The 110,455-nt window shown below is 72.3% G+C and carries 108 protein-coding genes, 3 tRNA genes and 1 other RNA gene (2 of these 112 running past the window's edge); 63 read left to right on the top strand and 49 right to left on the bottom strand.

Going from position 1 to position 110,455, the window contains the following annotated elements; genetic code table 11:
• Nucleotides 1–278 carry the 3' portion of a hypothetical protein gene (locus tag ABD268_RS04840; protein ID WP_344148413.1) on the top strand. It extends 259 nt beyond the left edge of the window, so the window shows 278 of its 537 coding nt (coding positions 260–537); its start codon lies off the left edge, out of view; it ends in the stop codon at nt 276–278.
• A 4-nt stretch (nt 279–282) separates the two neighbouring features.
• Here the strand turns inward: ABD268_RS04840 and ABD268_RS04835 are convergent, their stop codons facing one another.
• The 3 genes from ABD268_RS04835 to ABD268_RS04825 are packed head-to-tail and all read right to left on the bottom strand — an operon-like array spanning nt 283 to nt 2,481.
• Nucleotides 283–789: a hypothetical protein gene (locus tag ABD268_RS04835; protein ID WP_344148410.1), complete on the bottom strand. Its 507-nt coding sequence runs from the start codon at nt 787–789 to the stop codon at nt 283–285.
• 49 nt (nt 790–838) lie between these two features.
• Nucleotides 839–2,170, bottom strand: a complete 1,332-nt coding sequence (locus ABD268_RS04830; protein ID WP_344148407.1) for a putative T7SS-secreted protein — start codon at nt 2,168–2,170, stop codon at nt 839–841.
• Nucleotides 2,167–2,481 (bottom strand): hypothetical protein, encoded by a 315-nt coding sequence (locus ABD268_RS04825; protein ID WP_344148404.1) that lies wholly within the window; start codon nt 2,479–2,481, stop codon nt 2,167–2,169. Before ABD268_RS04825 ends, ABD268_RS04830 begins: the two co-directional genes overlap by 4 nt.
• Before the next feature lie 347 nt (nt 2,482–2,828).
• Here ABD268_RS04825 and ABD268_RS04820 point away from each other — a divergent pair, with 347 nt between their 5' ends.
• Together ABD268_RS04820 and ABD268_RS04815 are read left to right on the top strand one after the other, a co-directional pair.
• The gene (locus tag ABD268_RS04820; protein WP_344148403.1) at nt 2,829–3,362 is read left to right on the top strand and encodes a class I SAM-dependent methyltransferase; all 534 of its coding nucleotides are present in this window, start codon (nt 2,829–2,831) and stop codon (nt 3,360–3,362) included.
• 22 nt (nt 3,363–3,384) lie between these two features.
• The gene (locus ABD268_RS04815; RefSeq protein ID WP_344148401.1) at nt 3,385–4,074 is read left to right on the top strand and encodes an NAD-dependent deacylase; all 690 of its coding nucleotides are present in this window, start codon (nt 3,385–3,387) and stop codon (nt 4,072–4,074) included.
• A gap of 54 nt (nt 4,075–4,128) precedes the next feature.
• Here the strand turns inward: ABD268_RS04815 and ABD268_RS04810 are convergent, their stop codons facing one another.
• Nucleotides 4,129–4,902, bottom strand: coding sequence for a TetR/AcrR family transcriptional regulator (locus ABD268_RS04810; RefSeq protein WP_344148399.1), 774 nt, complete (start codon nt 4,900–4,902; stop codon nt 4,129–4,131).
• A 111-nt stretch (nt 4,903–5,013) separates the two neighbouring features.
• On the opposite strand from ABD268_RS04810, the gene ABD268_RS04805 reads away from it, so the two are divergent.
• Nucleotides 5,014–7,191, top strand: coding sequence for an MMPL family transporter (locus ABD268_RS04805; protein ID WP_344148396.1), 2,178 nt, complete (start codon nt 5,014–5,016; stop codon nt 7,189–7,191).
• Nucleotides 7,192–7,197: 6 nt separating this feature from the next.
• Here the strand turns inward: ABD268_RS04805 and treZ are convergent, their stop codons facing one another.
• The 3 genes from treZ to glgX are packed head-to-tail and all read right to left on the bottom strand — an operon-like array spanning nt 7,198 to nt 13,552.
• Nucleotides 7,198–9,018: a malto-oligosyltrehalose trehalohydrolase gene (treZ, locus tag ABD268_RS04800; RefSeq protein ID WP_344148393.1), complete on the bottom strand. Its 1,821-nt coding sequence runs from the start codon at nt 9,016–9,018 to the stop codon at nt 7,198–7,200.
• On the bottom strand, nt 9,018–11,387 hold the full coding sequence (gene treY, locus ABD268_RS04795) for a malto-oligosyltrehalose synthase (protein ID WP_344148390.1): 2,370 nt from the start codon (nt 11,385–11,387) through the stop codon (nt 9,018–9,020). The genes treZ and treY overlap by 1 nt, the downstream gene beginning before the upstream one ends.
• An 8-nt stretch (nt 11,388–11,395) precedes the next feature.
• Entirely contained in the window at nt 11,396–13,552 is a 2,157-nt protein-coding gene (gene glgX / locus ABD268_RS04790) for a glycogen debranching protein GlgX (RefSeq protein ID WP_344148387.1), read from the bottom strand.
• A gap of 155 nt (nt 13,553–13,707) precedes the next feature.
• Here glgX and ABD268_RS04785 point away from each other — a divergent pair, with 155 nt between their 5' ends.
• From ABD268_RS04785 to ABD268_RS04775, 3 genes are all read left to right on the top strand, one after another.
• Nucleotides 13,708–15,171, top strand: a complete 1,464-nt coding sequence (locus ABD268_RS04785; RefSeq protein WP_344148384.1) for an MDR family MFS transporter — start codon at nt 13,708–13,710, stop codon at nt 15,169–15,171.
• A gap of 32 nt (nt 15,172–15,203) precedes the next feature.
• Complete coding sequence (locus tag ABD268_RS04780) at nt 15,204–16,349, top strand: acyl-CoA dehydrogenase family protein (protein WP_344148382.1); 1,146 nt, start codon at nt 15,204–15,206, stop codon at nt 16,347–16,349.
• 103 nt (nt 16,350–16,452) lie between these two features.
• Nucleotides 16,453–17,193 (top strand): VIT1/CCC1 transporter family protein, encoded by a 741-nt coding sequence (locus ABD268_RS04775; protein ID WP_344148379.1) that lies wholly within the window; start codon nt 16,453–16,455, stop codon nt 17,191–17,193.
• A 9-nt stretch (nt 17,194–17,202) separates the two neighbouring features.
• On the opposite strand, the gene ABD268_RS04770 is transcribed toward ABD268_RS04775, so the two are convergent.
• Complete coding sequence (locus tag ABD268_RS04770) at nt 17,203–18,216, bottom strand: LacI family DNA-binding transcriptional regulator (protein ID WP_344148376.1); 1,014 nt, start codon at nt 18,214–18,216, stop codon at nt 17,203–17,205.
• A gap of 104 nt (nt 18,217–18,320) precedes the next feature.
• Here ABD268_RS04770 and ABD268_RS04765 point away from each other — a divergent pair, with 104 nt between their 5' ends.
• The 8 genes from ABD268_RS04765 (at nt 18,321) to ABD268_RS04730 (ending at nt 25,491) form a co-directional block, all read left to right on the top strand.
• The gene (locus ABD268_RS04765) at nt 18,321–19,631 is read left to right on the top strand and encodes an extracellular solute-binding protein (protein WP_344148373.1); all 1,311 of its coding nucleotides are present in this window, start codon (nt 18,321–18,323) and stop codon (nt 19,629–19,631) included.
• A 115-nt stretch (nt 19,632–19,746) separates the two neighbouring features.
• A complete protein-coding gene (locus ABD268_RS04760; RefSeq protein ID WP_344148370.1) occupies nt 19,747–20,778 on the top strand; it encodes a carbohydrate ABC transporter permease in 1,032 nt (343 codons plus the stop codon).
• Nucleotides 20,778–21,677 (top strand): sugar ABC transporter permease, encoded by a 900-nt coding sequence (locus ABD268_RS04755; protein WP_344148367.1) that lies wholly within the window; start codon nt 20,778–20,780, stop codon nt 21,675–21,677. Before ABD268_RS04760 ends, ABD268_RS04755 begins: the two co-directional genes overlap by 1 nt.
• Before the next feature lie 77 nt (nt 21,678–21,754).
• Entirely contained in the window at nt 21,755–22,315 is a 561-nt protein-coding gene (thpR, locus tag ABD268_RS04750; RefSeq protein WP_344149184.1) for an RNA 2',3'-cyclic phosphodiesterase, read from the top strand.
• A 90-nt stretch (nt 22,316–22,405) separates the two neighbouring features.
• A complete protein-coding gene (locus ABD268_RS04745; protein ID WP_344148364.1) occupies nt 22,406–23,548 on the top strand; it encodes an NAD(P) transhydrogenase subunit alpha in 1,143 nt (380 codons plus the stop codon).
• Nucleotides 23,545–23,853: an NAD(P) transhydrogenase subunit alpha part 2 gene (locus ABD268_RS04740; RefSeq protein ID WP_344148361.1), complete on the top strand. Its 309-nt coding sequence runs from the start codon at nt 23,545–23,547 to the stop codon at nt 23,851–23,853. Before ABD268_RS04745 ends, ABD268_RS04740 begins: the two co-directional genes overlap by 4 nt.
• Nucleotides 23,853–25,265, top strand: a complete 1,413-nt coding sequence (locus ABD268_RS04735; RefSeq protein WP_344148358.1) for an NAD(P)(+) transhydrogenase (Re/Si-specific) subunit beta — start codon at nt 23,853–23,855, stop codon at nt 25,263–25,265. The genes ABD268_RS04740 and ABD268_RS04735 overlap by 1 nt, the downstream gene beginning before the upstream one ends.
• A 52-nt stretch (nt 25,266–25,317) precedes the next feature.
• Complete coding sequence (locus ABD268_RS04730; protein ID WP_344148355.1) at nt 25,318–25,491, top strand: hypothetical protein; 174 nt, start codon at nt 25,318–25,320, stop codon at nt 25,489–25,491.
• 10 nt (nt 25,492–25,501) lie between these two features.
• On the opposite strand, the gene upp is transcribed toward ABD268_RS04730, so the two are convergent.
• Nucleotides 25,502–26,143, bottom strand: coding sequence for a uracil phosphoribosyltransferase (gene upp / locus ABD268_RS04725; RefSeq protein WP_344148352.1), 642 nt, complete (start codon nt 26,141–26,143; stop codon nt 25,502–25,504).
• Between the two features lie 132 nt (nt 26,144–26,275).
• Here upp and ABD268_RS04720 point away from each other — a divergent pair, with 132 nt between their 5' ends.
• Both ABD268_RS04720 and ABD268_RS04715 read left to right on the top strand, forming a co-directional pair.
• Nucleotides 26,276–26,764 carry a tRNA adenosine deaminase-associated protein gene (locus tag ABD268_RS04720; RefSeq protein WP_344148349.1) on the top strand — a complete coding sequence of 163 codons (489 nt, stop codon included), beginning with the start codon at nt 26,276–26,278 and terminating at the stop codon, nt 26,762–26,764.
• A 5-nt stretch (nt 26,765–26,769) separates the two neighbouring features.
• Nucleotides 26,770–27,231, top strand: coding sequence for a nucleoside deaminase (locus tag ABD268_RS04715; protein ID WP_344148346.1), 462 nt, complete (start codon nt 26,770–26,772; stop codon nt 27,229–27,231).
• Between the two features lie 233 nt (nt 27,232–27,464).
• Here ABD268_RS04715 and ABD268_RS04710 read toward each other — a convergent pair whose 3' ends face one another.
• On the bottom strand, nt 27,465–27,620 hold the full coding sequence (locus tag ABD268_RS04710) for a hypothetical protein (protein ID WP_344148343.1): 156 nt from the start codon (nt 27,618–27,620) through the stop codon (nt 27,465–27,467).
• 116 nt (nt 27,621–27,736) lie between these two features.
• Between ABD268_RS04710 and ABD268_RS04705 the strand changes: the two genes are divergently transcribed.
• From ABD268_RS04705 to ABD268_RS04695, 3 genes are all read left to right on the top strand, one after another.
• A complete protein-coding gene (locus ABD268_RS04705) occupies nt 27,737–28,531 on the top strand; it encodes an arsenate reductase/protein-tyrosine-phosphatase family protein (RefSeq protein ID WP_344148341.1) in 795 nt (264 codons plus the stop codon).
• Nucleotides 28,528–28,914 (top strand): VOC family protein, encoded by a 387-nt coding sequence (locus tag ABD268_RS04700; RefSeq protein ID WP_344148338.1) that lies wholly within the window; start codon nt 28,528–28,530, stop codon nt 28,912–28,914. Before ABD268_RS04705 ends, ABD268_RS04700 begins: the two co-directional genes overlap by 4 nt.
• A gap of 94 nt (nt 28,915–29,008) precedes the next feature.
• Nucleotides 29,009–29,491: a hypothetical protein gene (locus ABD268_RS04695; protein ID WP_344148335.1), complete on the top strand. Its 483-nt coding sequence runs from the start codon at nt 29,009–29,011 to the stop codon at nt 29,489–29,491.
• Nucleotides 29,492–29,539: 48 nt separating this feature from the next.
• Here the strand turns inward: ABD268_RS04695 and bglX are convergent, their stop codons facing one another.
• A complete protein-coding gene (gene bglX / locus ABD268_RS04690) occupies nt 29,540–31,834 on the bottom strand; it encodes a beta-glucosidase BglX (protein WP_344148332.1) in 2,295 nt (764 codons plus the stop codon).
• Nucleotides 31,835–32,220: 386 nt separating this feature from the next.
• Between bglX and ABD268_RS04685 the strand changes: the two genes are divergently transcribed.
• The 3 genes from ABD268_RS04685 (at nt 32,221) to ABD268_RS04675 (ending at nt 35,815) form a co-directional block, all read left to right on the top strand.
• Nucleotides 32,221–33,723 (top strand): glycosyltransferase family 2 protein, encoded by a 1,503-nt coding sequence (locus ABD268_RS04685; RefSeq protein WP_344148329.1) that lies wholly within the window; start codon nt 32,221–32,223, stop codon nt 33,721–33,723.
• A gap of 85 nt (nt 33,724–33,808) precedes the next feature.
• Nucleotides 33,809–34,690 (top strand): hypothetical protein, encoded by an 882-nt coding sequence (locus ABD268_RS04680; protein ID WP_344148326.1) that lies wholly within the window; start codon nt 33,809–33,811, stop codon nt 34,688–34,690.
• Between the two features lie 702 nt (nt 34,691–35,392).
• Nucleotides 35,393–35,815 carry an ester cyclase gene (locus ABD268_RS04675; RefSeq protein WP_344148323.1) on the top strand — a complete coding sequence of 141 codons (423 nt, stop codon included), beginning with the start codon at nt 35,393–35,395 and terminating at the stop codon, nt 35,813–35,815.
• Nucleotides 35,816–35,958: 143 nt separating this feature from the next.
• Here ABD268_RS04675 and ABD268_RS04670 read toward each other — a convergent pair whose 3' ends face one another.
• The 3 genes from ABD268_RS04670 to ABD268_RS04660 form a co-directional block, all read right to left on the bottom strand.
• On the bottom strand, nt 35,959–36,354 hold the full coding sequence (locus tag ABD268_RS04670; protein WP_344148321.1) for a VOC family protein: 396 nt from the start codon (nt 36,352–36,354) through the stop codon (nt 35,959–35,961).
• Nucleotides 36,355–36,726: 372 nt separating this feature from the next.
• The gene (locus ABD268_RS04665; RefSeq protein WP_344148319.1) at nt 36,727–37,326 is read right to left on the bottom strand and encodes an SMI1/KNR4 family protein; all 600 of its coding nucleotides are present in this window, start codon (nt 37,324–37,326) and stop codon (nt 36,727–36,729) included.
• 112 nt (nt 37,327–37,438) lie between these two features.
• A complete protein-coding gene (locus ABD268_RS04660; RefSeq protein ID WP_344148316.1) occupies nt 37,439–40,786 on the bottom strand; it encodes a VWA domain-containing protein in 3,348 nt (1,115 codons plus the stop codon).
• A gap of 399 nt (nt 40,787–41,185) precedes the next feature.
• Here ABD268_RS04660 and ABD268_RS04655 point away from each other — a divergent pair, with 399 nt between their 5' ends.
• Together ABD268_RS04655 and ABD268_RS04650 are read left to right on the top strand one after the other, a co-directional pair.
• Nucleotides 41,186–41,692, top strand: a complete 507-nt coding sequence (locus tag ABD268_RS04655) for a YcxB family protein (protein ID WP_344148313.1) — start codon at nt 41,186–41,188, stop codon at nt 41,690–41,692.
• 277 nt (nt 41,693–41,969) lie between these two features.
• Entirely contained in the window at nt 41,970–42,443 is a 474-nt protein-coding gene (locus ABD268_RS04650) for an SRPBCC family protein (RefSeq protein WP_344148311.1), read from the top strand.
• A gap of 81 nt (nt 42,444–42,524) precedes the next feature.
• Here the strand turns inward: ABD268_RS04650 and ABD268_RS04645 are convergent, their stop codons facing one another.
• Nucleotides 42,525–42,794: a hypothetical protein gene (locus tag ABD268_RS04645; RefSeq protein ID WP_344148308.1), complete on the bottom strand. Its 270-nt coding sequence runs from the start codon at nt 42,792–42,794 to the stop codon at nt 42,525–42,527.
• Nucleotides 42,795–43,271: 477 nt separating this feature from the next.
• Between ABD268_RS04645 and ABD268_RS04640 the strand changes: the two genes are divergently transcribed.
• Both ABD268_RS04640 and ABD268_RS04635 read left to right on the top strand, forming a co-directional pair.
• Entirely contained in the window at nt 43,272–43,850 is a 579-nt protein-coding gene (locus tag ABD268_RS04640; protein WP_344148305.1) for an ArsR/SmtB family transcription factor, read from the top strand.
• Nucleotides 43,847–44,638 carry an SRPBCC family protein gene (locus ABD268_RS04635; RefSeq protein ID WP_344148302.1) on the top strand — a complete coding sequence of 264 codons (792 nt, stop codon included), beginning with the start codon at nt 43,847–43,849 and terminating at the stop codon, nt 44,636–44,638. Before ABD268_RS04640 ends, ABD268_RS04635 begins: the two co-directional genes overlap by 4 nt.
• A gap of 90 nt (nt 44,639–44,728) precedes the next feature.
• On the opposite strand, the gene ABD268_RS04630 is transcribed toward ABD268_RS04635, so the two are convergent.
• From ABD268_RS04630 to ABD268_RS04615, 4 genes are all read right to left on the bottom strand, one after another.
• Nucleotides 44,729–44,983 (bottom strand): hypothetical protein, encoded by a 255-nt coding sequence (locus ABD268_RS04630; RefSeq protein WP_344148299.1) that lies wholly within the window; start codon nt 44,981–44,983, stop codon nt 44,729–44,731.
• Nucleotides 44,984–45,325: 342 nt separating this feature from the next.
• Entirely contained in the window at nt 45,326–46,234 is a 909-nt protein-coding gene (locus ABD268_RS04625; RefSeq protein WP_344148296.1) for an ATP-binding protein, read from the bottom strand.
• 112 nt (nt 46,235–46,346) lie between these two features.
• Entirely contained in the window at nt 46,347–47,468 is a 1,122-nt protein-coding gene (locus ABD268_RS04620) for an aminotransferase class V-fold PLP-dependent enzyme (protein WP_344148293.1), read from the bottom strand.
• Nucleotides 47,469–47,549: 81 nt separating this feature from the next.
• Nucleotides 47,550–47,828: a YrhK family protein gene (locus ABD268_RS04615; RefSeq protein WP_344148290.1), complete on the bottom strand. Its 279-nt coding sequence runs from the start codon at nt 47,826–47,828 to the stop codon at nt 47,550–47,552.
• 462 nt (nt 47,829–48,290) lie between these two features.
• Between ABD268_RS04615 and ABD268_RS04610 the strand changes: the two genes are divergently transcribed.
• Nucleotides 48,291–49,553 carry an apiosidase-like domain-containing protein gene (locus tag ABD268_RS04610; RefSeq protein WP_344148287.1) on the top strand — a complete coding sequence of 421 codons (1,263 nt, stop codon included), beginning with the start codon at nt 48,291–48,293 and terminating at the stop codon, nt 49,551–49,553.
• A 93-nt stretch (nt 49,554–49,646) separates the two neighbouring features.
• On the opposite strand, the gene ABD268_RS04605 is transcribed toward ABD268_RS04610, so the two are convergent.
• Entirely contained in the window at nt 49,647–49,973 is a 327-nt protein-coding gene (locus ABD268_RS04605; protein ID WP_344148284.1) for a hypothetical protein, read from the bottom strand.
• A 167-nt stretch (nt 49,974–50,140) separates the two neighbouring features.
• Between ABD268_RS04605 and ABD268_RS04600 the strand changes: the two genes are divergently transcribed.
• Entirely contained in the window at nt 50,141–50,599 is a 459-nt protein-coding gene (locus ABD268_RS04600; RefSeq protein WP_344149182.1) for an SRPBCC family protein, read from the top strand.
• An 88-nt stretch (nt 50,600–50,687) separates the two neighbouring features.
• A complete protein-coding gene (locus ABD268_RS04595; protein WP_344148281.1) occupies nt 50,688–51,275 on the top strand; it encodes a TIGR03086 family metal-binding protein in 588 nt (195 codons plus the stop codon).
• A 20-nt stretch (nt 51,276–51,295) separates the two neighbouring features.
• Here the strand turns inward: ABD268_RS04595 and ABD268_RS04590 are convergent, their stop codons facing one another.
• Nucleotides 51,296–52,054, bottom strand: coding sequence for a lipoyl protein ligase domain-containing protein (locus tag ABD268_RS04590; protein WP_344148278.1), 759 nt, complete (start codon nt 52,052–52,054; stop codon nt 51,296–51,298).
• Nucleotides 52,055–52,123: 69 nt separating this feature from the next.
• On the opposite strand from ABD268_RS04590, the gene ABD268_RS04585 reads away from it, so the two are divergent.
• Together ABD268_RS04585 and ABD268_RS04580 are read left to right on the top strand one after the other, a co-directional pair.
• Nucleotides 52,124–52,795, top strand: coding sequence for a hypothetical protein (locus ABD268_RS04585; RefSeq protein ID WP_344148275.1), 672 nt, complete (start codon nt 52,124–52,126; stop codon nt 52,793–52,795).
• A gap of 77 nt (nt 52,796–52,872) precedes the next feature.
• Nucleotides 52,873–53,670 carry an aldo/keto reductase gene (locus ABD268_RS04580; RefSeq protein ID WP_344148272.1) on the top strand — a complete coding sequence of 266 codons (798 nt, stop codon included), beginning with the start codon at nt 52,873–52,875 and terminating at the stop codon, nt 53,668–53,670.
• Between the two features lie 114 nt (nt 53,671–53,784).
• Here ABD268_RS04580 and ABD268_RS04575 read toward each other — a convergent pair whose 3' ends face one another.
• Entirely contained in the window at nt 53,785–53,997 is a 213-nt protein-coding gene (locus ABD268_RS04575; RefSeq protein ID WP_344148269.1) for a PLD nuclease N-terminal domain-containing protein, read from the bottom strand.
• Between the two features lie 123 nt (nt 53,998–54,120).
• On the opposite strand from ABD268_RS04575, the gene ABD268_RS04570 reads away from it, so the two are divergent.
• The 8 genes from ABD268_RS04570 (at nt 54,121) to ABD268_RS04535 (ending at nt 61,071) form a co-directional block, all read left to right on the top strand.
• The gene (locus ABD268_RS04570; protein WP_425573677.1) at nt 54,121–54,858 is read left to right on the top strand and encodes a (Fe-S)-binding protein; all 738 of its coding nucleotides are present in this window, start codon (nt 54,121–54,123) and stop codon (nt 54,856–54,858) included.
• Nucleotides 54,855–56,372: a LutB/LldF family L-lactate oxidation iron-sulfur protein gene (locus ABD268_RS04565; RefSeq protein ID WP_344148264.1), complete on the top strand. Its 1,518-nt coding sequence runs from the start codon at nt 54,855–54,857 to the stop codon at nt 56,370–56,372. The genes ABD268_RS04570 and ABD268_RS04565 overlap by 4 nt, the downstream gene beginning before the upstream one ends.
• Nucleotides 56,369–56,968: a LutC/YkgG family protein gene (locus ABD268_RS04560; RefSeq protein ID WP_344148261.1), complete on the top strand. Its 600-nt coding sequence runs from the start codon at nt 56,369–56,371 to the stop codon at nt 56,966–56,968. The genes ABD268_RS04565 and ABD268_RS04560 overlap by 4 nt, the downstream gene beginning before the upstream one ends.
• Before the next feature lie 25 nt (nt 56,969–56,993).
• On the top strand, nt 56,994–58,061 hold the full coding sequence (locus ABD268_RS04555; RefSeq protein ID WP_344148258.1) for a PLP-dependent cysteine synthase family protein: 1,068 nt from the start codon (nt 56,994–56,996) through the stop codon (nt 58,059–58,061).
• A 61-nt stretch (nt 58,062–58,122) separates the two neighbouring features.
• A tRNA-Ser gene (locus ABD268_RS04550) sits at nt 58,123–58,212 on the top strand.
• A 267-nt stretch (nt 58,213–58,479) separates the two neighbouring features.
• Nucleotides 58,480–59,832: a matrixin family metalloprotease gene (locus tag ABD268_RS04545; RefSeq protein WP_344148255.1), complete on the top strand. Its 1,353-nt coding sequence runs from the start codon at nt 58,480–58,482 to the stop codon at nt 59,830–59,832.
• Nucleotides 59,833–59,940: 108 nt separating this feature from the next.
• Nucleotides 59,941–60,720: an MBL fold metallo-hydrolase gene (locus ABD268_RS04540; protein ID WP_344148252.1), complete on the top strand. Its 780-nt coding sequence runs from the start codon at nt 59,941–59,943 to the stop codon at nt 60,718–60,720.
• 81 nt (nt 60,721–60,801) lie between these two features.
• Nucleotides 60,802–61,071 (top strand): DUF1876 domain-containing protein, encoded by a 270-nt coding sequence (locus tag ABD268_RS04535; RefSeq protein ID WP_344148249.1) that lies wholly within the window; start codon nt 60,802–60,804, stop codon nt 61,069–61,071.
• Between the two features lie 4 nt (nt 61,072–61,075).
• Here ABD268_RS04535 and ABD268_RS04530 read toward each other — a convergent pair whose 3' ends face one another.
• The 8 genes from ABD268_RS04530 to ABD268_RS04495 form a co-directional block, all read right to left on the bottom strand.
• Nucleotides 61,076–62,353 carry an alkaline phosphatase family protein gene (locus tag ABD268_RS04530; RefSeq protein WP_344148247.1) on the bottom strand — a complete coding sequence of 426 codons (1,278 nt, stop codon included), beginning with the start codon at nt 62,351–62,353 and terminating at the stop codon, nt 61,076–61,078.
• Entirely contained in the window at nt 62,350–63,495 is a 1,146-nt protein-coding gene (locus ABD268_RS04525; protein WP_344148244.1) for an alkaline phosphatase family protein, read from the bottom strand. The genes ABD268_RS04530 and ABD268_RS04525 overlap by 4 nt, the downstream gene beginning before the upstream one ends.
• A gap of 142 nt (nt 63,496–63,637) precedes the next feature.
• The gene (locus tag ABD268_RS04520; RefSeq protein ID WP_344148242.1) at nt 63,638–64,312 is read right to left on the bottom strand and encodes a GAP family protein; all 675 of its coding nucleotides are present in this window, start codon (nt 64,310–64,312) and stop codon (nt 63,638–63,640) included.
• A 149-nt stretch (nt 64,313–64,461) separates the two neighbouring features.
• The gene (locus tag ABD268_RS04515) at nt 64,462–65,829 is read right to left on the bottom strand and encodes an HNH endonuclease signature motif containing protein (RefSeq protein WP_344148239.1); all 1,368 of its coding nucleotides are present in this window, start codon (nt 65,827–65,829) and stop codon (nt 64,462–64,464) included.
• A gap of 398 nt (nt 65,830–66,227) precedes the next feature.
• On the bottom strand, nt 66,228–68,789 hold the full coding sequence (locus ABD268_RS04510) for a cation-translocating P-type ATPase (RefSeq protein ID WP_344148236.1): 2,562 nt from the start codon (nt 68,787–68,789) through the stop codon (nt 66,228–66,230).
• Entirely contained in the window at nt 68,752–68,967 is a 216-nt protein-coding gene (locus tag ABD268_RS04505) for a DUF1918 domain-containing protein (RefSeq protein ID WP_344148233.1), read from the bottom strand. The genes ABD268_RS04510 and ABD268_RS04505 overlap by 38 nt, the downstream gene beginning before the upstream one ends.
• 28 nt (nt 68,968–68,995) lie before the next feature.
• Nucleotides 68,996–69,844: an ABC transporter permease subunit gene (locus ABD268_RS04500; RefSeq protein ID WP_344148230.1), complete on the bottom strand. Its 849-nt coding sequence runs from the start codon at nt 69,842–69,844 to the stop codon at nt 68,996–68,998.
• Nucleotides 69,829–70,740: an ABC transporter ATP-binding protein gene (locus ABD268_RS04495; RefSeq protein ID WP_344148227.1), complete on the bottom strand. Its 912-nt coding sequence runs from the start codon at nt 70,738–70,740 to the stop codon at nt 69,829–69,831. Before ABD268_RS04495 ends, ABD268_RS04500 begins: the two co-directional genes overlap by 16 nt.
• 294 nt (nt 70,741–71,034) lie before the next feature.
• Between ABD268_RS04495 and ABD268_RS04490 the strand changes: the two genes are divergently transcribed.
• Nucleotides 71,035–71,799 (top strand): crotonase/enoyl-CoA hydratase family protein, encoded by a 765-nt coding sequence (locus ABD268_RS04490; RefSeq protein ID WP_344148224.1) that lies wholly within the window; start codon nt 71,035–71,037, stop codon nt 71,797–71,799.
• A 15-nt stretch (nt 71,800–71,814) separates the two neighbouring features.
• Here ABD268_RS04490 and ABD268_RS04485 read toward each other — a convergent pair whose 3' ends face one another.
• The gene (locus ABD268_RS04485; RefSeq protein WP_344148221.1) at nt 71,815–72,126 is read right to left on the bottom strand and encodes a hypothetical protein; all 312 of its coding nucleotides are present in this window, start codon (nt 72,124–72,126) and stop codon (nt 71,815–71,817) included.
• A 113-nt stretch (nt 72,127–72,239) separates the two neighbouring features.
• Complete coding sequence (locus ABD268_RS04480; protein WP_344148218.1) at nt 72,240–73,772, bottom strand: hypothetical protein; 1,533 nt, start codon at nt 73,770–73,772, stop codon at nt 72,240–72,242.
• A 70-nt stretch (nt 73,773–73,842) separates the two neighbouring features.
• Between ABD268_RS04480 and ABD268_RS04475 the strand changes: the two genes are divergently transcribed.
• The 4 genes from ABD268_RS04475 to ABD268_RS04460 all read left to right on the top strand — a co-directional run bounded on the left by ABD268_RS04475 (nt 73,843) and on the right by ABD268_RS04460 (nt 77,999).
• Entirely contained in the window at nt 73,843–74,715 is an 873-nt protein-coding gene (locus ABD268_RS04475; RefSeq protein WP_344148217.1) for an AAA family ATPase, read from the top strand.
• A gap of 2 nt (nt 74,716–74,717) precedes the next feature.
• Nucleotides 74,718–76,130: a VWA domain-containing protein gene (locus ABD268_RS04470; RefSeq protein WP_344148215.1), complete on the top strand. Its 1,413-nt coding sequence runs from the start codon at nt 74,718–74,720 to the stop codon at nt 76,128–76,130.
• A 106-nt stretch (nt 76,131–76,236) separates the two neighbouring features.
• Entirely contained in the window at nt 76,237–77,490 is a 1,254-nt protein-coding gene (locus ABD268_RS04465; RefSeq protein ID WP_344148212.1) for a YncE family protein, read from the top strand.
• Between the two features lie 20 nt (nt 77,491–77,510).
• Nucleotides 77,511–77,999, top strand: coding sequence for an NUDIX hydrolase (locus tag ABD268_RS04460; RefSeq protein WP_344148209.1), 489 nt, complete (start codon nt 77,511–77,513; stop codon nt 77,997–77,999).
• Here the strand turns inward: ABD268_RS04460 and ABD268_RS04455 are convergent.
• From ABD268_RS04455 to ABD268_RS04435, 5 genes are read right to left on the bottom strand one after another with little or no spacing between them, the layout of a single operon-like run.
• A complete protein-coding gene (locus ABD268_RS04455) occupies nt 77,996–79,492 on the bottom strand; it encodes a hypothetical protein (RefSeq protein WP_344148207.1) in 1,497 nt (498 codons plus the stop codon). The two genes, ABD268_RS04460 and ABD268_RS04455, sit on opposite strands and share 4 nt — an antisense overlap.
• Nucleotides 79,489–80,415, bottom strand: coding sequence for a hypothetical protein (locus ABD268_RS04450; protein WP_344148204.1), 927 nt, complete (start codon nt 80,413–80,415; stop codon nt 79,489–79,491). Before ABD268_RS04450 ends, ABD268_RS04455 begins: the two co-directional genes overlap by 4 nt.
• On the bottom strand, nt 80,415–80,861 hold the full coding sequence (locus ABD268_RS04445; protein ID WP_344148201.1) for a hypothetical protein: 447 nt from the start codon (nt 80,859–80,861) through the stop codon (nt 80,415–80,417). The genes ABD268_RS04450 and ABD268_RS04445 overlap by 1 nt, the downstream gene beginning before the upstream one ends.
• Nucleotides 80,862–80,917: 56 nt before the next feature.
• Nucleotides 80,918–82,096 (bottom strand): pyridoxal phosphate-dependent aminotransferase, encoded by a 1,179-nt coding sequence (locus tag ABD268_RS04440; protein ID WP_344148198.1) that lies wholly within the window; start codon nt 82,094–82,096, stop codon nt 80,918–80,920.
• Between the two features lie 34 nt (nt 82,097–82,130).
• Nucleotides 82,131–83,633 (bottom strand): FAD-binding protein, encoded by a 1,503-nt coding sequence (locus ABD268_RS04435; protein WP_344148195.1) that lies wholly within the window; start codon nt 83,631–83,633, stop codon nt 82,131–82,133.
• A 126-nt stretch (nt 83,634–83,759) separates the two neighbouring features.
• On the opposite strand from ABD268_RS04435, the gene ABD268_RS04430 reads away from it, so the two are divergent.
• Nucleotides 83,760–85,271 carry a potassium/proton antiporter gene (locus ABD268_RS04430; RefSeq protein WP_344148192.1) on the top strand — a complete coding sequence of 504 codons (1,512 nt, stop codon included), beginning with the start codon at nt 83,760–83,762 and terminating at the stop codon, nt 85,269–85,271.
• A gap of 10 nt (nt 85,272–85,281) precedes the next feature.
• Here the strand turns inward: ABD268_RS04430 and ABD268_RS04425 are convergent, their stop codons facing one another.
• From ABD268_RS04425 to ABD268_RS04415, 3 genes are all read right to left on the bottom strand, one after another.
• Nucleotides 85,282–85,788, bottom strand: a complete 507-nt coding sequence (locus ABD268_RS04425; RefSeq protein WP_344148190.1) for a LytR C-terminal domain-containing protein — start codon at nt 85,786–85,788, stop codon at nt 85,282–85,284.
• Entirely contained in the window at nt 85,788–86,084 is a 297-nt protein-coding gene (locus ABD268_RS04420) for a type II toxin-antitoxin system VapB family antitoxin (RefSeq protein WP_344148187.1), read from the bottom strand. The genes ABD268_RS04425 and ABD268_RS04420 overlap by 1 nt, the downstream gene beginning before the upstream one ends.
• A gap of 74 nt (nt 86,085–86,158) precedes the next feature.
• Nucleotides 86,159–86,332: a hypothetical protein gene (locus ABD268_RS04415; protein ID WP_344148184.1), complete on the bottom strand. Its 174-nt coding sequence runs from the start codon at nt 86,330–86,332 to the stop codon at nt 86,159–86,161.
• A 154-nt stretch (nt 86,333–86,486) separates the two neighbouring features.
• Here ABD268_RS04415 and ABD268_RS04410 point away from each other — a divergent pair, with 154 nt between their 5' ends.
• Nucleotides 86,487–86,933, top strand: coding sequence for a nuclear transport factor 2 family protein (locus ABD268_RS04410; RefSeq protein WP_344148181.1), 447 nt, complete (start codon nt 86,487–86,489; stop codon nt 86,931–86,933).
• A 9-nt stretch (nt 86,934–86,942) separates the two neighbouring features.
• On the opposite strand, the gene eccCa is transcribed toward ABD268_RS04410, so the two are convergent.
• Both eccCa and ABD268_RS04400 read right to left on the bottom strand, forming a co-directional pair.
• A complete protein-coding gene (eccCa, locus tag ABD268_RS04405; RefSeq protein WP_344148178.1) occupies nt 86,943–90,923 on the bottom strand; it encodes a type VII secretion protein EccCa in 3,981 nt (1,326 codons plus the stop codon).
• A gap of 69 nt (nt 90,924–90,992) precedes the next feature.
• On the bottom strand, nt 90,993–91,595 hold the full coding sequence (locus tag ABD268_RS04400) for a hypothetical protein (protein WP_344148175.1): 603 nt from the start codon (nt 91,593–91,595) through the stop codon (nt 90,993–90,995).
• Between the two features lie 111 nt (nt 91,596–91,706).
• Between ABD268_RS04400 and ABD268_RS04395 the strand changes: the two genes are divergently transcribed.
• The 7 genes from ABD268_RS04395 to eccB all read left to right on the top strand — a co-directional run bounded on the left by ABD268_RS04395 (nt 91,707) and on the right by eccB (nt 98,669).
• Nucleotides 91,707–93,077, top strand: a complete 1,371-nt coding sequence (locus ABD268_RS04395; RefSeq protein ID WP_344148172.1) for a hypothetical protein — start codon at nt 91,707–91,709, stop codon at nt 93,075–93,077.
• A gap of 121 nt (nt 93,078–93,198) precedes the next feature.
• Complete coding sequence (locus tag ABD268_RS04390; RefSeq protein WP_344148169.1) at nt 93,199–93,522, top strand: WXG100 family type VII secretion target; 324 nt, start codon at nt 93,199–93,201, stop codon at nt 93,520–93,522.
• A gap of 30 nt (nt 93,523–93,552) precedes the next feature.
• On the top strand, nt 93,553–93,849 hold the full coding sequence (locus ABD268_RS04385) for a WXG100 family type VII secretion target (protein WP_344148166.1): 297 nt from the start codon (nt 93,553–93,555) through the stop codon (nt 93,847–93,849).
• Nucleotides 93,850–93,929: 80 nt separating this feature from the next.
• A complete protein-coding gene (locus ABD268_RS04380) occupies nt 93,930–94,379 on the top strand; it encodes a hypothetical protein (RefSeq protein ID WP_344148163.1) in 450 nt (149 codons plus the stop codon).
• Nucleotides 94,376–95,707: a hypothetical protein gene (locus tag ABD268_RS04375; RefSeq protein WP_344148160.1), complete on the top strand. Its 1,332-nt coding sequence runs from the start codon at nt 94,376–94,378 to the stop codon at nt 95,705–95,707. Before ABD268_RS04380 ends, ABD268_RS04375 begins: the two co-directional genes overlap by 4 nt.
• A 154-nt stretch (nt 95,708–95,861) precedes the next feature.
• On the top strand, nt 95,862–97,214 hold the full coding sequence (gene eccD / locus ABD268_RS04370) for a type VII secretion integral membrane protein EccD (protein ID WP_344148157.1): 1,353 nt from the start codon (nt 95,862–95,864) through the stop codon (nt 97,212–97,214).
• A 6-nt stretch (nt 97,215–97,220) separates the two neighbouring features.
• Nucleotides 97,221–98,669, top strand: a complete 1,449-nt coding sequence (gene eccB / locus ABD268_RS04365; protein ID WP_344148154.1) for a type VII secretion protein EccB — start codon at nt 97,221–97,223, stop codon at nt 98,667–98,669.
• On the opposite strand, the gene ABD268_RS04360 is transcribed toward eccB, so the two are convergent.
• On the bottom strand, nt 98,666–98,971 hold the full coding sequence (locus ABD268_RS04360; protein WP_344149202.1) for a hypothetical protein: 306 nt from the start codon (nt 98,969–98,971) through the stop codon (nt 98,666–98,668). The genes eccB and ABD268_RS04360 overlap by 4 nt on opposite strands.
• A gap of 13 nt (nt 98,972–98,984) precedes the next feature.
• Here ABD268_RS04360 and ABD268_RS04355 point away from each other — a divergent pair, with 13 nt between their 5' ends.
• Nucleotides 98,985–99,941 (top strand): S8 family serine peptidase, encoded by a 957-nt coding sequence (locus ABD268_RS04355; protein ID WP_344149180.1) that lies wholly within the window; start codon nt 98,985–98,987, stop codon nt 99,939–99,941.
• 11 nt (nt 99,942–99,952) lie between these two features.
• Here the strand turns inward: ABD268_RS04355 and ABD268_RS04350 are convergent, their stop codons facing one another.
• Nucleotides 99,953–100,669 (bottom strand): MOSC domain-containing protein, encoded by a 717-nt coding sequence (locus ABD268_RS04350; protein WP_344148151.1) that lies wholly within the window; start codon nt 100,667–100,669, stop codon nt 99,953–99,955.
• A gap of 101 nt (nt 100,670–100,770) precedes the next feature.
• Nucleotides 100,771–100,859: transfer RNA gene (locus ABD268_RS04345), tRNA-Ser, on the bottom strand.
• Between the two features lie 96 nt (nt 100,860–100,955).
• Between ABD268_RS04345 and ffs the strand changes: the two genes are divergently transcribed.
• From ffs to ABD268_RS04310, 7 genes are all read left to right on the top strand, one after another.
• Nucleotides 100,956–101,046: signal recognition particle sRNA small type (gene ffs / locus ABD268_RS04340), an RNA gene on the top strand.
• 56 nt (nt 101,047–101,102) lie between these two features.
• The gene (locus tag ABD268_RS04335) at nt 101,103–103,307 is read left to right on the top strand and encodes a DNA polymerase III subunit gamma and tau (RefSeq protein ID WP_344148148.1); all 2,205 of its coding nucleotides are present in this window, start codon (nt 101,103–101,105) and stop codon (nt 103,305–103,307) included.
• Between the two features lie 28 nt (nt 103,308–103,335).
• A complete protein-coding gene (locus ABD268_RS04330) occupies nt 103,336–103,704 on the top strand; it encodes a YbaB/EbfC family nucleoid-associated protein (protein ID WP_344148145.1) in 369 nt (122 codons plus the stop codon).
• A gap of 21 nt (nt 103,705–103,725) precedes the next feature.
• Nucleotides 103,726–104,322, top strand: a complete 597-nt coding sequence (gene recR / locus ABD268_RS04325; RefSeq protein ID WP_344148142.1) for a recombination mediator RecR — start codon at nt 103,726–103,728, stop codon at nt 104,320–104,322.
• Complete coding sequence (locus ABD268_RS04320) at nt 104,319–104,930, top strand: DUF5063 domain-containing protein (protein WP_344148139.1); 612 nt, start codon at nt 104,319–104,321, stop codon at nt 104,928–104,930. The genes recR and ABD268_RS04320 overlap by 4 nt, the downstream gene beginning before the upstream one ends.
• Before the next feature lie 93 nt (nt 104,931–105,023).
• Complete coding sequence (locus ABD268_RS04315) at nt 105,024–106,298, top strand: aspartate kinase (RefSeq protein ID WP_344148136.1); 1,275 nt, start codon at nt 105,024–105,026, stop codon at nt 106,296–106,298.
• A complete protein-coding gene (locus tag ABD268_RS04310) occupies nt 106,295–107,323 on the top strand; it encodes an aspartate-semialdehyde dehydrogenase (RefSeq protein ID WP_344148133.1) in 1,029 nt (342 codons plus the stop codon). Before ABD268_RS04315 ends, ABD268_RS04310 begins: the two co-directional genes overlap by 4 nt.
• A 39-nt stretch (nt 107,324–107,362) precedes the next feature.
• On the opposite strand, the gene ABD268_RS04305 is transcribed toward ABD268_RS04310, so the two are convergent.
• The 3 genes from ABD268_RS04305 to ABD268_RS04295 all read right to left on the bottom strand — a co-directional run bounded on the left by ABD268_RS04305 (nt 107,363) and on the right by ABD268_RS04295 (nt 109,339).
• Nucleotides 107,363–108,100 (bottom strand): hypothetical protein, encoded by a 738-nt coding sequence (locus ABD268_RS04305; RefSeq protein WP_344148130.1) that lies wholly within the window; start codon nt 108,098–108,100, stop codon nt 107,363–107,365.
• A gap of 122 nt (nt 108,101–108,222) precedes the next feature.
• Nucleotides 108,223–108,299: transfer RNA gene (locus tag ABD268_RS04300), tRNA-Pro, on the bottom strand.
• Nucleotides 108,300–108,403: 104 nt separating this feature from the next.
• Complete coding sequence (locus ABD268_RS04295; protein ID WP_344148127.1) at nt 108,404–109,339, bottom strand: metallophosphoesterase; 936 nt, start codon at nt 109,337–109,339, stop codon at nt 108,404–108,406.
• 26 nt (nt 109,340–109,365) lie between these two features.
• Between ABD268_RS04295 and ABD268_RS04290 the strand changes: the two genes are divergently transcribed.
• On the top strand, nt 109,366–109,827 hold the full coding sequence (locus ABD268_RS04290) for a GatB/YqeY domain-containing protein (RefSeq protein WP_344148124.1): 462 nt from the start codon (nt 109,366–109,368) through the stop codon (nt 109,825–109,827).
• Between the two features lie 88 nt (nt 109,828–109,915).
• Here ABD268_RS04290 and ABD268_RS04285 read toward each other — a convergent pair whose 3' ends face one another.
• On the bottom strand, nt 109,916–110,455 hold the end of the coding sequence (locus ABD268_RS04285; protein WP_344148121.1) for a penicillin-binding protein. 1,857 nt of this gene lie beyond the right edge of the window; 540 of the gene's 2,397 nt are visible here — the last part of the coding sequence; the start codon falls outside the window, past its right edge — the gene reads right to left on this strand; the stop codon is at nt 109,916–109,918.

The raw sequence follows: 110,455 nt of genomic DNA, 5'->3' as shown, positions 1-110,455 counted from the left end.
CGGCGTCGGCCGAGCGCGTCTACGGCCGGGTCAAGGAGTTCGGCGTCCAGAAGGTGTGGGCCCTCGACGAGCACGGCCGCTTCGGCCCCGTGGTCGACTTCCGCTTCAACTCCGAGGAGGGGCGCGACCTGGTCAAGGGCGTCGCCCAGCAGCTCGGGCTGAAGGAGAAGCGTGGCGCCGCCGAGCGCACCGGGCTGATCTTCGCCCTGGTGGCCGGCGTCGGCGCGGTCGTCACGCTGGTGGTGCTGCTGGTCGGGGCGCTGCTCGGCAAGTTCTGACCGATCAGGCCGGAGCCTCGTCGTCCGGGACCACCCGCACCGTGCGCATGAAGTCCTGGAACTCCGGCCCGTAGGTCTCGAACTGCCGGTAGGTGCAGGTGAAGGTGTAGATCACCACGACCCGCTTGCCCGGGTCGTGGACGTCGACCAGGCCGGTCACGGCCTGGGCCTGCCTGAGGTCGTAGCTGCGCCCGTTCATCGAGATCGTGGCCCCGATGAGCTGGGTGATGCCGGGCGCGTGCTCGGACCCCATCTCGCGGCGCTTGAGGAGCTCGACCTCGGTCGCCTGGGACCGCGCGAGCACCAGCGACTCGTCGGCGATCTGGGCCAGCGTGGCCGAGTCGTTGCGCCAGTCGCCGCTGATGGTGATCGTCGGCTCGTAGTCCTCGCCGGTGCCGTGGCGCACGGCGAGGAAGGCCGCGTTCGTCACGCCGCGGGACTCCGGCGACACCGCCTCCCAGTCGGCGCCGGGGAGCTCGAACCGGATCGGCACGGGCAGGGTGGAGGTCATCGATGGGCCGTCCTCGTCGTGGTCGGTCGCGTGGTCAGGGGCGAGGTGCTCAATCGAGGAGGCTCCCGATCCCGTCGACGATGTCGCCCCCGGTCTCCCACATCTCCGGGAAGTCCAGGGTGATCTCGCCGCCGACCTTGCCGCCGAGGCCCCAGGCGATGCCGCCGGAGCCGCCGACGGTCAGCGTGCCGTCCTGGAAGCCGTAGTCGAGGTCGCCGGCGATCCCGGCCCCCGCCCAGCCCTCGGCGGTCACCGAGCCGCCCGCGCCACCGAGGTCGCCCTCGGCGGTACCGCTGATCTTGCCACCGGCGAACAGCTCGCCGCCGGCGTGCGCCCCGGTGTTGTCGACGACCAGGTGCCCCTTGCCGTCGGCGCCGACCAGGAAGTCACCCTTGAGGGCGGCCTCGGCGTAGCCGTACTCGCCGTGGACCTGGCCCTCGCCGCCGAGGACCGTGATGGTGCCGTCGGCGTTGATCCGGACCCCGTCGCCGTCGATGGTCGCCTCGGCCGAGCCGTCGGCACCGAGCAGGGTGATGCTGCCGTCGGCGTTCATCCTGACGGGACCGAGGTAGTCCTCCCACTCGCCACTGGCCTTGTAGACCCACGCGGCCCCTTCGGCGCTGCCGAGCGTGAGCTTGAAGTCGTCGCTGTGCTTGTCGGAGTAGCGGCCGTCGCGACCGTCGGACGGGTCCTTGCCGAAGACCTTGTCCCAGCCGCCCCAGGTGAACTCCGGACCCTCGACCTTCCCGTCGGCGCCCCACCAGTCCGACGTGCCCTTGGTCCTCGACCCCTCGAGCCCGCCGAGCGCGCGCACCGCCGCCTCCGCGGCGTCCTCGAGGTCCTGGCGTGCCTCGTCGAGGATCTCCTGGGCCTCCTTCCGCAGGCTCACGCCGGGGTCGACGAACGGCCCCGGTGGCGCGGGCCGCATCTGGGGCACGACCGTCCCGAACGGCGACTGCGAAACGGTCGGCGCGCAGATGCTGTCGTTGTACGCCGCCACGGCGGCGTTGTAGTCGTGGACCGCCTTCGCGGTCGCTGCCTCACCGGCGGCGTACTTGTCGATGGCGTCCTGGGCCTTGCCCTGGGCGGCGCCCAGCGCGGCGGCGTACGTCCTCAGCGCGCCCGCGGCCGTGTCCAGCAGGCTCGTGTAGGTGGTCCACTTCTTCTTCTCGTCCTCGAAGTTGGCCTCCCACGCGGGCTGGCCGAGGCCGCCGGTCCAGCCGGGGATCCGCACCGCGGCGACCTCGGCGTAGATGCCCGAGATCCGGGTCGACTCGTCGGAGAGCGCCGTGGCGTTGGCGTCGACGTGCGCCCGGTTGCCCGGCACCAGCTTCGTGGGGTCGGTGGTCTCCCCGAGCTGCTGCGAGGCGGGGGCGGTCACGGCGTACCGTCGAGGAACGGCGACTGCAGCGGCCGGCGGAAGAGCAGCCCGACGCCCTCGTCAGTGGACTCGTACTGGGTGGCGGTGTACTCGAGCGAGTCGCCGAGCACCTCGGCGCCGGACCGCAGGGCCGTGCCGGCCTTGTCGCACTGCTCGCCGACCGCCCGGAACCACTCGGCGAGCTCGACGTGGCCGAAGGACTCGGCCGTGACGTTGCTGGTCTCGAAGTCGTAGCCGGCGAGTGGCCCGGTGACGCTGCGCAGCGTGCGCGCGGCGGCCCGGAGCTCCTCGACGAGGACGTCGTAGGACATGGTGTCTCCCCCGTACGGTGACTGCCGCCGGCGTCCCGGCCGGTGGCTGCCCCCGTTCTACCCCACCCGGTGTGGCGCCAACCAGCGGAACACGGCCGACGCCCGGCCGTCGCCCGCTGACCGTCCGCCACGGGCGCCGGGCCGGCTTGGCATGATCGGGGGTGTGCCGTCGCCCGGGCCCAGGAGCGCCGGCCGCCCGGCTCCGGAGGAGATCCCATGAAGACGCTGGTGAGCTTCGACCACGAGGTCGTCAGCTGAGCGCCGAACGCCCCACCCGCTGGCAGGAGATCGCACGCCGCGGGGCGGGACCGGACTACGCACGCACCTACGCCGAGCGCTTCCGCGCGATGGCCGCCCGGGGCGAGGACATCCACGGCGAGGCCGCCTTCGTGACCGGGCTGGTCGACCCGCCCGCCCGGGTGCTCGACGCCGGCTGCGGGACCGGCCGGATCGCCGTACGCCTCGACGAGCTCGGGTACGCCGTGGTCGGCGCCGACGTGGACGAGGCGATGCTCGAGGTGGCGCGGGCCGAGGCTCCCGGCCTGGACTGGCGGCAGGCCGACCTGGCGTCCTTCGAGCTGGGCGAGCGCTTCGACGTGGTGCTGCTCGCGGGCAACATCGTGCCGCTGCTCGAGCCCGGCACCCTGGCCGCGGTGGCGGGTCGGCTCGCCGCGCACGTCGCCCCGGGCGGGGCCGTGGTGTGCGGCTTCGGGCTGGACGCCGCGCACCTGCCGCCCGGGTGCCCGGTCACCCCGCTGGCGGAGCTCGAGCGGGCGATGACCGCCGCCGGGCTCGCGCTCCGGGACCGGTACGCCGGGTGGGACGGCGCGCCGTACGACGCGTCGGGCGGGTACGTGGTCTCCGTGCACGCCCCGGCCTGACCGGCGCCTAATCTTGAACCCGATGAAGATCGTGGTCCTCACCGGCGCCGGGATCTCCGCCGAGAGCGGGGTGCCGACGTTCCGTGACGCCGACGGGCTGTGGGAGGGCCACCGGGTCGAGGACGTCGCGACCCCGGAGGCGTACGACGCCCAGCCGGCGGTCGTGCACCGCTTCTACGACGCCCGCCGGGCCGCACTCGCCGCCGTTGAGCCGAACCCCGCCCACCACGCGCTGGCGCGGCTGGAGGAGCACGTCGGCGACGACCTGCTGGTGGTCACCCAGAACATCGACGACCTGCACGAGCGGGCCGGCTCGGCGCGGGTGCTGCACATGCACGGGGAGCTGCTCTCCGCGCTGTGCCGCGCGTGCACGGACCGGGTCCGCTGGGCCGGCGACCTCGGCGAGTTCCCCGCCTGCCCGTCCTGCGGGGTGAGCGCGCTGCGCCCGGACGTGGTGTGGTTCGGCGAGATCCCCTACGGCATGGGCGACATCCAGGACGCGCTCGCGGAGGCCGACCTGTTCGTCTCGATCGGCACCTCGGGCGCGGTCTACCCGGCCGCCGGCTTCGTGCAGTACGCCCTCGGCCACGGCGCCCGCACCCTCGAGCTCAACCTGCAGCCCAGCGAGGTGAGCCTGCTCTTCCACGAGTCCCGCCAGGGGCTCGCCGGCGAGCTGGTCCCGGCCTGGGTGGAGGAGCTCCTCGGGAGGTAGTCCGTCACGTTCTGGTTGTGGATGTCGCGTCGAACACAACCAGAACGTGACGGACTATCGCGGCGCAGCCCGGCCGGCAGAGGCAGCGAGCCGCTCGCGGACCATGGCTTCGAGCCGCGGCCAGTCGTCGGCCAGGCCGAGCCGGGGGGCGTAGTTGCGCAGCGTGTCGACGAACATCTCGCCGCTCTCGATGATCCTCGGGTCCATGTGGCCGAACACCTCGAGCGCGACCACGCCGTACAGCTGGGTCCAGCCCTGCATGTAGGCCCAGACCAGGCCGCGGTCCTCCAGCGCGACCTTCTCCACCTTGGCGGGGATGACCGGGTCGGTGACGGCCTCGCGGACCACGGGCGGCAGCTCGTCGAGCGCCGGGACCGGGAAGCGATTCTGCAGCCAGACCTCGCGCATCTGGTCGGTGAACAGGTGGCCGGAGCTGGACAGCGTGATCAGCTCGCGGCGCACGCAGGCGGCGTCGGCGATCGGGTTGGCGAAGACCAGGCTGAACTCGCGCGGGTTCGCCAGCGCCCAGTGCCGGAACGTCGTCACCGAGACGAGCAGCCGGCCGGCAGCGTCGTCCGGGGGCAGGGCGTCGGCCGCCGCGGCGAACGTCTCGGTGGCCGCCCGGTCGATCTCGTAGGCCACCAGGTCGACCAGGTCCTGGTAGCTCGCGACGTAGCGGTAGAGCGCCGGGGCGGTCACGCCCATCCGGGTCGCCACCGCGCGCAGCGACAGCTCCGCGCCCTCGGCGAGGAGCTCACGCGAGGCGCGCACGATCTCGGCGTACGTCGCCTCCCGCTGCCGCTCGCGTCGCGTGCTGGTCTCGGTCACCTGGCCTCCCGGAGCGCTTGACGCCGGAAGTTTACACCGTTTACGGTTAACAGCGTTCACTTTCCTGATGCATGTTCACCCAAGGGTCTCGGGAGATCGTGAGGGGTCGCGATGATCGATCGATGGGGAGCCTTCGTGGCCCGGCGGTCGCTGGCGGTGCTGCTCGCCGGACTGGCCCTGACGCTGGCCGCGGCGGCCTACGGCAGCGGGGTCTTCGACTCGCTGTCCCAGGGTGGCTTCGACGACCCCGCCTCGGAGTCCGCGCGGGAGCTCGCCGCCGAGCAGGACACCTTCGGCAACAAGTCGGCCGACGTCGTCGCGATCTACTCCAGCGACGAGCTGACCGCAGGCGACCCCGCGTTCCGCCGGCACGTCGAGGACGTCGTCGCGAGCATCCCCGGCGGCACCGCCGCCGCGGTGGTGCCCTACTACGCCGACGCGCGGTCCGGCGGGTCGGCGGGCATGGTGTCCGAGGACGGGCACGCCGCGCAGGTGGTCATCTCGCTGGCGGGCACCACGCAGGACGACTTCCTCACCAACTACGACGAGCTCTCCCCGAGCCTGGAGGCCGACGGGCTGCAGACCGACCTCGCGGGGCCGTTCGCCGTCTACAACGACGTCAACGAGATCACCTCCGAGGACCTGGCGCGCGCCGAGACGATCTCGATGCCGGTGGTGGTCGTGCTGGCCCTGCTCATCTTCGGCAGCCTGGTGGCCGCCTTCATGCCGGCCCTCGTGGGGCTGATCGCGATGCTGGGTGCGCTGGCCGTGGTAAGGCTGCTGGCGCTGTTCACCGACGTGTCGGTCTTCTCGGTCAACGTGATCTCGCTGCTGGGCATCGGCCTGGCCATCGACTACGCGCTCTTCGTGGTCAGCCGCTTCCGCGAGGAGCTCGCGCAGCTCACCGACGACGTCCCGGACGCGTCCGCGCTCGCCGTACGACGCACGATGGTGACGGCCGGACGGACGGTGCTGTTCTCCGGGCTGACCGTCGCGGCCGCGCTGTCGAGCCTGCTGATCTTCCCGCAGGCCTTCCTGCGGAGCATGGGGTACGGCGGGATCGCCGCCGTGCTGATCGCGATGCTGGCCGCGCTCACGGTGCTGCCGGCGACGCTGAAGCTGCTGGGCCGCCGGGTGGACGCGGGCCGGCTCCCGTGGCGGCGACACCGCCCGGTGTCCGGCGCCGACGACCACGGTCGCTGGGCGCGGCTGGCCCGCGGGGTGATGCGGCGGCCGGTCACGGTGATCGTGGTGACCGTGGTGGCCCTGCTCGTCGTCGCCTCGCCGTTCCTGGGCGCCCGCTGGGGGAGCGTGGACTACCGGGTGCTGCCGCACGACGCCCCGGCCCACACCGCGGCCGACAGGCTCGTCGACGACTTCGGGGCGGAGACGTCCAGCGCCAGCCTGCTGCTGCGGGGCGCCTCGCAGGACGACGTCGCGGCGTACACCCGCGAGGTCCGGCAGGTCGGCGGCGTCCTCGACGTCCAGCCCGTCGACCAGCAGGGGGACGTGACCCTGCTGCGAGCCACCTGGGCGGGCAACAGCCAGACCGAGGCGTCCCAGGACGTCGTCCGGGAGCTGCGCGACATCGACCCGGCCGGCGGAAGCGCGCTGGTCGGCGGCCAGACCGCCAACACCGTCGACCTGGTCTCCTCGGTCGGGTCGCACCTGGTGTGGATGGGCCTGATCGTGGTGGTGGTCATGCTCGGGCTGCTGTTCCTCGCGTTCGGCTCGGTGGTGCTGCCGGTCAAGGCCGTCGTCATGAACCTGATCTCGATCACCGCGTCCTTCGGCGTGGTCACCTGGATCTTCTCCGACGGCCACCTCGCCGACCTGATCGGCTTCACCCCGCAGGGCTACCTCGACGCGACCAACCCGATCCTGATGCTGGCGATCCTGTTCGGACTCTCCATGGACTACGAGGTCTTCCTGCTCTCGCGGGTCCGCGAGCAGTGGGACCTCACCGGTGACAACGACGAGGCCGTGGTCGCCGGCGTGCAGAAGACCGGCCGGATCATCACCAGCGCGGCGCTGCTGCTCGGTGTCGTGATCGGGGCGTTCGCACTCTCGGGCATCGTGTTCATGAAGATGCTCGGCATCGGCATGCTGGTCGCCCTGATCGTCGACGCCACCATCGTGCGGGCCCTGCTGGTGCCGGCGACGATGAAGCTGCTGGGCCGCTGGAACTGGTGGGCGCCCGGCCCGATGCGGCGCTGGTGGGAGCGCTACGGCTTCCGCGAGGGTGCGGCCGAGGCCCCGGCGCCGACTCCCGAACCCTCGCGGACCTGAGGAGGACTATCGCTCTGAAGGCGCGACCAGGGCCCCGGCGTGGGGGGCCAGGGAGAGGCGCGCGCCGGTGAGGGAGACGCCGTCGCCGGTCGCGAAGAGCAGGCACGCGGGCGCGTCGAGGGCGACCTCGGCCGGGTCGTCGGCGAAGTTCACGACGACCTCGAGGTCGCCGCGGCGCATCCGGAACAGCCGGGTCTGCTCGTCGGCGGTGCAGGCGACCGAGGCGAAGGACGGATCGGTCAGCTCTGGGTGGCTGCGCCGCAGCGCGGCCAGCTGCCGGTAGACCTCGAGCATCCGGGCGTGCCGGCCCTGGGCGAGCTCGTCCCAGTCCAGCTTCGAGCGCTCGTACGTCGCGGGGTCCTGCGGGTCGGGCACCACCGCGGGGTCCCAGCCCATCCGCTCGAACTCCTTGATCCGGCCCTCCGCCGTCGCGCGCCCGAGCGCCGGCTCGGGGTGGGAGGTGAAGAACTGGAACGGCGAGGAGCTCGCCCACTCCTCGCCCTGGAAGAGCATCGGCGTGAACGGTCCGGCCAGCGTCAGCAGCGCGGCGCAGGCGAGCTGGTCGTCGTCGAGCGCACCGGTGATCCGGTCCCCGATCGCCCGGTTGCCGATCTGGTCGTGGTTCTGGCTGCACACGACCAGCCGCCAGGCCGGCATCGCGGCGGTGTCGATCGGCACCCCGTGGTCGCGGTCGCGGAAGGAGGAGAACGTGCCGTCGTGGAAGAAGCCCTTCTCGCAGACCTTCGCCAGCGCGGACAGCGGCTCGAAGTCGGCGTAGTACCCCTCGACCTCGCGGGTCAGCGCCACGTGCACGGCGTGGTGGAAGTCGTCGCTCCACTGCGCGTCCAGCCCGTAGCCGCCGGCCGCCCGCGGCGTGATCAGCCGCGGGTCGTTGAGGTCGGACTCCGCGACCAGCGTCAGTGGCCGGCGCTGGTGGGCGGACAGCGCGGCGACCTCGATCGCCATCTCCTCCAGCAGGTGCACCTCGGACTCGTCGGCCAGCGCGTGCACTGCGTCGAGCCGCAGCCCGTCGACGTGGAAGTCCGCCAGCCACATCCGCACGTTGTCGAGGATGTAGCGGCGCACCTCGGCCGAGCCCTCGCCGTCGAGGTTCACCAGGTCGCCCCAGGTGTTCGACCCCGACTTCAGGTAGGGCCCGAGCTTCGGCAGGTAGTTCCCGGACGGGCCGAGGTGGTTGTAGACCACGTCCTGGATGACGCCGATGCCGGCCGCGTGGCAGCCGTCGACGAAGCGCTGGTACGCCGCGGGGCCGCCGTACGGCTCGTGCACCGCGGACCACAGCACCCCGTCGTACCCCCAGTTGTGGGTGCCGTTGACCGCGTTGACCGGCATCAGCTCGACGAAGTCGACGCCGATGGAGCGCAGGTGGTCGAGCCGGCCGAGGGCCGCGTCGAGGGTGCCGTCGGGGGTGAACGTGCCGACGTGCAGCTCGTAGATCACCGACCCGGCGAGCTGGCGGCCGGTCCAGGACTGGTCGGTCCACGCGAAGGCCGTCGCGTCGAAGGTTCGCGAGCGCTCGTGCACGCCCGCCGGCTGGCGCCGCGACCGCGGGTCGGGCAGCGGCGTGTCCTCGTCGTCGATCAGGTAGCCGTAGTCGACCTCGCCCTCCGGCACGGGCTCCACGGGCGACCACCAGTCGTCCGCGCCGCGCGCCATCTCGAGGGTCTCAGCGCCCACGGACAGCCGGACCCGGGACGGGTACGGCGCCCACACGTCGAAGCGCCCTCGGGTGGTCGAGCCCGACCCGGTGGTCGAGCCTGGTCCGGTGGTCGAGCCTGGTCCGGTGGTCGAGCCTGTCGAGACCATCAGTCCCCCTTCACGAGAAGCGCCACCGGCAGGTCGGCGAGCAGGTCCGCCAGCCGCACCGAGCCCGCGGCCGCGCGCCCGGTCAGGGCGTCGGCCCAGCGGCCCTCCGGCAGGTCGAGGGCGGTGTCGCCCCAGCCGCCCCGCTCGGCCAGCCCGATCGGCAGCCGGGTGACGACGGTGACGGCGCCGCCCCGGTCGAAGGCGAGCGCGTGGTCGGCGGCCTCGCCGGCGGCGGCGAGCCCGGCGTACGTCGTGAACAGCTCGGGCCGGTCCCGGCGCAGCGTGAGTGCCGCGTGCACGACCCGGAGCTTGGCGGTCCCGGGATCGTCCGGGGAGTCGGTGAGCATGGTCGCCGCGCCCTCCCGGAGCGCGCCGAGCCGGTCGGTGCGGTCGTCGAAGTCGACCGGTCGCCGGTTGTCCGGGTCGACCAGGCTCTGCTCCCACAGCTCGCTGCCCTGGTAGACGTCCGGCACGCCGGGCATCGTGAGCGCGAGCAGCTTGGCCGCGAGCGCGTTGCTCCAGCCGGCGCCGGCGACCCGGCCGACCAGCGCGGTGAGCACCTTGCCGACGCCGGGGTCGTCGTAGGCCGCGTCGACGGCCGCGCGCACGGCGTCCTCGTACGCCGTGTCGGGCGCGGTCCACGTGGTGTGGTCACCGGCCTCACGCATCGCCTTCTCGGCGTAGGCGTGCAGCCGCTCCCGGCTCGCGGGCCAGGCGCCGAGCACCGCCTGCCACAGGAGGCTGCCGAAGCCGGGGTCGGGCACCGGTGCCAGCTCCTGGAGCTGGTCGAGGGCCGACTCCCAGGCCTGCGGGATCTCGGACAGCGCGGTGATCCGGGCCCGGACGTCCTCGCCGCGCTTGGTGTCGTGGGTGGACAGCGCGGTCATGGCGTGCGGCCAGTCGGCCTGCCGCGCCGCCAGGTGCTCGTGGAGCTCGGCGGGCGTGATCGCGAAGACGCTCGGGTCGCCGCCGACCTCGTTGAGCGAGGTGAGCCGGGAGAAGCGGTAGAACGCGCAGTCCTCCACGCCCTTGGCCATCACCATCCCGCTGGTCTGCTGGAACCGCTTCGCCGGCTCGGCGTCGCCATCGCCGAGCACGGGCTCGAGCAGGTCGAGGGTGCCGGCGAGGTCCGGCCGGCGCCGACGGGCGGCGGCGAACGCCGCGTCGAGGTGCGCGCGCCCGTCGGGCAGGTAGGACCGGTAGACCGGGAAGCAGGCGAGGAGTTCGGCCACCGCATCGCACAGCGCGGCCTCCGTGGTCTCGACAGGCTCGACCACCGGAAAGTTCTCGACCACCGGAAAGGTCTCGAGCAGCGGAAGGATCTCCCGGACGATCCGCCGGACCTCCGACTGCAGGATCCCGTCGGCGACATCGCGCTTGGTGCCGTGGATCATCTCGTGCCAGTCCACCGGCCCGCCGCGCAGCCGGGTCTCGAGCGCGTCGAGGGCCGGCTGCCCGGACGGGTCGGTGAGCACCCGGTCGATGTGGGCGAGGGCGTCGTACCCGGTGGTGCCCGCGGTCGCCCACGAGGAGGGCAGCGCCTCGCCCGGCTCCAGGATCTTCTCGACCAGCACGTAGGAGCCGCCGGTGAGCCGGGCCAGGTCGTCGAGGTAGCCCTTCGGGTCCCGGAGGCCGTCGGGGTGGTCGACCCGGAGGCCGTCGACGAGGCCCTCGTCGAACCAGCGCCGGATCTCGACGTGGGACTCCTCGAAGACCTGCGCGTCCTCGACGCGGATGCCGGCGAGGGTGTTCACGGCGAAGAAGCGCCGGTAGTTCAGCCCGTCGTCGGCGGCCCGCCAGCCCACCAGCTCGTAGTGCTGCCGGGCGTGGACGGTGTCCGCGTCCGCGCCGTCGTCGGCCGTCCCGGGCGCGGTCGGGAACCGGTTGTCGTGGTAGCGCAGCTCCCCGTCGACCACCGCGAGGTGGCCGATCCGCCCGTCGGGCAGCAGGTCGTCGTCGCCGACCACGGGCACCCGCACGCGGCCGCCACCGGCCGCCCAGTCGACGTCGAAGGCAGCGGCGTACGCCGAGTCCTGCCCGAGCCGGAGCAGGTCCCACCACCACGCGGTCTCCGCGGGCGTGGCCACCCCGACGTGGTTCGGCACGATGTCGACCAGCACCCCCATCCCGAGCCGGCGGGCCTCGGCCGACAGCGCCGCCAGCCCCTCGGCGCCGCCGCGGACGGGGTCGATCCGGTCGTGGGCCACCACGTCGTACCCGTGGTCGCTGCCGGGCTCGGCCGCCAGCAGCGGGGAGAGGTAGACCCAGTCCACGCCGAGCTCGCGCAGGTACGCCAGCCGCCGGGCGGCCGCGAACAGGTCGAGCTCCGCGGTGATCTGGAACCGGTAGGTGCTGGTCGGCGTGCGCATCTGCGGCCTCAGCCCCGCTGGGCCTGGGCGACCGACGCGGCCACGGAGTGGTCGACCTCGGCCTCGGGCGCGGAGTGCTGGCGCAGCACGAGCACGCTGTGCGTCTCGAGGTGCAGCTTCCCCCCGGCGGCGTGCGGGGTCTCGTCGTCGGCGGCACCACCGGTGTCGATGACGACGTCCCAGGCCGCGGCGTACTCGTCGGGGGGCAGGACCACCTCGGCCGGCCCGTCGGCGTTGAAGTAGAGCAGGAAGTGGTCGTCGGTGATCGGCTGACCCCGGTCGTCGAGGCCGGCGATGCCGTTCCCGTTGAGGTACATGCCGATCGCCTGCGCCCCACCGTCCCAGTCCTCGTCCTCCATCGGCCGGCCGTCGAGGTGCAGCCAGACGATGTCGTTGAGGCGCTCGCCGTCGCCGGTGCGCACGGTGGTGCCGGTGAAGAACCGCTTGCGGCGGAACGTCGGGTGGTCCCGGCGCAGCCGCGCGACCGCGGCGGTGAACTCCACCAGCGGGGTGTCCACCCGGTCCCAGTGCATCCAGCTGATCTCGGAGTCCTGGGCGTAGGTGTTGTTGTTGCCGTCCTGGGTCCGGCCCATCTCGTCGCCGTGCAGGATCATCGGCACGCCCTGGCTCAGCAGCAGGGTGGCGATGAAGTTGCGCTGCTCGCGGGCCCGCGCGGCCAGGATCTCCGGGTCGTCGGTGGGCCCCTCGACGCCGTGGTTCCAGGACCGGTTGTGGCTCTCGCCGTCGTTGTTGTCCTCGCCGTTGGCGTCGTTGTGCTTCTCGTTGTACGACACCAGGTCGCGCAGCGTGAACCCGTCGTGCGCGGTGACGAAGTTGATGCTCGCGAACGGGCGGCGGCCGGAGTGCTCGTAGTAGTCAGAGGAGCCCGCGAGGCGGGAGGCGAACTCCCCGAGCGAGGGCTCGCCGCGCCAGAAGTCGCGCACGGTGTCGCGGTAGGCGCCGTTCCACTCGGTCCACTGGGGCGGGAAGTTGCCGACCTGGTAGCCGCCGGGGCCGATGTCCCACGGCTCCGCGATCAGCTTGACCTGCGAGACGATCGGATCCTGCTGCACGAGCTCGAAGAACGTCGCCAGCCGGTCCACGTCGTAGAACTCCCGGGCGAGGGTGGCCGCGAGGTCGAACCGGAAGCCGTCGACGTGCATCTCGGTCACCCAGTACCGCAGCGAGTCCATGATCAGCTGCAGCGAGTGCGGGTGCCGGACGTTGAGGGAGTTCCCGGTGCCGGTGTAGTCGGTGTAGTAGCGGCGGTCGTTCTCCTCGAGCCGGTAGTACGCCGGGTTGTCGATGCCCTTGAAGCTCAGCGTGGGACCGAGGTGGTTGCCCTCGGCGGTGTGGTTGTAGACCACGTCGAGGATCACCTCGATGCCGGCGGCGTGCATCGACTTCACCATCGACTTGAACTCCTGCACCTGCTGGCCCTGCTCGGCCGTGGCGGCGTACGACGCGTGCGGGGCGAAGAAGCCCAGGGTGTTGTAGCCCCAGTAGTTGCGCAGCCCCTGGTCCAGCAGCGTGCTGTCCTGCACGAACTGGTGCACCGGCATCAGCTCGATCGCGGTGACGCCGAGCTTGGTGAGGTGCTCGGTGACCGCGGGGTGCGCGAGCCCGGCGTACGTCCCGCGCTGCTCCTCGGGGACGTCGGGGTGCAGCTGGGTGAGGCCCTTGACGTGGGCCTCGTAGATGACCGTCTCGTTGTAGGGGATCGCGAGGCCGCGGTCGCCCTCCCAGTCGAAGAACGGGTTGATGACCACGCCGTGGGTCATGTGCGCGGCGGAGTCCTCGTCGTTGCGCGAGTCGGGGTCGCCGAAGGTGTAGCCGAACAGCGACTGGTCCCAGTCGATCTCGCCGCTGGTGGCCTTGGCGTAGGGGTCCAGGAGCAGCTTGTTGGGGTTGCAGCGCAGGCCGTTCTCGGGGTCCCACGGGCCGTGCACCCGGTAGCCGTAGCGCTGGCCGGGCTGGACCGAGGGCAGGTAGCAGTGCCAGACGTGGGCGTCGACCTCGGTCACCTCGACCCGGGTCTCCGCGCCCTCCTCGTCGAAGAGGCAGAGCTCGACCCGGTCGGCGACCTCGCTGAAGAGGGCGAAGTTGGTCCCGCTCCCGTCGAACGTCGCCCCGAGCGGGTAGGCGTGTCCGGGCCAGGTCTCCATGCAGCGTCCTCCGGGAACTTCGTGGTCCTCGAGGGCGAGGACCGAATTGGAACGATCAAACCACAGGCCGGGTCGGCCGGGTCGCGTCCGTGAGACCACCTCGTACCCCGGCGCCCGGGGAATGAATCCTCGGCCGTTCGGGGTTCGGGTCACATGTGACCGTCTCGCCGCCCTCGCCCCCGATCTCCCGCGCCAGCGTGGGTCTGCGCAGCGAGCGTGGCCCGGTCCTGCTGGCGGTCATGCTGAGCACCGGGCTGGTGGCCATCGACGCCACGATCCTGGCCACCGCCGTGCCCGCGGTGGTCTCCGACCTCGGCGGGTTCACCCAGTTCCCGTGGCTGTTCTCGGTCTACCTGCTCGCCCAGGCGGTCTCGGTGCCGATCTACGGCAAGCTGGCCGACCTGTTCGGCCGCAAGCCGGTGATGCTGTTCGGCATCGCGCTGTTCGTGCTCGGCTCGCTGCTGTGCGGGATCGCGTGGGGGATGGGCGCGCTGATCGCCTTCCGCGCGATCCAGGGCCTCGGCGCCGGCGCGGTCCAGCCGGTCGGCATGACGATCGTCGGCGACATCTACTCGACCGCCGAGCGGGCGAAGGTGCAGGGCTACATCGCCAGCGTGTGGGCCGCCTCCTCGCTGGTCGGGCCCACCCTGGGCGGTGTCTTCGCCGACTACCTGTCCTGGCGCTGGATCTTCTTCGTGAACCTGCCGATCGGCATCGCCGCCACCTGGGCGCTGTGGCGGAGCTTCCGCGAGTCCGTGGAGCGCCGTCGGCACCGCATCGACTACGCCGGCGCCGCCCTGCTGACCACCGGCGGGGTGCTGCTGCTGCTCGCGCTGCTCGAGGGCGGGGTGCGCTGGGCCTGGTCGTCGCCGACCAGCGTGCTGCTCTTCGCCGCCGCGGCGGTCCTGCTCGTCGCGTTCGTGCTCGTGGAGCGCCGGGCCGCCGAGCCGGTGCTCCCGCTCTGGGTCTTCGGCAACCGGGTGCTCAACGCGGCGAACGCCGGCGCGCTCGTGGTGGGCGTGCTGATGCTCGGGCTGTCGTCGTACGTGCCGCTCTTCGCGCAGGGCGTGCTCGGCACCGGGGCGGTCGTCGCCGGGTTCGCGCTGGCGGCGATGACCATCGGCTGGCCCATCGCCGCCTCGACCGCCGGCCGGTTCTACCTGACCGTCGGCTTCCGGGCGACGATGCTGATGGGGGCGGCCTTCGGCGTGCTCGGCTCGGGGATCCTGCTCACCGTCGACGGCGACAGCACCGTCTGGCACCTCGCGGCCGCCTGCTTCGTGATCGGGATCGGGCTCGGCTTCGTGAGCAGCCCGGCGGTCGTGGCCGCCCAGTCCTCGGTCACCTGGCAGTTCCGCGGCGTGGCCACCGGCGCGACCATGTTCGCCCGGTCGGTGGGCAGCTCGGTCGGCGTCGCGGTCTTCGGCGCCATCGCCAACGCCGTGGTCGCGGCCCGCCTCGGCGGCGCCACCCCCGACCTGGAGCGGCTGCCCCGCGGGGTCCTCGAGCCGGCGGTGCACACCGTCTTCGTCGCCTCGGCGGTGGTCGCCGTCGCCCTGCTCGCGGCCGGCCTGCTGATGCCGCGGCATGTGGTGGAGCCCTCGTCCGATCACTCCTGACCGGTTGGCTACCCGGCAGTAGTATCGAGCGCATGAAGCGCGAGATCTACGACGAGGACCACGAGGCCTTCCGGGCGTCCGTCAAGGAGTTCCTGGACCGCGAGGTCGTTCCGCACCTCGACGACTACGCCGGCAACCACGGCCTGACCCGCGAGTTCTGGCTGGCGGCGGGCGCGCAGGGCTTCCTCGGCCTGGAGATCCCCGAGGAGCACGGCGGCTCCGAGGCAGGCGACTACCGCTTCAACGCGGTGCTCACCGAGGAGCTGGCCAAGGTCAACATGACGCTGCCGAGCTGCGTCGGCATCCACGCCGACATCGTCGCGCCGTACCTCGTGCACCTCACCACCGACGAGCAGAAGAAGCGCTGGCTGCCGAAGTTCTGCAGCGGCGAGCTGCTCACCGGCATCGGCATGACCGAGCCCGGCGGCGGCTCCGACCTCGCCAACCTGAAGACCACCGCGGTGCGCGACGGCGACGACTGGGTCATCAACGGGTCCAAGACGTTCATCACCAACGGCGGCAGCGCCGACATGATCGTGGTCGCGGCCCGCACCTCGCCGGAGAAGAAGGCCAAGGGCATCTCGCTGTTCGGCGTCGAGACCGACAAGCCGGGCTTCTCGGTCGGTCGGGTCCTCGACAAGGTCGGCCAGGACGAGTCCGACACCGCGGAGCTCGCGTTCGAGGACGTGCGGGTCAGCAACGACGACCTGATCGGTGAGCTCGACACCGGCTTCATCTCGATGATGCAGTTCCTGCCCCAGGAGCGGCTCGGCTCGGCGATCACCAACCTCGCGCACGCCGCGCAGATCCTCGACGAGACGGTGCAGTACGCCAAGGACCGCAAGGCCTTCGGCCAGCCGATCGGCAACTTCCAGCACAACCAGTTCCTGCTGGCCGAGCTCGTCACGCAGGTCGAGGTGACCCAGGCCTTCGTCGACCTGTGCATCATGAAGCACACCCGCGGTGAGCTGACCCCGGTCGACGCCGCGAAGGCGAAGTGGTGGACCTCCCAGGTGCAGAACGACGTGCTCGACCACTGCGTGCAGCTGCACGGCGGCTACGGGTACATGAACGAGTACCGCGTGGCCCGCGCCTGGCGCGACGCCCGCGTCACCAAGATCTGGGCCGGCTCGAACGAGATCATGAAGATGCTCATCGGCCGCGACCTGGGGCTGTGAGAGGGCGGGGCACTTTCCCCGGCTGACCGGGGAAAGTGCCGCCCCACTGAGCACAGGCTTGCCTTCCTTGCGCGAGCACCTCCGCCCGAGAACGATCGGAAACATGACCACCGACGCCAGCGATGTCGCACTGCCCGCCGGACCCCACGAGGACGAGCCCCACGAGGGTGGCATCAGCAACCGCCTGAACTGGCTGCGGGCCGGCGTGCTGGGCGCGAACGACGGCATCGTGTCGACGGCCGGCCTGGTGGTCGGTGTCGCGGGGGCGACCACGGACCGGACCGCGATCCTCGTCGCCGGCGTGGCCGGGCTCGCGGCCGGCGCGCTGAGCATGGGTGCCGGGGAGTACGTCTCGGTCAGCACCCAGCGCGACTCCGAGCACGCCCTGCTCGCGAAGGAGCGCCGCGAGCTCGTCGAGGAGCCCGAGGAGGAGCTGGCCGAGCTGGCCGGCATCTACCGCGACAAGGGGCTGAGCGAGGCGCTCGCGATGCAGGTGGCCGAGGAGCTCACCGAGCACGACGCGCTGCGCGCGCACGCCGAGGCCGAGCTCAACATCGACCCCGACGACCTGACCAACCCCTGGCACGCCGCCTGGGCCTCGATGCTGGCGTTCACGGTGGGCGCGCTGCTGCCGCTGCTGACGATCGTGCTGGTGGCGACCGGGTTCCGGGTCCCGGTCACCGTGCTCGCGGTCGTGCTCGCCCTGGCCGTGACCGGCTGGGTGAGCGCGAAGTTCGGCTACGGGCCGGCGAAGAAGGCCGTGCTCAGGAACGTCGGTGGCGGGTTGTTCGCGATGGTCGTCACCTATGCGATCGGTGCCGCGATCGGCACCCAGATCGGCTGACCGGAGGCCTCAGCCGGGCGCGCGCCCGGTGGAGGAGCGGAGCACCAGCTCGGGGCGGAAGAGGTACTCGTGCGACGGGCTGGGCTCGCCCTCCATGGCGTTGACGAGCGCGTCGACGGCGGCCAGGCCCATGGTCTGCACGGGCTGCCGGACCGTCGTGAGCGGCGGGTCGAAGAACTGGGTCAGGCGCGAGTCGTCGAACCCGATCACCGACACGTCGTCCGGCACCCGGCGACCCGCCCCGCGGACGGCCCGTACGGCGCCGAGCGCCATCGGGTCCGAGCCGCAGACGATCGCGGTCGCGCCGCGGTCCAGCAGCCTCCTGGTGGCCGCGGCGCCACCCTCGAGGGTGTAGAGCGCCTCCTCGATCCAGCCCCGGGCCTCCTCGGGCGAGGTGCCCAGCGAGCGCCCGAGCGCGGCCACGAACCCCTCGCTCTTGCGCAACGCCGGCACGTACCGGTTCGGCCCGGTGGCCAGCCCGATCCGCGTGTGGCCGAGCTGGACGAGGTGGGAGACCGCGAGCGTCATCGCCTCGTGGTCGTCGGTGGAGAGGAACGGCGCGTCGAGCTCCGGGGCGTAGCCGTTGACGAAGACCACGGGCAGCCCGCGGTCGATGAGGGCGCGGTAGCGCTCATGGTCGGCCGCCCGGTCCGCGTGCCGTCCGGACACGAAGAGGATGCCGGCGACGCCGTGGTCCAGCAGCGACTCGACGTACTCGTCCTCGGAGATCCCGCCGGGCGACTGGGTGCACAGCACCGGGGTGTAGCGGCGGCTGGAGAGCGCGTCGTCGATGACCTGGGCGAAGGCCGGGAAGATCGGGTTCTCCAGCTCCGGGACCACGACCCCGACCAGGCCCGCGCTGCGGCGGCGCAGGCGGGTCGGACGCTCGTAGCCGAGCAGGTCGAGGGCGACCAGGACCGACTGGCGGGAGCCGTCGCTGACGCCCGGTTTGTCGTTGAGGACGCGACTCACGGTCGCTTCGCTCACGCCCGCCTCGGCGGCGATGTCGGCCAGGGTTGCCACGGGCGTATGAAAGCCGGTTTGCAACTTTTCTGCAAGGACTTTCAATTCTTGCAAGGAACTTGCTAGCCTCCCGTGGCCCGCATCACAAACATCAAGGAGCACCCATGCGCCGCACCCTGCCTGCAGTCGCCGGCACCGCCGCGCTCGCCCTTGTCCTGGCTGCCTGTGGCGGCTCGGACGGCGAGAAGACGTCCTCGAACAAGCCCTCGGGATCCACCGAGAGCGTCGACCCGGCCAGCCTCAAGGCCGAGCTGACCTGGTGGGACACCTCGGACCCGACGAACGAGGGCCCGGCGTTCAAGGAGCTGATCCAGAAGTTCAACGAGCAGTACCCGAACGTCAAGGTCAACTACCAGTCGGTCCCCTTCGACCAGGCGCAGAACAAGTTCAAGACCGCGGCCGAGTCCGGCTCCGGTGCTCCTGACATCCTGCGCGCCGAGGTCGCCTGGGTCCCCGAGTTCGCCTCGCTGGGCTACCTGTACGCCCTCGACGGCACCCCGCTGCTCGAGGACAACAACTTCCTCGAGACCCCGCTGTCGAGCGACGTGTACGACGGCAAGACCTACGGCGTCCCGCAGGTCACCGACACCCTCGGCCTGATGTACAACAAGAAGCTCTTCGCCAAGGCCGGCATCGAGTCCGCCCCCACCACGTGGGACGAGGTCACCGAGGACGCCAAGCTGCTCAAGGAGAAGGCCGGCGTCGACGGCATCTACCTGAACGCCGCGGGCTACTTCATGCTGCCGTTCATGTACGGCGAGGGTGGCGACCTGGTCGACACCGACGCCCAGAAGATCATGGTGAACAGCGACGCCAACGTCGCCGGCATCAAGATCGCCCAGGACATGGTCAAGAGCGGCGCGGCTGCCAAGCCGGACGCGAACGACTCCTACGGCACCATGATGACGCTGTTCAAGGCCGGCAAGGTCGGCATGATCATGAACGGTCCCTGGGAGGTCGCGAACATCTCCGCCGACCCGAGCTTCGGCGGCTTCGAGAACCTCGGCATCGCCCCGGTCCCCGCGGGCTCGGCCGGTGCCGGCGCCCCGGTCGGTGGCCACAACTACGTGATCTACTCCGGCATGGACGAGAACAAGGCCGACGCCGCGATCGCGTTCGTGAAGTTCATGAGCTCCGCCGAGTCCGAGGCGTTCATCGCCGACAAGCTCGGCCTGCTGCCGGGCAACGCCGACGCCTACGACCTGGTCTCGGACAACGAGAAGGTCACCGCCTGGAAGTCGGCGCTCGACGTGGCCAAGGCCCGCCCGTGGATCCCCGAGGGTGGCCTGTTCTTCGGTCCGCTCGACGAGATGGCCACCAAGGTGATGGTCCAGGGCGAGGACCCGCAGTCGGCCCTCGACACCACCGCCAAGCAGTACAAGAGCGACGTCGTCCCGGACTACTCCGCGGAGTGACCCGCCTCGTCGGTTCGCGGGGCCCGGCCACCTGGTCGGGCCCCGCGGCCGGCGGCCCCGCGCGGCACGTACGCTGCGCTCGCTCGTCTCACCCCGGCAGTCCCCTGGAGGCCCGATGTCCACCACCGACGTCACCGCCGCACCCGCCCGCCCCGAGCCCCAGCCCGACCGTGGCGGAGGCGACCGGGGGCCCGGCCGGCTGCGCGCCAGCTTCGACAAGCACTGGTACGCCTGGGCGATGGTGCTGCCCACCGTGGTCGTCCTCGGCGCACTGGTGCTCGCGCCCCTGGTCCAGGGGATCTACCAGTCGTTCACCGACCTCAACGAGGGCAACCAGCGCGACACCATCTGCACCAAGACCCTCGGCGGCGGCACTGAGTGCGAGCCGAACCCCGACAAGGCGAAGTTCGTCGGGCTGAAGAACTACACCGACGTCCTCACCGGTGAGCGCGGCCGCTTCTGGATGCAGTTCACCAACACCATCGTGTGGACCATCGCCTGCGTGTTCTTCCACTTCACGATCGGCCTGGGCCTGGCGGTGATGCTCAACCGCAACTTCCGGGGCCGAAGTCTCTACCGGGTGCTGCTGATCGTGCCCTGGGCGGTGCCGGCGTTCGTCAGCGCGTTCGCCTGGAAGTTCCTGTTCAACCCCAAGTTCGGCCTGATCAACTCCACCCTCGAGCACCTCGGCATGAACGGCGTCGAGTGGTTCAACCACCGCTGGACCGCGATGTTCGCCGCCATCGTCACCAACGTCTGGCTCGGCGTGCCGTTCATGATGGTGGCCCTGCTCGGCGGCCTGCAGTCGATCAACCAGGACCTCTACGAGGCCGCGTCGATCGACGGTGCCTCGCCGTGGCAGCGGTTCCGCAACATCACGCTGCCCGGACTTCGCCCGGTCAGCTCGACGGTGATCCTGCTCGGCACGATCTGGACCTTCAACATGTTCCCGATCATCTACTTCGTGACCGGTGGCCAGCCCGCCGGCGAGACCGAGATCCTGGTGACCGGCGCGTTCCGGGCGGCGTTCGAGGGAGTGCGCAACTACTCGCTGGCCGCGACGTACGGCGTGATGATCCTGTCGCTGCTCATGGTCTACGCATCGTTCTACCGACGCGCGCTGCGCAAGCAGGGAGAGGTGTTCTGATGGCGATCTCCACGATCGGCACCGGTGAGGTCGTCGCCGACCTCTCGACCGACCGGCCCCCCAAGCCGCGCCGCCAGCGCAGCGTCCTGGCATCGGTGCTGCTGCACGGGACGCTGCTGGTGGCCGTCTTCATCGCGCTGTTCCCGGTGATCTGGGTGCTGCTCAGCTCGCTGAAGCCGGCGTACGCCATCCAGAGCACGGACATCGAGCTGTTCAACCACCCGTCGCTGCACAACTACTCGCACGTGCTGTTCGACACGAACTTCCCGCGCTGGTTCCTGAACTCGATCGTCGTGGCGGCGTTCACGATGCTGATCGGCATCTCGATGTCGGCGACCGCGGGCTACGCGCTGAGCCGGTTCAACTTCCCCGGCAAGCGCGGGCTGATGTGGGTCTTCCTGCTCACCCAGATGTTCCCCGTGGCGATCCTGATCGTGCCGATCTACACGATCATGGCCAAGCTCGACCTGATCGACACCAAGGCCTCGCTGGTCATCGCCTACTGCACGGTGGCGGTGCCGTTCTGCGCCTGGATGATGCGCGGCTACTTCGACACCATCCCCAAGGAGCTCGACGAGGCCGCCTCGCTCGACGGGTTGAGCCCCTTCGGCACGTTCTGGCGGGTGATCCTCCCGCTGGCCCGCCCCGGGCTCGCGGTCACGGCGTTCTACACCTTCCTCACCGCGTGGGGCGAGGTCGCCTACGCCATCGCGTTCATCCAGACCGACAAGAACCTCACCCTCGGCGCCGGCCTGCAGCAGTTCGTGCCCCGGTTCAACCCGCAGTGGGAGAGCCTGACCGCCGGAGCCGTGCTGATCACGATCCCGGCCGGGCTGGTGTTCTTCTTCGCGCAGCGGCACCTGGTCGCCGGCCTGACCGCGGGCGGCACGAAGGGCTGACCGCTCCGCGTGCCCCCCACGTCGACCCGCCCGAGGCCCGCGCCTCCGGCGGGTCGACGCATGATGGGGGCGTGCGGATGTTCGTGGCGCTGGTGCCGTCGCAGGAGGCGGTGGATCACCTCGAGGAGTTCCTCGAGCCCCGTCGCTCCGCCGCGGCGTTCCGGTGGGCCACCGCGGAGCAGCTCCACGTCACGCTGGCGTTCCTGGCCGCGGTGGAGGATCGGCGCCTCGACGAGCTGGCGGAGCGGCTCGGCCGGGCCGCGGCCCGGCGTACCGCCTTCGAGACGCGGGTGGCCGGCGGCGGCGCGTTCCCGAACGCCGGCCGCGCCCGGGTCGTGTGGGCCGGCCTGGACCTGGACGAGCGGGCCCGGACCGAGATGGACCGGATGGCCACCGGTGCCCGGGCGGCGGCCTCGCGCACCGGTATCGAGGTCGACGGCAAGCGGTTCCGCCCGCACCTCACCCTGGCCCGGCTCGGCCGGCCCGAGGAGGTCTCGAGCTGGGTCCGCCTGCTCGACGTCTACGCGGGCCCGGCCTGGACCGTCGACCGGCTCACCCTGATCGCGTCCCACCTCGGCGAGGGCCCGCGGGGCCGGCCTCGGTACGAGGTGATGGAGGAGTTCGGGCTCGGCGGATAGTCCGTGAGGGCGCCGCGCGTGGCATCGGTCACCACGCCGAGAACGTGAGATGCCTGTTCGCCCTGCGGTTTCTGCCCTAGGTTGCGACGGGTGAAGATCGCAGTAGCCAGGGAGACCCGCGACGGCGAGGCCCGTGTCGCGATGGTGCCCGAGCTGGTCGGCAAGCTGACCGGGCTGGGGTACGTCGTGACGGTCGAGCCGGACGCCGGTGCACACGCGCTGATCACCGACGAGGACTACCGAGCCGCCGGCGCGGAGGTCGATGCGGCCGCCGTGGAGAGCGCGGACCTCGTGGTGTCGGTGCAGCCGCTCGGGACCGACGTGATCCGGCGGCTGCGGCGCGGCACCGCGACCATCTCGTTCCTGCCGACGGGGCAGGAGCGGGCGGTCGTCACCGACCTCCGCGACTGCGGCCTCACGTCGTTCGCGATGGAGCTGGTGCCCCGCATCTCCCGGGCCCAGTCGATGGACGCCCTGTCCTCGCAGGCGCTGGTCGCGGGCTACCGCTGCGCCGTCGTCGCCGCGGGCATGCTGCGCCGCTTCTTCCCGCTGAACATGACCGCCGCCGGCACCGTGCCTCCTGCCGAGGTCGTGGTGCTGGGTGCGGGTGTCGCGGGCCTGCAGGCGATCGCCACCGCCAAGCGGCTCGGCGCCGTCGTCAAGGCGTACGACGTCCGCGCGGCCGCCGCCGAGGAGATCCGCTCCATGGGCGCGCAGTCGATCGACCTCGAGCTCGAGACGCTCGAGGGGGCCGGCGGCTACGCCCGGGAGATGACCGAGGACCGGGCCGCCCGGCAGCGCGACCTGCTGACGCCGTACATCGCGGACGCGGACGCGCTGATCACCACCGCCGCGGTCCCCGGCCGGCAGGCGCCGATGCTGGTGACCCGCGCGATGGTCGAGGAGATGCGACCCGGCTCGGTGGTCGTCGACCTGGCCGCGGAGTCCGGCGGCAACGTCGAGGGCTCCGAGGCGGGCGAGGTCGTCCGGATCGGGAACGCGCAGGTGTGGGGCGGGCGGAACGTGCCGAGCCAGATGCCCGGCCCGGCGTCCAGGCTCTACGCCCAGAACGTCGTCAACCTCGTCACCCTGATGACACAGACCACCGAGGAGGGGGCGGCGTTGTTCGCCCCCGACTTCGAGGACGAGATCGTCGCGGGCTCGTGCGTGACCCACGACGGCGTGATCCGACACGAACCGACCCGGGCGGCCATCGAAGGAGAGCAGGCATGAACGAAGGTGTCGTCTGGCTGACGATCTTCATCCTCAGCGTGTTCGTGGGCATCGAGGTGATCTCCAAGGTCTCCTCCACCCTGCACACGCCGCTGATGTCCGGCGCCAACGCGATCCACGGCATCATCCTGCTCGGCGCCATCCTGGTGACCGGCGCCACCGACTCCACCCTCGCGCTGGTGGTCGGGCTGGTGGCCATCGTGCTGGCGACCGTGAACATGGTCGGCGGCTTCGTGGTCACCGACCGGATGCTCCAGATGTTCACGCGCAAGAAGCCGGCGCCGAAGAACGAGGGGGCGCGCTGATGCCCACGTGGGTCCAGGTCGTCTACCTGCTCTGCGCGATCGGGTTCATCCTCGCGCTCAAGGGCCTCTCCGGTCCGAGGACCGCGCGGCGCGGCAACCTCGTCGGGGCGGCCGCGGCCGTCGTCGGCTGCGTGCTGCCCTTCATCTACGTCGACCACCTTGACCACGTGCCGCTGATGATCGGCGCGATCGCGGTCGGCACCGCCGGCGGGGTGTTCGGGGCCCGCAAGGTGCAGATGACCCAGATGCCGCAGATGGTGGCGCTGTTCAACGGCGTGGGCGGCGGCGCGGCTGCCCTGGTGGCGCTGCTTGAGCTCAACCACATGCTCGAGGTCCAGGACGCCCTCGACGCGCTGGGGGCGGACGTCGACGCGTACGGCTGGTTCGTCTACGCCGCCACCGCGTTCACGATCTTCGTCGGCTCGGTCTCCTTCGCCGGCTCGCTGATCACCTTCGCCAAGCTCCAGGAGCTGATGACCTCACGGCCGGTGGTCTTCGCCGGGCTGCCGGTGGCGTTCGGGCTGATGCTGCTGGGCGGCGTCGGCCTGTCGGTCCTCACCGTCACCGACGCGGCCATCGGGATCGGCATCGCGCTGTGCCTGGTCGGGCTGGTCTTCGGCGTGCTCCTGGTGCTGCCGGTCGGCGGCGCCGACGTACCGATCGTGATCTCGCTGCTCAACGCGTTCACCGGTCTCACCGTGGCGGCCGGCGGCTACGTCCTGTCCAACACGCTGCTGCTGGTGGGCGGCACCCTGGTCGGGGCCTCGGGCACGTTCCTGACCCTGCTGATGGCGCGCGCCATGGGCCGGTCGGTCGGGAACATCATGTTCGGCGCCCTCAAGGGCGGCTCGACCCTCGGCGGCGGCGAGGCCAGCGACCGGCCGGTGAAGTCGGCCGGGCCCGAGGACGTCGCGATCCTGCTCGGGTACGCCGACCGCGTGATCATCGTGCCCGGCTACGGGCTCGCGGTGGCCCAGGCCCAGCACACGCTGCGCGAGCTCGTCGACGTGCTCGGCGAGCGCGGCACCAAGGTCGACTACGCCATCCACCCGGTCGCGGGCCGGATGCCCGGACACATGAACGTGCTGCTCGCCGAGGCCCAGGTGCCCTACGAGCAGCTGGTGGAGATGGACGAGATCAACGGCGAGTTCAAGAACACCGACGTCGTCCTCGTTGTCGGCGCCAACGACGTGGTCAACCCGGCCGCGAAGACCACGCCGGGCGCGCCGATCTACGGCATGCCGATCCTCAACGCCGACGAGGCGAAGCAGATCGTGTTCATGAAGCGCTCGATGCGGCCCGGGTTCGCCGGGATCGAGAACGAGCTGCTCTTCGACCCGAAGACCACGCTGCTCTTCGGGGACGCCAAGGAGTCGCTGGGCAAGCTGCTCAACTCGATCAAGAGCCTGTGAGCGGGGCGGCCCGGTCCCGGTGACGAATCGGCCGCTCGGTCGTTGAAGGGTCATGCCTGACGAGGAAGAGGGCCGCCTGGGGCGCCCCGACGGACACCGGTACGACGCGCCCGAGTCCGAGGAGAGCCGGGTCGGCAAGGAGTGGACGTACGCCGTCCTCGGGCTGCTGGTGCTCCTGCTGCTGGTCCTGGTCGCGACCGGGACGGTGCAGATCTTCCCGGGCTAGTCCGGACGGGTCACCCCGCGACGCCGTACAGCCGGTCGCCGGCGTCGCCGAGGCCCGGGACGATGTAGCCCTTCTCGTTGAGCTTCTCGTCCATGGCGGCGGTCACCACGGTCACCGGCACGTCCAGCCCGGAGAGGTCCTGCTCGAGGCGCGAGCAGCCCTCGGGGGCGGCCAGCAGGCAGATCGCGGTGATGTGGTCGGCGCCCCGGTCGGTGAGGAACTTGATCGCCGCGGCCAGGGTGCCGCCGGTGGCCAGCATCGGGTCCAGCACGTAGCACTGCCGGCCGGACAGGTCCTCCGGCAGCCGCTCGGCGTACGTCGAGGCCTCCAGCGTCTCCTCGTTGCGGACCATGCCGAGGAAGCCGACCTCGGCGGTCGGCAGCAGCCGCATCATCCCGTCCAGCATGCCGAGACCGGCCCGCAGGATCGGCACCACCAGCGGCTTCGGGGTGGCCAGCCGGGTCCCGGTGGTGGGGGCGACGGGAGTGACGATGTCGACGTCCTCGACCCGCACGTCGCGGGTGGCCTCGTAGGCCAGCAACGTCACCAGCTCGTCGGCGAGGCGGCGGAAGGTCGGGGAGTCCGTCGTCTCGTCCCGCAGGACGGTGAGCTTGTGGGCGACGAGCGGGTGGTCGACGACGTGGGTGCGCATGGCGCAAACCCTAGTGGGACCCCCGGCAACAGGACACGCCGGGAATGGGCCGAAAGGGGGTTGGCCGCCGCCGCTGTCGTCTGTCAGGCTGAACAACGCCCAGGGTGCCGGACGGCTTGATCGGAGGATGACATGGCCGACCAGAGCGACGCAGTCGACTTCGCGCTGGCCGCCTACCGGGAGGAAGGCGACTGGCAGGTGCAGGAGCTCGCCCACGACGTCCTCGAGGACCTCCACACGCTCTCCCATGCCCTGCGGCGCTTCCCCGGTGACGGCGGCGCGGTCGGGATGGTCGCCATCGACGAGGACTTCTTCATCATCGTGCGCGTGGCCGGCGCCAGCACCCGCGTCCTGCTGTCCGACATCACCGCCGCCGACGAGTGGGAGCTGGCCCGGTCGGTCGTGGACTTCCTGGCCCTCCCCGACGTCGAGGAGGAGGACGACCAGGTGCCGGCCGGCGACCTGGACCTGCTCGGCGACCTCGGCATGCACGCCATGGACCTGGCGGTGCTCATCGACGACTTCGACCTCTATCCCGACGAGATGCTCTCCGAGGTCGCCCGTCGCCTCGGGTTCGGCCGGCTCTTCGACGACGCCGTCGGCCTCACCACCAACGCCTGAGGCCGATGACCCCGTACGCCGTGTGGCGCGAGCCGATGCTCGCCGCGCTCGCCGAGGCGCGCGCCGCGCTGGCCACCGGTGACGTGCCGATCGGGGCCGTCGTCCTCGACCCGGCCGGGACCGTGATCGGCCGCGGCCGCAACGTCCGCGAGGCGGAGAGCGACCCGACGGGCCATGCCGAGGTCGTCGCCCTCCGCGAGGCGGCGAAGGCCCGCGGCGAGTGGCGGCTCGAGGGCTGCACCCTGGTCGTCACGCTCGAGCCGTGCACCATGTGCGCGGGGGCGGCCGTGCTGGCCCGCGTGGACCGGGTCGTCTTCGGGGCCTTCGACCCCAAGGCGGGGGCGGTCGGCTCGCTCTGGGACGTGGTCCGCGACCGGCGGCTCAACCACCGCCCGGAGGTGGTGGCCGGCGTGCTCGCCGACGAGTCGGCCGCCCTGCTGGACGAGTTCTTCGCGGCTCAGCGTTGAGGCCGCCAGGCGTGAACCGCCGCGGGCCACCCCTCCGGCCGGGTCAGCGCGGCCTGCGTCGGTCCGCGGCTCGCGCGCGTGCGTTCCGGGTCAGCACCGCGACCACGAGCAGGATCGCCAGACCCGCGAAGATCAGGATGTAGAACACGCTCGGGCCTCCGTCCGCTCGGGCCCCGATCCTCCCCGATGCCGAGGCGCTCCGCCTCACCCGCGGCGGACGACGGGCCCGCGCGTCACGCGGCGTGCGAGGTGAGAGAGGTGCCGCACCGTGGGCAGTGCGTGCCGGCGCAGGCGTCGAGGTCCTGGCCGCAGCCGCAGACGGGGGGAGTACGCCGCTCGGCGAGCGCCACGGCCTGGTTGGCGTACCAGGCGTGCCGTTCCGTGTTCATCGTCTCCACCTCCTCTCTCTGTCAGGTACGTCGCCAGTACCGACCTGGTTCATGCATGGCACTCATCGCCTTGCCACGGCATGTTCCATCAATCCAGATTGATGTATCGTCGAGTCATGGTCCCCTCGGGACACGTCGCCGCCCCACCGACGTTCATCCGGCTGGCCGCCCACCCGCTGCGCTGGCGGCTCCTGACCGCGCTCGCCGAGAGCGACTACCGGGTCCGCGACCTGGTCAGCCGGATCGACCAGCCCCAGAACCTGCTCTCCTACCACCTGCGCCGACTGCGTGACGGCGGGCTGGTCAGCGCCACGCGCAGCACCTTCGACGGGCGGGACAGCTACTACCACCTCGACCTGGACCGGTGCGCCGTCGCGCTCGCCGCGGGTGGGGCTGCGCTCCACCCATCGCTGCGCCGGGACCCGGCGGCGCCGGACTTCCCGGTCGACCAGCGGCACACGCCACCGGTCGCGGTGCTGTTCGTGTGCACCGGCAACAGCGCCCGCTCACCGATCGCCGAGGCACTGCTGCGCCAGCACACGGCCGGCCGCGTGACGGTGGCCAGCGCGGGGACCCGGCCGCGCCCCCACCTGCACGCCGACGCCGTCCGGGTGCTGCGGGACGAGTTCGGCATCGACATCGCCGACCGGCGACCCCAGCACCTCGACGCCCTCGCCGAGCGCACCTTCGACCACGTGATCACGCTGTGCGACAGGGCCCGCGAGGCCTGCCCCGAGCTCCCCCGCCACCCGCGCCGGTCGCACTGGAGCATTCCCGACCCGGCCACGGCCGGCGACGCCGACGAGCCCGGCTACCCGGCGTTCCGGCGCACCGCGACCGAGATCGACACCCGCGTGCGGCACCTGCTGCCCGTCCTCGCCACCCACCACGAGAAGGAGGCCGCTCCATGACCGGACCCGACCAGTACGCCAGCGTCCGTTACCTCGTCGACGACGTGGAGGCCGCCATCGACTTCTACACGACCCATCTCGGCTTCGAGCTGAACACCAGCGCCGCGCCCGCGTTCGCGGACGTCGTACGCGGTCCGCTGCGGCTGCTGCTGTCCGGCGCCGCCAGCTCGGGCGCCCGCGCCACACCGGCGGACGCCGCGACCCCGGGGCGCAACCGCATCCATCTCATCTGCGACGACCTGGACGCCGAGATCGACCGGCTCCGGGCCGCCGGCCAGGCCCTCCGCAGCGACGTGGTCGCCGGGCCGGGCGGGCGCCAGGTCCTGCTCGCCGACCCCGCCGGCAACCTCGTCGAGCTGTTCCAGCCCGCCGCCAGGGCCTGACCACGCCCGTCTCCCCATCTCGGGCCATGACGGCGACGGCCTTCCGGAGCAGCATGGCCGGATCGGCAGGATGCCCAGCGGAGGGAGAGCGGACATGGCCGAGGAGCAGATGATCGGGATCGTCGAGGAGGCGCTGCGCGAGCTCGGCGTACCCGAGGAGGTGACCGCGGCGGGCCAGTTCCTGCCGCGCGGCCACACCGGCAGCATGTTCGCCGGGGGACTCGTGGGAGACAGCCTGGCCGGGTCGGCGGGCGGCGTCGCCGACGCGGTCGGCACCGCCGCCGGGTCGCTGGCCGGTGCCCGCGCCCACGACGCCGCCAGCGGGCTCCCGGACAAGATGCTGGTCGGGGTGACGCCCACGCACGTCTGCGGCTTCGGTGCCGCGACCCGTTACAGCGCGGCCGGGCCGCTGGTCTTCCGCGTCCCGAGGAGGAACCTCGACGTGAGGGTGCACCAGCGGCTCAACGTCCGGGTCCTCGAGCTCATCGACCCGGCCACGGGATCCCGCATCGAGCTCGAGGGGAACCGGATCCCGCTCACCCACAGCAAGGACGTGATCGAGGCGCTCACCGGCTGACGGCGCCGCGGGCCCGGCACCGGCGTGCCGGGCCCGCGGTGGGAGATGTCAGCGCGTGACCGTGAACGTCCTGCGCAGCGACGCCGACGAGGAGTCCCCGGCGTACAGCTCGATCCGTCCCGGCTCCACGACGAAGTGGCCCCGGTTGTCGTAGAACCCGAAGTCGCTCCGGTCGATGGTGAAGCTCACCGTCCGGGACTCACCCGGGTCGAGGGCCACCCGCTCGAAGCCGCGAAGCCGCCGCACCGGTTGGGAGAGGCTCGCGACCGGGTCGTGGAGGTAGAGCTGCGCGACGTCCGTGCCGGCCCGGGAGCCGGTGTTGGTGACCGTCATCGTCGCGTGCACCCGCCCGTTCGGGCGGACCCGCGACTGGTCGATCGCGAAGTCCGAGACCGAGAAGGTCGTGTAGCTCAACCCGAAGCCGAACTCGTACAACGGGTCGCACGCGTTGAGGTCCCGGTAGCGCGAGGTGTACTTCTGCGTCGCGTCGCAGGGCCGGCCCGTGGGCTCGTGGTTGTAGTAGATCGGGACCTGGCCGAGCGTCCGCGGGAACGAGACCGGCAGCTTGCCGCTCGGGTTCACGCCGCCGAAGACCACGTCCGCCACCGCATTGCCCGCCTCGACGCCGGGGAACCACGCCTCGAGGATGGCCGGCGCGGTCGCGTCGACCTGGGCCAGCGTCAGCGGTCGCCCGTTGAACAGCACCACCGCGACCGGCTTGTCGGGTACGGCGGCCCTGACCGCGTCGAGCAGCTCCTGCTGCTTGCCGGGCAGGTCGATCGTCGTGCGGGCCTCCGCCTCGGCGCTCATCTCGCGGGTCTCGCCGAGCGCGAGCACGACCTGGTCCGCGCTCCGGGCGGCGGCCACCGCCTCGGCGAAGCCGGCCGTCGAGGTGCAGTCGTCGGCGGTCGCGGCGTCCGGCGGCTCGGCGTGGCTCATCGTGCAGCCCGGGGTGTACGTCGCGGACGGGTCCTGGGCCTTGATGCCGTCGAAGAGGCTCACCGCGTCGGAGTCCTCGCCGCGGCCCCACCAGGGACCGAGCATGTCGTGCTTGCTGTCGCCGAGCGGTCCGATCACGGCGGTCTGCTTCGACTTGTCCAGCGGCAGGGTGCTGTCGCTGTTCTTCAGGAGCACCATCGACTCGCCGGCGGCCTTGCGGGCGGCTGCCCGGTCGGCGTCGGTGAGGAAGCTGGCCGGGTCCGTGGCCCTGTCCTGGTCGACGTACGGGTGGGAGAACAGGCCGGCGCGGAACTTCACCCGCAGGATCCGGCGGACGGCGTCGTCGAGCCGGGACATCGTGATCCGGTGCTGCTGCAGCAGCTGCTGGCCGTAGTCCCGGATGTTGGTGCTGACCATCTCCGAGTCGGTGCCGGCCATCAGCGCGTTGGCGCCGGCCTGCGGGCCGTCGGCTGCGGTGCCGTGACCGCACGGGCCTTCGTCGGGGGTCCGAGGCGGGCAGGCGCGGGTCTCGGCCACCGCCGTGTAGTCGCTCTCGATGAAGCCGTCGAACCCCCACTGCTTCTTGAGGATCGTCGTCTCGGTGTACCTGTTCGCGCACCCCGGCACGCCGTTGAGCGAGTTGAACGAGCACATGACCGTGTCCGCGCCGGCGTCGATCGCTGCCTTGAACGGCGGCAGGTAGAGGTTGCGCAGCCGCTGCTCGGACATGTCGGTGGTGTTGTAGTCGCGCCCGCCCTCGGGCTCGCCGTACGCCACGTAGTGCTTGACGCTCGAGACGACCTTGTCGCGGGTGCTGTAGCGCGATCCCTGGGCGCCCTTGACGCGGGCTGCTCCCATCACCGAGCCGAGGTAGGGGTCCTCACCCGCACCCTCGACGATGCGGCCCCACCGTGGCTCGTGCGAGACGTCGACCATCGGGCTGTAGACCTGCTTCAACCCCACGGTCGCCGACTCGCGGGCGCCGATCGTCGCGTCCGTCCTCGCGACGTCCGGGTCGAACGAGCTCGCGGCACCCAGCGGCACCGGGAAGATCGTGCGGTAGCCGTGGATGGTGTCGAAGGCGAACAGGATCGGGATGTGCAGCCGGGACTGTTCCACGGCGATGTGCTGGTAGTGGTTGATCTTCGCCGGGTCGGTGAGGCTGAAGACGCCGCCGACGCCGTTCTCGGCGTCGGCGTCGGTGATCTGGCCGTCCGAGAGCAGCTGCACCTGCTGGAGCTTCTCCTTCGTGGTCATCCTGTCCAGCAGGTCATCGACCTTCTGCTCGATGGTTCTGCTGGCTGGTGGTCTCGACGGGGCCAGGGCCTGCTCGTCGCTGGACTGGCTGACCTGGGTGGCAGCGATGACGCTTCCACCGACGAGAGTTGCCAGGACCGCAGCCATGGCAGTCGTGGTTGTGCTGACGAGTCGTTTCACCGAGATACCTCCGCACGTTGCCCGAGTCGCGCCGGCATTCGCCGGTGGACGCCCGCCACGGTCCGGGGGTTGCCAGCGCCGAGCAGGCAAGCCGATCCTTCACCCGCGGACGAGGTGACGACAAGGGCCAGTCCCTCGGCGGCTGGTGGGCATCGCTCCTGCGCGCCCGGTGGCTCCGGGGCCAGCCATCAAGGCCTGATGTGTCGCTCGGGTCCACGTCCCCTGATTTTGGGGATTGAGGCGGTTCCCGAGCCGGAGGCAGTGTGAGGACTGCGTCACGAACACGGGGGTGTGGACATGGAGTTTCGTCGAGCGCTCCTCGGGGAGATGGACCGGTCTGGGACCGGGCGAACATGCTGACCGGTGTCGTGGGCGCCGGGTGGTCGGCGCTGGACGGCAGCGGGCAACCCGTCCGGTCGGCGTTGTTGTCGCTGTCGGGGGTCGGCAGGGTGCTGGGCGTCGTCACCGCCCTGCTGATCGTGGTCATCGGCGTTCGCTACCTGCTCTACTTCAGGAGCTACTTCTTCTTCTGGCACCGCTACCGACAGCTGGAACCTGCGACGTCCGAGATGCTCGCGAGGCTGGGGAACCTTCCCAACGTCAAGATCCAGGTCACGACGCGCGGTACGGCGGGGAGCCTTCCGGTGATCGAGCGCGGCCTGAGGAACGTGGCACGACTGGTCGATGAGGACCCCGACCTCTACGCGGGGAAGCTCTGGGTCGAGGTCTTCACCGAGTCAGCCGCCAGCAAGCGCGCGTTGGACACCATGGCCGACAGCATCCCCTTCGAGAACGTGCTCGTCGTCGAGGTGCCGACGGACTACGAGACGCCGAACCTGACCCGGTTCAAGGCGCGTGGTCTCCACTACGCCGTGGAGCTGCGGCGCGGCGGGTTCAACCGGCTGCCCGGGCGCACCGTGATCGTGCACTTCGACGAGGAGAGCGTCATGGAGCCGCCCGAGCTCCGCAAGCTGCTGCGTTTCCTGGCGACGACGGACAAGCTGCTCTGCGAGGGGCCGATCTACTACCCGTTCGAGTACTGCGACGCAGGTCCGGTCTGTCGGGCCATGGAAGCGGGCCGACCGATCAACTGCTACGAGTGTCGCCATGTGATGGAGAGCGGTGTGCCACTGCATCTGCACGGGTCCAACCTCGTGATCGACGAAGAGCTGGAGAACCGGCTCGGCTGGGACATCGGCCTCACCAAGGACGGCCAGCCGTTCATCGCCGAGGACTACGTCTTCGGCGTCAAGGCCTATCTCACCGAGGGGCCGGAGATCTTCGGCTGGCACGGGAGCGTCATGCTCGAGCAACCGCCGTTCTCGATCCGCAGCGCCTATCGACAGCGGTACCGATGGGTGCTCGGCGTCCTGCAGGGATTGCAGATGATCCGCTTGATGCACGAGTTCCAGGCACTCCCGAGCGCCGACCGGAGACGGCTGCTCTGGGGCACCCGGTACCGGCTGGCGACCTTTGCCCTCGGCCTCCCGGCCGGCGTGGTCTCGCTGCTGTACATCACGTACCAGACTGCCCGGCTGGCCACGGGGATCCCGATCCAGCGACTGCCCGAAGGAGTCATGCTCGCGCTGGTCTTCGTCGGCTTCCTGTGGCTCAACTCCAGCTTCATCGGCGTCTGGTACAACGTCTCTTCGAATCCCTCGTTCACCTTCCTCCAACGCTGGATCGAGACGACCCGCGTCCTCGCGGTCGCTCCTGTTGCCGGGATCTTCGAAAGTGCTGCCGCCGCCGGAGCGGTCCTGATGTGGGCGCTCGGCCGCCGGCAGGTCTCGTGGGTCCCGACGCCCAAGACCAAGGCGGCCGACGAGGCGGTGCTCGACGGGGCGGCGCATGAGTAGCGGGGGCGGCCTCCGGAACAGGAACTGGCTACGCCTGCCGCTGTTCACTCTCGCTGCCGCGCTCGTGGTCCTTGCCTACCAGGTCGTGCCTCTCCTGCTGGCGCTGGACATTGCTTCGGTGAGCCGGGGACTGGCGATCTCGGTGGCCGTGGTTCTGCTGTGTGAGATCCCCGTCTTGCTGGTGCTGCGGGCCACCACAGGCAAACCTGCGCAACTCGTGGCCCCTGCGAACGAGTCGCCCGCGATGCCTCAGGAAGCAGACAGCTGGTCACCTGCTCCTGCGGGGACCCGAATGCGGACGGCTGCCACATTCGGGTCCGGGACAGTGGTCGGGATCCTCATCGCCGGACTTTTCGCGTTCGCGCCGTCCGCCCTCGACTGGACCGCGCCTCCAAGCGAACCCGACGTCGGTCCGCATGCGAACATCCAGTCCCCGACGTCGGCGGACCCGAGCCTCGAGGAGCGCCGAACGGCCCGATGTCGGTCGGTCCTTGAGGCACAGGCGCGTCCGCTCCGGACTGCGGCAGCCTCGCTGGACCAGTGGCAGACGCATGTCGCGGCCATGAACCAGCTGGTCGCCGGTGAGATCACCCTGGAGGAGGCCCGGGCCTTCTGGAACCGGACCCGTCTGGGCGCCCAGCAACGGCTGTCGCGCTACGAGTCGGCCACAAAGTCTTTCCATCGGACGAGTACGACGTGCTCGTCGCGCCAGGTGCCTGAGCCGAGTGCAGGGCTCGAGTCGTGTGTCCGGGTCGTGAAGGACCGGAACCGGGAGCTGGCAGCGGCGGACGTCGCGCTCGGCACCTGGCGCAGCCATGTGGCTGACATGGAGATGTTTCGGAAGGGCTTGATGACTCCGGAGCAGGCCACCTCCATGTGGCTTCGCAACTGGCGCAGGGGTGTCGCGGAGCTGAAGGAGTACCGAGCCGCGGCCCGACAGGCCCGCGGCCAGCGTTGCTCCGCCTGACCTCGCTGGTGTGGCCGTCAGGGGCAGGCAGGCGTAGGCGGGTAACGCGCACTCACGTCAGTCCGCGGACCGGCCTGCGTCAGTCCGGCGAGCCCGCCGGGCAGGGTCGCTGCCAGACCGGGGTCGAACTCGCCGGTGACCACCGTCTGGGCGGCCTCGGCGGCGCAGGTGAGGCGCTCCAGGGTCCGGATCAGGTCGATCCGTCCGGCCCGGTCGCCCACTTTGTCCGCCCCATCTCGATCATGGCCCCCCTGGGCCGACCGCCAACTAAGTCCGTGGCCGGTGTGAAATCCGTGTGGCGCCCGACTGCTTCGCCGCGGCTATCCCGAGAACTCGTGCGGGTGTCGTGGTCCTCTCCGGCCCAGAATGACGCGGCGGCGGCGCGGGTTCATCACCTCGGCGACGAGATTCGACGAGGAGGTGGGGGGCGGCCTCGAGGGACGAACCCCCTGCTTTGGTGGAGAGGCACCACGACTGGAATCTTCGGCGACGAAGTCGATGAGCCGGTCGAACTGGGCGTGCAGCGTGCAGCGTGCTGCGTCCGGTGAAGTGGCGGGGTAGCCCATCGGCGCTATGGCCACGGTCGTTGCCGCGGCGTTGACTGGATGAAGTCGCCTGGTCGACTGCGCCCCGGCCGGCCGGGCCACCGGAACCTCAGGGCCCGAAACGAGGAGGTGTCAGATGGGACTCCCACGCGAACTGATGGACCGAGCCACCGCCGCGGTGCTCGCCGGCGACCTGGATGCATTGCGCGAGATCTACGCGTCGGACGTCGTCGCGACCACACCGGACGAGGGCGAGCTGCACGGCATCGACCGGTTCATCAAGTGGAACCAGGCCTTTGTCGGATCGTTCTCCGACCGGCAGTACATCTCGATGAAGGAGCACGAGACGGCTGACTGCGCGATCGACGAGGGCGAGTTCGTCGGCACGCACACCCAGCCGCTCGAGATGCCTGACGGGCAGGCGATCCCGCCGACGGGCAGACAGGTCCGTATGCGCGCGGCCGACGTTGCCACCGTGCGGGACGGCCGGATCGTGCGACACGACTTCTACTTCGACCAGCTCGACATGTTGGTCCAGCTAGGGCTCCTGGAGGTGCCCACCGGCATCAGCACGACCTAACAGCGACCGCCGGGTTGGCGCGGAGCGCCCATGCTGCGAGGAACGCGTTTCGACCCTGCCTCTTTCCGCCGCGAGCGGTGCATGCCTGCCGACCAGAAGCGTAAGTCCCCCGGGGCTTCCTATTGGCAGCTTGTTGCCCGCGGCTAAGGACTTGCCTGCTTCGGCCAGCCGCCGTACGGAACGGTGAGGATCTCGAGGATGTGACTGTCGGGGTCCAGCCAGTACAGCCCGCGGCCGCCGTCGTTGGTGTTCATCTGCTGCGGTCGACGCTGCCCGGGGTCGGCCCAGTAAGGGATGCCGCGGGCCAGGATTCGCCCGTGGATCTGGTCGAACTCGTTCTCGTCGACCAGAAACGCGTAGTGCTGCGGGTGCACCGCCCCCTCCTCGAGAAAGTCCAGCGAGACGTCGTTCGCCACCTGGACCACTGAGAACGGTCCGAAGCTCGTCGGGGCGGGCAACCCCAGGATCTCGGACAAGAACGATGCAGAGGCCTGCTTGTCGCGGCAATACACAATCGTGTGGTTGAGCCTCACCGGCATCCGAACCTCCTCTATCGGATCATGCAGCGGTGCGGTGGCGGTTCTCCGCAGACCGGGCCATCGCCCCCGCGTTTGTCGGAGAGCGTTGGCCGCGTGCCCTTGAAGTGCGGAAACCAATCTAGACCGTCTGGTGCGAGCGCTCGTTCGTGGCGGGAGCGTCGACGCTGGCAGAAGGTCCGCGCCAGGTCCCGTCGCGGAGCCGGCCCCCCGCGTCACTTCGCCGCCAGCGGCCGCACCGCTTCGCATTCATTGCGCGGACCTGAGCTCGCCGCTCGGCAGGGCGGCCAGGCTGACGGGCTAGGGATCCTTGACCTGCGGCGCGCCAGCCTGGCGAGCAACTGCGATTCGCACGCCTGGGGAGAACGAATGGCGTCAGTAGCTCAGGCGCCGCGCCGATGCGGGCAATCGGTCGAAGTCCAGCACCAGTTCACGCGGGTCGATGTTTCCTGATTGGTAGGCCTCGACGATCGTGGCGGCGAGCTCGTTGACGCTGGGGAACCACGGCTGCAGGGTCGTCAGGTCGTAGCCGGCGCCGGTGTCCCAGACGTACACCGGGGCTGGGCTCGCGGCAGCGCGGGTGTCGACACACACGAGCCAGCCGTCGGTGAACTCCAGGAACGGGAACCAGCCCGGTCCCAAGATCAGCGGCTGCTCCGGGAATGGCTCGAGCTCGCGGGCGGCGGCGAGGTCGGTCGCCACCTGGTCGAGCGTGGGCAGGTGCAAGCCTCCGAGGAGGTGGTTGAGCGGACTGGCGAGCAAGCTGCCCGGCGGGGAGGCCGCCGCGGGGGTGTCAGTGCCGTCGTGCCAACTGAACCACGTGACGATGTCGGGATCCACGTCCAGGCCGAAGCCGTGCATGACAGCCTCGACCCGGTCCGCCGAGGTGCCGGGGCGCAAGTGTTCGGCCACTGGTGCACCGGTGGTGCCGAGCAGTTCGTGGAGTTGGGAAAGAAGAGTGGACAGTTCGGTCATCGGATTCCCCTCCTGAGCGGAGCATTGGTCGAGGATCAGGTCGTACCCGACCGGGCCCCGGGGAGCATCGTGCCCTCCGGAGCCCGGCCATGTCAGCGGAACACCACCGCAGCTACTGAGAGCCGCGGCCGCCGCAGTGCCACACAGTCGGTACGGCCAGTTGCGGTGCGACCAGGTACGGCTTGCGACTGGACGGCGCCGCCGCACCCACGGTTGGGCAGGTGGTGCTGAAGACGCGAAGCAGTGCGCCCTCTCTCCTGTTGTCCGACGCATTGATCAGGCTCAATGACGCGCCCGGCCCCGCGGTTGTTGTGGAGTAGTAGGGGTACTCGTCGCAGTCCAACGCAACCCCGGGACGGGCCGCCGCCGCGGCTGCCCGCCCGGCGGGGTCGCACGGTGAATAGGCGTTGTACCAAGCCCGTGCCACGGTCTGCTCGGCGTTTGGCCGGTAGGTCAGCATGGCCGTCGAGGGCTTGGCGACGATCGCGTCAATCTTGTGCTCGGCTGCCTCCCGCACGTCGGTGCCCGGGGAGAACGTCGGTGCGACATCGCACGGACTGGTGTAGGGCAGGCCGGAGTTCACCTCGGCGATCGGGGTCTGCTTGTAGCAGGCCGAGACCGATTCCATGAGGGCGTTGAGAGTGACGCCGGCGGCGATGCCGACGGTGCTGCCAGCGATCACGTTGCCGATCCGGGACTTCCAGGCCGGGTTGATCGCCACCCCAGGACCGGGTAGCTCGATGACGCCAACCATGACCGCGGACAGGGCGTCCTCGGGCTGGAGCGCGCGGATCCCGTTGGGGAACTGCGTGTCCATGACGTGGCCGCAGTCGGTGGCGTTCGCCCACGCTGCACACAGCAGGTAGGCCTGCTGCTCGGTGTACTCGCCTCGGACCAGCCCGTCTGAATCGAAGATGCCTTGGGCGATACGGGCCTCCTCCACCATGTCCTCCACTTGGCTCGTGTCGGTGACGCAGTCGCCGAACCCGCCGATGCACACGCCCCAGCCGTTGTCGTTGGGCCGCTCGGCCGCCAGGTCCTCGAGTGCGGTGCAGTTCTCGACGCACCCACCGTGAACGCCGTAGACGACCGGGGTCTCGTTCCAGGTCTGCTCCAGCAGCGTGTTCTGCCCGTTATTGCTGCGGACGTTCAGGGTCTTGGGCAATGCGGGCTTGGTGTTGTTGACGGGCTGAAACAGTGTGGAGGCGGGCAGGTTGAGCCCCTCGATGCCGAGGGTGTTGTCGTTGGCGATCAGCGGGTCGGTGCCGGCGTAGATCTCCTCGAGGTCTGTGGTGCCGTCCCCGTCGCTGTCCTTCTCGTTCGGGTCGGCGACCATCTCGTAGTAGGTGGTCAGGCCCTGGTCGATCAGAAACCGGTACTCCTGCGCGAGGTCCGGGCGTTCGGTGAAGCTGTGCGCGATCATCTCCTGGCCGTCGTCCAGATGGTCCCCGTCGGTGTCATGGCGGTCGGGGTTGCTGGTGACGAAGTAGTCGTCGAACAGGCCGAAGACGCCGGGGAGGGTCGCGGCGACAGGGATGAACATGCCGTTGCGCTCGACACAGTCGCTCAGCGTGTCGTGGTCGTGGTCGCTGCCGTCGTCGATCAGGTCGCCGACGAGATCGGTGTACAGGCTTGGCAGCTTGCTGGGATCCGACAGCTGGGAGTAGGTGCCGCCTGTCCCATCGGCGATCTGTCGCAGCAGTGTCTCGTTGACGCCGGCGCCGAGACCGACGGTGTCGATCTGGATGCCGGCCTGCGCCGCTCGGCTGGTGAGCGTCGGGTCGTAAGGGCTGACCCCGTCGGTGAGCAGGACGGCGACCCGGATCGCGGAGTCCTGGTCGACGCTGAGCAGGTTGATGGCGCGATCGACGGCCGCGGAGATATCGGTCCCGCCGCCGTTGTAGCGGGTGGATTCGAGGGCGTCGTCGACGGCCTGCCGGTTCGCGGCCGTGTCGAGTGTGGTCAGCCCGATCCGGGTGGTGGCCCAGTTCTCGAAGCTGACCACGGCGGCACGGTCACGGTCTCGCATGCCGGCCACGAACGCCTTGGCGCCGTCGACGCGCAGCCCCTGTGGGTCGCTGTCGGCCATCGATCCGGAGGAGTCGATGAGCATGGTGGCGTCCACCCGGCTACCGGATCCGTCCGCCCCTACGCACCGGATGGGGGTCTTGGCGAAGAAGGTGGCCCAGTCCTGGGGCCGCATGCTGAGCACCGCGTACACCGAGAAGTGCCGGACCGAGGTGGTCACGGTGTGGTTGCTCGTGTCCACGGTCTGGTTGTCCGACGCCGGCACCCACAGCTGGGCTTTCGGGTCGAACCAGAACACGCGGAGGTCCTGCTCGGGGAACCCGTTGAGCCTCTCGGGGCTGTACGGGAGGGTCAACGTGCTGCCGGCCCGCAGCGGCGCCGTCCCCTCGGGCACGGTGATCTCCCAGGCGCCGCCGGGCATCTTGTCAGCGATGTCGCCCTGCATGTAGTCGCGGGCGTACTCGGCGTGCACGTCCCAGGGCCGGATGCCGCCGCCTGTGACGAGGTGGATCGAGAGCCCGGGGAAGATGTCATCGACGGTGAACTCGGCCGGGGCGGCGTTGTCGGCACCGATCGGCAGCGCCGCGGCGTACGGGTCGAGGGCCTGGGCGCCCTTTTCGCACTTCGTCTCCGTCTCATTGTCGACACAGATGTCGATGCCGTTGTACCCGTCGGCGGTGTCCGTGCCGGCGTCGCCGAACAGTGAGTCGTCGTCGTCCTGGCCGTTGAGGGCGTCGTTGCCGGGCCCACCGAAGAGCCGGTCGGCGCCGTCGCCGGCGGTGATCGAGTCGTCGCCGTCGCCACCAGAGAGCCCGTCGGCGCCATTGCCACCCGAGAGGGCGTCGTTCCCGTCGCCGCCGTTGAGGGTGTCGTCGCCGTTGCCACCGGTCAGCGTGTCGATGCCGCTACCGCCGAACGCGGAGTCGCTGCCGTCGCCACCGACGAGGGTGTCGTCGCCCTCACCGCCGACGAGGGTGTCGCTGCCGTCCTTGCCGTTGATGGTGTCGTTGCCGCCCAGCCCGCAGATCATGTCGTCGCCGGCGGTGCCGTTGAGCGTGTCGTTGCCAGGCGTGCCGTAGACGACGCCGTCCTGCCCGGGCGCGCACAACTCGTCGAGAGCCGCGGACTGTGCGCTGGAGCCATCGTCGGGCATGAGGGTGGCGCTAGGTTTGGGCAGTACCGGTGTAACCGGACCGGCGTCCGCCCCAGTCGCTGGCGCGAGTGTGGCGGCGATGAGTGTGACGGCCACTCCGGCCGACACGAGAGCAATCCGAGCTCTCCGCTGTTGCCGGGACGCTCGGTTCCGGCGGATCTGGTTTAGGTTCTGCATGTATCCCCCTGATGTGTCGGCCGCGCCCGATGCGCGGCCGAGGAAGCGGACACGCGGCCGGTGTTCGAAGATGAGTTGAGCGTTTCTTGATCTTGAGTGCATCGGTTGCCCGCTGGCCTAGAGCACCAGGCGGGACCGGTTAGTAGCTGGCACGCGCGAGATGCGACCGGGTAGCGAGGCGCACCCCGCATCGCGTTAGCGCGCCAATGGGGTCCTCCGTCTTAGGCGCGACTTCCCGCCGCGATACCTCGCGCGGACACGATTCTCGGCGTCCAACGCAGCGACTCGGCCACCACCGGGCAGTGGCCCGGGTAACGGGTCTTGATGTTGGCTCCGCCCTCGTCATGAAGTCCGTGCTGAAACACGGCACGGCGTAAGTGCTCGCAACGACGATCGACAAATTCTGTTGAACACCGCTCCGTGCCCGCGCTCACACAGTTACCTTGCTGTCCCGGTCGATCGGGCAGCGGAACCGGTCGGCCATACCTGACGGGGGCGACAATGGTGGACGACTCGGGGCCTCCGTGGCCGGACCCGGTTTCGACGCCGCGCACCTTCACTGCCGACACGGAGACCGCCCGGAGGATGACGTGGGCCGCCTGGCGTCTGACCCACCGGCACTCGACCACGTGGTGGCTCTACGCCACAGCGATCGGCAGCCCGAGTCTGCTGTGGGCCATAGGAGTCATCGATGTTCGGTGGGCGGTCCTCGTCGGTGCCGTACTCGTCTCCCTCTTCGTCCTCGGCGACCTGCCAAGGCTGCGCCGACAGTTGCGCAAACTAGCGCCCCCGGGCACCGAATTCGCAGTCGGTTTCAGCTCAACCGCGATGTCACTGCGCACCCCGCAGTCGGTCGGCCAATACGACTTCAGTGCCTTCAAGAGTCTCGAGCTCAGCGGAAACTACGTATTCCTCCGCGGGGCGCTGGGCGGCACCTACTTCGTCCTACCGCGCACACTGTTCACCGACGAAGACATCGCTCGCTTCCGAGCCGGACTCGGTTCCTAAGCCTCTCCACGGCTGACACACAGATCGCGGTCTCCTTTCTGTCCCACGCATCCGTCGAGACCTCGCCGGAGCGTCCGCGTGTCGCGGCCCGGCCGGGTGCTCGCGGCAGAGAGGAGGGTCCGACCGACGGTGCGTCATACCGCCGCATTAGGGCACCGACAAGGCCCCAAGGAGCCCGCCGTTGCCTTTTCAGAGCTCACCGGTCGCAAGGGTCCGGTGCAGGTCGTCGACGGCATGCGCCGCACAGCGCGGCGTCGACGTCTGAGACGGTGGCCCCGTGACTGACACCAGCGATCTGAGGCACGAGGACGCCATCGTCGTGGCGGTGCCGCCGGCGACCCTGTTCGACCTGGTGACCGACATCGGCCGCACGGGCGAGTGGAGTCCGATCTGCACGGGCTGCTGGTGGGACGACCCGGCCGAGGCGGGACAGGTGGGGTCGTGGTTCACCGGTCGCAACGAGCTGCCGCGCCGCACCTGGGAGACGCGGTCGAAGGTCGTGGTGGCCGACCGTCCGCGCGAGTTCGCGTTCGAGGTCGGCGAGGGCTTCGTCCGGTGGGGCTACACCTTCGCGCCCGAGGCAGGCGGCACGCGGGTGACCGAGTCCTGGCACTTCTTGCCGGCCGGCCTCGAGATGTTCCACCGCAAGTACGGCGAGCAGGCGGCGACCGAGATCGCCGAGCGGACCCGGGCTGCGCGCACCGGGATCCCCGCGACCCTGGCCGCGATCAAGCAGATCGCCGAGCGGTAGTCGCCGCGAACTCCCCGACCCGCCGGCCGGTTCCCCGCTGACCGGGCGGCTCAGCCGCCCAGACCCGCGCAAGGACCGGCGTCAGTGCGAGCAGACGGCCGCGTCGAAGCCGGCGCCGAACAGCGTCACGTTCCCGCCCATGTTGACCGGGATGACGCCCGGAGCGATCGGGCCGCCGGTCGATGACGACGCGGGAGTCTGGTCCGTCTGGTTCGCGCCGGCGTTGGCGGGCGCGGGGGTGCACCTCAGGGGTGTGATGCCGTGCACGTGCGCGGATGCGCCAGCGGCAGGAAGGAGCACGAGCGTCGACGCAGTGATTCCAGTGCCGACGAGCAGACGCAGCCTCAACATGGGTCCTCCTCGGGTCTCGGCCACGCCGGTGCCGGGACAGTCGTGCGGGCATCGGCGGAACCTCACCAGGACGTACGGACGCCCGGCCGTGTTGGTTCAGTGGCCGCGTGGCAACGCATGCTCATAGCATCGGCGCGCCCTTCCCGATCAGAAGCCGACCGCGGCACACCTCGGGCGCGGCGGCCCCCTGCGCGCGCACCAAGGCGTCCTTGACCGGCACGCCAGCATCCTCGCGCAGCACCGACCGCAGCGTCAGGCGGGGCGTTCGACGCGGGTCGCGAGCCCCCGCCCGGAGCCCGACGACCCTGCGGCCCGGCAGGGACGAGTATCCAGTAGTGAGCCAGGCGCTGCCATCCGGCGCTCGCGCGGGGACCGGGTCCGCGCTCCCGAGCCGTAGGCGCGCACCCCTAGACCCCCTCGTCACCATGCCGAGGCACCCCCCTTGACAAGATTTATTGTCAAGCGCATGGTGGCGATATGCAGGACGTCGAAGTCATCGAGAGCGCGGAGGCTGCCGCCGCCGCGCTGGATCCGGTCCGGGCCCGACTGCTCGGCGAGCTGGCCCGACCGGCCTCCGCCGCCGGGCTCGCCGCCCGAGTCGGCATCGCGCGCCAGAAGGTCAACTACCACCTCAAGGCGCTCGAGGCGCACGGCCTGGTGGAGCTGTCCGGGGAGCGCCGGCACGGGGGCATCACCGAGCGGGTACTGCAGGCATCGGCGGCGTCCTACGTCGTGTCGCCGGCGGCCCTCAGCGCGTCCGCGGCCAACCCGGACGCCAACGCCGACCACTTGTCGGCAAGCTACCTCGTCGCGCTGGCCGGTCGGCTGGTGCGCGAGGTCGGCGCCCTGGCGCGCCGGGCCGGCGTGTCCGGCAAGCGCCTGCCGACCCTGACCATCGACACAGAGATCGGCTTCCGGTCGGCCGCCGACCGGGCTGCCTTCGCGGATGACCTGACCGCCGCGGTGCTCGACCTGGCCGCTCGCTACCACCACGACGACGGGTACCCGCACCGGCTCCTCGTCGCCGCCCACCCCCTTCCTGAGGAGAACCCATGAGTACCACCCCGAACGTCCCGTACCGCCTGGAGTTCAGCGTCGAGGTCCCGGGCACCCCGGAGCAGGTCTGGCAAGCCATCGCCACCGCCAAGGGCATGAGCGCCTGGTTCGCGCCGACCGAGATGGAGGAGCGCGAAGGCGGCTCCCTGCACTTCACCATGGGCCCGGAGATGGGCTCGGACGGCCAGGTCACCGCATGGGAGCCGCCGCGCCGCCTCGTCTACGAGGAGGACTGGGCCGCCCTCATGGGCAAGGAAACCGATGCGCTCAGCCCGCTGACGTCGGAGTTCCTCGTCGAGGCACAGTCCGGCGGAACCTGCATCGTGCGCGTCACCAGCAGCGGCTTCGGGACCGGCGCCGCCTGGGAGTCGGAGTTCTGGGACACCATGGGCCCCGGCTGGATGCCGTTCTTCGACAACCTGCGCCTCTACCTGTCGCACTTCCCCGGCCAGGAGGCCACACATCTGGAGGCCACCGCCTCCCACCCCGGCGACGCGGAGGCGCTCTGGTCGACCCTGCACGACGCGCTCGGGCTGGGCGACGAGGGGGCGACGGTCGAGGTGCGCGGCGCCACCGGCACGGTCGAGCGCGTCGGTGAGCGGCAGACGCTGGTCCGGCTCACCGCGCCGGTGCCCGGAATGCTCAGCGTCTTCGCGTGGGACGAGGGCGGCGGCAATGCGACGGCGGGCGTACGGGCGTACCTGTTCTCCGCAGACGCGGCGGACTACGTGCGGCGCGAAGAGCCGGCCTGGCAGGCCTGGCTGCAGGGAATCTCCGTCCCTGCCTGATCTTCTACCGTTACCGAGGGAGCCCTGTCGATGCAGGTGCGATGCTCCGCCGCCTGCCGGCGCGTGGGAAGTTACGGCCCGCGCCGGGCGTCACGCTGCCGTGGGGCGGCGCTGGCGGGTCGCACGGGCTCGGTACACGGCCGCGATCACGAGCCAGCTCAAGAGGTAGACGAGCAGGAGCACAGGGGACAGCAGCAGGAGCACGACGGCAGCTACCGCCGAGGTGGCGATCGCCGCCCTGACCGCAGGCGTACCCGCCTGCCAGACGCCTCGGATCGCCGCCCACGCCGGACTCTTGCCGTGCATCTGCGCCTTGACGCCCTCGGCACCGGCTCGCTGCGCCATGCCTCCGGACTCGGCTACCGCGTCAAGCCCCTCGTCGGTCAGCTCAGTGATGGCGTCGGTGGAGCCGGTCTTGCCGGCAACGGCGCTGAGCTTGTCGATCCAGCCGGCGGTCTTGCGTTCCAGCTTCGCTGCGAGGGTCCCACGGCGGCGTCGAGGACCATGCCGAAGGCTTGGGCCGGCGTGGGATTGGTCCTGGCGCTTCGGTCCGTCGGTGCCTCAGTTGTCCCCATCGCGTTGCCTCCCTGGTTTGCCGTACCCGCCGCGGCCTGATCGACACGGAGGTTCGTCAGGGACGCCGACTGGCTGGCGCTCGGTGCCTCGTGGAGCAGCCGCGACTGGCGCCTAGCGTCGCCCGGCGAGCCATTCCGAGAAGCGCACCGGCTCGCGGTCCATCGTCGCCTGTTCGATCATCTCGCCCTCGACCCAGTCTCGCCACTCCTGCACCGGAGCGGGCGCGGGCAGCGTCATCAGCAGGCCACGCGCCATCATCGCCTCGGCCGCGCCCACCGCCCGGCGCAGGACCTGCACCTTGCGCGGCAGGTCGGCGGGATCCGCGGACGCGATCGCAACGTCGACCTGCGTACGGCCGTCCAGAATCCCCTGCTTGGCGACGAGCCGGGCGGCGTTCCATGCCACAGCGGACAACCGCACGATCTCCACGACCTGCTCGGCCGCCTCAACCATCTCCTCGTCTTGATGACTGGCGCCGAAGAGCCGGAGCTCGCGCGCGATGTCGGCGAGGTTCGCGTCGTGGGCCAACAACAGGTCGGGCGGGCACCCCAGCAGCTCGATGACTCGTACGTCCGCATCGTCCAGCGGCGCTACGGCACCCCTGACCTGCGGCGCCCGCGGCGTGTAGTCAGCCGTCCCCGTCACGAACTCCGCCCACACCCGCGTGCCGCCCGGCAGGTCCTCGACGCCCCAGGCGCTGGCGAGAGCCGACACCAGGAACAGTCCGCGGCCCGTCATCGACTCGTCCTCGACGGCCTCCACGGACGTCGCCACATCGCCCCGGTTCGCGATCGTCCGGGCAGGAATCGCGCCACGGTCCACCACCGCAATTCGGACCGCGGCGTCGTCCGCGCTGAGCTCGACCTCGAAGAACGTGCTGCCGCTGTGCAGCGTCGCGTTGGTCGCGAGCTCGGACGCGGAGAGCGTGACGTCGTCGACGAGGTCGAGCCGACCCCACCCGACCAGCGCATCGTCGACGAAACGTCGTACGGCGGGCACGCTCGAGGGCCGCGCCACCATGCGCACCCGTGTCTGGAGGCCCCCGGCGGCGCCCCCTCCCCCCAGCGATGTCACATCGGGATTATGCGGGACGGCATCGACAGATGCTGCTCATCGCGCGGCCACGGCCGGGTCAGTGCCCGAGGTGAGCCTTGAGCCGCTCCACGGTGCCATCCACGTCAGTGAGCTTGTCGAGACCGAAGAGCCCCACCCGGAAGGTGGAGAAGTCGTCTCCTTCGCCGCACATCAGCGGTACGCCGGCGGCCACCTGGATGCCACGCTCCTTGAACCTCGCGCCGCTGCGGATCTCGGGGTCATCGGTGAAGACCACCACGACGCTGGGGGCAGCGAATTCCTCGGCCGCGACGGAGGCGAACCCGTGCTCCGCGAGCATGGCGCGGACCCGGGTGCCGAGGGACGTCTGCGCCTGACGCAGCTCGCTGAGCCCGGTGGCGCGGGTCTCGAGCATCAGCGCGGCGTCGTGCGCGAGCGTGTCCGTCGGCAACGTGGCGTGATACGGCGTCTGTCCCTGCAGGTAGGCCTCGGTGATCGTCAACCACTTCTGCAGGTCGACCGCGAAGCTGGTCGAGGTCGTCGACATGACCTGGGTCCGACCGGCCTCGCTGAGCATCACGTAGCCCGCACACGGTGAGCCGCTCCATCCCTTCTGCGGGGCGCTGAGCAAAACATCGACGCCGAGGTCGGTCATGTCCACCCAGAGCGCCCCCGACGCGATGCAGTCGAGGACGAAGAGCCCACCGACTCCGTGCGTCGCCGCGGCGACGGTGCGGACGTAGTCATCGGGCAGCACCATGCCCGCCGCTGTCTCCACGTGTGCCGCGAACACGACCTCGGGACGGGTGCGCTCGATGGCCTCGACCACCTCCGCCACCGGAGGCGGGACCCAGGGAGCGTGTTTCTCGTCGGACACCGGGCGGGCGGTGCAGACCGTCGTCCCGCCGGCCACGGACCCAGCGTCGAAGATCTGCGACCAGCGGTAGGAGAACAGCCCGTTGCGTACGACGAGGCAGCGCCGCCCCGTGGCCAGCTGTCGGGCGACGGCTTCCATGGCGTAGGTGCCGCCACCCGGGACGACCGCGACCGTCTCGGCCCGGTAGGTCGTGCACAGGACGTCGACGATGTCCTGCATCACCCCGACGAAGCGTGTGGACATGTGGTTCAGGGACCGGTCGGTGAAGACGACCGAGTACTCGAGCAGTCCGTCGGGATCGATGTCGGGGCGAGGAAGACTCACCTCTGCAGGTTGCCACAGGTCCGCTCATCGTGCGGTGGCCCCCGACCTGCTCGTTGGCACAGCGAGCTCGCGAGCTCGGACCTAGAAGTCGGTCGACGAGTCCATCCCGCTGCCGCCGATGCGTCGGATGTGGACGAGCCGTGCGAGGCGGATGCCCGGCCGGACCAGGAACTCGATGCTACCGAGCAGGAAGCACCAGGTCGCCGCGACGGTCGTGGACTCCCAGAAGAAGAGCACGCTGCCCACGAGGAACCACAGAGCGATCAGCACGTCGTTGGCGATGCTGAGCGCCTCGTACCGTCGACGGATCACGAGCTCCTCGTGACCGATCTCGATCGTCAGGGCCTTCTGGGTCGTCATCGCTCTCCCGGGGTTCGAGAATTGGTCCGAGGGGTCCGTGCCCAGAGACCGCCCCTCTGAATCCGCCGGCCGCGGCGCAGACATCACATGATCGGCGACCTGCGCCGCTGAGCTTGCCGTACCCGACTTTGGGGACATTCTCGACGGCGATCCACCGCGGGAGAGGAGCCCCTACGCTCAGGTGGCATGACAGGTAGGTCCGGGTCCGGGACGGGCTCGCCGCTCTCGGGTGGAGCCCGCAGCTCGGCACGGCGTCGGATGCTCGTGGTCGCTCTCCTGGTCGCCTGCGTGGTCGTGGCCGACCCCGTCCCGGTGTTGGCGCCCGCAGCGGTTCCAGCAGCGCGAGATCTCAGCCGCCTCGGCACGCGCGTCCTGCCCGCAACTGCCACGGCCGAGCTCGAGGGAGCCATGCCGACTTCGTCGACCCGAAAGATCGCGGTCCGGGCGACCGGGAAACGGTTCGTGAAGAAAGTCAGCCGGAACGGTCGGTACTTCGTGGACCAGGCGGGAGATCCCATCCTGGTCAAGGGCGACTCGCCCTGGGCGATCCTGGTCGACGCCTCGACCGCGCAGATGGACAGCTACGTCGCGACCCGGGCCAAGCAGGGCTTCAACGCCGCGCTGGTCAGCCTGCTGGGGAACGTCGCCAACGGCGGGCCGTCGAACTCCGGGGCGACGTACGACGGGGTCTTGCCGTTCGTTCACGGCAATCCCGGCCGTCTCAACGACAGGTACTGGGACCGAGTCGGACACTTCATCCGGAAGTGCCGCCACGCCGGGATCACCGTGATGGCCTACCCACTGGACGGTTGGACGGGCACGACGGACTACTCCGGTCTGGCCCAGGACTGGTCGAACGCGCAGGCGAGGGCCTACGGCAAGGCGGTTGCGGCCCGGTTGTCGCGGTACCCGAACGTGATCTGGGCCGTGGGGGGTGACTACAACGGGGTCGACCCCGCGGTGAACGCGCGGTCCAACGCGGTCCTCAAGGGGCTCGCCGCCGGCGGCATGAACCGGCTGTCGACGATCCAGCTCACCCTGAACCAGACCAGCTACGACGTCGACTACTGGGCGAAGCGGATCGACTTCTCCTTCGTCTACTCCTACGCCGCCACCTACACGATGATGGAGTCCGGCTACCGGCAGACCACCCCCGCGGGTGACCACCTGCCGGCGATCATGGGGGAGACGCACTACGAGAGCTACCAGGGGGTCACCGACCTGTACCTGCGCTCCCAGGCGGCGTGGGCGCTCACCTCCGGTGCGGCCGGCGAGTTCTACGGCAGCGAGGACGTCTGGGACGCCGCCCCGACCTCGAGAAACCTCCGCACCACAGCGGTCTCCCAGCTCTCCGCGCTGCGCAAGGCGTTCGGAAAGCTCAACGGGTGGCAGCGGCTCGTCCCCGACTACTCGTCCCACTTCATCACGGGCGGCCGCGGCACCAAGGGCGACGCCTCCGGCGAGTACGTCTCGGGCGACACCTATGTCACGGGCGCGATCACCCGCGACGGGACGCTCGCAGTCGTGTACGTGCCGAGCGCGACCTCGCAGACGATCACCCTCGACACGTCGCAGATGGGGCGCGGGTACACCGCTCGTTGGATCGACCCGACCAACGGCGCCAGGGTCGCTGCGCCGACCGGGACCAGCTACACGAAGAGCGGTGCCAACGCCGCCGGAGGGCCGGACTGGCTGCTGGTCCTGAGGTCCGACCACCGTCGATAACCGCCAACGGGTTCGCCGGGCCGCGGCTGCGTCAGCTCAACGGAGCCGCGCGGAACCGGTGCGAGGTGCTGCAGTGCGTCACGCGCCGCGTCACTACGGCGTCGTGCCCGTATCGGCTGCGGCAGCCGCTCGCCTGGCGCTGACGATGAGGACCACGAGAAGCACGGGCACGACGAGGGTCCACATGGTCGGGAGGATCCCGGCGAGAGCTCCGACCGTCGTCAACACGTACCCGAGGCGGGGCGATCGCGGCAGCAGAAGCGTTCCGGCGACCACCAGGGCGCCGCCGCCGACGAGCGTCGGGAACCAGAACCAGAGACCGCCATCGCCGGTGCGGACGAGGCGGACCGTTTCCGCGACACCCGCAACGACGAGCAGGCCACCGAGAACGAGTCCCAGCCACCAAGGCCAGCGATGCACCTTCGCACGGTAACCGTCCCGGTCTTCGTACGCCGACCTCGCCGCCCGCCGCGACGCCCTCCTCACCGCGGTCGTCGCGGCCACGCACCCGAGGTCCAGGACGGGCGCCGGTGCGGCGTCGCGCGCGTACTGTTGAGGAGCAGGCTGGAACGAAGGCGAGGACGTCGATGGCCGGCAGCACTGTCCGATTCGAGTCGCGGACCGAGATCCGACGACCCGTCGGAGTGGTGTTCGAGCGTCTGGCGGACCTGCCCGGCTACGGGCGGTGGATGCACCGCACCGGTCTGTTCCGCCGGTGTGACGTGACCTCGGCGGACCCCGTGGGGAAGGGGACGGCCTACGTCGATGCGACGAGGATGGGCACCTTCCAGGGCGAGGTGACCGAGTTCGTGGCGCCGTCGCGGATAGCTTTCCGCGAGACGCTGCAGTGGTCCGGCACTCCGATGATGCAGGCCCGGCCCGAGTTCTCACTCGAGGGAGACGAGGAGGCAACGGTCGTCCACCACGTCGCCGTCGGTGAGCTCTTCGGCTGGATGCGGGTGATGAAGCCTGCGGCGGCGCTGATGGCGAAGGTCGAACGGACCCGGACGCTCAGCTCCCTGAAGCGTTCCTTGGAGTCGGAGTAGCCGGGACCGGTGGCCCGATGACCGATGAGTCCGGGCGCGCGGGCGGGTCGGTAGGTGAGGTGAACCCGCCGATCGTGAGGAGTCTGCGATGCATGACCTGGGACCTGCTGCCCACGAGATGACCCGGCTGGTGACCGGGGTGCGCGACGACCAGCTGAGCGACCCGACCCCGTGCCCGGCGTACACCCTGGGCGACCTCCTCCAGCACGTGCGAGTGCTCGCCGAGGCGTTCACGGTGGCTGCGCGCAAGGAGCAGCCGGCCGCGGGCTCGGAGCCTCCGCCGCCGGGAGACGCCTCCCTGCTGCCCGCCGACTGGCGCGGGGAGATCGGCGGGTGGCTCGACCAGCTGGTCGACGCCTGGGCCGACCCGGCGGCCTGGTCGGGTACGACGTGGATCGCCGGCTTCGAGGCGCCCGCCCAGGCCGTGGGCATCACGGCTACCAACGAGCTGGTGACGCACGGCTGGGACGTGGCCCGCGCCAGCGGCCAGCAGCTCACCCTCGACGACGCGGCGCTGGCGCCGTCGAAGGAGTTCGTCGCCATGATGTCCGGGCCCGGTTCGGACCAGATGCGTGGTGACGCGTTCGGTCCGGCCCTGCCGGTCCCCGCCGGAGCGTCCCTGCTGGACGAGGTCATCGCGGGCAACGGTCGCGACCCCGACTGGTCCGCCGGGTGAGCGCGTCTCGTGGGTGATCGTCAGGACTGGACCTGGTCGACCCGGTGCTGGTCGACCAGGCCGCGGGCCGCCTCGAGGAGATCGTCGGGCACCGGCACGGGACTCGCGGGCCGGCCTGCGGCGTACGCCGCGACGACGGCGGCCCCCACGCCGTCGACGTCGAGGCCGGGGACCTCGCGGGACAGGGAGCCCACCGAGCCTGAGTCGAACTCCTGGCCCAGGCACCGGTAGACCTCCGCGAGCACGGGCCGGAGCCTCTGCTCGTCCCCGACCACCACCAGCGAGCTGAACAGCCACGCCCCGGGCACCATCCGCTGCGCGGTCCCGACGAGCTTCTCCACGCCCCGCGCGTTCACGCTGTGGGCGCCCGGGCAGTACTCGCCCGGCACCGCGCCCAGCCGGGCGTCCACGCCGAACCCCCGGAACAGGTCCACGAACATCTCGCCGAACCTCCCGAAGCGCGCGTCCTGCCCGCCGATCGAGCCCGTCTCGTGGCGCACGTGGTCCACGACGAGGGCTGCGGACGTGTAGGCCACCGCCTTGCCGCCGGTCGCGCGCACCACCGGCTCGAAGCCGGCGGCCCGTGCCGCGTCCACGGCCGCGGGGAAGCCCGGGAGCCGGGTGTCGCCGCGGCCGAACACGACCACCGGCGTGGCGGGTCGGTAGAGGCGCAGCGTCTCCTCGACCCCGCCGCCGCGGGCCTCCGTGACCAGGGCGCGGGCCAGGGCGAGCTCGAGCGCCGGCTCGCTGTCGACGAGAGCACCACGCAGGAACCGCATGCGCACATCATCACGGACGGTGCCGGGGGCCGTTCCTGGTCCCGGGGGCGGGTGCAGCAGGCTTGGACCATGACATCGGTGGACGGCGGCCAGGACGACGCGCAGGTGGGCGAGCTCGGCGAGCGCCTGGCCTCGTGGCTCGAGGAGCTCGACCTGGCCACGCACCTGGCCGCGGCCGGCCTGCCCACCTTCGAGCGGGACGCGCAGGGCCGGGCGGCCTGGCGCGAGCCGGGCACGGGCGCCCCGTTGACGCTCGACCGGCTCGAGGAGCTCGACCGGGTGCTGCACAGCGAGGGGTCGGACCCGCAGCACGCCGTGCCCGTGCCGCTGGTGCTGATCGCGCGGCAGGCGCGCCTGCGCGGTGAGCTGCTCGCCAGCTCGTGGTTCACCTACGAGACTCTCGCCGAGCTGCGCGGCGCCTCCCTCGAGGCCACCCGGTTCGCGGTGCACAAGGCCGCCCAGAGCCACCGGCTGCTCGTCGTGACCGCCGACGAGCGCGCCCTCGTGCCGGCCTTCCAGCTCACCGCCGCGGGGGAGCCCCGGCCCGAGCTCGTGGCGGTGCTCGAGCCGCTGCTCGCCGCCCGCATGGACCCGTGGCGTGCCTGGTCCTGGCTGACCCAGCCGGCCGGGCTGCTCGGCGGGCAGGTGCCGGAGCGGGCCGCCGCCGACCCGGCGAGCGTCGACCTGGTGGCCCATGCCGCCGTCCGCCTCGCCGAGCGGGTCACCGCCGACCCCCGCTGACGGGTGCTCCGCAGCGAGCCCGGCAACCCCGCGAGGAGCCCCGCGGCGGTCTGGGAGACGCCGCCTAGCATCGCCACATGACCGACACCGCTCCCCGGGTCCCCGACGCCACCGTCAGTCTCACCAACGGCGGACGCATGCCCCTCCTCGGCTTCGGGACCTGGCAGCTCAGGGGCCGGGACGCCGTGCGCGCGACGTCGGCCGCGCTCGCGGCGGGCTACCGGCACCTCGACACCGCCACCATCTACCGGAACGAGGGCGAGGTCGGCCGCGCCCTGGCCGGGAGCGGCGTCCCGCGCGAGGACGTCTTCCTCACCACCAAGTGCCCGCCCGACCGAGCCGGGCGGGAGCTCGAGACGCTGCGCGAGAGCCTCGCCCTCCTGCAGACCGACCACGTCGACCTGTGGCTCATCCACTGGCCGGCCGGGGGTTCGGGCAACGCCGACATCTGGCGCGCGTTCGTCGAGGCCCGCGAGGCGGGCCTGGCCCGGGAGATCGGGGTGAGCAACTTCGACACCTCGCTCGTCGACGAGGTCACCAAGGCCACGGAGGTGCGCCCCGCGGTGAACCAGGTCGAGTGGAGCCCGCTGTTGTTCGACGCTGACACGCTGGCCGGGCATCGCGCCCGGGGGGTCGTGCTGGAGGGCTACAGCGCGCTGCGCGGCGGCACCCTCGCTCACCCCGTCATCCGCGAGATCGCCGAGCGGGCCGGACGGACGCCGGCCCAGGTCATCATCCGCTGGCACCTCCAGCACGGCGTCGTCGTCATCCCGAAGTCGGTCGACCCCGACCGCATCCGGTCGAACGCCGACGTCGCCGACTTCACCCTGGCCGACGAGGACATGTCCGCGCTCGACGCCCTCGGCCGGAGCTGAGCCCACCCACCTGTCAGGCGTCGGCTCAGGTCCCGGCCACGTGCCAGTGGTCGGTGCATCCGCACGCGTCCCGCACGTTCTCGGCCGACGTCACGGGCTCGGGACAGTAGGGCCTCAGCGCCGTCCGGCGACGAAGTAGGCGATCGGCCCCACCGGCTGCACGACGCAGGCGAGCACCCAGACGACCTTCGGTCCCCGGACGTCGGCGGACGGACGCCGGGCCAGGTCCCGCAACACCACGGTCGTCATCACGAGCTCCGCCGCACCGGCAGCGAAGATGGCGCGCTGCTGCGTCGTGCTGAGGTCGGACCACCGTTTCTTCGCCATGGCAGGAGGTTACGCAATGCCCCCTCAGCCGAGCGTGTACGCGCGACCTGCGGCGCTTCGAACCGCGCGACGATCTCGACTGGGCGGCGTCGGTCGTCGCGTCCTGAGCAGGATCGGGTGATGATGGGCCGCATGCGTGTCGCCCTCTCGGTCACCTGCGTCAACGACGCGATGTATCCCGACACCGGCAAGGCCGTGGTCGCGCTGCTGCGCAGGCTGGGGGTGGACGTGGAGTTCCCCGAGGCGCAGACCTGCTGTGCGCAGCCGATGGTCAACACCGGCTACCTCGACGAGGCGGTGCCCGTGGTGCGCACGTTCGTCGACGCGTTCGCGGGGTACGACGCGATCGTGACCCCGTCCGGATCCTGCGCCGGCTCCGCCCGCCACCAGCACTCGCTCGTGGCCCGGCGGTCGGGTGACCCCGGCCTGGAGCGCGCCGTGGCGGAGACCTCGCCGAAGGTGTACGAGCTCAGCGAGTTCCTGGTCGACGTGCTCGGGGTGACCGACGTGGGGGCCTACTTCCCGCACCGGGTCACCTACCACCCGACGTGCCACTCGCTGCGCCTGCTCGGCGTGGGGGACCGGCCGCGCCGGCTGCTGGAGGCGGTCCGGGGGATCCGGCTCACCGACCTGCCGGCCGCGGAGGAGTGCTGCGGCTTCGGCGGCACCTTCGCGGTCAAGAACGCCGACACCTCGGTGGCGATGGGCGCCGACAAGGCCCGGCACGTCCGCGAGACCGGGGCCGAGGTGCTGGTCGCCGGTGACAACTCCTGCCTGATGCACATCGGCGGGATGCTCTCGCGACAACGCTCGGGCGTCCGGGTCATGCACCTGGCCGAGATCCTGGCGGCGACCGAATGAGCGGCACGTTCGTCGGGATGCCGGCGTTCCCCACCGCGGCGCGCGCCGCGCTCGCCGACACCCAGCTGCGGCACAACCTGGCCCACGCCACCCACACGATCCGGGACAAGCGGGCGCGCGTGGTGGGGGAGGTCGAGGGCTGGGAGGACCTGCGGCTGAGCGGGGCCGCGGTCAAGGAGTCCGCGCTGCGCGACCTCGACCGGCACCTCGTCGAGCTCGAGGCGTCGCTGACCGCGAACGGCGCGACCGTGCACTGGGCCCGGGACGCCGCCGAGGCCTGTGCGATCGTCGCGGAGGTGGCGAAGGCCCACGGCACCGACGAGGTGGTCAAGGTCAAGTCGATGGCCACCCAGGAGATCGGGCTCAACGAGGTGCTGGCCGAGCACGGGATCTCCGCGTGGGAGACCGACCTGGCCGAGCTGATCGTGCAGCTGGGCGAGGACCTGCCCTCCCACATCCTGGTGCCGGCCATCCACCGCAACCGCGCGGAGATCCGGGAGATCTTCCGCGACAAGATGGCCGCGGCGGGACGCGCGGCGCCCGAGGACCTCACCGATGAGCCGGCCGTGCTGGCGGCGGCGGCGCGGCAGCACCTCCGGGAGAAGTTCCTCAGGGCCAAGGTCGGCATCTCCGGCGCCAACTTCGCGGTCGCGGAGACCGGCACCCTGGTCGTCGTCGAGTCCGAGGGCAACGGCCGGATGTGCCTGACCCTGCCCGAGGTCCTGGTCAGCGTCGTCGGCATCGAGAAGGTCGTGCCGACGTGGGCCGGGCTGGACCCGCTGCTCCGGCTGCTGCCACGGTCCTCGACCGGCGAGCGGATGAATCCCTACACCTCGACCTGGTCCGGGGTCACTCCCGGCGACGGCCCGCAGGAGGTGCACGTCGTGCTCCTCGACAACGGGCGCACCCGCGCGTTGGCCGACCAGGTCGGCCGGCAGGCGCTGCGCTGCATCCGCTGCTCGGCCTGCCTGAACGTCTGCCCGGTCTACGAGCGGGTCGGCGGGCACGCCTACGGGTCGGTCTACCCCGGTCCGATCGGCGCGATCCTCAACCCGCTGCTCAAGGGGACCGGTGACCCGCAGACCGACTCGCTGCCCTACGCCTCCTCGCTGTGCGGGGCCTGCTTCGAGGTCTGCCCGGTCCGCATCGACATCCCCGAGGTGCTGGTGCACCTGCGCTCGAAGGTGGTCGACGGCCACCGCGACGACCGGGTCCCCAAGCCCGAGGCCGCGGCGATGAGGGCGACGTCGTACGCCTTCTCCGACGCGCGCCGCCTCGCCCTCGCCGAGCGGGTCTCCGGGCTGGCCGGGCGGGTCCTGGGCCGGTTCGGCCGTACGACGCTGCCCGGCGGCCGGCGCGCCGCCGGACGGCTCCCCGGGCCGGGGTCCGCCTGGACCGGTGCCCGCGACCTGCCCGCACCACCGGCGGAGTCGTTCCGCGCCTGGTGGAGGCGCACCGACGGAGGCCGGTCCTCGGTGGTCGAGCCTGTCGAGACCACGGACGGTGACCGATGAGCGCCCGCGACGACATCCTGGGCCGGGTCCGGTCCGCGCTGGCCGACGTCGACCGGTCGGTGGAGGCCGAGGTGCCCCCGGCGCCGCGGCGGGCCCCGCTGGCCGGCGAGGCGCTGGTCGCGCACTTCGCCGAGCGGGTGGCGGACTACCGCGCGGTCGTCGAGCGGTGCTCGGCCGAGGACCTGGCCACGACCGTGGCCGCGGCGCTCCCCGAGGGCGCGACCGTGGTCGTGCCGCCGGGGCTGGGCACGGAGGTGCCGGGCGCGGTCGTCGACGACGGGCTGTCCGCCGCCGAGCTGGACCGGATCGACGCGGTCGTCACCGAGGCCCGCGTCGGCGTCGCCGAGACCGGCACGATCGTGCTCGACCACGGACCCGGTCAGGGCCGCCGGGCGATCACGCTGGTGCCCGACCGGCACGTCTGCATCGTGCGGGCCGACCAGGTCGTGACCGACGTCCCCGACGCCGTCGCGCTGCTCGACCCGTCCCGGCCGCTGACCTGGATCAGCGGGCCCAGCGCCACCAGCGACATCGAGCTGGACCGGGTCGAGGGCGTGCACGGGCCGCGGGCCCTGCACGTCATCGTCGTGGATTGAGCCCGGGTCTGGCAGGCTCCGGGCCATGCCGCTCGAGACCGACTCCGCCCGCACCTGGGTCACCGAGGCGATCCGCCGCATCGAGGCGGACACCAACCGCAGCGCGGACACGCACCTGCACGTCTTCCCGCTGCCCGGCTCGTGGGGCGTCGACCTCTACCTCAAGGACGAGTCGGTGCACCCGACCGGGTCGCTGAAGCACCGGCTGGCGCGGTCGCTGATCCTCTACGGGCTGGCCAACGGCGACATCACCGAGGGCACCGTGCTGGTCGACGCCACCAGCGGCTCGACCGCGATCTCCGAGGCCTACTTCGCCGCCATGCTGGGGCTGGATTTCGTCGCGGTGGTGCCGCGCGGGACCACCCAGGCCAAGCTCGACCTGATCGAGCGGGCCGGCGGGCGCTGCAACCTGGTCGAGCGGCCCGACCAGATGTATGCCGAGGCCGAGCGGCTCGGCGGGCAGCCGGGCTACCACTACCTCGACCAGTTCGGGCGGGCCTCGGTGGTCACCGACTGGCGCGGCAACAACAACATCGCCTGCTCGATCTTCGAGCAGATGGCCCTGGAGCGGCACCCGGAGCCCGCGTGGATCGTCGTGGGTGCCGGCACCGGCGGCACCAGCGCGACCATCGGCCGGTACTGCCGCTACCGGCGGACCGGCACCCGGCTGGCCGTGGTCGACCCCGAGGGGTCGGCGTTCCTCGACGCATGGCGGACCCGCAGCTGCGAGGTGGTGGCGCCCGGGTCGCACATCGAGGGGATCGGCCGCCCCCGGGTGGAGCCGTCGTTCGTGCCCACGGTCATCGACGAGATGCTCCGGGTCGAGGACGCCGCCTCGGTCGCGGGGATGCGGCTCGTCGAGCGGGTCATCGGCCGCCGGGTGGGCGCGTCCACGGGCACCAACCTGGTGGGGGCACTGGAGCTCGCGACCCGGATGCGCGACGCCGGCGAGACCGGCAGCATCGTGACCCTGATCTGCGACGGCGGCGACCGGTACACCGGCACCTACTGGGACGACGCCTGGGTCGCCGCCCAGGGCTGGGACCTCGCCCCGCACCGGTCCCGGTTGGAGCGCCTGCTCGAGCTGGCCTGATCCCAGGTGCTGGCGCCGACCGATTTCACCGGCACGCCGGCCCTCCGGTACTCTCTCCGGCGGTGGCGTGTCCGAGCGGCCTAAGGAGAACGCCTCGAAAGCGTTTGTGGGTGCAAGCCCACCGAGGGTTCAAATCCCTCCGCCACCGCCATGAGATCTCCACTGAGATCGACGAGGACCGGATCCAGCACTGGATCCGGTCTTCGTCATTTTCGGTACGCCGCGTCGCGGGCGTGGATGAGCCCACGCGGGCCGTGCCCGCCTCCCGGGCTCAAGACCCCGGCCGGGGATGCCGATCCTGTGGATGAGAGGCGGACCGGTCGGGTGACCACCACGCGTTCGCGCGGTCGCCCGTGCCCGCCTCGGGTGCAGCCGGGCTGGACGCTGCGCCGGTGTCTCACTCGGAAGGTTGCACCTCATGTCGCGTCGTCCACTGCTCCTGCTCCTCGGTGTGCTCACCCTGCTCACCGGTGCCCTCGCGCCGACCGGCGATGCGTACGCCGCCGACGAGGCGGTCCAGGTCGCCTGGCCGGTCTGCCCGCTCGTCTCGGGTGCCCCGGCGTCGCTGACGGTGACGGGGACGGACCTCACCGGTCCGCATCGGATCTACCTGCGCGAGGTGCTCACCGCCGGCGCCGCGGACCTGTCGACCTCGGAGTACCTCACGCCGGAACAGCCGGTGGTGACGCTGCCGCTGCCCACGGTCGGCCCGGGCAGCCACGAGTTCGCGGTCGAGGTCGCGACCGGCGCCGACGACGGCACCACGCTCGCGGCGGAGGTCCTCGACTGCCGGGTGCTCCGTCGGCCGACCGTGGTCGCCGCCACCTTCCCGACGGGAACCGTGGCGGCCGGCGCGAAGGCCCTGGTCACCGGCACGGTCACCGGCCTGCCGGGCCGGACCGTGCAGCTCCAGGTGCGCACGAACGACGGCTGGGCCGCGCTGGGGCGTCCGGCCAGGACCGCCACGGACGGGTCGTTCGCCGTGCACGCGCCGACCTGGTGGGTGCACCGGACCACGATGCGGGTCCTCGCGCCGGTCACCGACCAGGACCGCGCCGCGACCAGCGCGACCACCGGAACCATGACCGTGGCGCGCCCCTACCGGCCCCGCGCCGGCACCGCCTGGACGCCCCTCGACCGTCACCACCCCCGCTGGAACCCCTGCGACGTGATCACCTACCGGGTGAACCGCGACCGGATGCCCGCGCACGGGATGGCCGACCTCCGCGAGGGGCTGCGCCGGGTCTCCCAGGCGACCGGGCTGCGGTTCGAGCACGTCGGCGGCACCGCGTTCGTGCCGCTGCGCAGGGGTCACGAGCAGGCGCGGATCCGGAACGCCGACTTCGCGGTGGCCTGGGCCGCCCCGCGGCAGGTGCCGTGGCTGGCCGGCAACGTCATCGGCGTGGGCGGCGGCTCGTGGTCGTCCTCGGGCGGGGGACCCGCCGGGTTCACCTACGGCTTCATCGTCCTCGACGCGACGGCGCGGCTGCGCCCCGGCTACGCACCGCACCGGTACACGTGGGGCTCGCTGGTCCTGCACGAGCTCGGCCACGCCATCGGGCTCGGCCACGTCAGCGACAGGCGGCAGATCATGGTCTCGGGCCTGCAGCCCGTCGAGGCCCAGTACGCCGCGGGCGACCTGCGGGGCCTGGCCGCCGTGGGTGCCGGGCAGGGCTGCTTCACCTCCAGCCCGTCGGTGACGGCGAAACGGCTCGCCCCGGGCTCCAACAGGTCGCCGGCCCCGATCGTGGCGGTCGCGGACCGCTCCTAGGCCTGCGCGCGCTCCCGGATCCCGCCGGGTCCCCGCCGGGTCGGTCGGCCGGATCGGGCCCGTCCGCTGTGCCCTGGGGGCGCTTCGCCGACTTCGTACCGTGGAGGCATGACCGGGTCGCTGTCCTTCACCTGGTGGGGGCACGCCTCGACGACCGTCGAGCTCGACGGCGTACGGGTCGCGGTGGACCCGCTGCTCGTGGACCGGCTCCTCCACCTGCGCAGGTACGCCGTGTCCCCGGCGCCACGCGCGGCGGTCGCCGACGTCGTCCTCATCTCCCACCCGCACGCCGACCACTGCCACCTGCCGTCGCTGCGCCTCTTCGACCGCGGCACCACCGTCGTGGCGCCCCCGGGCGCGGCGGAGCTGGTCGGACGGCTGGGCTTCGAGCACGTGGTGGTGGCCGTGCCGGGGGCCGGCCTGCGGCTGGCGACGTCACAGGACACGACGATCGAGGTCGAGGTGCTCGGGGCCACCCACGACGGGCGTCGGCTGCCGCTGCCGCGGGCGACCGGCACCGCCGTCGGCTTCCGGGTCGCGGCCGCGGGCCGGTCGTTCTGGTTCCCCGGCGACACCGGCCTGCGCGAGGACATGTGGGACGTCGACCCCGTCGACCTGGCGCTCGCGCCCGTCGGCGGCTGGGGGCCGACGCTCGGGGCGGGCCACATGGACCCGGTCGAGGCCGCGGAGGCGGTGGACCGGGTCGGGGCCGACTGGGCGGTGCCGGTGCACTGGGGGACGTTCTGGCCGGTCGGGCTGGGGCGCGTCGACCGGCGCCGGCACCAGCACCTCTTCGTCACGCCGGGTCAGCGGTTCACCGAGGCGGTCGGCGACGCGTCACGGACGGTGCTGCCGGCCCCCGGGGAACGGGTCGAGCTGCACGGATGACCCCCGAGATGACCTTCGTCCCTGCCGTCGTCGAGACCCGCGTGGCTCGATGAACACACGGACACGGGGACAGGAGGAGCGATGCACACCAAGACCTGGACGGTGGAGATCTTCATCGGCGAGCAGGACGACCGGACGCACGCCGAGGCGCGGTTGAGCTCGGAGCGCTCGGCCGGGCAGCTGAGCGGCGAGGGCACGGCCCGGCGGAACCCGACAGACTCGAACGTCCCGGAGATCGGTGACGAGCTGGCGGCCGCGCGGGCCCTCTCGGACCTCGCTCACCACCTGCTGGACGCGGCCGCCGAGGACATCGGCGCCGTCACGAACGAGCACGTCCACCTCTACCGCTGATCGGTCACACGGTGCCGCCGACCCGCCAGCCCTGGCCCTGCGCCAGCGCGGCGAGGTTCTGCCAGTCCGTGTAGTCGGCGCTCCCCTCGGGGCCGCAGGGCGCGCTGACGGCGGCCGGCACCGACCAGCGCGGCGCCGTCAGGTTCGGTGCCCGGGAGAAGTCGAGGACCTCGGCGAGGTTGCGTGCGGCGGCGTCGCGCGGCGTCAACGGGTCGAGGCCCCAGCGCCACTCGATCATCTTCAGGACCGAGGCGTGGTCGTAGACGTGGTGCGCGACGTGCCCGCGCCGCGCCCGCGGCGAGATCAACATCGCGGGGGTCCGGAAGCCACGCATCCCGGTGCCGACCTCGGGGGTGGCGTCGGGCGCCGTCGTGGGGGCGACGTGGTCGTAGAAACCGCCCCACTCGTCGTAGTTGATGACCAGCGCCGTCCGCGCCCAGGCCGGCCCGCCGGTGACGGCCTCGTAGACCTGGTTGAGGAAGGACTGCCCTGCCCGGATGTCGGCGTGGGGGTGGTCGTCGGCCGAGCTGCCCGTCCCCTCGTCGAGGAACTTCGGGTCCAGGAAGGACACCGCGGGCAGGTTGCCGGTCCGCGCGTCGAGCAGGAACTGCGGCCAGGTGCGCGCGATGTCGAGGTACTTGGGCCCGTACAGCGCCAGGAACGGCGTGTCGACGTAGTAGTAGGCGCGGGAGACGCCCTGGTCCGCCAGCCGGTCCCAGATCGTCGGCATCGTCGCGATGTCGGTGGAGTTGTGGATCCGGTCGGTGCGGGCGCTGTGCTGGTAGAACCGGTTCGGGTAGGTCTCCGCCATCGTGGCGGAGAAGTAGCGGTCGAAGACCGTCCAGTACGGCGCCGCCTGGCCGTAGAACCCCAGGTCGCCGCGCTTGTAGTAGCCGATCGCGAACTCGTCGTTCTCGCCCGACCGCAGCCAGCCGTCGCAGCGGCCGCCGTTGTACTGGACCCGGCCGCCCTCGTAGGAGTGGTCGGGGTCCGGGTGCGCGCAGCCCTGGTAGTCGGTCAGGTGGTGGGTCGAGTGCGCGACGCCGTCGCGGTCGACGTACGTCAGTCCGGCCTGCTTGCCGTCGGCGCCCTTGAGCCAGCCGAGGTAGTGGTCGAAGGACCGGTTCTCCATCATCAGCACGATGATGTGGTCGATCCCGGAGGAACCCGGCTTCGGCAGGGTGCTCGCCGCCTGGGCGCTCTCCTCCAGGCCACCGAGGGCGGCCACGCCCGCCAGCCCGGCCGCACCGGTGAGGACCTGACGCCGGCTCGTCGGGGTCACTTGCCCGCGCCGTAGACGTCGGTGCCGAAGCCGCGGGCGTCCTGCGCGTAGCCCAGCGGGGACAGCCCGAAGGTGTCCTCGATGGTGCGCAGCAGCGAGTAGTGGTTGTAGCCGGTGTCGTTCCAGGTGCCGGGGGTGATGAACGGCGACAGCAGGACCGCGCCGGTGCGCCCGCCGCCCATGCCGTAGATGCCGGGCAGCGCGGCGTTGGGTCCGGGGCCCTCGCCGCAGCAGGCGTCGGCACCGTCCGGGCTGTTGGTGTCGGCCTCGTCGAAGGTGACCACGAGCAGGCCGTCCTGCTGGTAGGCGGGCGAGGCCAGGATCTTCGGGATCCAGGTCTTCAGCCACTCGTCGGCGGTGGCCAGGCCACCGGGGCGACCGTCCACGCAGGGGCTGTCGTGCCCGTCGTTGCAGAGGTTCGGGGTGATGTAGGACAGGTTCGGCGTCGTGGCGACCGAGCCCAGGTCGGTGGCGAGCTGGGAGAGGTCCACGTCGTTGTGGTCGCACGTCGGGGACGACGTGATGCTCCTGAAGTAGACGAAGGGGTTGTGGCGGGCGGCGTACTGGTCGCCGACCTCGGCCTTCTGGGTGTCGTCGGCGGTGTTCGGCTCCGGGTGGCGGCACGAGGTGCCCATGTCCTCCATGTAGCCGTGCCAGGTCAGGCCCTTCGCCTCCAGCTGGTCGGCGACGGTCTTCACGCTCGACGGGTAGACGCACCCGTTGCCGACGGCCTGGTCGGGCGCCACGGTCCCGGTCTGCACGAAGTCGGAGTAGACCTGGCAGTCGCCCTGGGTCTGGGCGTCCGGGCCCTGGCCGCTGATCTGGGCGATGTAGTTGGGCAGGCTGTTGTGGGCGGTCCCGTAGTACTGCGAGAGCAGCTGGCCCTGGTCGCGCAGCGTGGTGCTGAGGTACGGCGCCGGGGAGCCCGGCCCGAAGGTCTCGTCGTAGCCCTTGTTCTCGAGGTTGACGACGAAGACGTGGCCCACGGCGGGTGCCGCCGCTGCCTTCTTGCGGGCCGCCGCATCGGCGGGAGCGGCGTCGTGGACGAGACCGGCGGTCAGCGAGACCGCCGCGAGCGTGGCGGCGGCGAGCGGCGCGGCCACCCGGCGTACGACGTGGGGGGTGAGGCTCCAGGCGTGCATCCGGCAGGTACTCCTCAGGGGATCGGTGTGCGCGACAGCTCCCCCCCAAGCTCCTCGAGACGGTTCCCGTCGCTCTCGTCCTCGAAACCACGGCGGCGTGAACGCACGGTGAATCGTCACCGTGACCGGTCTCCCGGGTGGGTCAGCCGCCCGCCGCCACGTCGGCGACCAACCGGACGATCCCCCGCGCCACCAGGAAGACCCCCGCAGCGCTGATCAGCCAGACCACGAGCATCCGGCCGTGGCGGTGGATCGCTCGCTGCAGCCGATCGAGCAGACGGTGGGCCGTCGTCGGTGCTGCCGCGTCCAGCGCCACCGGTGCCCAGGCGGGCAGGCACGCCAGGGCGACCAGCACGGCAGCGGCCGGCAGGCTGTCCCACACGGGCAGTCCCTCGGCGGCGATCTCCTTGGCCGCGGCAACGACGAGGGCGAGCGTGGTCAGGTTCGTCGCCATGGAGAAGAGCCCGAAGGCGAACGCCGTGGGTGGGGTCAGGCGGCCCGGCGTGTGCCGCCGCCGTTCGGGGCGGCGGTGCGGATGCGACAGCCCCACGGCGGCGGCCAGCGCGAGGATCACCCCGCCGGTCAGCAGGTCGAGGCCTGCGTCGAGGCGGGGAGCGCTCGGCAGCGCCAGGGAGTACCCGGCGAACAGGACGACGCCGACCACGCCCACGAGGACGGTCGCGGTGCCGGCCGCATAGGCGAACCCGGCCCGAGCCCCGCCCGGGCCGGCCAGGAGCACCGTCTGCTCGGTGAGCATGACCGGGCTCACCCCTGCGGCCAGACCCAGGGGCACGAGCACGACGAAGAGGTGCTCCATCCTCCGACGATAAGTGTCGGACTCTCCGCGGACCCCCGCTGAACGCGAGGCCACGGGTAGCGGGGTGAGTGAACCGCCCGAGGCGCGGCGTGCCGGCAGGCTCCATCACCCGGGGTGCGGGTGGTGGAGCCTGCTGACTCGGTGGGTGCTCAGTTGTTGTGGAGCTGGATGGTGCCGAGTGGGGTGACCAGGTAGGAGCGGCCGTGGGGGCCGTGCCACTCGTAGGTGCCGTCGGGTCTGCGTCGGTATCTCCAGCGGCCGCTGGTTTTGCAGCGGTGGTGTCGCCGGCAGAGGCAGGCCAGGTTGTGCGGGTTGGTCTGCCTGGGTGGTCCGCCCTCGTCGAGGGGGACGTAGGGCTCGATGTGGTCGAGGTCGGTGTGGCGGGCGTCGACGGCGCACCAGGGGAAGACGCAGTGGCCGTCGCGGAGGATGACGATCTGCCGGATCTCCTCGCTCGGGTCGTGCCCGTCCACCGCGGGGCACCGATTCAGGTCGAGCACGGGCCGGATGACCACGTCCTCGGAACGGTTCAGCCAGTCGCGGATCCTGGCCAGGGTGGCCGGGCCGAGCTTCTCGACCTGACCGACCGCGTCCTGGTCGAGGTGCAGCAGGTCGGCCAGGGAGGCGTGGACGTAGAGGGTGGTCTGCCGCCGCCGCACCGGGACGGTCGCGACCGGCTCGACCCATGTCACGCCGTCGTCGCTGTCGCCGGTGAGGGCGGTGAGGTCGAGGGTGGCCTGCTGGGCGGCGATCACGCCCAATGCTTTGGCCTTGCGGATCTCGAGGTCGTCGGTGTCGCCGAGGGCCTTCAGGGCGGCGGCCTGGTCGCAGACCAGGTCGTGGAACGCGGTCAGGTCGAGGGTGTCGCCGGCCACGTCGAGGTAGCTGGTGCCGTCGACGTCGCCGGGGGCGGGGTGGCGCAGGGTGACGTGCCACCCCTTCTTGCCGGTCTTCTCGCGCTGCTCGAGCAGCTCGGGGTGGTACTTGGCGATCGCCATCGCGACCGCGGTCTGGATCGCGGCGAACCCGCACGAGGCCAGCCGGGGGGCGAGCTGGGCGTCGACGTAGCCGGCGGCCTCGCGGGAGAGGGGGTGGGTGGCCTGGGCGACCTGGCGGGCCTTCCACGGGTCCACGGTCAGGTCTTCGACGAGCCGCCAGATCCGGGGGAGGCGGTGCTGGAGGTCGAGGGCGTCGGCGATCAGCTTCATCCCGGCCAGGGTGGAGACCCCGAGCGCGGCGGCCACCGGCTCGGGCGCGAACGCCGAGACCGCGGGGGTGCCCTCCCCGCCGAGGGACTCATCCGCATTGAGCACGCCCGGGAGGGCGTCGCCGGCCCAGGTGGCCACGCCGGTGTCGGCGGTGGCGGGGTGCCGCACGCACCACTGCGCCGCGAGCCGGAGCTTGGATCGCTCGGCGACCCGGGCGGCGATCTTGGCGTCGTCGAGCAGGTCGAGGAGCCAGTCGGGGTCGAGGTCCTCGACCACCACCGGCTGTCCCATCGCGTCCACCTCGAGCATGGATCAATCCAAGCATCGGGCACCGACAGCCCGGCCCCGAAAACCGCGTGGTTGAGCGGGTCTGGGGAAATCGGAAAGTAAAACTTCTCGGACCCGGGGCGGCGTGGTCTCGACAAGCTCGACCACCGGGGGCGATCCGGGTGGCGTGGTCTCGACAAGCTCGACCACCGAGAGAAGCTCGACCAGCGGGGGCGACCCGTGCGCCGGGCGCCGGCCGCAACCCACGGCGTACCCGATCCCCGTAGATGCGATAGACCGCAACCACCGCCGAGCCGCCGGCCGCCGGCGGGGGTAGCGAGCTCAGCGCCGGCGCGCCTCGAGACCGAAGTCGTGGTCTCGACAAGCTCGACCACCGAGCGATGCTCGACCACCGAGGACACCGCGCGGATCAGCGGCCGTCAGGCCCGGCGCTCGACGCGCATCCGGAGCCACACCGCGACGCCCGGCACCAGCGCCAGCCCGGCCGCGGTGAGCGCCGCCGGCAGCGGCAGGTTCTGGGTGCCGAGCAGGCTCTGCAGCGGCGGCAGGTAGACCCCGGCCACCTGCAGCGCCGCGGCGCCGGCCACCGCGAGGTCCAGCGGCCGCTTCTCGCCGAAGGGTCCCGGGGCCCGCAGCGCCATCGCCACCGCGAGCTGGGCGGCGCCGAGCGTCAGGAAGATCGTGGTCTGGATGTCCCAGCCGCCCACGTCTGCGGCGACGCCCGCCAGCAGGCTCAGCGCCCCGATCGTGGCGCCCACCCAGCCGATCTGGACGGCCAGGCCGGCACCCAGGACCGACTCGTTCGGCGACCGGGGCGGCCGCTGCATCGCCGAGTGCTGCGCGGGCTCGGCGCCGAACGCCACACCCGGCAGGCCGTGGGTGAGCATGTTGATCCAGAGGATCTGCGCGGGCAGCAGCGGCACGCCCAGGGCCACCAGCGGGCCCAGGACGACCACGACGACCTCGGCGAGGCCGCCGGACACGGCGTACCGCAGGAAGTTGCGGATGTTGGAGTAGATCCGCCGCCCCTCCTCGACGGCGACCACGACGGTGCGCAGGTCGTCGTCGGCGAGCACCAGGTCGGCGGCCTGGCGGGCGACCTCGGTGCCGCCCTTGCCCATCGCGACCCCGATGTCGGCGTTGCGCAGCGCCGGGGCGTCGTTCACGCCGTCCCCGGTCATCGCCACAACGTCGCCGCGCTCCTGCAGCGCCTGGACGATCTGCACCTTCTGCTCGGGCCGGATCCGCGCGTAGACCCGGGTCTCGGCCAGCGAGTCCGGGTCGACCCCGGCGGCCAGCTCCGGACCGGTGACGGTCGTCGACTCCTCCTCGGTGATGCCGAGCCGGTCCGCGATGGCGTCGGCGGTCACCGGGTGGTCGCCGGTGACCAGCACGACGGCGATGCCGGCGGCCTGGCAGTCCGCGATCACGTCGCGGGAGACCTCCCGCGGCGGGTCGGCGATGCCGACCAGGCCCACGAGCTCCAGCGGCAGGTCGTCCGGCGGCGTCCCGTCGTACGACGCGGCGTCGGCCACCGCGATGACCCGGAAGCCCTGCGCGGCCAGCCGGGTGGTCTCGGCCGCCGCGGTCCCGCGCAGCGGCTCGGCGGGCGCGACGAGGTCGAGCACGACCTCGGGTGCGCCCTTGCAGACGCGCAGCGCCTGGTCGCCGGACGCGGCCCGGTGGGTGGTGGCCATCCAGCCGCGCTCGGCCTCGAAGGGCACCTCGCCCTCGCGCGGCCAGGCCCGGTGCACCTCGTCGGGGCGGGCCCCGCCCTTGGCCGCGAGGGCGAGCAGCGCCGCCTCGAGGGTGTCCCCGGCCGCACCCCAGGCCTCGCCGTCGGCCGTCGGCTCCACCAGCCGGGCGTCGTTGCAGAGCGCCGCGTCGCGCAGCAGCCGGTCCAGCGACCCGTCGGGCCCGGCCACCCCGTCGGGCACCACCTCCCCGTGCGGGGCATAGCCCGTGCCGGAGACGTCGTACCGGTGCCCGGGCGCCACCCAGACGGCCCCGGCGACCATCCGCCCCTCGGTGAGCGTGCCGGTCTTGTCGGAGGCCAGCACCGTCACCGAGCCGAGCGTCTCGACGGCCGGCAGGTGCCGGACCAGTGCATGCCGCTGGGCCATCCGGTGCGCCCCCAGCGCGAGGGAGATCGTGACCACCGCGGGCAGCGACTCCGGCACCGCCGCCACCGCCAGGCTCACCGCCAGGATCGAGGTCTGCACCAGCGGCTCGCCGCGGACCAGCCCCAGCACGACCACCACGACGCCGATGACCAGCACCGCGAGGACCAGGTCGCGGGAGAGGCGTCGGAGCCGGCGCTGCAGCGGCGTCTCCCGCACCCGGGCGGTGCCGATCAGGCCGGCGATCCGGCCCAGCCCGCTGTCGGCGCCGGTGCGCAGCACCTCGCCGACCGCGCGGCCCCGGGTGGCGACCGTGCCCGCGAGCACCTCCTCGCCCACGGAGCGGTCGACCGGCTGGGACTCCCCGGTCATGGCCGACTCGTCGATGCTGAGCGTCGCGGCCTCGACCAGCCGCAGGTCGGCCGGGACGATCGCGCCCGCGTCCAGCCGGACGACGTCCCCGGGCACCACGTCGGCGGCGGGCACCTCGAGCCGCAGGCCGTCGCGGACCACCTCGGCCACCGGTGCGGTCAGCTGGTCCAGCTCGGCGATCGCCTGGTCCGCGCGGAGGTCCTGGGTGACGCCGACAGCGGTGTTCACCACCACGACCAGGGCGATCACCGCGGCGTCCGCGGCGTCGCCGACCAGCACGGTCACGACCCCTGCCGCGAGCAGCAGCAGGATCATCGGGTCGCGCAGCTGCGCGAGGACGCGGCCGGCCGGGGTCACCCGGCGCGGCCGCGGCAGCGAGTTGGGACCGACGTCGGCGAGCCGCCGGGCGGCCTCGGTGGAGGTCAGGCCCCCGGGCGGCCGCCCGGCTGGTTCAGGCGTCGGAGTCGTTGTGGCTGAAGTGCTGGACATACGCGTCAGGTCCCGGGAACGTCAGCGACTCGTGGCCGTTGTCCGACCAGCGCACGAGGTACGGCGGGCCGCCGTTCTCGCCGTGCACCTCGAGGATCTCGCCGTCGCGGACGGCCTCGTCGACATGGGCGCTGCGGATGACCAGGCGGTCTCCCACGGTGGCGTGCATGGTGCTCATCTCCTCATCGTCGTTCGGGTGTTGTCGGTCAGCCGGGTGCCGCGATGTCGCGGCGGTCCAGGGTGGGCAGGCTCGCCAGCGTGACGAGCACGCAGCCGAGGGCCAGCCAGAGGAAGTCCAGGGGCAGCCCGCCGCCCAGCGGGCCGCTGGCCAGGGCCTGCTCCATCGGCGACAGGTGCTGCCACGGGTCGACGGACTCGACCATCAGGCCCGCCACGTAGAGCACGTACGCCGCCACCGCCAGCGCCGCCGGGATCGCCACCGCCAGCGACTTGCGCCCCGTGGCCGCGCCCACCCCCAGCGCGACCAGGCCGAACTCGCTGCCGAGCAGGACCATGGACAGGCAGCCGCTGAACGCGTCGACCGGGCCGATGCCCATGCCGATGGCGGCGCTGCAGGCCAGCGTGACGGCGTACAGCGCGACACCGAGCGCCAGCACGCTGGTGACCAGCGCGAACGCCTTCTCCAGCAGGATCCGGGTGCTCGAGAGCGGGGTGACCAGCAGGACGTCGAGGGTGCCGTCCTCCTCCTCGCCCGCGACCAGCCGGGCCCCGCGTCCGATCGCGTAGACCAGGAACAGCGCGGGCAGCAGCAGCGTGAACAGCTCGGCGTTGATGAAGCCCAGGCCGCTGGTCATCGCGCTGACGTCGAAGAGCCGCTGCATGTACTCGGGGTACTGCTCGAAGAGCTTCTCGATGTCCGGCATGTCCTTGAACGACGGCCAGATCAGCGACTCGGTGAGGACCAGCAGCCCGACGCCGACCGACCAGCCGATCAGGCCGTGGCGGTGGTCGCGCAGGCTCTTGAGGTAGACGCTGCGCAGGAAGAACGGCGTCTCGGTGGCGGCGGTGGCCGCGGGCATCACGCGACTGGCCACGGCTCCTCCTCCTCGTGCCGGTAGTAGCCGAGGAAGACCTCGGTCAGGTCCGCCTCGTGGGTCTCGATGTTCTCCACGCCGTACGGCGCGACCGCGCGCAGCAGCGCCTCGGCCGACCCCGCCAGCACCAGGTGCGCCGTCCGGTCCCGGACCCGGACCTCGGCGACCTGTGCGCAGGCGCGCAGCACCTCGACCGGCACCTCGTCGGTGAAGGTCACGTCCCAGCGGCGCACCACCTGCGCCCGCAGCTCGGGGATCGTCGCGGTGCGGACCAGGACCCCCGCCCGCAGGATCGCAACGGTGTCGGCCACGGCCTCGACCTCGGAGAGGATGTGGGAGGAGAGGAAGACGGTCGCCCCGGCACGGCTCACCTCGCCCACCAGGGTCAGGAACTCCGCCTGCATGATCGGGTCGAGGCCGGTGGTCGGCTCGTCGAGCACCAACAGGTCGGGGCGGTGCATGAACGCCTGGACCAGGCCCACCTTCTGCCGGTTGCCGTGCGAGAGCGTGCCGATCCGGCGGCCGAGGTCGAGGTCGAACCGCTCGGCGAGCTGCTCGACCCAGGACCAGTCCACCCCGCCGCGGAGCGCGGCCAGGTAGCGCAGGTACTCGGCCCCGGTCAGGTCGGGGTAGGCGACGAACCGGCCGGGCAGGTACCCGACCCGGCGCTGCACCTCGTCGGGGTGGGTCGCCACGTCCAGCCCGAGGACCTCGGCGGTCCCGGACGTCGGGCGCAGCAGGCCGGTCATCAGCCGGATCGTGGTGGTCTTGCCGGCGCCGTTGGGCCCGAGGTAGCCGAACACCGCTCCGGTCGGCACCACGAGGTCGAGGCCCTGCAGCGCAACGGTGGCGCGGAACGCCTTGCGCAGCCCGCTCGTCCTGACGGCGGCCTCCATCGCGGCCCTCCTCGTGCTCGTCTGCCTGCGACGCTAGAGCGCGCGGAGGAACGACCTCAGGGGCCAAGGTCCCGGCGCCGGGGTGCGCTTCGCCACGACGCCTCCGGTGACCTTGGCCCCTGTTCCGCGGGCGGCGCCCGGGCTTGACTGAGGGGGCGACGAGGAGAGCCAGATCAGGTGTGCGGCACCAGATCCCCGGGAGACCGGGGTGACCGGCCGAGACTCCAATACCCGTGTCAAACGGGATGAGGCTCTCCTCGTCCCACGTCGCCGTGACCTCACTACGCTGGCCGGATGACCGTCCGTGTCGAACGCTCCGGCCCCGTCACCACCGTCGTCCTCGACCGGCCGGAGGTCCGCAACGCGGTCGACGGGCCCACGGCCCTGGCGCTCGCCGACGCCTTCCGGGCCTTCGACGCCGACCCCGAGCAGGCGGTCGCGGTGCTCTACGGCGACGGCGGCACGTTCTGTGCCGGAGCCGACCTGAAGGCGGTCGGCAGCGAGACCGGGAACCGGGTCGCGGAGGACGGGGACGGCCCGATGGGACCCACCCGGATGCGGCTCTCCAAGCCGGTGGTCGCCGCGATCGAGGGGCACGCGGTCGCCGGAGGCCTCGAGCTGGCCACCTGGTGCGACCTGAGGGTCGCCGCGGAGGACGCCGTGCTCGGGGTCTTCTGCCGGCGGTGGGGGGTCCCGCTGATCGACGGCGGCACGGTGCGGCTGCCCCGCCTGATCGGCACCAGCCGGGCGCTGGACCTGATCCTCACCGGCCGCCCGGTCGAGGCCGTCGAGGCCCAGCGGATCGGCCTGGTGAACCGGGTGGTGCCGAGCGGTACGGCGCGTGCCGAGGCCGAGGCGCTGGCGGCGACGCTCGCGGCGTTCCCCCAGGCCTGCCTGCGCAACGACCGGCTCTCCGCCCTCGAGCAGGAGGGGTGCAGCGAGCACGAGGCGCTGATGGGGGAGTACCGGCACGGCCTGGACTCCCTGGCGGCCGGTGCGCTCGACGGCGCCGCCCGGTTCGCCGCGGGCGAGGGGCGGCACGGGTCGTTCGGCGGGTGAGCGTCCAGGGGTCGGTCAGTGCGGCGGCCGCAGGCAGACCGCGACCAGGGACTCGGGGCCGTCGTCCCGGAAGACCTCCCAGCCGCGGTCGAAGCTGACGACCGCGACCCGCCCCTGGGCCCTGCGGATGATCGCCGACCCCGGGATCTGGGAGTGCCCGAAGCCCTCGGTGCTGCACCGGTAGCGCTTCATCAGCGCCGCCAGGTGCGCGTCGGCGGGGGACTGGAGCGAGGACGCGGCGGGCCGGTCGCCGGAGACGTCCATGTCCGCGATGTCGAAACCGCTCGGCAACAGGACCATGGCCACCAGGGAGCCGATGACGGTCACGCCGGCAGCCTGGACCAGGTGGTGTCGCAGGGTGAGGGGGCGGTTGCCTCGGAACAGTGGTGCCATGTCCGCCCAACGAGCCCGCGCAGCGCAGGTCACGGTGGCCGGGTCGGTCAGCCGGGTACGCAGCCGTCCGGTGCCACCGGCAGCCGCCGGGGCTCGCCGCGGTGCAGGTAGACCGGTACGCCGCAGACCGTGCGGGCGAGCCGGTAGTGCTCGGCCAGCGCCGCGGCGACCCGGTCACGGGGGTCGAGCCCCCACGAGTCGAGGTAGCTCCACCGCAGCACCCAGGTGGGCGGGTGCCGACCGTCCAGCCGGCGCACCAGCCGGTCCAGGTGCGGGTCGAGCGTGCGCAGCGGCAGGGTCCACAGGAACGGGTAGCGAGGGGTGAGCCCCGAGGCCATGAGCACGTCGGCGTGCCCGTAGGTCACCAGCGCGGAGTCGCCCGGCCGCGCGGCGTCCCTCAGCCAGGCGGCCACCTCCGCGCTCTGGTGCTGGTCGGGGGGTCGGTCCGCCGCGGCACGCAGGCTCGTCATGACCAGGGCCGACGCGAGGACGACGACGAGCCCGGGCACGACCGCGAACGGCCGCCGTCGCTCGGCGGCGGCCGCGGCGGAGGCGACCAGCGCCACGCCCGGGACCAGACCGATCAGGTAGTGCGACCAGTAGGCGCCACCGCCCATCACTGCGAGGGCCTCGAACACCACCGTGGCGAACACCGCCAGGGCCAGTGGGTCACCGCGCCGCGCCCGCGGGCCCAGGACCCACAGCCCGGGGAGCACGACCAGCGCGAGGCCGGTGACGAACGTCAGGCCCAGCAGGGTCAGTGCCCGGTGGTCGTTGGCGCTCGAGGAGTACCGGACCATCACCCCGGCGGCGTCGAGACGGAACTGGTACAGGGTGAACCACAGCGCCGGCAGGCCCGGGCCGTGCGTCTGCGCCCACACGGCGGTGCCGGCCAGGGGCACGAGTGCGCCGACGGCCCCGAGGCCGAGGAACCGGGTCGCGCGTCCCCAGGACCACGCGCCGGTGGCCGCCGAGGCGAGGGCGAGGCTCGCCCCGAGCACGAACGCGTCGGCCAGGTTCTGCTTCACCAGCAGCGCCCCGGCGGCCAGCGCGCCGGCGAGCAGCAGCAGCGGGACGTCGCGGTGGCGGCGCGGGCGCATCGCCACGACCAGCAGGGCGAGGCAGGACAGCATCGTCAGCGGCGCCCCCAGCAGCTCGCCGTTGACCTCCACCGTGCCCAGGAGCGGGTTCCCGACCAGGGCCGCGGTGGCCAGGGCCGCCCACGCCGTCCCCCGGCGCCCGGCCAGCAGGTGGCCGCAGCACGCGGCGGCCACGACCAGCACCGCGGTCGTCAGCAGGGCCAGCAACCGGGCGGACTCGAGGCCTCCCAGGGTGAGTGCCAGCTTCCAGAACAGGACGAGCGCCGGGGGCCGGTCCACGAAGAGGTGGCCGTAGAGCCGGGGCCCGCCGTCGTGCCAGTGCTGCGCGACGAGCAGCAGACCTCCCTCGTCCGGGTAGGGGACGTGCTGGACGAAGGGCAGCCGCAGCGCCACCGCGAGGACCACGGCGGCCGCGGTCACGCAGACCGGCGAGCCGAGAACCTGGAGGGCCCGCCCGAGCCGGTGCCGCGAAGCACCCATGCCTTCGACCGTAGGTCGGCTCCGTGGACGCCCGGATCGCTCGCCGCGGATGAGTCCCTAGGCTCGGGTCGTGACCCCCGCCTGGTTCTCCTCCCCGTCCGACGCCGTCGACCGGCTCGCCACCTCCGGCTACCTCGCAGACCCCGCCACGGCCACCACGGCGTACCTCGCGGGTGCGTTGGAGAAGCCGCTGCTGGTGGAGGGCCCCGCGGGCGTCGGCAAGACCGAGCTCGCCAAGGCGGTCGCCCGGGCGACCGGCGCGGACCTGGTCCGGCTCCAGTGCTACGAGGGCCTCGACGAGGCCCGCGCGCTCTACGAGTGGAACTACAAGAAGCAGTTGCTCCGCATCCAGGCCTCCCAGTCCGACGACCGGAGCTGGTCGGAGACCCACGACGACATTTTCACCGACGAGTTCCTGCTGACCCGTCCGCTGCTCACGGCGATCCGCCGCGAGGAGCCCACGGTGCTGCTCGTGGACGAGGTGGACAAGACCGACGTGGAGGTCGAGGGCCTGCTGCTGGAGGTGCTCTCGGACTTCCAGGTCACCATCCCCGAGCTCGGGACGGTGGCCGCCGTACGCCGCCCCTTCGTGGTGCTCACCTCGAACGCGACCCGCGAGCTCTCGGAGGCGGTGAAGCGGCGCTGTCTCTACCTGCACCTGGACTACCCGGACGCCGAGCGCGAGCGCGAGATCGTCACCTCCCAGGTGCCGGGCCTCGAGGACCGGGTCGCCGAGCAGCTGGTCGCGACCGTGGCCCGGCTGCGCGAGCTGGAGCTGAAGAAGGCGCCCTCGATCGCGGAGTCCGTCGACTGGGCGCGCACGCTGATCGCCCTGGAGATCGGCGACCTCGACGAGAAGGCGGTGGCGGAGACCCTCGGGGTCGTCCTCAAGCACGCCTCCGACCAGGACCGTGCGGTCCGAGAGCTGAAGCTGCGCGCGTAGCCATGGACCTCGATCACGATCACCGCAGCGGCCTCGTCGACCGGCACATCGCCTTCCTCGAGGCGCTGCGCGGCGCGGGGCTGCCGGTCTCGCTGGCCGAGGACATCGACGCGATCGCGGCGCTGCGCGCCCTGCCGTGGGACGAGCGCGCCACGATCCACGACGCGTACGCCGCGACGCTGGTCAAGCGGCAGTCGCAGCGTCCCACGTTCGACACGCTCTTCGACCTCTACTTCCCCCGGCTCGTGGGCGAGGGTGCGGCCGCCGCCGGGAACGAGGGCGAGCCCGGGCGGGACGAGTCCGGGCCGGGCGGGGTGCGGGACAACGCCGCCGCCCTGACGTCGTTCCGGGCCGAGCTCTCCGACGCGCTGGCCGGCGACGACCCGCAGGCCCTGCAGCGGCTGGCGACCGAGATGGTCGGCCGGTTCGGTGCGATGCCGGGCCGCGGTCCGGGGCTGTCGTCGTGGTCGGCCTACACGGCGCTGCAGCGGGTCGCCCCGGCCGAGCTGACCGACCGGATCGTCGCGTCCCTGCTGGCCGGGGGCCGGCTCGAGGAGGAGGCCGCCCGGGTCGCCGGACGTCGGATCGGCGGGTTCACCCGGATGGTCGAGGACGACGCCCGCCGCCGGATCGCCGAGGAGAAGGGCGCCGACCACGTCGCCGACGTGGCCGTCCGCCCGAGCATCGACCGGCTCGACTTCACCTCGGCTCGTCGGGCCGACCTCGAGGAGATGCGCCGGGAGATCTACCCGCTGGCGCGCCGGCTCGCCACCCGGCTCACCCAGGAGCACCACGCGAAGCGCCGGGGCCCGCTGGACTTCCGGCGTACCGTCCGGGCATCTATCTCCACCGGCGGGGTGCCGCTGGTCACCCACCACAAGCCGAAGCGGCCGCACCGCACCGAGCTGGTCGTGCTCTGCGACGTGAGCGGCTCGGTGGCGAGCTTCGCGCAGTTCACCCTGCTGCTGGTCTTCGCGCTGCGCGACCAGTTCCAGAACCTGCGGGCGTTCACCTTCGTCGACCAGGTGCACGAGGTGACCGGCCACTTCCGCCCGGGCGCCGACGTCGCCGACGTGATGGCCGACCTCGCCGCGAGCACCGCGCACGCCGCGCTGTGGGGGCGCACCAACTACGGCCGCGCGTTCACGAAGTTCGCCGAGCAGTATCCCGACGCGCTCGGGCCCAAGTCCTCGCTGCTGGTGCTGGGCGACGCCCGCTCGAACTACAGCGACCTGTCGCTGCCGGTGCTGAAGGACCTCGCCGGGGCGGCGCGGCACGCGTGGTGGCTCAACCCTGAGCACCGGCGGCACTGGAACACCGGCGACTCGGCCGCCGGGAGCTACGGCGAGATCGTGCCGATGGTGGAGTGCCGCAACCTCACCCAGCTGGGGGAGCTCGTCCACGACATCCTCTGACCACCCCGGGCCCGGGCAACCCGGTCGACCCGGGCGCCCCCGGGCGTAACCGCGCCACCCGCGACGTCGTTGGCTGCACGGGTCCTGCATCGGAAGGTGGTCCCCCATGCCTCGCACCAACGCGGTCGTCCGCGTCCTGCTCGCCGCCGTGGTCGGCGTGCTCCTCGGCACCGCCGGGATGCGGCCGGCCGGCGCCACCGAGAGCCCGGCGCCGCTGGGCGACGTACGCCGGGTGGTCTTCGTCGGGAACAACTGGGACGGCACCGCCGACGTCCTGGCTCCGGGATCCTTCGAGCGGCTCGGCCGCATCGACGTCGTCCCCGACTACGACGAGCGGATGCGGGAGATCACCACCGACCCGGTCCGGCTGGCGTACTTCCTGGCGATCCAGCAGGAGATCGGGGAGGGGCACGACCAGCTGGTCGACGACATGTACTCCTCCCGCGACGGCCGGCTGCTCGTCGTGTCGCGGCCCTCCTTCGCGGACGTGGTCGGGATCAGCCTGGCGAGCAAGCAGATCGTGTGGCGCTTCCCGGTGGCGGGCTACCGCTCCGACCACATGGCGATGTCCCCGAACGGCCGACGGGTCGTGGTGAGCGCGTCGACCGCCGACCTGGTGCACGTGCTGCGGGTCCGCGACGGCAAGGAGCTCGGCCGGTTCCCCTCGGGCGGCTCGCCGCACGAGAGCGTGTTCATCGACGGTGGGCGTCGGATCCTGCACGCCAGCATCGGCATGGTCTACAGCCCGCTGGACCAGCCGGAGGCCGACGCCACCAAGCAGGAGCGGCGGCTGGAGATCGTCGACGCCCGCACGTTCGAGGTGCTGCGCAAGTACGACCTGCGCAAGGCGCTGGACGAGCGGGGGATGGAGCGCACCAGCACCGCGGTCCGGCCGCTGACCCTCTCCCCGGACGAGCAGACGTTCTACTTCCAGGTCTCGTTCCTCCACGGCTTCCTCGCGATGGACCGGGCCAGCGGGCGGATCACCCGGGTCGTGCACCTGCCCAACCTGGTCAAGGACACCCCGCGCGAGCAGTACCTCCTCGACTCCGCCCACCACGGCATCGCGATGAACCCCGCGGGCACGAAGATCTGCGTCGCCGGGACCATGTCCGACTACGCCACCGTGGTGGACGCGCGCACCTTCGAGCACGGCAAGCTGCTGAAGGGTGGGCTGAAGCCCTACTGGGTGACGCCGAGCTGGGACGGCCGCAGCTGCTACATCTCGTGGAGCGGCTCGGACAAGATCTCGAAGATCTCCTACCGCACCGGGCGGATCGTGCAGAGCGTCCGGGTCGGCGACCACCCGCAGCGGGTGCGGAACGGGTACGTCGCCCGCTCGCTCGTCGCCGGCCTCTGACCGTCGCCTCCTCCGCTACCGTGCAGCCGTGCACGAGCGGCGCTTCGCAGGGGTCATCGCGCTCCACCGGGAGCACGTCGTCCTCGTGCGCGCGACGGGACAGCTGGGCCGGGGAGTTCTGGAACATCCCCAGTGGGCGCGTCGAGGCCCACGAGACCCCGGTCCTCGGGGCCGTCCGCGAGCTCGCCGAGGAGACGGGACTGCGGGTGGCGCCGGACGGTCTCCGCCTCGTGGGGACCTCCTCGACGACGCACGGCGACGGTCGTTCCCTGGCGTGGAACTTCACGACGATGATCGACAGCCCGGACCTGGCCGTCGACGACCCGGACGGGTCGATCCTGGAGGCCCGCTGGTTCCCGCGGGACGAGGCCGTCGACGTCCTGGGACGCCTTCCCTACCGTCCGCTCGCCGAACCGGTGGTCGCCCACCTGCGCGCGGAGGTCGCCCCCGGGTCGCACTGGGTCTACGAGTCGGTGGACGCACCCCCGGCGGTCATCGCCCCTGGCTAGGGGTGCCGCGTGACCTGGAAGACCTGGCTGCTCACCGTCTGGCCGGACGATCCGCCGAGGAAGCCGTCGTCCTGCAGGCTCTGCAGCTGCTCGCGGATCGAGGGGTCGTCGGAGGCGTCCACCGCGGCGGCCCCGTTGGTGTAGTGGCTCAGGCTGTGGTTGTCGCCGATGCTGCTGCCCGGGTCGTCGAAGTGGACCGTCACCTGCTGCGGTGAGTCGGGGTTCTCCTCGCCGTCGAGCAGGGGGACGACGTCGCCATGGTTCTCCAGCGAGAGCACGTGGGTGCCGGGCGGGAAGCCGTCCACCTGCGCGGTCGGCGAGCCCGCCGTCACCACGTGCGTGACGTGGTAGTCGCTGCCGTTGCTGAGGATCGCGGCCGCCTCCATCCCGCCCTGGGAGTGGCCGGCGAGCAGCACCGGGTCGTCGGGCCCGATGCCGGCCTCGTGCATGGCCTGGAGGATCCCCTGCAGGTAGGCGTTGTCCTGGCCGTGGATCAGCTGGAGGTTCGTGGCCATGTCGCGCACGTCGCCGTCCTGGGTCCACGGCAGCGTCGTCATGTCGTCGGTGCCGGGCAGGTAGACGATGTGCCGGACGTGGCCGTGGCCGTCGTCGATGGTCTGGATCTCGACGGTCCCGTTGTTCTCGGGGTGCAGCCCGTCGGAGAGCTGGTTGGCCTGGTCGAGGTGGGTCATCAGGTCGGCGAGGCTGCCGGGCTGGGTGCCCCCGGCCGGGGTGGCGAGATCCGTGCCGTGGACGGTGAAGCCCGGGTCGTCGCCGTACAGCGCGGCGAGCAGCCCGGCCGCCGACTCCGTGTCGGGCGTCAGGGAGGGGATCCCGAACGGCCCGCCCGGGAGGCCGGGGGTGGCACCGTCCCACAGGCCGTCGAGCAGCCCGCCGCCGCCGTTGACGAGGTGCTGGAGCAGCTCGGGGTGGTCGGCCAGCCAGTCCTGGAGGGCATCGCCGGCGCCGGCCCCGTCGTCGCGGAGCTGCTGCTGGACCGCCGGCGGCAGCTGCTGCCACACGAGGTAGGCGAGCGGCCCGACCGTGACACCCGCGGCGAGCAGGGCAGGCAGCGAGGCGGTGAGGGTGAAGCCGAGCGCGCGTCCGACCAGGTAGTCGACGCCCTCGAACGTCGCGTGCACCAGGTCGTCGGTCTCCTGGAACACCCGGACCGTGACCCGGATCAGGATCGCGTCGGTCTCCCACCCCAGCGACTCCACGAGGATGCCCTCGGGGCCGGTGGTGGCGACCAGAACGGCCGCCTCGGCCTCGCCGAAGGTCAGCGGGGAGAGGAGCGCGGACTCGACCAGGTCGCCGTTGGCGAGGGTGCGCGCCCCCAGACCGGCCCAGACCCGCATCCGGTTGCCGGCGGCGTCGTACGTCGAGGCGAGCGCGAGCACGGCGGCGTACGTCGCGGCGAGCCCCTCGGAGCCGCCGGTGACCCCGGTGATCGGGACGGTGCCGCCGGGGCCGTCGCTGCGGGTGGTGGTCATGCCCGGACCCCCGTCACCAGGCGGGCCACCTCGACGCCGAGCCGCAGCGGCTCGACCGGGTGGACCCGGACGCGGGCCTCGCCGGCGTGGACGTACGGCGTGAGCGCCCGCCAGCCGTCGGGGAACAGCAGCCAGCTCACCCAGCCGGCCTTCCGGGCGCCGGTGGCCCCGACCCCGGCCACGACCGTGCGCATCCGACCGACCGAGGCGCCGTGCAGCAGCCGGAGCTGCTCGCCCGTGTCGGCGACACCGAGTGCCGCCGGGTCGTCGTCGGCGTGGACACCGCCGGTGTGGCGGCGGACCAGCTCGGCCAGCACGTCCTCGCGGTGCAGTCGCAGTGCCTCGCCGCTGCCGAGGAGCAGCTCGTGCGGCAGGTCCACCACCCGCGCGGGTGCCGACGGGCGGGTCGTGGGCGCGCGCACCGTGACGGCCCGGGCGAGCTCGACCTGCCACAGGTCGTCGTCGAACCAGCCCAGCTCCATCATTCGCCCGCCCGCGGTGGACAGGCTGCAGACCCGGCCGCCGCGGAACCGCTGCCACGCGTGGAGCTGGGCGAAACCCGCCGGCGCCTGGGCGCGGCGTACCGACACGTCGACGTCGACCAGGACCTCCGGTGCCGCGAAGACGGCCATCGCCGCGGCCACCTCGGGCTCGAGGTCGCCGGCGGCCGTCACCAGGCGGGACCGGCGCAGCTCGCCCTCGGGGTCGGCCGGCTCGGGCTCGGCAGCGGCGGGCGGCTCGGCGTCCAGGCGGGCGGTGGCCGGCGGCGCGGGCCGGCGCTCCCAGGGCAGGGGGGTGTCGGTGCGGGCCGCCAGGTGCTCGACGGCCGGGCGGGAGAGCCGGAAGCGACGCGGCAGCCGGGCGACGGGCTCGGGGTCGGGCGGCGCGGTGCGGCCGTCGGGGCCGAGCGTGACCGTGACCATCAGTGCAGCCCCGGGATCTCGATGTCGAGCCAGTCCTTGCTGCCCGAGGGCGGGGGCACGAACCGGTCGAGGAGCTGGTCCAGCGGGTCGGGGGCGACGTGCCGGATCCCGTCGAGGATGCCGCGGCCGAGGTCGGCCAGGCGGTCCCGGGCGCCCGCGACCAGGCCGTGCACCCGGCGCTCGATGGCGGCGATCAGGTCCTTGAGCCGGTCGACCTCGTCGGCGTGGTGGTCGAGGGCGTCGGCGGCGTCGTCGTGCAGGGCGGCGGTCCGCCGCAGCTCGGCCGCCCGCTCCCGGCTCCGGAGCCGCAACGCGTCGGCGGCCAGCCCGCGCCAGTGCACGCTCTCGGCGTGGGCGACGAGCCGGTCGGCCTCGTGGCGGATGTCGGCGGCCTGGTCCCGCATCGTCCGGGCCAGGCCGCGGATCACGCTGGTGTCGCCGTACATCTCGCGCTCCTCGGTCGGGTCGAGAGCATGCTGCCCTACGCCGAGGCGAAAAAACGTCAGTTCGGCAGAGCTGTGGAGAGCCGGTCCAGCGCGCACTCGACCTCGTCGGTGGGGCCCGCGAAGCTCAGCCGCACGAAGCGGGAGCCGTCGACGGTGTCGAAGTCGACGCCCGGCGCCACCGCGACACCGGTGCGGGCCAGCAGCTCGCGGGCGAAGGCCATCGTGTCGTCGGTGAGGTGGCCGACGTCGGCGTAGACGTAGAACGCACCGTCCGCCGGCGCCAGCTCGGTGATCCCGAGCCGGGGGAGGCCGTCGAGCAGCAGCCGCCGGTTGTGGGCGTAGCGGCGGACGTGGCCGTCGAGCTCGGCGTACGCCGCCTCGTCGAAGGCCGCGAGGCAGGCGCGCTGGGCGAGGACGGGCGGGCAGATCGTGAAGTTGCCGGTGAGCACGTCGACCGCGCGGCGCAGGTGGGCCGGGGCCAGCATCCAGCCGATCCGCCAGCCGGTCATGGAGAAGTACTTCGAGAACGAGCTGAACACCACGGCCCGGCGGCTGGTCTCCCAGGCGCTGCGCGACATCGGGGCGCCGCCGTCGAGGGGCGCGTACTCGATGCCGTGGTAGATCTCGTCGGAGATCAGCTGCACGCCGTTCTCCTCGCACCAGGCGGCGAGGGCGGCGAGCTCCGCGGGCAGCAGCATGGTGCCGGTCGGGTTGGCCGGGCTGGCGAGCACCAGGCCCTTGAGGCCCTCGATCTGCGCGACCTGGTCGACCGTCGGCTGGAACCGGGTCGCGGGGCCGGTGGGGATCTCGACGACCTCGCAGCCCAGGGCGCTCAGCACGTTGCGGTAGCAGGGGTACCCCGGTCGGGCCATCGCCACCCGGTCGCCCACCTCGAACGCCGCGAGGAAGGCGAGCAGGAAGCCACCACTGGAGCCGGTGGTGACCACGACCTCGTCGGGGTCGACCTCGATCCCGTGCGTGCGCCGGTGGTGGCCGGCGATGGCCTCCCGCAGCTCCAGGATGCCGGTGGCGGGCGTGTAGCCGAGCGGGTCGCCGGACTGCAGCAGCCGGATCGCCTCGTCGCGCACCGGCCCGGGCGCCCCGGTGCTCGGCTGCCCGGCCAGCAGGCTCAGCATGTCCCCGTGCGTCCGCTGCCGCTGCGCCGCCGCTGCCAGCAGGTCCATCACGTGGAAGGGCGGCACGTCGGCCCGGCTGGCGGCCTCGAACCTGGTCATCTCGCGAGGGTAACGGGGTGGGCGCTTTCCCCGGTCAGCCGGTGAAAGTGCCGGCCGCGTGCCGCCCCGCCCGCCGGCCGAAGAACGACCCCTCGCCGAGCTGGGTGCCGGAGCAGTAGCCCTTGCCGTCCTGGGCGAGGTTCGAGGCGCAGGCACCGGCGGCGTAGAGACCGGGGATCACCGTGCCGTCGGGGCGCTGGACCCGGCCGTCCACCGTGGTGCGCATCCCGCCGAGGGTGAAGCCGGCGTACAGCGCGGTGCCGAGGGTGAGGTCGAAGACGCCCCAGGGGCCGGTGTCCTGCGGCTCCAGCCACTCGGGGCTCTTGTGGAAGTCCGGGTCGTCACCGCGGCGGGCGTGCTCGTTGTAGCGGTCGAGGGTCTCCTGCAGCGAGCCGGCCGGGAGCCCGAGCCCCTCCTCCATCTCGGCGACGGTCTCGTAGCCGTCGACGAACGGGACGAGCGGCATCGTCGGGTGCTCGACGTGCTCGCTGTCGACGATGAGGTACGCCGCGGCGCCGGGCTGGTCGAGGACGAACCCGCTGGTGCGCGCGTGGTAGCTGTCCTCGGCGACGAACCGCCGTCCCTCGCGGTTGACGACGATCCCGGTCACCAGCACCGACGGCGGGTAGAACGGCGCGGTGACGAACGGCTGGTCCATGTGCCGGAGCTCTGCGCCCACCGAGCGACCGAGCCGGATGCCCAGCCCGTCGTCGTACGTCGAGCCGAGCGTGAACAGCTTCGATCCCAGGGCGGGGGTGTGCTCGGCGACCATGTCGGCGTTCATCACGAACCCGCCGGCGGCCAGCACCACGCTCCCGGCCCGGACCACCCCGGTCTCGGAGAAGCGGCGCCAGGCCACGCCCACGACCTGCCCCGCCTCCTCGGTGGTCGAGCCTGTCGCGACCACGAGGTGGGTGGCGCCGGTCTCGTAGCGCACCTCGACGCCGGCCTCCTCGACCCGGTCCCGGAGCAGGTCCATCACCAGCCGGGTGCCCTCGGTGTCGCCCGGCACGGGGACCTTGTGCCCCCGCGGCGCCGGCACCGCGCGCTCGCAGAACGGCCAGACCTTCTCGTTCCCGGTGTACATCAGCCCCTCGGTGCCGGGCTGGATGACCGCCTTGCCGGGGAAGAAGGAGCGCTCGAACTCGAAGCCGAGCGACTCCAGCCAGTCGAAGTGCTCGACCGACCCGTCGCAGTAGGCGCGGATCTTGTCCTCCTCGGGGTCCAGCGACACCGCGAGGAGGTACTGGAACATCTCCTCGGCGGAGTCCGGGTGCCCGGTGGCCTGCTGCACCGCGGTGCCGCCGCCGAGGTAGAAGTGCCCGCCCGACATGCTCGAGGTGCCGCCGTGCACGGCCGCCCGCTCCAGCAGCAGCACCCGGGCGCCGCCCCGCGCGGCCTCGAGGGCGGCGCATCCGCCGGCGATGCCGAACCCGACGACGACCACGTCGAAGGCCTCGGAGTCCTCGTCGAGCGCCTCCGCGCCGAGGACGTCGGGCACGGCCGTGCCCCGGGTCTCGGGGGGCTCGCTGGTCATGCGGCGAGCGTACGCCCAGAACTAGAACAAGTTCCACTTGTCTCCCCGAGGCGTGGACGGCCGGAAGGAGGCCCCGGCCCCGATAGACTGCGCGTCCGCCGCCCCTGCAGCTGCACGAGGTGACTCTTGACCTTCGACGTCCATCAGCTGGACACCTTCGTGCTGGTGGGCTCCGTGGTCACGCTGCTCGCGATCCTGGCGGTGCGGTTCTCCTCGCGGGCCGGCCTGCCCAGCCTGCTGGTCTACCTGCTCATGGGCGTCGCCCTGGGCGAGGCCGGCGTCGGGATCGACTTCGAGAACGCCGAGCTCGCGCACTCGCTGGGCTTCGCGGCCCTGGCGGTGATCCTGGCCGAGGGCGGTCTGACCACGCGGTGGAGCGACGCGCGGCCGGCGATGCGGCTCGGGCTCTCCCTGGCCACCGTCGGCGTCGCCGTCTCGGTCACGGTGGTCGCGGTCGCGGGTCACTACCTGCTCGGGCTGCCCTGGGAGCTCGCGGTCCTCCTCGGTGCGGTCACCTCCCCGACCGACGCGGCCGCGGTCTTCTCGGTGCTGCGGGTGGTGCCGTTGCCCCGGCGGCTGACCGGGCCGCTGGAGGCGGAGTCGGGTCTCAACGACGCCCCGACCGTGGTCCTGGTGACCCTGATCTCCACGGGTGCCGCCGCCGACCACGGGGTGCTGGTGACCGGCGGCATCGTGCTCTACGAGCTCGTGGCGGGCCTGGGGTTCGGGCTCGTCTGCGGGTTCGGCGGCGCCTGGGTGATGCGCCGGGCCGCGCTGCCGTCCTCCGGCCTCTACCCGCTCGCGGTCCTGACGCTGACGTTCCTCGGGTACGGCGCCGCGGCGGCCGTGCACGGGTCGGGCTTCGCGGCGGTGTACGTCGCGGCGCTGGTGCTGGGCAACTCCGAGCTCCCGCACCGCGCCGCCACGCGCTCGTTCGCCGAGGGGGTCGCCTGGCTGGCCCAGATCGGCCTGTTCGTGATGCTCGGGCTGCTGCTGTCCCCGTCCCGGATCACCCTCTCCACGGTCGGCCTGGCCGTGGTGGCCGGCCTGGTGCTGACCTTCGTGGCCCGCCCGGTGTCGGTGGTGGTCAGCTCGGTGGTGCAGCGGATGTCCTGGCGCGAGCTGTCCTTCCTGTCCTGGGCCGGCCTGCGCGGAGCGGTGCCGATCGTGCTGACGACGATCCCGCTGGCCGAGGGGGTCGACGAGGCGACCCGGCTCTTCGACCTGGTCTTCGTGATGGTCGTGATCTACACGCTGCTCACCGGTCCGACGCTGCCGTCGGTCGCTCGCCTGCTCAAGGTGGCCCGGCGGTCCGAACCACGCGGGCTGGAGGTGGAGGCTGCGCCGCTGGAGCGGATCGCCGCGGACCTCCTCCAGGTCTCGATCAGCCCGGTGTCGCGGATGCACGGGGTGGAGGTGGGCGAGCTCCGGCTGCCGAAGGGCGCCTCGGTGAGCATGGTGATCCGGGACGGCGAGACGATGATCCCGGAGCGACGTACCGCCCTGCGGCACGGTGACGACCTGCTGGTGGTGACCCCACGCAAGTTGCGGGAGGAGACCGAGCAGCGGCTGCGCCAGGTCAGCGAGGGCGGCCGGCTGGCCCAGTGGCTGGGCCGCGAGCAGCGCCGGCAGCGCTGAGGGTGGCCGCTCAGTTCAGCGGCGGCGCGCAGATCTCCGTATCGGCACGGGCCACCACGAACCGGGGACCGCGGACCAGCTTGTGGAAGCCGTCGCCCACGATCACGGTCACCCCGGCGCCCGGCCCGTCCTTCTTCACGACCTTGTGGGCCGGGCCGAGCCGGCTCTCGACGAGGCGGGTGGCGGGATTCCTGGGCTCGGTGGTCCAGATCTGCACGACGGGGACCTTCGTGCCCTCGGGCGCGTTGCCGCTGTCGCCCTCGTGGAAACCGCCGCCGGTGAGCAGCTCCATGGTGCGGCTGGCGAGGCCCAGCCGGCTCCCCGCGTTGTAGACGCTCACGACCACCTGCGCCGGGTAGACCTTGTCGCCCTTGGCGACCGCCTTCGCCTCACACACGGGTGCGTCCGCCTTGCCGGGGAAGGGTGCGGTGACGGCGGACCATCCCCACATCGCGCCGAGCAGGAGGACTCCGACGAGCACCGCCATCGTGGCCGCCGACCTGACCCCCGCGCGCATCAGCCCTCCATGGCGTGGACGCGGGCGTGCAGGACGTTGCGCTGCTGGAGGGCGGCCCGCAGGGCCCGGTGCAGCCCGTCCTCGAGGTAGTACTCACCCCGCCACTCGACGACGTGGGCGAACAGGTCGCCGTAGAACGTCGAGTCCTCGTCGAGCAGCGCGGCCAGCTGGAGGGTGTCCTTGGTCGTCACGAGCTGGTCGAGGCGCACCTGCCGCGGCGGGACGTCTGCCCACGCCCGGGAGGACATCCCGTGGTCGGGGTAGGGGCGTCCTTCGCCGACGCGCTTGAAGATCACGTCGCGACTATAACGAGGGGCGGGCTGGGGCAGTGCCCGTCGAGGCCCGAGTCCCGACCGGTGCCGGACGACGCTCAGGCCGACCAGCGCACCGCGTCGTCGACGAAGTCGGCCCAGGCGTTGACGCCGCGCAGGTCGGCGCGGGCCTCCATCAGGGCGGCGAGCGCGTGCGAGTGTCGCGTCCGCAGCACGGTGCGCTGCTCGGACACCGGGTCGAGCTCCCGCTCGGGCGAGGTGGTGTTCTCCATGTCGGCCTCCTGACGGGTCCGGTCGTGGCGCCAGCCTGCCCGGCGCAGGTCGCCGGGAGGTTGACCCGGCGTTACGTCTGGTCGTCGGGTGGACGACCGGGTGTTACATCGGTGTCTCGTCGGACGGTGGCGCGGGTGTCGTACCTTGCGTGCCGTGGACATCGACGAGATCAGCCGGTTGAAGTACCGCTACCTGCGGACCCTGGACACCAAGCAGTGGGGCGAGTTCGAGGCCTGCTTCGTGCCCGAGGCGACGGCCGACTACAACGGCCTGGTCTTCGAGGACCGGGCCGCGCTGGTGACCTACATGCGCGAGAACCTCGGCCTCGGCGTGGTCACCATGCACCAGGTCCACCACCCGGAGATCACCGTCGACGGCGACACGGCCACCGGCCGGTGGTACCTCGAGGACCGGGTGATCGTCGAGGAGTTCCGGTTCATGCTCGAGGGTGCGGCGTTCTACGAGGACCGCTACGTGCGTACGCCGGACGGCTGGCGGGTGTCACACACCGGCTACCGACGCACCTACGAGATGACCTGGTCCCTCGACGACCTCCCGGGGCTCACGCTCACCGGCCCCGGCGAGCACACCCACCGCTGACGTCGGGCCTCACAGCGAGGGGTCGGTCCAGGCCATCTGGACCACCTCGACGCCCCGGTCCCGGGAGATGAGGCGGCCGCGCCCCGGCGGTGCGGGATGGGGCTTCTGGTTGCCGATGAGCGGCCCCTCGTCGGGGCTGCCGGACAGCAGCAGGCCCGGCATCGCCAGGTCGCGCATGGACTGCAGGACCGGTTCGTAGAGCGCCCGCGAGGCGCCGCCGGACCGGCGCGCGACCGTGAGGTGCAGGCCTACGTCCCGGGCCTGGGCCATCAACGGCTGGAGTGCCTGGACCGGTGAGCTCTGCTGGGTGGCGACCAGGTCGTAGTCGTCGACGACCACGAACACCTCGGCGCCCTTCCACCACGAGCGGTTGCGCAGCTGCTCGGGGGTGACGTCGGGTCCGGGGATCCGGTTCTCCAGGTACGACGCCAGGTCCCGGATCGCCGGCTGCGCCTGGGTGGCGGAGGTGAGGTAGTTCAGCAGGTACTCGTCGGGGACCTCGCCCAGCAGCGAGCGCCGGTAGTCGACGACGACGAGCTGCGCCTCCTGGGGGCTCCGGGTGCGCATGATCTCGTGCACGTAGGCGCGCAGCACCGCGCTCTTGCCCGACTGCCCGTCGCCGAAGACCAGCAGGTGCGGCTCGGCGTCGGCGTCGAGGGCGACCGGCGCGAGCTCCTTCTCGTTGATCCCGAGCAGCAGGCGGCGGTCGCCGTCGGCCGGGGCGGCCTGGGTGCGCACGGTGGTGAGGTCGATCCGCTCGGGGAGCAGCCGGAGCTTGGGGCCGTCGGGGCCGGTCCACGCGGCGGAGACCCGCTTGACCAGGTCGTCGACGCCGTCGCCGAGCGACTCCGCGTCGGGCCGCCCGTCGATCCGGGGCAGCCCCGCGAGGAAGTGCAGCTTGCCCGGCACCAGGCCGCGGCCCGGCCGCCCGGACGGCACCAGGGCGGCGACCTTGCGGTCGATCTCGGAGTCCATCGGGTCGCCGAGCCGGAGCTCGAGGCGGGTGCCGAACAGGTCGCGCGTGGCGGCCCGGAAGTCGGCCCAGCGGGCGGCGCCGGCGACGACGTGCAGGCCGAAGGTCAGGCCGCGGGTCGCCAGCTGCTGCAGCTCGATCTCGATGTCGTCGAAGTCCGCGCGCAGCGTGCTCCAGCCGTCCACGACCAGGAACACGTCGCCGTACCCGTCGTCGGCACGGCCGGCCGCGCGCCGCGACCGGTAGGTCTCGATCGAGTCGATGGCGTGGGCGCGGAAGTAGGCCTCGCGACGGTCCACGACGCCCTGGACCTCGGCGATGATGCGGCGTACGACGTCGGGCTCGGACCGGGTGCCGACGCCCGCCACGTGCGGCAGCCGCGCCAGCGGCGAGAACGTGCCGCCCCCGAAGTCGAGCACGAAGAACTGGCTCTCCAGCGGCGTGGTGGTGAGCGACATGCTGGTCACGATCGTGCGCAGCAGCGTGCTCTTGCCGCTGCGCGGGCCGCCGATCACGGCGACGTGGCCGCTGGCGCCGCTGAGGTTCACGGTCAGGGTGTCGCGGCGCTGCTCGCGGGGCCGGTCGACGGTGCCGAGCGGCACCACCAGCCCGCCCAGTCCACGCCACTGCGAGGAGACCAGGCCGAGGTGCGGGTCCTCGACCAGGTCGGCCATCAGCTCGTCGAGCGTGTCGGGGACGTCGAGCGGCGGCAGCCAGACCTGGTGCGCCGCGGGGCCGTGGCCGACCATGTGGTCCACGGCGATGTCGAGCAGAGACTGCTGGTCGGCCTGGTCCGGGACGGGAAGCGGCTCGGGCTCCGGCTCGGCCACGTCCAGCGTGTGCACCTCGGAGATCGTGAACGGCAGGATGCCCTTGAGGTGGCCGCCCTCGTCGCGGCGTACGCGCGCCCGGCCCGACGGCGGGCCGGACACGTAGGCCGCCTTGAAGCGCACCATGGTGGACGGGTCGGGCTTGAGGTAGCCGAGGCCGGGGATCGCGGGCAGCTCGTAGGCGTCGGGGACGCCGAGCACCGACCGGGACTCGCCGGCGCTGAACGTGCGCAGGCCGACCCGGTAGGACAGGTGCGACTCCAGCCCCCGGAGGCGACCCTCCTCCAGCCGCTGCGAGGCGAGCAGGAGGTGCAGACCGAGCGAGCGGCCGAGCCGGCCGATCGCCACGAAGAGGTCGATGAACTCGGGCTTGGCCGAGAGCATCTCGGAGAACTCGTCGACGACGATGAACAGCGAGGGCATCGGCGCGAGGTCCTCGCCGGCGGCCCGCGCCTTCTCGTAGTCACGGATCGAGGCGAAGTTCCCGGCCTCGCGCAGCAGCTCCTGGCGGCGCACCATCTCGCCGGACAGGGCGTCCTGCATGCGGTCCACGAGCGTGAGCTCCTGGGCCAGGTTGGTGATGACCGCCGAGACGTGCGGCATCTCGGACATCCCGGCGAAGGTCGCACCGCCCTTGAAGTCGACCAGCACCATGTTGAGCTGCTCGGGGGAGTGGGTCAGTGCCAGCCCGAGCACGAGGGTCCGCAGGAACTCCGACTTGCCGGACCCGGTGGCGCCGATGACCAGGCCGTGGGGGCCCATGCCCTGCTGGGCCGACTCCTTGATGTCGAGGTGGACCAGGGAGCCGCCCTCGCCGAGGCCGATCGGCACCCGCAGCCGGTCCCGCGCCGGGCGCGGCCGCCATGCGGCGGTGGGCTCGAAGGAGCGGACGTCGCCCAGGGCCAGCAGCTCCATGAAGTCGGAGGGACCGGTGATCTCGCCGGAGGCGTCCTCGACGGTGCCCGACGCGATCGTGTGCAGCGGGGTCAATCGGCGGGCGAGGGCCTCGGCCGTGGCCAGGCTGCACTGGTCGACGCGGGCCCGGATGGGCTCCTCGCGCAGCCGCAGGGCCTGGACGGGGTGGCGGCCGTCGGCGGTGGGCTCGCCCTCGAGCTGGATGCGCAGCCGGCTCGCGTCGTCGAGCTCGTCCCAGCGGGCGGGCAGGTCCAGCAGGGTGACGCCGTGCAGGCCGTCCGGGGGTACGACGTGGTTCCCCGGTGGCAGCGCCGCGCCGTCGGTGACGAGCAGGATGTGCGGGGTCGCCGGACGCTCGTCGGCGCCGAAGCGGGGCCGGTCCCCGAGGTCGGGGGGCAGCAGTGCCGCGAGGTCGGTGAGCGAGGTCGACACCATCCGCATCGGGCCGACGGCGTCGGACTGCCGGCTGCTCAGCCCGTGGGGGAGCCACTTGACCCAGTCCCAGTGGGCGAGGTTCTGCTCGGAGCACAGCACCGCGACCACGAGGTGCTCGGGGGAGTGGAAGGTCGTCGCCGAGCAGATCATCGCGCGTGCCAGCGCCCTTGCCGGCTCCTCCGCGCCGCAGACCTCGACCCGGTCGAAGGCGCGCAGGTCGATGGAGGCGGGCAGGTCGGGCTGCAGCCGGTGCACCACGAGCAGGCGGTGCAGCGCGGACGCGGCCGCCGGGTCGACCTGGTCGATCGGGGCGCTCTCCGGCGGGACCAGCTCCAGCGACAGCGGCTGCGCGCAGACGCCGTACCGCACGTGCAGGAACTGGGGGTCGGAGACGCCGTGCTCCCACACCCGGGAGCGCTCCTCGGCGAGGGCGGGCAGCGCGCTGGGCTCGGGGTGGTGCCAGGTCAGCGCCCGGCGCTGCTGGTCGGCGGCCTCGCGGGCCACCTTGCGGACGTTGGAGAGGTAGCGCAGGTACTCGGTGCGGGAGCCACTGACCTGCTGGTTGCGCTGCTTACGCTGGCGGTCGACCTGCACGATGATGAAGCCGAGCGTGGCGAAGAGGAACATCCCCGCGGCGATGTAGCTGCGGCCACCGGTGGCGCTGCCCATCGTGGCCACGAGCACGATGGAGCCCAGGCTGCCGAGCATGGGGATGGCGTTCATCAGGACGCCGGCGGCACCCTCGTTCTGCTCGATCTCCGGCGGCGGCTGGAGCACGATCTGGCCGGTCGGCATCTCGGGCTCGTCGACCCGGGCCCCGCGAAGCGTCGTACTCAAGAAGTCCCCCTGTGGTCCTTGCGTCGGTCGATGATAGGCGTGGCCGGGCGGGGTGTGCGTGCCTCGCGGCTACTTCCACTGCCAGGTGGCGAGCACCGCGGCCACGGTCTCCCGCTGGACCCGGGCCGAGCCGCGGGTCTCGATGTCGACCAGGATCTCCCGGTCGCCACGGACGAGGCCGAACGCGTCCGCGCGGAAGCCGTTCCCCACCGGGCCGGTGAGGTGGTACGCCGGCTCGCCGGCGAGGTGGACCGGCTCGACCAGCTCGGGCTTCGGGGACCACGGACGCAACCGCAGCTGCAGCCGCGCCAGCTCGTCCAGCGTGTAGTCACGACCGGGGAGCACGCGGCTGAGCGCGAACGAGATCTGCTCGAGGTCGGGCCCGAACGCCACGATCGACAGGTCCGGCACGGTCTCGTTGACGCGCCAGCCCCGGGGTACCCGGACGCTGAAGTACGACGTGTCGACCCGCTTCCCGTCGGCCGGTGGCACCTCGGGGCTGCTCCCGCCGCCGGGGCTGTCGCTGCCGTCCGGGCCGGACGGCACGGACGCGGTGGCCGGGGTGGGCTCCGCCCCGGCGGAGCCGTCGCCGCAGCCGCACAGGAGCAGCGTGAGCGTGGTCAGCGCCGCGGTGAGGCCCGCGCCGACCCGGCCCCGAGATCTCGTCCGCACGATGGCTCCCGTCGTGGTGTGGTCGACCGATGATAGGCGGGACCGCGAGGCAGCGACTAACCTGCACTTCGCGGACGACGGGCGTCCGAGCTCCGACCCGGGGGAGGCGGCGTGGCCAGTGTTGCGGGGGCCGGTGACGGCCTGGCCCTGAGCGTCCACGGACCCGTCGGCGTCATCGACCTGGTGGTCCCGTCCGGCGCCTCCGCGGCCGACGTGGCTCGGGAGTACGCCCAGCAGTCCGGCCTGGGTGCGGTCCCGCTGCTGTACGACCGGCTGGGCAGCCCCCTGTCGCACGAGGCGCCGCTGGCCGGCGCCGGCGTGGGCAGCGGGGACCTGCTGGTCGCCACCACGACCGTCCACCGCCCCGCCCCTGCGGCCGCACGCCCCGCGGCTGCGCGCCCGGGGCCGGCCGCGCCCGGTGTGCTCTCGGTCCTCTGGTTCTGCACGGCCGCCGCGACCGCGGTCCTGGCCGGCTGGTTCGCCGCGCGCACCCCCTCGTCGGGGCTGCACCTGCTCACCGTGGACCTGCTGGCCGCCGCCGCCGTCATCGGCGTGCTCCCGGTGGGACGCCTCGCGGCGCACCGCGCGGTGGCCACGCCCGTGTTCGCGGGCGCCGCGGCCTTCGCGGTGGCCTGGGACCCGCACCCGGACCGCCTGCCCACGGTGCTCGGCGTCTCCGCGCTCGTCGCGGCGGTGGTGGCCGCGGCCGCGCGCGCCCTCGACCGGCGGATGGAGGAGGCGCTGCGGGTCTGGATCTCCGTCGGCGTCGCGTGCTTCCTGGTCACCGCGGCGGCTGCCCTGCTCGGCCTCGCCCCGCAGGTGGTCTGGGCGGTGCTCCTGCTGGCGGCGATGCTCGCGGCCCGGTTCGTGCCCGGCTTCGCGGTGGACGTGCCCGACCACCTCCTGCTCGACCTCGACCGGCTGGCGGTCACCGCGTGGTCCGCCCGCGACCGGCCGACCGGCCGCCGCGGTCGCGCGGTGGTCCCGGAGGGCGCGGTCGCGGCGGTCGCCGAGCGGGGGACCCGGATCGTCACGGCGTACACCGTGGCGATCCTGGCGGTGGTGGCCCTCTCTGCCCCGCTGCTGCTGGCCACGGCCACCCTCCCGGTGGACCGGGTCGGGGCGCGCTGCCTGGTGCTGTTCTGCGGTGGCGGCCTGCTGCTGGCCGGCCGGAGCCACCGGCACGCGGCGGCCCGGGCGCTGCTGCGCACGGCCGGGCTCGTCTGCTGGGGCGTGCTGGCGCTCGTCGTGCTCCCGGTCGTGTCCGGACAGGCCGGCGCGCTGCTGACGATCGGCGCCGTCGGGGCCGCCGTGCTGCTCGTCGTCGTGGCGGTCGCGACCGGTCGCGGGTGGCGCTCCGCGTGGTGGTCACGCCGGGCTGAGGTCGCCGAAGGGCTGTGCGGGTCCGCCGCCGTCGCTACGCTGCTGGTCGCCGCGGGAGTTTTCCGCAGCGTGTGGGAGTCGGTGCACCTCGATGTTTAGGGGATTCGACCGGGGGTAGACGGCTCGATGTCCGGGTCGCAGGATCGGGTCCGGCCAACAGGACGGAAGTACAACGAGATACTCGAGCGGCGACATGCCGCCACGGGGGAAGGAATGGCACATGTCGAACAGCGCTCCCGAGATGGGACAGGGCGAGAAGACACTCACCCGGGCGGCCGGGATGGTGGCCGACGCCAAGAAGGACTTCGACGGCTTCAGTCGCAAGCTCGATGGTCAGATCGCAGGCCTGCAGGGCAAGTGGGCCGGTGCCGGCGGCACCGCGTTCTTCCAGCTCCACCAGGCGTGGACCGAGAAGCAGAACGTGATCACGAACGCGCTCAACGAGTTCGAGGCGTCGCTGCAGACCACCGAGCGGGACAACGTCAACACCGACGAGGCCCAGTCGTCCAACTACAACCGGACCGCCGGTCGCCTCGGCGGCTGACCGCCCTGACCAGGAACAGGAGTGAGTGAAATGAGCCTCGACGGACTTCGCGTCAACCACGCCGGCCTCGACACCGCGGCCGAGGACATGGCCCGCACGGTCAAGGACATCGACGACCGCCTGAACCGTCTCGAGCAGGAGCTCGCGCCGCTGCGCAGCGACTGGACCGGTAGCGCCCAGCAGGCCTACCAGGCCGCCAAGGCCAAGTGGGACGGTGCGATCCAGGAGATGCGGAACCTGCTCGAGGAGACGAGCCGGACCGTGCACCAGTCGAACGCCGAGTACAAGGCCGCGGACCAGCGCGGCGCTGCTTCCTTCGACATCTGACAAACCCTCGACGGGGTCGGGCGCGGCACCGCGTCCGGCCCCGTCGGCGGCGTTCCACGTGGCACTACGGGGGTAGGGACATGGACTTTTCCGGGCTGACGGGTGGTCTCCAGGATGCCCTCGGCGACCTGGATCTCGTGATCGACCAAGCGGTGATCGACCAGGCAGTCAAGACACTGCACGACACGTCCGGCGACCTGACGGACAGCGGCTTCCGCCGGCTGCAGGTCCCGGTGTCCGTCTTCGGCGCCTCGGCCCGCGGTCTGGAGCTCGGGGACCACCACGGCAAGGCGCACCAGGTGATCAGGGCGACCCTGGAGGGGGTCATCCTCGACCTCGAGGGCTTCGCCGACGGGCTGCGCCGGGCCGAGGAGCTGGTGCGCTCCGCCGACGACGACGCAGCCGACCAGCTGGCGCGCCGGCAGGCCGCCGCCGAGCTGCTCGTGGACGCCTCGCAGCACTCCCACGGCGACGAGCGCAACCACGAGGCGCGCAACCAGTACCTGCGTGACGGAGGTGAGGACGCGTGAGCGGCCCCCACGAGCAGCGGCTGCGCGCGATGCTGCACGGCGCCAACAAGCTGGCGATCCAGGCGGCCCACCAGGAGTGGCTGGCCGGCTCGGAGCTCCTGCTTGCGGTCTCGAGCACCCTGCACCACGCGGCGCCACGCATCCAGGACCAGTTCGGCAGGACCGGGCCCGCCGCGGCCCGCGCCTTCGGCACGGTCGCCGGCAGGGTGGCCCGGCGCAGTGAGCAGATGACGGCCGCCGCTCGGGCGCTGGTCGGCGCCCTCGACGTGATCGCCCAGGCGGAGAGCCTGCGGGACAGCTTCGACGCCGCGCCGTTGAGCGAGCCCTCCCGCCCCACACCGAGTCCGGGTCCCAGCACTCCCGAGGACGTCGCGGCGCGCAAGCAGTACGACTCCCGGAAGGCGAGCTACGACGCGGCGTACGCCGACCGCGAGTCCCGGGCCGCCGCCGCGGCCGATCGCATGGACATCGTGTTCGCGGAGTCGACCGAGACCATGAAGCAGATCCACGGTGAGCCCGACCCGGTGCCGCGTCAGCCGGGCAGCGGGTCGGGTGGTGCCGGCTCCGGCGGTGGCGGGTCCTCGTCCCCGACCGGGACGGCGACCTCCGGCGGCTACCGGCCGGGCTCGGGCGGTCACCAGGCGCACACCACCACCCCCACGTCATCGCCGTCGGGCGAGTCGACGACCAGCACCACCACGACCACCACGACCACGCCGCACGCGCCGGCCACGAGCACGTCGCACGACACGTCGCAGGGCGCGCCGGCGGGGACGACCTCGTTGCCTCCGGGCGCGGCCCAGGGGGGCAACGAGGCGTGGCCGACCGGCACCCCGGTGCCCACCGGGGGGATGCCTGCGGGCGCGGTCCCCACCGGCAGCGGTGGCTCGACCGGCCTGACCGCCCCGACCGCCGGCGGCCTCGCCGGTGCGCTCGGGGGCGGGGCCCTCGGCGGGCTCACCGGCATCTCGGGTGCGGTGCGGGGTTCCTCGGTCGTGCCCACGGGCAGCGCTGCTGCCGGTGGACGCGCGATCGGCAGCACGACACGGCCGGGCGCGAGCGGCACGCTCGGCCGGAGCGCGGCCGGCGGCGCCGCGGGCACGCCCCGGGGCGCCACCGGGACCGCCGGTGGCGCCGGTGCGCGCAACGGCGCACGCGGCCAGGCCGGGTCCCGGACCGGATCCCGCGGCGCGGCCGGCGCACGCGGCACGGCCGGCGGCCAGGGCGGGCGCAGCCGGAAGGACCCGCAGAGGAAGGACACGGACTTCTTCGTGGAGGAGCAGGACTGGGTCGACGACGAGGGTGCCGCCCCCGGCGTCATCGACTGAGTCCGCAGCAGTCACACGCTCCGCCCGGGGCGGCCGAGCCGGTCGTCCCGGGCGGTAGCATCTCAGCGGCCCGAGCGCCGGACCGGCAGACCGGGGACCGGCCCCGGGCCACCACGACATCCGGGTACATCTCGGGGACCTTGGGGGAGACACGATGAGTCAGGCGCCCGTCAGCACGTCCGGCCTGGTGCGCGTCACGGTCGCCTCGGGCACCCGGCGCGTCGACCTGGTGCTCCCCGGCGCCGTCCCCGTCGCCGAGCTCGTGCCCGAGCTGGCCCGCAGCGTCGGGCTGCTGGACGCCGCCACCGCCTTCGGCGGCTACCGCCTCGTGACGCCCGAGGGGCGCGAGCTCGCCGGTGACTCCGGGCTGATCATCCAGGGGGTCGAGGACGGCGGCCTGCTCACGGTGACCGCCGGCATCGACGACCGGCCGCCGCGGGTCTACGACGACGTCGTGGAGGCGATGACCGACGTCGTGGAGCAGGACCTGAAGCCCTGGGAGCCGGCCTCCGGCCGTCGTACGGCGCTGTCGGCCGCCGGGCTGTTGATGGCCCTCGGCGCGGTCGCGCTGCTGATCCAGCGCGGCTCGCTGCTGGCCGGGGTCGCCGCCCTCGTCGTCGCGGCGGCGCTGGTCGTCGGCGCGATCGTGCTCTCCCGCGTGCAGGACGAGCCCGAGACCGCGGTCGCGGTGGCCTGGATGGGTGCGGTGCACGCCGCCGTCGCCGGCCTGATGCTGGTCACCGACGGCCCCTTCTTCGGCCTCCCGGTGGCCTGCGCGGGTGCCGGCGCACTGCTGGCCGGGCTGGTCGCGCTGGTCGGCCTGGGGGAGGGGCGCACGCTGGTGATCCCGCCGGTGGTGGTGGGCGCGATCTTCCTCGCCACCGGGCTGGTGATGAACGCCGCGGCGTTCGACCCCGCCGTGGTCCTCACCACCGCGCTGGTCCTGGTCGTGCTGGCGGGCAGCGTGTTCCCCTGGCTGGCGCTCGGCGCGACGGGCACCACCGTCGACCAGCTGTACTCGGTCGCCGACATCACCGCCGACCCCGCCGAGATCGACCCCACCCGGGTCGGGTCCGACGCCCGCGTGGCGCACGAGATCCTGGTCGCCGTCTCGGCCACGGTCGGGCTCCTCCTGGTCCTGATCGCCCCGCTCGCGGTCTCGCTGGGCCTGTCCGGGACCCTGCTCGCCGTGCTCGCGTGCCTGGTCGTCATGCTCCGCACCCGGCAGTACCGCACCGGCTCCGAGGTCCTGGTGGGCCTGGTCTCCGGGATCCTCGGCCTCGCCTCGGTGGCGGTCGCGATGCTCTGGCTGCACCCGGACTGGCGCCCGACGGCCGCGGTGGCGCTGGCCGCGACGGGCGCCGTGCTGCTCGCGGTGACGCTGCTGCCCTCGACCCCGTCGGTGCGCCGCGGCCGCTTCGGCGACGTCGCGGAGACGGCGGCCCTGGTGGCGCTGCTGCCCCTGCTGGTGCTGGCCGTCGGCATCTACGCCGCGATCCGGGGCTGAGGGCCGATGGCCACCAAGCGCGACCTCGTCGAGGCCTACTCCTTCAGCCGGCGCCGCCTCGTCACGGCGTTCGTCTCGGGCGCCCCCGGGGGCCGGGAGGTCGAGCCGACCCGTCCGGGCCGCACCATCGTCGGCGGGCTGGCGCTGGCCGTGCTCCTCGTGGCCGGGGCGGCCATCGCCGGGGTGTTCGCCCCGAAGGACCCCGCGGACTGGAACAAGCCGGGGCTCATCGTCTCCAAGGAGACCGGCGCCGCCTACGTCATCCTCGAGGAGAGCGAGCACCCCGTCCTGCGGCCGGTCATCAACATCACCTCGGCGCGGCTGATCCTCGGCACGGGCGCCGAGCCGCAGCCGCGGATCCTCGCGCAGGCGACCATCGACGCCCAGACCATCGGGGACGACATCGGCATCCTCGGTGCCCCCGCCAGCCTGCCCGCCTCCTCGCTGCTGGTCGACGACGGTTGGACCGCGTGCACGGCGGACCGCCGGGGTCTTCGCCTCGCGGTGGCGGAGGACCCCCAGGCCACGCCGGCCCCCGACCACGGCTTCGTCGTGGAGAGCGAGGGCGCCCACTACCTCATCGCCCAGGGCGTCGAGGAGCCCGACATCGACCTGGGTGCCTACCGCTACCGGATTCCGGAGGGGAACGACCAGGACAACATGCTCGACGTGCTGGGACTGCCTGCCCGCTCCGCGGCGGTCCGGGTGCCCGAGGAGTGGCTGGCGCTGTTCCCCGCCGGCGGCGACCTGAACTGGAAGGCCTTCGGCCTCACCGGGTTCGGGGACCCGGTCGAGGAGGCCGGGGACCAGGCCGTCCCCGCCGGCGCCCGCGTCGGTGACGTCGTCACGACGGACGGCGAGTCGATGCTGCTGACCGCGAATGGCCCGATCAAGCTGAACGAGTTCGCGCTCGCCGTCTACCGCCACAGCCCCTCCCCGGCCGGCCGGCTCACGCCGGCTCCGCGCCGCGGTGGCGCCCCGGTCGAGTGGGCGGTCGACACCCTCCCGCAGGTGGACCGCGCCAAGTCGGCGTACGCCGCCGCGCACTGGCCGAAGTCCACGCTGCAGGCCACCGGTGGGGACCACTGCGCGGTGCTCGACACCGCGCCCGGCACGGCGCCGACCGTGCAGCTGGCGACCGATGCCACCGGCGACGCGTCGCCGGTGGACCTGCAACGCGACTCGCGCTCGGTCGCGGTCCAGGCGGGCCGCGGGGCCTACGTGCTCTCCGGGGACTGGGACGAGACGTCCGGGGGGTCGCCCTTCGTCGTCGACGCCAAGGGCCAGGCCTACCCGCTGGTGGGCCCCGACGTGGCCGCGCGGCTCGGGTACGCCGACCACCAGGCCGGGATCGTGCCCGACTCCTGGATCCAGCTGTTCGAGCCGGGCGTCAACCTCTCGGTGGACGCCGCGCTCTGCCCGCCGGACCACGAACAGGGCCGGTCGTGCGACTAGGGAGACGCGCCCTGGGCCGTGGCGGGGCGGCCGGCGCCGCCCTGGGCCTGGTGCTCACGGGCCTGGCGCTCCCGGTCGCCCCCGCCGGTGCGGCCACCGGCCTCAGCTGTCTCGAGGTCGGAGCCGACTCGACACCGGGCGTCGACACCGACGCCACCAGCCGGCCGCTGGAGACCCTGGGCGTCGACGAGGCCCAGCGGCTCGCCGGGGGCCGGCGGGGCGAGCCGGTCCGGGTGGCGGTGCTCGACTCCGGGGTGGCCGCCAGTCCGCTGGTCGACGTGGCCGCGCCAGGAGTTCGGCACGACGTCGAGGTCCCTGGTCTTCGGGCACGGCACCGCGGTGGCGGGGCTGATCGCCGGTCACCGGCGCAGCAACGGAAAGGCCATGGGCATCGCCCCCGACGCGGAGGTCGTCGACGTCCGTGTCTACGACGCCGACGCCCCGGACCCGACCGCGGAGCCGCCCCAGGTGGGCGTGACCTGGGAGGCGGTGGCCGACGGCCTCGAGTGGGTGGCCCGCAACGCCCGGGCGCTGAACATCCGGGTCGCCAACATCTCGCTCGCGGTCCCGCCGAGCGAGGCGCTGGAGGCAGCGGTCGAGGCCGCCTGGAAGGCCGACGTGGTGGTGGTGGCCTCCTCCGGCAACCGGCCCCAGGAGGGTCAGCTCAACTACGACCGCTTCGCCGAGTACCGACCCGGCGAGGACGCCGCCGCCTTCGTGGCGCCGGCCGGTTACGACCACGTGGTCGCGGTCAACGCGACGGTCGCCGGGGCCGGCGACGTGGACCTGAGCGACTTCGTGCTCCAGAACAGCGCCACCGACGTCGCCGTCCCGACCGCCGGCGCGGTGTCGCTCGCGGCCAACGGGAGCACGTGCCTGGTCCCGGACGTGGCCACCTCGTGGGCCGCGGCCGAGGTGAGCGGGGTCGTCGCGCTGCTCCGGACCCGCTACCCCGACGACACCGCGCCCCAGGCCGTGGCCCGGTTGCTCGACACCGCCGACGGCACGGTCGACGACCCGACCCCGCTCCGGGGCGCCGGGGTCGTGCAGCCCGTCGAGGCGCTGACCCGCCCGCTGCACCCCGACGGCCACGGCGCCGTGCCGCGTGCCGAGCCGGCCCGGGGGAGCACCCCGCGGGCCACCGCGCCCGAGCCCGAGGCGGACGTGCTGGCCGGCACCCGCGAGAACGCCGTGTGGTGGGGCCTGCTCGGCGGCGGCGCCCTGCTCCTGGCCGTGCTGCTGCGACCGGTGCTGTCCCGCCGCCGCGACTGATCGGCCCGGGGTCAGGGTGCCGGGCGGGCCTCGTCGCCGATCGCGACGGTGCCGGGACGCACCACGGTGGCGAGCACGCCGAGACAGGCCTGGTTCAGGTCGGTGACCGTGCGCAGCAGGCCCCCGTCCGTCGGCAGCCCGGCCTGGGGCAGGTCGACCATCACGCACCGGGGCATCGGCTGGACGATCTCGACGACCAGCTCGTCCCCGAGCGCGATCCGGGTGCCGACCCAGCCGTCCTCGACCATCCCCTCCCCCTCGGTCTCGAGCACGAAGTTGGGCCGCAGCCGCCGTGGGTCGACGACGCGGCCGTGCGCCCGGGAGACGTGCCGCAGGCTCGCGGTGGTCACCAGGTGGAGGGGGCCGTCGTCGAAGTGCGAGACGTCCTCCTCCCGCGCCAGCGTCACCGGCCGCCCGACGTGTGCGGAGAGCGCGGCGTGCACCGCCTCGTCGTCACCCCGCACCCGGGTGCCGTCCGGGAACCCGATCACCGGCACGTCCCCGTCGTACGCCGCGGTCAGGTCCAGCAGCCCGTCCATCCGGCGGAACCGCCGGGTGGACTTGCCGCTGCCGAGCTTGCCGTCGAGGTCCCGGACCGACCACAGACGATCGCCCTCGACGCCGCGGGTGCCGACGTGGACGCCGGCGAGCGTCTCGCCGACGAGCGACTTGACCGGGTACCTCCGCAGCGTCGCGAGCCGGCCGAGAGGCGGGACCGCGGTGCTCACGACACGATCCTGACAGACCAGCCGTGTCGGGTCGGGACGCGCGCGCCGGCCGGCCCCGTCGTACGACGAAGGGCGCCGACCGGTGGTCGGCGCCCTTCGAGTGGCGGAGGATAGGGGATTCGAACCCCTGAGGGCTGTTAACCCAACCCGCTTTCCAAGCGAGCGCCATAGGCCACTAGGCGAATCCTCCGCGGAGGAGCGTACCGGTCGGCCCGCGGAGCAGTGAAATCCCCCAGCCCCGGCCCGTCTTTGGTGCCGGTCGGGGGCCTCCCCTACACTCATGGCCAACCCCCCGTGTGGCGGCATCTTGCCCAACTCCCCCAGGGCCGGAAGGCAGCAAGGGTAAGCGAGCTCTGTCGGGTGCGCGGGGGGCCTTTTGCTTCCCCGGGGCCGCGCGCTACCGGGTGTCGGCGGGGGTGGTTAGGGTTCTTGCGTGGAGTCACCCCTCGCGTTGTACCGCCGCTACCGGCCCGAGACATATCGGGAGGTCATCGGCCAGGACCATGTCACCGAGCCGCTGCGGGCGGCGCTGGCGAACAACCGGGTCAACCACGCCTACCTCTTCTCCGGCCCGCGCGGCTGCGGCAAGACCACCTCGGCCCGGATCCTGGCCCGGGCGCTGAACTGCGAGCAGGCCCCCGTCGCCGATCCGTGCGGTGAGTGCGACAGCTGCCGCGACCTGGCACGCGGGGGTCCGGGGTCCATCGACGTGATCGAGATCGACGCCGCCTCGCACGGTGGTGTCGACGACGCGCGGGACCTGCGCGAGAAGGCGTTCTTCGCGCCGGTGCGCAGCCGCTACAAGGTCTACATCATCGACGAGGCCCACATGGTCACCACGCAGGGCTTCAACGCCCTGCTGAAGCTCGTCGAGGAGCCGCCGCCGCACCTGCGGTTCATCTTCGCCACCACCGAGCCGGACAAGGTGCTGCCGACGATCCGCTCGCGCACCCACCACTACCCGTTCCGTCTGATCCCGCCGCGGCTGCTGTCGGCGTACCTCTCCGAGCTCTGCGAGAAGGAGCAGGTGCAGATCGAGCCCGCGGCGCTGCCGCTGGTGGTGCGCGCGGGCGCAGGATCGGCCCGCGACACGCTGTCGGTCCTCGACCAGCTGCTCGGCGGCGCCGGCCCCGAGGGGGTCACCCACGCGCTGGCGACCGGCCTGCTCGGCTACACCCCGGACACGCTGCTCGACGAGGTGGTCGACGCGTTCGCCGCGGGCGACGGCGCGGCCGTGTTCGGCGTGGTCGACAAGGTCATCGAGACCGGCCAGGACCCGCGCCGCTTCACCGAGGACCTGTTGCGCCGGCTGCGCGACCTCGTGATCGTCGACGCCGTCCCCGACGCGCCGGCCACCGGGCTCATCGACGTCTCCGAGGACCAGGGCGAGCGGCTGGTCGCCCAGGCGGCCCGCTTCGGCAGCGCCGAGCTCACCCGCGCCGCCGACCTGCTGGCCACCGGGCTCACCGAGATGCGCGGCGCGACCGCCCCGCGGCTGCTGCTCGAGCTCGTCTGTGCCCGGGTGCTGCTGCCCGGCGCCGACCACGCCACCGACGGGGTGCTCGCCCGCCTCGACCGGCTCGAGAAACGGATCGCGATCACCGGTACCCCCTCGCCCCAGGTCGCGGCGCCCGCGCCGTCCCTGCCGCCCGCCCAGGACCGTCCGGCCTCGGTCCACGTCACGAGCGACGTCGTCGCGCCGACCTCGACGCCGGTGGCCCGGCCCGAGCCGGCCCGCCACGAGCCTGCCCCTGTGGAGCCGGCCCGTCCGGAGGCCGCCCGACCCGAGCCGACCCCGGCGCCCGCGGAGACACCCGCAACTCAGGCGCCGCCGCCGGCCCCGCAGCCCGCCCAGGCGCCCGCGGCCCAGGCACCCGCGCCGGCCCAGGCCCCGGCCGCGTCGGCAGGCGGGCTCACGCTGGTCGACGTACGCCGCCTGTGGCCCGACATCGTCGATGCCACCAAGATGCGCCGCCGGCTCACCTGGATGCACCTCACGCAGAACTGCCAGGTGGTCGCGGTCGAGGGCAACGTGCTGACCCTCGGGTTCACCAACGCCGGAGCCCGGGACTCCTTCGACAAGGGCGGCAGCGCCGAGATCGTCCGCCAGGCCGCCATCGACGTCGTCGGTGCCGACTGGCGCATCGAGACGATCGTCGACCCCGGCGCGAAGGCCGATGCCCACGCCCCGCGCACGATCACCCCGAGCACGCCCGCCGAGCCGGCCGTCCCGGCCCCCGAGGCGCCCGCGGCACCTCCCGCGTGGGCCGCGGACCCACCGGAGGGGCCTCCGGAGCCGCCCCACGACCCGCCGCCCGACCCGGGGCCGGCTGCCGGGTCGGATGCCGGGTCGGGTGCTGGGCCGGGTGGTGCCCCCGAGGCGACCGCAGCGCCGGACCAGCCCGCGGCGCCGGGCCGCGAGAAGGCCGGACCCGACGCGATCGCCGCCGCGAAGGCCGCCATCCAGCAGACCCGGCAGGCCGGTGGCGCCGAGAACACCCGGGTCGACGACATGCGGGCCGCCGACGCCGACGCCCACCCCGACGACATCGACGCCGACAACCAGGGCCTCGCGGGGGCCGAGCTGCTCGCCCGGGAGCTCGGCGCCAGGGTGATCGAGGAGATCCGCAACCAGTGAGCAACCCAACCCGAGAGGTGACCGCACCATGACCCAGAACCCCTTCGACGCGCTCGGCGGAGCCGGCGGCCTCGACATGAACGCCCTGCTCCAGCAGGCCCAGCAGATGCAGGAGCAGCTCCAGAGCGCCCAGGCCCGGCTGAGCGAGACCGTCGTCGACGGCACCGTCGCGGGCGGCGCGGTCACGGTCCGGGTCAACGGCGTCGGCGAGCTCGTCGGCGTGGACATCAAGACCGGTGGCTTCGACGCCAACGACGCCGACGACCTCTCCGACCTCGGCGACATGATCGTGGCCGCCTACCGCGACGCGAAAGCCCAGGCCGACGCGGTCGCCAGCGAGACCCTCGGTCCGCTCGCCGGCGGTGGCGGCGGCGTGCCCGGCCAGCTCGGCTTCTAGGGCGACGAGGAAGCAACCCCGATGTACGAAGGCGTCGTCCAGGACCTCATCGACGAGCTCGGCCGGCTCCCCGGCGTCGGTCCCAAGAGCGCGCAGCGGATCGCGTTCCACCTGCTCCAGGCCGAGCCTGCCGACGTGCGCCGGCTCGCGGACGTCCTCATCGAGGTGAAGGCGAAGGTCAAGTTCTGCAGCGTCTGCTTCAACGTCTCCGAGGACGAGCAGTGCCGTATCTGCCGCGACCCCCGCCGTGACCCGGCCGTGCTGTGCGTCGTGGAGGAGTACAAGGACGTCGTCGCGATCGAGCGGACCCGCGAGTTCCGCGGCCGCTACCACGTGCTCGGCGGCGCGATCTCCCCGATCGACGGCATCGGACCGGACCAGCTGCGCATCCGCGAGCTGATGATGCGGCTGGCCGACGGCACCATCACCGAGGTCATCCTGGCCACCGACCCGAACCTCGAGGGGGAGGCCACCGCGACGTACCTCACCCGGATGCTCAAGCCGCTCGGGTTGCGCGTGACGCGTTTGGCGAGTGGACTGCCCGTAGGTGGTGACCTGGAGTACGCCGACGAGGTCACCCTCGGACGAGCATTCGCAGGGAGACGGAGCGCTGAATGACCGAGACCTCAAGGCTGGACGCCGAGACCGAGGACTTCGCCCAGCAGATCGCCGACCAGGTGGAGAGCTTCCTGATCGCGCTGCAGGCGATCGCGCGCGAGGCCGACGGCGGTCGCGCCATCTCGCTGCTGCTGCTGGAGATCAGCCAGGTGCTGCTGGCCGGCGCCCGGCTGGGCGCGCAGCGTGACTTCACGCCGCGCGCGGAGTACCAGCCCGACGTGGGCCCCGAGCCGGACCTCGACCAGATGCGGCTGCGCCTGGCGGCCATCCTCGACAGCGTCGACACCTACACGTTCGTCTTCGACCCCTACGTGCCCGAGGTGGTCGACGGCCAGCTCTCCGACGACCTGACCAGCATCGCCACCGACCTCGAGAACGGCCTGCGCCACTACCGCAGCGGCAACGTCGAGGAGGCCCTGTGGTGGTGGCAGTTCTCCTACGTCTCCTCGTGGGGGAACCTCGCGGGCGCCACCCTCAACGCGCTGCTCTCGGTCGTGGCCCACGACCGTCTCGACGCGGAGATCGAGGGCGAGGAGGAGCAGGTCGCCGCGGCCGACGAGATGCTCGACGCTGAGATGCTCGGCTCGGAGGGCTCGGCGCCCCGGTAGACTCACGAGCGGTCGCGGCGCAGCGCGGCGTGGTCCCGGTCGACGACCGGGACAGGCGGCCGGGAGATGCCAACCGACCCTCGAGGACTACCAGTGGGCATTGTCGTGCAGAAGTACGGCGGCTCGTCCGTCGCTGACGCGTCCGGGATCAAGCGAGTCGCGCAACGCATCGTCGCCACCCGCAAGGCCGGCCACGACGTCGTCGTGGTGGTCTCGGCGATGGGCGACACCACCGACGAGCTGCGGGACCTCGCCGAGCAGGTGACGCCGCTGCCGCCCCCGCGCGAGCTCGACATGCTGCTCACCGCGGGCGAGCGGATCTCGATGGCGCTGGTCGCCATGGCGATCGCGCAGCTCGGCCACAAGGCGCAGTCGTTCACCGGTTCCCAGGCCGGCGTCATCACCGACTCGGTGCACGGCAAGGCCAAGATCATCGACATCACGCCCGGCCGGATCGAGACCGCCATCAAGGACGGCGCGATCGCGATCGTGGCGGGGTTCCAGGGGGTCTCGCAGGACACCAAGGACGTCACCACGCTGGGCCGTGGAGCCTCCGACACCACGGCGGTCGCGCTCGCGGCCGCGCTCGGCGCCGAGGTCTGCGAGATCTACAGCGACGTCGACGGCGTCTTCACCGCAGACCCGCGGATCGTGCCCGCGGCCCGCAAGCTCGACCGGGTCTCCACCGAGGAGATGCTGGAGATGGCGGCGTCGGGCTCCAAGATCCTCCACCTGCGGTGCGTCGAGTACGCCCGCCGCTACGACATGCCGATCCACGTGCGGTCCTCCTTCAGCCAGAAGGAGGGCAGCTGGATCATCCCGGACAGCCAGGCAGGAGACGAAGACATGGAGCAGGCGATCATCGCCGGCGTCGCCCACGACCGGAGCGAGGCCAAGATCACCGTGGTGGGTGTGCCGGACAAGGTCGGCGAGGCCGCCCGGATCTTCGAGGCGCTCTCGGCGACCGAGGTCAACATCGACATGGTCGTGCAGAACGTCTCCGCGGCCGCCACCGGGCTCACCGACATCTCCTTCACGCTGCCGCGGGAGGACGGCCAGACCGCCATGGGTGCGCTCGCGCGGATCCAGGAGGAGGTCGGCTACGACAAGCTGCTGTACGACGACCAGATCGGCAAGGTCTCGCTGATCGGCGCCGGCATGCGCTCCCACCCGGGCATCACCGCGAAGTTCTTCGCGTCGCTGGCCTCGGCGGGGGTGAACATCGAGATGATCTCCACCTCCGAGATCCGGATCTCGGTCATCGTCGACGAGGCCCAGGTCGACGAGGCGGTCCGGGCGACCCACTCGGCGTTCGACCTCGACGCCGACGAGGTCGAGGCGGTCGTCTACGGGGGGACCGGCCGATGACGCGTCTGGGAGTGGTCGGCGCGACCGGCCAGGTCGGCGTCGCGATGAGACAGATCCTCGAGCAGCGTGGCTTCCCGCTCGAGGAGATCCGGTTCTTCGCCTCCGCGCGGTCGGCCGGCACCGTGCTGCCGTACGCCGGTCGCGAGGTCGTCGTCGAGGACGCCTCCACCGCGGACCCGAGTGGCCTCGACATCGCGCTGTTCTCCGCCGGGGCCACCACCTCGCGTGCGCTGGCGTCGAAGTTCGCGGACGCCGGCGTGACCGTGGTCGACAACTCCTCGGCGTTCCGGATGGATCCCGACGTCCCGCTGGTCGTCTCCGAGGTCAACCCGCAGGCGCTCGCCGAGGCCCGCAAGGGCATCATCGCCAACCCGAACTGCACCACGATGGCGGCGATGCCGGTCCTCAAGCCGCTGCACGACGAGGCCGGCCTGGTCCGCCTGATCGCCTCGACCTACCAGGCGGTCTCGGGCAGCGGCGTGGCCGGCGTCGACGAGCTCGCCACGCAGGTCAGCGCGGCGGGCGACAAGGCCCGCGAGCTGGCCTACGACGGCGACGCGGTGGCGTTCCCCGAGCCGGTGAAGTACGCCCGCACGATCGCCTACAACGTGCTGCCGATGGCCGGCTCGATCGTGGACGACGGGCTGGGCGAGACCGACGAGGAGCAGAAGCTCCGCAACGAGTCCCGCAAGATCCTCGGCATCCCGGACCTGCGGGTCTCGGGCATCTGCGTGCGGGTGCCGGTGTTCACGGGCCACTCGCTGGCGATCAACGCCGAGTTCGCGTCGGCGATGCCGGTGGAGCGCGCCCGCGAGCTCCTCGCCGGCGCCCCCGGCGTCGAGCTCTCGGACATCCCCACGCCGCTGCAGGCCGCCGGCCAGGACCCGTCGTACGTCGGGCGGATCCGGCAGGACGCTGGTGTCGACGGTGACCGGGGCCTGGCGCTGTTCATCTCCAACGACAACCTGCGCAAGGGCGCCGCGCTCAACACGGTCCAGATCGCGGAGCTCCTCGCCTCGCGCTGACCGGGCGCTCGGGGCACTCTCGCCCCGCGCCGTGGGCCCTCAGTGCTCCGCGGGGTCGATGAAGGTGGTCGTCACCCACTGGGACAGGGCGAAGGTGGCGACCGAGACGGCCGGGATGACGATGATCATCCACCAGCTGAACAGCACGTCGACCAGGAACAGCAGCGCCACCACCGCCAGCAGGCCGACGGCCAGGAAGCTGGTGGAGCCGGGGTCGGGGACGCCCCAGGCGCGCAGCAGCGCGGCGCCGAGCACCACCATCGCGACCATGATCGCGACCAGCAGGAAGAACCCGGGCCCGCCGCAGGAGGAGGTGCCGCGGACGACCTCGCAGAGGCGCTGCGAGGCCCAGGTCAGGCCCACCGTGATCACGCCGACCAGGATCCCCGTGATGACCGCCGCGGCCATCCCGCCGATGGTCGGCAGCGGTCGCCGGCGACGATCCCTGGCAGCCCGGGCAGGCTTCGCAGGCCTGGCAGGCTTCGCGGGCCTGGTGCGTGTCTCGGCCTCGGGCGCCGGCGGAGCGGCCGGCACGGGCGGGGGCGCCAGCGGGGCGGTGGGGGCCTCGTCGGCGTAGAGGGGTGGCGCCTGCTGGGCCGGAGGCTCGGGAGACGGGACCACCGGCTGCGGCTCGGGCTCGGGCTCGGCTGCCGCCGGGGCGGCGGGAGCCGCGGCGTCCGCGTCCCCGGAGCCGGACTTCGTGCGCTTCCTGCGCCCCAGACCGAACGAGGGCAGCTCCAGCGAGGGCCCGTCGTTGCTGCGATCCTCATCAGCCATGCGGGGCAGTGTGCCAGACCGTCCGCGGGCCCGCGCCGTCCCGCCGACAGATGGATCGAGCAGTGGCCACCGGAGACGAAGGAACCCCGATCCCCAGGGGGATCGGGGTTCCTTCGTTCCGCTGGTCGGGCTGACAGGATTTGAACCTGCGGCCTCCTCGTCCCGAACGAGGCGCGCTACCAAGCTGCGCCACAGCCCGATCGCGGGTCTGACCAACCGGTCCGGCCCGCGAGCACGGTGAGCATACCCGAGCCTCGCCGAGCGGCTCCAATCGGCCATCACCCGTGGACGTAAGGTGCGTTCTCAGCCCCGCGGCGTGAGCGTGACGAGGGTGGCCTCGGGGCGGCACGCGACCCGGAGCTGCACGTAGGGGCTCGTCCCCAGGCCGGCCGAGACGTGCAGCCAGGCCGACCCCGGATCACCGGGGCGCGAGTCCGCGGGGTGCCGGTGCAGGCCCCTGGCGCGGGCGGGCTCGAGGTCGCAGTTCGTGGTGAGCGCCCGCCCTCCGGGCAGGCACACCTGGCCCCCGTGGGTGTGGCCGGCGATGATCGCGTCGTACCCGTCCGCGGCGAACTGGTCCAGCACCCGCAGGTACGGCGCGTGCGCGACGGCGAGCCGCACGTCGGCGTCCGGGTCGGCCGGACCGGCGACCTCGTCGAGCCGGTCGTACTCCAGGTGCGGGTCGTCCACGCCCGCGAAGGCCAGGCGCGTCCCCCCGACCTTCAGCTGCTCGCGCGTGTTGGTCAGGTCGACCCAGCCCGCGTCGGTGAACACCCGGCCGAGGTCTCGCCACGGCAGCTGCGGGGTGTGGATGTTGCGCTGCCCGTCATCGGGCAGCAGGTAGCGCAGCGGGTTGCGGAGACTGGGCGAGTAGTAGTCGTTCGACCCGAAGACGAAGACCCCGGGTACGTCGAGCAGCGGGCCGAGCGAGTCGCGCACGACCGGGACGGAGTCCCGGTGCGCCAGGTTGTCGCCGGTGTTGACGACCAGGTCCGGTCGGAGGTCGGCCAGCCCGCGGAGCCACTCCTGCTTGCGGGTCTGACCGGGCGTCATGTGCACGTCGCTGAGGTGCAGCACGCGCAGCGGCCGGTGGCCCTGCGGCAGGATCGGCACGCCCACCCGGCGCAGCGTGTACTGGCGCGCCTCCCGGGCGGCGTACGCCGTCAGTCCGGCGCCGGCGAGCGTTCCCGCGCCCAGGAGGGCAGCCAACGAACGCCGGGCCTGCGTGGGGGGAGTCATGCGGCAAGGCTGCCACAATGGCGCACATGAGCACCCTCAAGGACCGCCTGCGCACCGATCTCACCACCGCCATGAAGGCTCGCGACGCGGTGCGCTCGTCGACGCTGCGGATGGTCCTGACGGCGATCACCAACGCTGAGGTCGCGGGCAAGGAGCAGCGCGAGCTGAGCGACGACGACGTCATCGGCGTCCTGTCCACCGAGTCCAAGAAGCGGCGCGAGGCCGCGGTCGCGTTCGAGGACGGCGGCCGCTCCGAGATGGCCGCCAAGGAGCGTGCCGAGGCCGAGGTCATCGCCGACTACCTGCCCCAGCAGCTGACCCCCGCGGAGATCGCCGGGATCGTCACCGCGGCCGTCGAGCAGACCGGTGCCGCCGGTGAGGGCATGAAGGGCATGGGTCGGGTCATGGGTGTGGTCCAGCCGCAGGTGAAGGGCCGCGCGGACGGGGCCGCCGTCGCCGCGGAGGTACGCCGCCAGCTCGGCTCCTGAGCACGCGCAACGACTGACCGGCCCCGGCCCCACCTGTGTGGGACCGGGGCCGGTCAGCGTGAGGCCCAGGGACCAGTGTCGTCCGCGGTCAGTGTTGGCCGCCGCCGTGGCCGCCGCCCGGCTTGCCGCCGCCACCGCCGCCGCCACCGCCACCGCCGCCGGGCTTGCCGCCACCGTGGTGCTGCGGCGGGACGTACACGTGGCCGGTGGACTGGTAGATCGTGATCGTGTCGCCGCTGCCTGACTGGCTGCCGGCGGCCGGTGAGGTGTACGCGACCGTGTCGAGCGGGTTGGGGGAGTCACGGTAGCCGCCGAGCACGGCGGTGAACCCGGCGTCCTGCAGGACCTGCTGCGCCTGCTCGACGCTCATCCCGCCGGTGTCGGGCACCGTGGTCAGCACGCCGGCGACGTCCTCCGCCGTCGGCTTCACGAAGTTCTCGTCCGGGAGCCACTGCTGGATGACCTTCATCGCGTCGCCCCACATCGGGCCGGCGGTGGTGGAGCCGTGCGCGGAGTCGACGTACGAGCCGTGCAGGGTCTGGCCGTTCAGCGTGATCCAGTGCCCCACGCTGTTGGCGCCGGCGATCATCGACGCGGTGGCGAGGTTGGGCGTGTAGCCGACGAACCA

Source organism: Nocardioides koreensis (assembly GCF_039531775.1).
Taxonomy (GTDB): Bacteria; Actinomycetota; Actinomycetes; order Propionibacteriales; family Nocardioidaceae; genus Nocardioides; species Nocardioides koreensis.
Note: the sequence above shows the minus strand (reverse complement) of the source record. Positions and strands in the feature narration are given on the sequence as shown.

Coding starts and splice junctions, on each gene's coding strand:
- ABD268_RS04450 (WP_344148204.1), bottom strand. CDS start 80,415: ATGGTCACGGTCACGCTCGGCCCCGACGGCCGCACCGCGCCGCCCGAC.
- bglX (WP_344148332.1), bottom strand. CDS start 31,834: ATGGCTGCGGTCCTGGCAACTCTCGTCGGTGGAAGCGTCATCGCTGCC.
- ABD268_RS04435 (WP_344148195.1), bottom strand. CDS start 83,633: ATGACCAGCGAGCCCCCCGAGACCCGGGGCACGGCCGTGCCCGACGTC.
- ABD268_RS04495 (WP_344148227.1), bottom strand. CDS start 70,740: ATGGAGGCCGCCGTCAGGACGAGCGGGCTGCGCAAGGCGTTCCGCGCC.
- ABD268_RS04310 (WP_344148133.1), top strand. CDS start 106,295: ATGACGCGTCTGGGAGTGGTCGGCGCGACCGGCCAGGTCGGCGTCGCG.
- ABD268_RS04525 (WP_344148244.1), bottom strand. CDS start 63,495: ATGCACGCCTGGAGCCTCACCCCCCACGTCGTACGCCGGGTGGCCGCG.
- ABD268_RS04570 (WP_425573677.1), top strand. CDS start 54,121: ATGGGCCGCATGCGTGTCGCCCTCTCGGTCACCTGCGTCAACGACGCG.
- ABD268_RS04330 (WP_344148145.1), top strand. CDS start 103,336: ATGACCCAGAACCCCTTCGACGCGCTCGGCGGAGCCGGCGGCCTCGAC.
- ABD268_RS04445 (WP_344148201.1), bottom strand. CDS start 80,861: ATGTACGGCGACACCAGCGTGATCCGCGGCCTGGCCCGGACGATGCGG.
- ABD268_RS04510 (WP_344148236.1), bottom strand. CDS start 68,789: ATGTCCAGCACTTCAGCCACAACGACTCCGACGCCTGAACCAGCCGGG.
- ABD268_RS04520 (WP_344148242.1), bottom strand. CDS start 64,312: ATGGAGCACCTCTTCGTCGTGCTCGTGCCCCTGGGTCTGGCCGCAGGG.
- ABD268_RS04695 (WP_344148335.1), top strand. CDS start 29,009: ATGGCCGAGGAGCAGATGATCGGGATCGTCGAGGAGGCGCTGCGCGAG.
- ABD268_RS04425 (WP_344148190.1), bottom strand. CDS start 85,788: ATGCGCGCGGGGGTCAGGTCGGCGGCCACGATGGCGGTGCTCGTCGGA.
- ABD268_RS04290 (WP_344148124.1), top strand. CDS start 109,366: ATGAGCACCCTCAAGGACCGCCTGCGCACCGATCTCACCACCGCCATG.
- ABD268_RS04760 (WP_344148370.1), top strand. CDS start 19,747: ATGTCCACCACCGACGTCACCGCCGCACCCGCCCGCCCCGAGCCCCAG.
- ABD268_RS04835 (WP_344148410.1), bottom strand. CDS start 789: ATGACCTCCACCCTGCCCGTGCCGATCCGGTTCGAGCTCCCCGGCGCC.
- recR (WP_344148142.1), top strand. CDS start 103,726: ATGTACGAAGGCGTCGTCCAGGACCTCATCGACGAGCTCGGCCGGCTC.
- ABD268_RS04705 (WP_344148341.1), top strand. CDS start 27,737: ATGGTCCCCTCGGGACACGTCGCCGCCCCACCGACGTTCATCCGGCTG.
- ABD268_RS04515 (WP_344148239.1), bottom strand. CDS start 65,829: ATGCTCGAGGTGGACGCGATGGGACAGCCGGTGGTGGTCGAGGACCTC.
- ABD268_RS04390 (WP_344148169.1), top strand. CDS start 93,199: ATGTCGAACAGCGCTCCCGAGATGGGACAGGGCGAGAAGACACTCACC.
- ABD268_RS04730 (WP_344148355.1), top strand. CDS start 25,318: ATGCCTGACGAGGAAGAGGGCCGCCTGGGGCGCCCCGACGGACACCGG.
- ABD268_RS04565 (WP_344148264.1), top strand. CDS start 54,855: ATGAGCGGCACGTTCGTCGGGATGCCGGCGTTCCCCACCGCGGCGCGC.
- ABD268_RS04685 (WP_344148329.1), top strand. CDS start 32,221: ATGCTGACCGGTGTCGTGGGCGCCGGGTGGTCGGCGCTGGACGGCAGC.
- ABD268_RS04635 (WP_344148302.1), top strand. CDS start 43,847: ATGAGTACCACCCCGAACGTCCCGTACCGCCTGGAGTTCAGCGTCGAG.
- ABD268_RS04670 (WP_344148321.1), bottom strand. CDS start 36,354: ATGCCGGTGAGGCTCAACCACACGATTGTGTATTGCCGCGACAAGCAG.
- ABD268_RS04440 (WP_344148198.1), bottom strand. CDS start 82,096: ATGACCAGGTTCGAGGCCGCCAGCCGGGCCGACGTGCCGCCCTTCCAC.
- treZ (WP_344148393.1), bottom strand. CDS start 9,018: ATGGTCTCGACAGGCTCGACCACCGGACCAGGCTCGACCACCGGACCA.
- ABD268_RS04295 (WP_344148127.1), bottom strand. CDS start 109,339: ATGACTCCCCCCACGCAGGCCCGGCGTTCGTTGGCTGCCCTCCTGGGC.
- ABD268_RS04660 (WP_344148316.1), bottom strand. CDS start 40,786: ATGCACTCAAGATCAAGAAACGCTCAACTCATCTTCGAACACCGGCCG.
- ABD268_RS04700 (WP_344148338.1), top strand. CDS start 28,528: ATGACCGGACCCGACCAGTACGCCAGCGTCCGTTACCTCGTCGACGAC.
- ABD268_RS04710 (WP_344148343.1), bottom strand. CDS start 27,620: ATGAACACGGAACGGCACGCCTGGTACGCCAACCAGGCCGTGGCGCTC.
- upp (WP_344148352.1), bottom strand. CDS start 26,143: ATGCGCACCCACGTCGTCGACCACCCGCTCGTCGCCCACAAGCTCACC.
- ABD268_RS04805 (WP_344148396.1), top strand. CDS start 5,014: ATGATCGATCGATGGGGAGCCTTCGTGGCCCGGCGGTCGCTGGCGGTG.
- ABD268_RS04505 (WP_344148233.1), bottom strand. CDS start 68,967: ATGAGCACCATGCACGCCACCGTGGGAGACCGCCTGGTCATCCGCAGC.
- ABD268_RS04415 (WP_344148184.1), bottom strand. CDS start 86,332: ATGGAGAACACCACCTCGCCCGAGCGGGAGCTCGACCCGGTGTCCGAG.
- ABD268_RS04595 (WP_344148281.1), top strand. CDS start 50,688: ATGCATGACCTGGGACCTGCTGCCCACGAGATGACCCGGCTGGTGACC.
- ABD268_RS04585 (WP_344148275.1), top strand. CDS start 52,124: ATGACATCGGTGGACGGCGGCCAGGACGACGCGCAGGTGGGCGAGCTC.
- ABD268_RS04815 (WP_344148401.1), top strand. CDS start 3,385: ATGAAGATCGTGGTCCTCACCGGCGCCGGGATCTCCGCCGAGAGCGGG.
- ABD268_RS04545 (WP_344148255.1), top strand. CDS start 58,480: ATGTCGCGTCGTCCACTGCTCCTGCTCCTCGGTGTGCTCACCCTGCTC.
- ABD268_RS04455 (WP_344148207.1), bottom strand. CDS start 79,492: ATGACCACCACCCGCAGCGACGGCCCCGGCGGCACCGTCCCGATCACC.
- ABD268_RS04820 (WP_344148403.1), top strand. CDS start 2,829: ATGGCCGCCCGGGGCGAGGACATCCACGGCGAGGCCGCCTTCGTGACC.
- ABD268_RS04590 (WP_344148278.1), bottom strand. CDS start 52,054: ATGCGGTTCCTGCGTGGTGCTCTCGTCGACAGCGAGCCGGCGCTCGAG.
- thpR (WP_344149184.1), top strand. CDS start 21,755: ATGTTCGTGGCGCTGGTGCCGTCGCAGGAGGCGGTGGATCACCTCGAG.
- ABD268_RS04540 (WP_344148252.1), top strand. CDS start 59,941: ATGACCGGGTCGCTGTCCTTCACCTGGTGGGGGCACGCCTCGACGACC.
- ABD268_RS04600 (WP_344149182.1), top strand. CDS start 50,141: ATGGCCGGCAGCACTGTCCGATTCGAGTCGCGGACCGAGATCCGACGA.
- ABD268_RS04560 (WP_344148261.1), top strand. CDS start 56,369: ATGAGCGCCCGCGACGACATCCTGGGCCGGGTCCGGTCCGCGCTGGCC.
- glgX (WP_344148387.1), bottom strand. CDS start 13,552: ATGGAGACCTGGCCCGGACACGCCTACCCGCTCGGGGCGACGTTCGAC.
- ABD268_RS04735 (WP_344148358.1), top strand. CDS start 23,853: ATGCCCACGTGGGTCCAGGTCGTCTACCTGCTCTGCGCGATCGGGTTC.
- ABD268_RS04675 (WP_344148323.1), top strand. CDS start 35,393: ATGGACCGAGCCACCGCCGCGGTGCTCGCCGGCGACCTGGATGCATTG.
- ABD268_RS04480 (WP_344148218.1), bottom strand. CDS start 73,772: ATGGGTGCTTCGCGGCACCGGCTCGGGCGGGCCCTCCAGGTTCTCGGC.
- treY (WP_344148390.1), bottom strand. CDS start 11,387: ATGCGCACGCCGACCAGCACCTACCGGTTCCAGATCACCGCGGAGCTC.
- ABD268_RS04775 (WP_344148379.1), top strand. CDS start 16,453: ATGACCACCGACGCCAGCGATGTCGCACTGCCCGCCGGACCCCACGAG.
- ABD268_RS04640 (WP_344148305.1), top strand. CDS start 43,272: ATGCAGGACGTCGAAGTCATCGAGAGCGCGGAGGCTGCCGCCGCCGCG.
- ABD268_RS04715 (WP_344148346.1), top strand. CDS start 26,770: ATGACCCCGTACGCCGTGTGGCGCGAGCCGATGCTCGCCGCGCTCGCC.
- ABD268_RS04555 (WP_344148258.1), top strand. CDS start 56,994: ATGCCGCTCGAGACCGACTCCGCCCGCACCTGGGTCACCGAGGCGATC.
- ABD268_RS04765 (WP_344148373.1), top strand. CDS start 18,321: ATGCGCCGCACCCTGCCTGCAGTCGCCGGCACCGCCGCGCTCGCCCTT.
- ABD268_RS04380 (WP_344148163.1), top strand. CDS start 93,930: ATGGACTTTTCCGGGCTGACGGGTGGTCTCCAGGATGCCCTCGGCGAC.
- ABD268_RS04825 (WP_344148404.1), bottom strand. CDS start 2,481: ATGTCCTACGACGTCCTCGTCGAGGAGCTCCGGGCCGCCGCGCGCACG.
- ABD268_RS04305 (WP_344148130.1), bottom strand. CDS start 108,100: ATGGCTGATGAGGATCGCAGCAACGACGGGCCCTCGCTGGAGCTGCCC.
- eccB (WP_344148154.1), top strand. CDS start 97,221: ATGGCCACCAAGCGCGACCTCGTCGAGGCCTACTCCTTCAGCCGGCGC.
- ABD268_RS04490 (WP_344148224.1), top strand. CDS start 71,035: ATGACCGTCCGTGTCGAACGCTCCGGCCCCGTCACCACCGTCGTCCTC.
- ABD268_RS04720 (WP_344148349.1), top strand. CDS start 26,276: ATGGCCGACCAGAGCGACGCAGTCGACTTCGCGCTGGCCGCCTACCGG.
- eccD (WP_344148157.1), top strand. CDS start 95,862: ATGAGTCAGGCGCCCGTCAGCACGTCCGGCCTGGTGCGCGTCACGGTC.
- ABD268_RS04655 (WP_344148313.1), top strand. CDS start 41,186: ATGGTGGACGACTCGGGGCCTCCGTGGCCGGACCCGGTTTCGACGCCG.
- ABD268_RS04575 (WP_344148269.1), bottom strand. CDS start 53,997: ATGGCGAAGAAACGGTGGTCCGACCTCAGCACGACGCAGCAGCGCGCC.
- ABD268_RS04780 (WP_344148382.1), top strand. CDS start 15,204: ATGAAGCGCGAGATCTACGACGAGGACCACGAGGCCTTCCGGGCGTCC.
- ABD268_RS04535 (WP_344148249.1), top strand. CDS start 60,802: ATGCACACCAAGACCTGGACGGTGGAGATCTTCATCGGCGAGCAGGAC.
- ABD268_RS04465 (WP_344148212.1), top strand. CDS start 76,237: ATGCCTCGCACCAACGCGGTCGTCCGCGTCCTGCTCGCCGCCGTGGTC.
- ABD268_RS04645 (WP_344148308.1), bottom strand. CDS start 42,794: ATGTTGAGGCTGCGTCTGCTCGTCGGCACTGGAATCACTGCGTCGACG.
- ABD268_RS04665 (WP_344148319.1), bottom strand. CDS start 37,326: ATGACCGAACTGTCCACTCTTCTTTCCCAACTCCACGAACTGCTCGGC.
- ABD268_RS04320 (WP_344148139.1), top strand. CDS start 104,319: ATGACCGAGACCTCAAGGCTGGACGCCGAGACCGAGGACTTCGCCCAG.
- ABD268_RS04385 (WP_344148166.1), top strand. CDS start 93,553: ATGAGCCTCGACGGACTTCGCGTCAACCACGCCGGCCTCGACACCGCG.
- ABD268_RS04755 (WP_344148367.1), top strand. CDS start 20,778: ATGGCGATCTCCACGATCGGCACCGGTGAGGTCGTCGCCGACCTCTCG.
- ABD268_RS04470 (WP_344148215.1), top strand. CDS start 74,718: ATGGACCTCGATCACGATCACCGCAGCGGCCTCGTCGACCGGCACATC.
- ABD268_RS04625 (WP_344148296.1), bottom strand. CDS start 46,234: ATGGTGGCGCGGCCCTCGAGCGTGCCCGCCGTACGACGTTTCGTCGAC.
- ABD268_RS04580 (WP_344148272.1), top strand. CDS start 52,873: ATGACCGACACCGCTCCCCGGGTCCCCGACGCCACCGTCAGTCTCACC.
- ABD268_RS04630 (WP_344148299.1), bottom strand. CDS start 44,983: ATGGCGCAGCGAGCCGGTGCCGAGGGCGTCAAGGCGCAGATGCACGGC.
- ABD268_RS04615 (WP_344148290.1), bottom strand. CDS start 47,828: ATGACGACCCAGAAGGCCCTGACGATCGAGATCGGTCACGAGGAGCTC.
- ABD268_RS04740 (WP_344148361.1), top strand. CDS start 23,545: ATGAACGAAGGTGTCGTCTGGCTGACGATCTTCATCCTCAGCGTGTTC.